Genomic DNA, 115,343 nt, shown 5'->3' with positions numbered 1-115,343 from the left:
GCAATCCCTCCGACCACCAGCCATCCCCCGTGATGCCAGGCGGCCATCGCAACCGAAGATCCCGCCGCCCCGCCTAAAAACATACCCCCCATGAATACGGTATTGATTCGGCCTCTGGCCGCCTCGCCGAGCCCGTAAATTACATGTTGATTGGCAACTAACACACTTTGCACGCCGAGATCGAGCAGGACAACGCCGACAATCAGGCCAATAACGGAATCGAAACCGATGAATATTCCCCACGAGAGCAGCGTCAGCAGTGCTCCGGCAATCACAACCGGACGACTACCGGTTCTGTCGGCAATTCTTCCCGCCAGCGGAGCAGCAAAGATCCCCGCCACACCAACCACGCCAAACAAACCCGCGGCAGCAGCGCCCATGTGAAAACGTCCGCTTTCCAGATACAGCGCAAGCACGCTCCAGAACGCGCTGAACGATGCAAACAACAGCGCCTGAATCAACGTGGCTTTGCGTAATGCGCGTTCACCGCGCCACAGCGTCACCAGTGAATGCATCAGCTCACGGTAACGAACGGTGTGATGCGAGGGTGACGCCGGTAACATTCTTCCCATTGCCCACGCACCTGCCAGCGCCAACGGCACACTCAGCCAGAACATCGCACGCCAGCCCGCACTTTCCGCCACAAGGCCCGCAATCGTACGACTCAGCAGAATCCCACTTAACAACCCGCTCATCACCGTCCCGACAATCGCACCGCGCTGCTTCGCATTGGCAAGCGCTGCCGCGGCCGGAACAATCTGCTGGGCGGCGGTCGCACCAAAACCGATGAGCAACGAAGCACTTAATAAAGCAACAGCCGATGTCGACAAAGCTGCAAACGCAGAAGCCAGCGCCAGCATCAAAAATTGCCACACAATCAACCGACGACGAGCGAACTTATCACCGAGCGGAACCAGCAATAGCAGTCCCAGCGCGTAGCCCAACTGCGTCACCGTTGGAATCAACGAGACAGCCCCGCTCGACGTAAAACTTTCACCGATCACGCCCAGCATCGGTTGGTTGTAATAGATATTGGCAACAGAAATACCGCTGGCTGCAGCCATTGAGAAAATCAATAATTTACCGGGAACCTGCTGCGTTCTGACATCGGCTTCGCTGGATAATGTACTCATCATCATACCTGTCTGTGTGTTTCCCGCCGGAAGTCGGCAAGTGATGAGCACAGCATAAGGTGCCGAACTCATTCCCAGTAGAGAGGTAAAATGGATATCAGCTATTCCTAACAGGAATAAATCAGGAGAAAAAACGCTGAACGAAATCGGTAAAAATTCTGGCGCGGACGGATGTCATGCGGCCTCCGGGGTAGACGGCCCACAGGTCCATCTTCCCCAACGTCCATGAATCCAGCGCGGTGACAACTTGCCCGTGCTCCAGCTCTGGCGCAAACATCCATTCAGACGCTACAGCCAGCCCTGCGCCGGACAGCACGGCCGCACGCACGCCTTCCGCCGCAGAAACACGGATACGTCCCTTGGGGAATACCGTGGTCTGTGCGCCATCCCGAGAAAAGATCCAGCGATTGGTTCTATCCCCCTGCAAATAGATGACGGCAGGATGTGCAGCCAGTACATCAGGAGAAGCAGGCACGCCATGACGCGCAAAATAGTCGGGTGTCGCCAACAGGCGCATGGAACACGACGCCAGCCGTTGGGCGATCAGGCTGGAATCCTTCATTTCACCCAAACGCAATGCAACATCAATCCCTTCAGCAATCAGATCAATTGGGCGATCATCCAGAATGACATCAACGTTTAGCTGGGGATGTTCTGCCATGAACTCATGGAGACGAGGCATGATGTGTAGTCTGGCAAAGGTTACCGGCGCACAGATACGCAGCCGACCAGACAACGCCGCGCTCCCGCTCACCACCTGCTCCTGAGCCTCACCCAGCATTTTTAACGCAGGGGAAATTTGCTCATAAAAATGCTGCCCTGCTTCTGTCGGCGTCAGCCCTCGGGTAGAACGAAGCAGCAGCGGCGTTGCCAGATGATTTTCAAGCTGCATAATCGCCTTGGAAACCGCAGGCTGCCCGATACCAAGCCTGCGGGACGCAGCGGAAAACGACCCCGTTTCAAAAACGCAGATAAATGTTTCCAGCGCGCTGAGGCGATCCATGGTTTCTCTTCCGAAAAAGGAATTTCACTGCATCATACAGGAACCCGGCGAGAATAAGGCGGATTCACACCCCCCCTTTATTTCCCCACCATCCACAACAGCGGGCCACATTCACTTTACCGCCGACCGCATCCGGTATTACTCTGATGGCATGACTTGTCATGCCAAGGCTGGCAAACTTTTGCCGCCTTTTTCAAAATCTTACGAGGCGATGTATGAAACTTTTCATTTACGAACACTGCCCATTCTGTGTCAGAGCCAGAATGATTTTTGGTCTGAAAGATCTGCCTGTTGAGCAATCGGTCATTATGGAAGGCGATGTCGACACGCCAACGCGCATGGTGGGTCGCAAAGTGGTGCCGATCCTGCAGAAAGAAGATGGCAGCTTCATGCCGGAAAGTATGGATATCGTCCACTATGTCGATAGCAAGCAAGCGCCGTTAATCGCCGACAAAGCGGTTGATGCAGAGATAGAAACCTGGTGTAAGTCCGTTTCCAGTGCGGTGTTTAACCTTGCTGTTCCCCGCTTCACGAAAGCGGATTTCAAAGAGCTTTCCACGCCAGAAGCGCGTCATGCCTACATCCTGCGTGAAGAAAAGGCCTTCGGCGATCTGGATGTGCTACTCGCGAAAACCCCCGAGCTGATTGCGGAAGTGGAACAAAAACTCAACGAACTGGAGCCGCGACTGGCAAACGTCAGTGCCATTTCCACCACCGATTTTATCCTGTTCCCTATCTTGCTATCACTCACGATCGTAAAAGGCGTGCAGTTTGGTCCTAACGTTCAGGCGTACCTTGAGCGGGTATCAAAAGCCAGCAAGGTCGCGTTGTTGACCGATAAAGCGCTGTAAAACAGCGATAATAAAAACAAATAAGGAGCGGCTTATGGCGGCTCCTTATTTTTAACAACGCTCAGATCACGAACGTTATTCATTTACCGATGGCAATCAAGATTATTGATCTTTGGGATTGAGTGTGCATCCTTCTACGTCGTGATCAAGCTCAATCACCGAATAGGCCTGAGCATTTTTCGTTTTCTTTATCAGGAAAGGACTTGTCGAAAAATAGCTCCCAATCTGCGCATCATCTACGAAACAGGCAATTATCTCTTTTTCATTTTCCGAGATAATCGTTAGCGAATATATCCAACTGCCATCTTTTTCCGTTGCGTCTGCCCGGTCTTTTTCCTGGCTAAACTCATAGTCACCGGTATCCTTCAGCAGCGTTCCCTTAGGGAAATGTTTCGGCCCAAAAGAACTGCGGAAAGTGGTCACATCCAAATGTTTCAGCAACGTCAGCGCATCCGTTTTTGTTGCTGAAAAGCCGGTCTGAGGAATCATCAATGCTGAAAAAATCACAGCTAAAAATAATTTCATATACTGCGCCCCTGCGAGAAAACATCCGTGCGCGTATTCTATTTTAAAAACATGATCTGCAATAGCGTTATGGGGCACCGTTCCACCCCATAACGTGTGGCTGATTTAGACGTTATTACATATGGAATAATACCTAAACGCGGAGCAGAGAAGCATCCCTGGCTGATGCTATACCGTCCTCCTTTGACAGGTATTCCTTTGAAAAAGAGAGTGCATGAACTTCGGCCTGAATCAGAGCCAACGCATCGTGGCTGGCATAATCTGCCTTAATCCATCTTGCGCGCTGCAAATAGCCCGGATCCTCCAGTATCTCAATAACAGACTGCTTAATCTGCTGTTCACTTGGCGTACTGGTTTGCAAGTTAATTCCACATTTGGCGAATACCACACGTGCAGCACTTTCCTGCTTATCTTCTCCTACCCCGGCCACAATTAAAGGCACACCATCCTTCAATGCAGCATTTATCGAACCGTATCCACCGTTGGTGATGAAGATCGACGCCCTGGGCAACCAATCATCATAAGAGAGGAAACGCACCACTCTGGCATTTTCAGGCAAAGAGGGTTGCAGTGAATCAACCGCACGCCCTCCTGTGGTCGCCAGCACCCTGACAGGTAAATCAGCCAGCGCACGCAGTGTCGGCCCAATCAGTTGCTGGAGATCGACATTCGCCAGTGTTCCTTGTGAAACGATAATAAGCGGCCGACTGTCATCCGCCGTCCACCATTCAGGAACACGTTCTGCTGCAATCTGGCGAGATAGAGGCCCGATAAATCGCACACTTTGTGGCAAATCATCACGCTGATACTCTAGCTCGGTAGTGGATAGCTGCAAGAAACGATCGCAGCGGCCAATCAGCGCATCCATAAAAGGCTGTTCGAGGGGCTTCCCTCCCGACTGCACCATCGCATGATCAAACGCGCGCTGAACTTCACTCATCAATGCCCGCGTTTCCTCATCAACAAGCTGTTCATGGCTCAGATCGGGTGGCAGCAATTTCGGAGGAATACGAGGTCCATAGAAAACTGAATCTCGCGTCGAATAGGACAGCGGCGTAACCCCGATGACGATGACGGGCGGACGCTGCCCAGAAAGCAACAACGGCAGGACACCATAAAAACAGTTTTCAACCATGAGCAGATCGGCATCGGTTTTTGCCAACGCGTCACGCAACTGGCGATCCAACAAGGGAATCGGTGCTGCAAAAAAATCTTTCAGCGCCAAAGCCATCTGTGCATTACCCGGCGGCAGCATGGCACGCTGGGGGAAATGCTGTTCAAGGTGTCGGTAGTCAAAATCAATGTCATCACTAAAAGGGATAAACCCGACGCCAGCCGCCTCCGCCTGCTCGCGGAACAACGCCCCGCTAAACAGCGTGACGTCATTCCCTTGCTCAACCAAATAGCGGGCGATAGTCAGCAAAGGATAAACATGCCCCGGCGTTGCCATCGCCGCCATAAGAATATGTGCCATGATGCTCGCCCTTATGCTGCGTTATCAATACAGGTATTCACACAAATCGGAGTACCCTGAATGTGAACCCGTTGCAGGTGACGCGCAGACTGGGCCGTAAAGGCTTCGCGACCATGCAGCAGCGAGAAGTTGTCGGCTATGACAACATCGCCCTGCAACCATTTATGCGCATAGTAATAACGGGGATCGTACAGGTGCTGCCGCAACGTCTGACTAAATGCGTTTTGCGTTTCCGGCGTGACATTATGGTATTCCAGCGCATGCTGGTTAAGGAAACGCTCTCCTTCGGTCGGCGGCTCGTTATAACGCATGATCTCACCGGTGCCGTTGGGGTGAGGGATGACCAATGGAGAAGTGACTTCACCACCGTAATGCACAACGGCTTTAATACGGTAAGTGATTGAAACAGTGCGCCACTTATCGGCTAATTGTGTGTCGGCCTCTGCCAATAAGCGCGTGGTGTCAACAAAGGTGGTACGTCCGCCTTGATCCTGCCCCGGCGCAGAAACGCAGTGGAACAGTTGAAACTCGGGTATGGTTGGTTTGTACATGCCATCCCAGTGCAGCGGTACATAGCTATTATCAAAGATATGATCCTTGGTATCCGCATGCTCTTTCACGTCGAGCACCGCCCCAAAAGGCCACATCATGATTTCCCCCCAGTGACCAGCGTATTCGGTCAACGTTTCAGGATCGGAAAACCCGGAAGAAAACCCACGCAGTACCAGAAGATGATGCTCTCGGGCGAGCGCACGCAGAGTGTCAATTGGCAGTGTGGCGATGCCCTGTCCTTCTTCAACAGGCGTCAGCAATACACCAAAAGGGGAAAGCGGTTCAAGGTGACAGTTCATGCTATTTTCCATCATGTATATTCCTTTATCAGATGACAATCTTGATGTCCGTGTGGACGACAAGACGAGAAAAGTACGCTTATGCCATATCAGGCTGTTTAACTAAGTAATGGCTGGGTGTACCACGGATTTCCACAATCTCACCGTCCAACTGCTGCGCATCAGCATTCTTCATCAACACAAACTGCCCATTAACATTGGCGGCAACCCCATGCCAGGGCGTCAACCAATCGTCCTTGGTAGGCATCATATGAATACCCAGCTTCAGGCTGTCCGAAGGCTGAGGGTGAATGGACAAACGGATCGCGTCAGGAAATTGCTCAGCAAGCAGGTTGCCCCACGCCCAACTGCGTTGAATAACGCCACACGCGCGCTTTTTAGCATCCTTCTGTAACGCCGCGTTAGAACCGGTATAGTCAGGGCGCAGGCTATCTTCATAGAGAAAGCGGGTTATTGAACGATAAAGCTGCAAGCCTTCTTCGCTCTGCATGAGCTGCGCTTTAATGTCCTCTTCTGACTCGGCGTAATCCTCAACCAGTCGCTGGCGAAGATAATCATAATCAGCAGTAAGCGGCGCCATATTCTCTACGTCCTTAAGGTTAAAGACGCTGAGATGAACAGCTCCTAGTTCATGAAGTAAACTTTCAATCTCATCCTGATAGAGATTAATCGTTTCGTCGCTAGTCCCAATCAGATCGCCAAATACATGTCCATCTGAGCAAATACGGATATGTGCACCGGGCGGATAATACAGCTGAATACGCTGACATAACGAATTCAGGAAGGTCAGGGACAAGCGCTCCGCCATATCTGGTTTTCTCCCTAACACCTTATAAGGGCTGGGAGATTTCACCGGAAATGCCGGGAGAATAAGTTCAATGCGACGGCCTTCTTCAATAAAGGCACGGATTCTGGGTAATTGAACCTGAGTCACCTGAGACTCTTCTTCACTAATCGGTTTCGTCGAATGGGTAAATCTGCGTCGATATTGAATTAACTCACTTAATATTAGCGATGAAACTAATTCATTATTTATTATATCCAAAATAACCTCATTAACTTAAAGAAGGGAATTAACTGCATAGCAGTGACACACAAACAATAAAATAAAACCCTTACGCGAGCACAAAAAAAATACTGAATAACATATTCAGTATTTTTATTTACGACGCTAATAATTCAAATCGTTCATAAAATAATCATGAGAAAATAATTAAGTATCAGAACCAGAGAATAAGCCACGATGCAGATACTGCTATCGGCAGGGCGGATAGGATAAGTGGATAATAGAGAATGGACTCTGACGGGCGGCGAACCGCACAGAACGGGAAAACGAGTCTATCGCTGATGATTGAAGTATTGCCGACTGGGTAAAGCGAAGGGAACGTTGGCGTAATGGTATTATGAGTGGAGTGATTAGCGTGAGGGGGATTGATTATGAATTGTTGTTAATTACTTCTCTTCAATTTGGTAATGAGCTGGCTCTGACCATGAAATGATTTTATACTTCCCTGTGTATAGCCCTTTCTCTTTATAAAATCCCATAACCTCTGACGGATACCAACCATAGCCAAACAAAAATAACGCATCTAATTTAACCAATTCTCTGATGAGATAGAGTTTATCGCTTTCACTTTCTACAACTTTGGTCATAAAACCACAAGAATGTAAAAAACCAAGAGATTTCATTTTATTTGTTAAGTCCTCTCCTTGCACACTAAGTTTCAGAGTGCTCCCTGCAATATCGCTTACAACAATCGTGTTTTCTGGCATTGTATTCATCATGCAACCATCATCAAGAAACATTAAACTTAAAAACGTCCTCGTTAAATCCAGAAAATATTGCTATATTTCTGAAGGTTGATAACAACCTTGAAAACTCTTCTGGATAACTATTTTTAAAAACAGAACTATTCCTCCATTCCACGATCAATGGTCGACATTCATCATCAATCGGGGTTATGAAATCATATAGTGCATCTGCGTTTCTTCCAAAATAAGGACCAAACGCTAACTCTTGTGAAAGATGATCATAAATATCATGTGGTGTTTTCTGTTTTTCACCATCAAGGACGATGAGTTTCATATTATTCCCCCTTCACATCACTTAAAATAATGAAACTACTGCTGGTATTTTACACGACTAAATTAGATGATCCAGCGCGTTATTTCCCCCAGCACTCGGCCTTTCCAGTGCCTGACGCTACAGTAACTCCCGCAGGGCGAATATCAAAATGAGACGAGTAAAATGGTAAATCCAACCCGCCCTCAGCGATCAACCTCAAAGGCCGCTGGCTGGAAGAGTGTGGCTTTATCACCGGGATGCCAATGACCGTGACGGTGGAGCGGGGCAGGATTATTATTGAGACGCAGATTAATCTGTAGCGACTGGCTAACAGCTAAAAATAAAAGCCGGAAGGATCTTTGCGATCGCTCCCGGATTTTTTATTATTTAATAAAATATGCTAAGCGTTCACCTATTTTTAAGTCTTCTCTCTTATAATAGAAAACAGTATCAAAGTTAATGGATATATATTTCCCTATTACCTTAAACGTAAAGTCATCATCAGAATAGAACTCAATAATGAATTCATCTCCTAAATGGCTTTTAGATATTTTAATAAAATCATCATTCACATCACATGGCCAGTCCAATATCCCCTGAAAAAATGATGGTGACTCAATGATTATTTCCAACGTATGATAATATGATAAATCATCACTCCCAACAATAATTAGACGTTCTCGATCATATAAAAAAACAGAGAAATCCAACCAACTTTGTTTCCAATCATGCTCTTTTATAGCGGATACTAAATCTTGTTCTCTCATGGAATTACTCCATTAGGTAAAGGAATATGTGTGCTATTTGCCGCAATAGGATCATAATTTGGGTTAGGGAAATTCTGATTTGTTTTCAAAATAGAAGTATGGTGCCACGCACCATCAGATGATCCATATTCCCATCCATATCCTTGATTCGTTGATGGATTTACACCCATTTGATTTCTCCCTACCCTAAAAATAGGTCCATTAGCCGAATTACTTCCTAAAGGAGCATTAGGGTTTATATCATGCGCTCTTACTTCGTATTTATAATTCCCCGCTGAGAATTTCTCTTTAAAATTGATCGGATAATCTTGCCCTGACAAACCTTGTCTATGTAATGAATAATCAAATATTTCCTGAGGTGATGCGTTCTTAATTGCCGCATGAGCCTCAGATGCATTCATGCCTTTAGAACGATTGTATTTATACCAATCATATAAATCGGGGCAAGCGGCTAAACCTAGAGGATCCACCCATTCCAACGGGTTATGCACATAACCTTGTGGTCTGCGGCCGCCAAGTAACCCTATCGGGTCCGGCGACAGATACTGCCCGCTCTCCGCATCATAGTAACGATGCCGGTTGTAGTAAAGCCCCGTTTCTGCGTCATACAACTGCCCCTGATAGCGCAGCTCGCAGTACACCTCTTCGTTCGCCGCATCCCCCAGATAGCGCCGCAGCGGGATAGGTCGTCGCTCTTCCCGATGTGCGGCCCACAGTCCCTGTTCCCCGCGCCAGCGAACGTCCCCTTCCTCGCTGCACAGCTCTCTTGCGGTTCCTGTCAGGTCCGTCACGATGTAGTGCAGTTGCGTGCTGTCGCCCTGCGCCTCCACCTGTGCCAGTGGCCGGAAGCTTCCCGGCTCGTACACCCACTGCACTTCCCGCGCCGCTGAACCGTCTGCCCGGTACTGCTGCTGACCAATCAGCTGGTCACCATCCCACCGGTACGCCACCCGCGCTACCGCCTGCGCCGACGACACCTGGCCCTCGCGCACCTTGTTGATTCTGCGCCCAAACGCATCGTAGCGATACCGCCAGCGTGCCCCGTCCGGCAGGCTTACCCGCACCAGCCGGTCCTGCACGTCCCAGTCGAAATACGTTTCCTTCGGCCTGAACCCCGGCCGTGTTTCACGCTTCACCGCCAGACGCCCGCAGTCATCATACCGGTACTGCGTATGACCCCGCTCGATGACCCGTCCCGCCGCATCGTACCGCGCCGACGCCTGCACCACCGCATCCTGCACCTTCAGCGACTCACCCAGACCCGGCGCTATCTGCGACACCTCGCACAGGTTCTGTTCGCTGTCGTAACCAAACAGCCGCGCCTGACGCCGCCGTCCCTCATCACGGCGCTCCGCCGTCACCTGACCGGCCCCGTTCAGCCGAAATGCCTGCTCGCCCCAGTGGCTGTCGCTGATGCCCGTCAGACGGTCCAGCACATCGTACTGATAACGTCGCTCCAGCACGTCATTCACCCGGCCGTCCGCCCCTTCCAGCGCCTGACGCTGCAGCAGCCCCGTCGGGCTCCACTCGTGACGCAGTGAAAAACCGCTGCCGTTAGTGCGTCGCTGCTCTTCCCCTGCTGCCGTGTGGCTGAACTGCAACGGCTGGTGGGAGCCGATACCCAGCGATGACAGCCGTCCCGACTGCCAGGCAAGTTGCAGCGGCGCCAGAATACCGTCGACAATGGCACGCTGACCACCCGCGTCATAACCGCTCTGTACCGCTTCGCCGTTCACCGTTTCCGACGTCACCTGCCCCGCACGGTTATAGGCGTATTCCACCACCGCATCCGGGCTGGCGGCTTTGGTCAACCGACCAGCCACGTCATACGCCAGCTCGGTGATGCCGTCCGTTTCCCCGTCCGCTTTCCGCGCCGTGATATGCGTTATTCGTCCTGCCGCATCATGCTTGTAATGCAGCGCACTGCCATCCGGCGCGGTGCGCTGCACCAGACGGTCGGCTACATCGTACTGATACCGGTATACCCGACCGTCGTAATGCCGTTCCTCGCTTAGTCGTCCACTGCTGTCAAAACCGTACGTCCAGTCTCGTCCCTGACTGTTCGTCACCCCGGCGAACTCGGCTTCCGCATTATAGTGGTAGCGCACCGTCGCTCCCAGCGGGTCGGTCGCTTCCAGCAGGTTATCGAACGCCCCGTAGCGGAACTGATAGCGCTGACCCAGCGCATCCGTCACCGCCGTCAGGTTACCTTCCACATCGTAACCAAACCGCGTCTCGCTGCCGTCTTCGTACACCACTTTCGACGGTGACTCGCGCACGCCGTCATACTCCCAGCGCCGCACCTGCACGCCCGCCTCATGCCCGATATGCCGCTCCGTCAGGCGGTCAAGGTCGTCATACCGGAACATGACCGGTGGTGCATTATCCCGCTCAAGGCTGCTCAGCAGGCCACGACGATTATAGTGATAACGCTGCAACACGCCGTCCGGCCCTATCACCGTCGACAGTTGCCCTGTTTCACCATAACGGTACAGCCACTCGCGCCCTTCCGGGTCGTTAACCTCGACAGCCTGCCCTGCCGTATTACGCTGATAGCGCCATTCATTATCAAGTGGGTCGAATACCCTGCGATTAACATTGCCGGGCAGTGGCTAAAAGACGCCGGATTTACCACCGGATAACCGCTTAAGCTGCGCATTATGCCCGGCTGCATTGTTATCACCACGCAGGATATCCATGAACTGTGGGGCAACCTGCACGCCCTGAGCATTGCGCCATTTGATGAGTATGCCGTCACAAGCTGGCTGAACCATTTTCCCGGCGGGCTGAACATGGAGGGCGCACGATGAGTATTCATTACGCATTCCAGCGCGGTGACCAGCCGGAACTCACGCTGACAGGCCACGCACTGCAACAGGCGGGATTTGCCGCCGAGACGCTGCTTCGTATTAACCTCTATGCAATGGCTTAATACTGACCCGACTGGATGAGGATACGGATATTGCGGCGCTGCTGGCCGAACTAAACGGCAGCGAGACGGAGAGTGCGGATTGGGTAAGTAACAACGGCGAACTGACGCTGGCAGGGGACTGGCTCACACTGAGCTGGTTACTCGGCCAACCGTTAATGATTGAGGTACTGCCCGGAAGGATAACCATTTGGGCAGAGCTGGGGACTATGCTGGCGTAATAACACCAACTACTAAAAATAAAATAGCCGGAAGGATCGTGAGATCGCTTCCGGCTTTTTCTAATTTATATACTCTACTCCTCTAAAAAATCAACAGAGATATTCTTCCCCAAAAAAGCATTACTAATTTGTTCTGTTATAGTTCTTTGATCATTTAAATCACCATATACCGATAAAATGACTTTATTCTTTAAAATAAAAATATCAAAAAGTGGTGGTTCTTTAGCATTATATTCCTCACCATATTTAACAAAGCCATAGTTTCCAGATTCTGACGCATAAACTCTTTGATACTTATCTTGCAACTCCAATAATATTTCATCTAATATTTCTTTAGATATTTGATGTTTTAAATCTGAAAATAACTCTAAACTCATGATAAGCCAAGCCTTTAATTATTGAATGCCTGAACCGTGCGGTCTGCCTCTAACCGTTGGTAAATTCGCCGGGTTTTTAATACCTATGTGGGTCTCTTTACCCATGCTAGTACTAGGAAAACCTCGATCATCAAGCTTGCCACCAATAGGTGAGTATTTATGTACATGTCCATTATTCGCTGTTTTCCATGGTTTTAGTTGCTGATCTCCATAAGCGTGTATCTGAACTTCAGAACCATCAGCATGCTTCCACTTTTGATTCACAGCATTATTTGGGTTAGTTCTCACAAATCCGTTTTTCTTTAATATTTTTTCTATGTGCGCAACACTTTTCCCTCTGAGTCTAGGTAATTTCCCAGAAGCACTAGGACAAGTAGATGCAGCCAACCCCAGCGGATCACAGAACTCTAAGGGATTGGAAACATAGCCCTGCGGCCTCATCCCTCCCGCCAACCCTATCGGGTCCGGCGACAGATACTGTCCGCTCTCCGCATCATAGTAACGATGCCGGTTGTAGTAAAGCCCCGTTTCTGCGTCATACAACTGCCCCTGATAGCGCAGCTCGCAGTACACCTCTTCATTCGCCGCATCCCCCAGATAGCGTCGCAGCGGGATAGGTCGCCGCTCTTCCCGGTGTGCGCCCCACAGTCCCTGTTCCCCGCGCCAGCGGACTTCCCCTTCCTCGCTGCACAGCTCTCTTGCGGTTCCTGTCAGGTCCGTCACAATGTAGTGCGGTTGCGTGCTGTCGCCCTGCGCCGACGGCACCTGGCCCTCGCGCACCTTGTTGATTCTGCGCCCAAACGCATCGTAGCGATACCGCCAGCGTACCCCGTCCGGCAGCATCATACCGCGCCGATGACTGTACCACCGCATCCTGCACCTTCAGCGTCTCACCCAGACCCGGCGCTATCTGTGACACCTCGCACAGGTTCTGTTCGCTGTCGTAGCCAAACAGCCGCGCCTGACGCCGCCGCCCCTCATCACGGCGCTCCGCCGTCACCTGACCTGCCCCGTTCAGTCGGAATGCCTGCTCACCCCAGTGGCTGTCGCTGATGCCCGTCAGACGGTCCAGCACATCGTACTGGTAGCGACGCTCCAGCACGTCATTCACCCGGCCGTCCGCCCCTTCCAGCTCCTGACGCTGCAACAGCCCCGCCGGGCTCCACTCGTGACGCAGTGAAAAACCTAAAAGGCCGCTGACTGGAAAGGTCGGGCTTTATCACCGGGATGCCGGTCACCGTCACGGTGGAGAGGGGGGTATTATTATTGAGACGAAGATTAATCTGTAACGGCTGACCAAAATTTAAAAACAAAATAGCCGAAAGGATCGTAAAATCTCTTCCGGCCATTATTTACAAACTGATTAGACAATCAATGAACTGATAATTAAAACATTACCATCTTATATATCAGAATAAGGACTAATGCTATATCCGATTTTTTTTGCAGCAAAATACACATCTGACATACGATAATCACTAATATCCTCCATATCATCAGAATATGGGGAAAAATCAATATAATGAATACCATCTATACATTGATAAGATATACCGTTACTCATTACTGTATTGCTGCATTTGGTTTCTTGCTTAACAGCAAACTCAACCAACCCTTTCAATTCAAATTCTACATTAACCCATTCCCTATCAGCTCTCCTTATAACAGAGACTTCAACAATCACACTGTCAAAGGAAATAAAGTTAATCTTTTTAATAATCCCATCATACCCATTCGTTATTTCATCTAGCATATCTATGATCATAAAATATCTCACTTTCCTATAGGCGTATGAGGTTCAATTCCCGGCGGAAGAGCATCCCACCCTGAAGGTATACCTGAATGAGGATAATGTGGTTTACCAGGACCATGCCCAGATGCTGGATTACCAGGTTCAGGGAATAAGTGATAATGGCCAGATTCTATCCCATGATTTTTAAAATCCACATGCCCAATTACATCACCATTGCCATCATATATTGCATTTTGAACAGCTTTTCCTGTTTTTGGGTCAATATGCGTATACATGGAATTTGGCGTAGCGCCTGTAACTCTTGGTTTCTCCGTTCCTGAGAAATGCCCACCTGCTGACGGATCAGGTTTTTTTGAATTCTCTGGGCTATTTTCACCATCACAACCTGCTTTCGTTAACCCCAGCGGATCGACCCACTCCATCGGGTTATGCACATACCCCTGCGGCCTCAGACCACCCAGTAACCCTATCGGGTCCGGCGACAGGTACTGTCCGCTCTCCGCATCATAGTAACGATGCCGGTTGTAGTAAAGCCCCGTTTCTGCGTCATACAGCTGCCCCTGATAGCGCAGCTCGCAGTACACTTCTTCGTTCGCCGCATCCCCCAGATAGCGCCGCAGCGGGATAGGTCGCCGCTCTTCCCGGTGTGCGCCCCACAGCCCCTGTTCCCCGCGCCAGCGAACGTCCCCTTCCTCGCTGCACAGCTCTCTTGCGGTTCCTGTCAGGTCCGTCACGATGTAGTGCAGCTGCGTGCTGTCGCCCTGCGCCTCGACCTGTGCCAGCGGCCGGAAGCTCCCCGGCTCGTACACCCACTGCACTTCCCGTGCCGCTGAACCGTCTGCCCGGTACTGCTGCTGACCAATCAGCTGGTCTCCGTCCCACCGGTACGCCACCCGCGCTACCGCCTGCGCCGACGGCACCTGGCCCTCGCGCACCTTGTTGATTCTGCGCCCAAACGCATCGTAGCGATACCGCCAGCGTGCCCCGTCCGGCAGGCTCACCCGCACCAGCCGGTCCTGCACGTCCCAGTCGAAATATGTTTCCTTCGGCCTGAACCCCGGCCGTGTTTCGCGCTTCACCGCCAGACGCCCGCAGTCATCATACCGGTACTGCGTATGGCCCCGCTCGATGACCCGTCCCGCCGCATCGTACCGCGCCGATGACTGTACCACCGCATCCTGCACCTTCAGCGTCTCACCCAGACCCGGCGCTATCTGCGACACCTCGCACAGGTTCTGTTCGCTGTCGTAGCCAAACAGCCGTGCCTGACGCCGCCGCCCCTCATCACGGCGCTCCGCCGTCACCTGACCGGCCCCGTTCAGCCGGAATGCCTGCTCACCCCAGTGGCTGTCGCTGATGCCCGTCAGACTGTCCAACACATCGTACTGGTAGCGACGCTCCAGCACGTCATTCACCCGGCCATCTGCCCCTTCCAGCGCCTGACGCTGCAGCAGCCCCGTCGGGCTCCACTCGTGACGCAGTGAAAAACCGCTGCCGTTAGTGCGTCGCTGCTCTTCCCCTGCTGCCGTGTGGCTGAACTGCAACGGCTGGTGAGAGCCGATACCCAGCGACGACAGCCGTCCCGACTGCCACGCCAGTTGCAGCGGCGCCAGAATACCGTCGACAATGGCACGCTGACCGCCGGCGTCATAACCGCTCTGTACCGCTTCGCCGTTCACCGTTTCCGACGTCACCTGCCCCGCACGGTTATAGGCGTATTCCACCACCGCATCCGGGCTGGCGGCTTTGGTCAGCCTACCGGCAACATCATATGCCAGCTCGGTGATGCCGTCCGTTTCCCCGTCCGCTTTACGCGCCGTGATACACGTTATCCGCCCTGCCGCATCGTGCTCATAATGCAGCGCACTGCCATCCGGCGCGGTGCGCTGCACCAGACGGTCGGCTACATCGTACTGATACCGGTATACCCGACCGTCGTAATGCCGTTCCTCGCTTAGTCGTCCACTGCTGTCAAAACCGTACGTCCAGTCTCGTCCCTGACTGTTCGTCACCCCGGCGAACTCGGCTTCCGCATTATAGTGGTAGCGCACCGTCGCTCCCAGCGGGTCGGTCGCTTCCAGCAGGTTATCGAACGCCCCGTAGCGGAACTGATAGCGCTGACCCAGCGCATCCGTCACCGCCGTCAGGTTACCTTCCACATCGTAACCAAACCGCGTCTCGCTGCCGTCTTCGTACACCACTTTCGACGGTGACTCGCGCACGCCGTCATACTCCCAGCGCCGCACCTGCACGCCCGCCTCATGCCCGATATGCCGCTCCGTCAGGCGGTCAAGGTCGTCATACCGGAACATGACCGGTGGTGCATTATCCCGCTCAAGGCTGCTCAGCAGGCCACGACGATTATAGTGATAACGCTGCAACACGCCGTCCGGCCCTATCACCGTCGACAGTTGCCCTGTTTCACCATAACGGTACAGCCACTCGCGCCCTTCCGGGTCGTTAACCTCGACAACCTGCCCTGCCGTATTACGCTGATAGCGCCATTCGCTGCCCAGCGGGTCGATGTAGGCCAGCAAATATCCACTATCGTCATACGCATATTGGTGTGTAGCACCGTCGGGTAAGATAACCTCGGTGACCAGTCCCCAGTCATTACGCTGATACACCGTTCGGCCACCCAGCGGATCGATCTCGGCCACCAGTTGGTTATCCATCCATTCGAACCGGGTCTCACCGCCGTCGGGCGTGCGTTTGAGCAGGATATTGTTGCGATCGTCGCGCACATAGCTGATCACCCCGCCAAACCCGCTATAGTAATGGCTGGTCAGGGTGTCATCGTCATATTCAAAGTGCCCCGGCCAATAGCCTTCCGAGGTTCGATCACGTATTACACGACCTTTTTTATCGTAGTCGTGTTCAACCCAGGTCGAACCTAAATCCGACCAGCGCAGCAGCCACCCTTCCGGTGAGTAGCGATAGTCAAAGTTGCGTCCCTCATCCGCCCGCACACTCAATAAATGTCCGCTGTTGTCATAGGTATAGTTAGCCAATTTTTTCAAAGGCTTGCGATGGGTATCACATAACGTTAAACAAGTAATACGTTGGCGACGAGTTTCCACATGAATCAAGCGGTTGTCAGGCAAAGCTACCCAACGTAATACGCCAAACTCCCAAATCAGCGAGATCTGGTTATTCTGCCGATCCTCTATGGATGTTAGGCATAATTCCTTCCCTCTGGCGTGCTCAAAGCGATAGTGCAAACCACCGGCATCTTGCAGAATTAACCGTCCCTGTTGGCGGATCAATCGCCACTGCGGGTTAGATGGTGAACGCGTAGATTCACCCTCGACAGGCAAAACAAATATCGCCTGATTGAACTCACCATCAATTAATGTCACCACACCGTCTTCAAGTGTCAGGCTAATATCCCAGTTACTACGCCATAATGATCCTAATAAACCAGGCTTTCGCTCACCACCAGAACGGTAATAACGTTTAATCGCCAGCGGTAAAATACCTGCTAATTGGAAATCAGTACGCCACTCCACCATATACCCTGTGGCCATATCGACCGGTTCACCTTCACCTTGGCATTTATTTGATGTAGAGCAGGTCTTTCCATCTGCCGTACCAGCCGTAGATGACGCATGACCGGGAGTGCCATCAACATCTGATGGCGTTTTATCTGCTACCTTAATTTCAGGCTTTGCCGCCTTATCTTTTCCTACCGCTGTTCCAGACTTTCTGGTAATAATTTTCCCAATAAACGTATTAACTTTTTGGATAATCTCATCAATAATTTCTTTAAATTTATTAATGAGCTTTTTAATAACACCACAAATTGCTGAAAAACTATCTTTTGCAAATGCAATAATCCAACTTTTTGCTGAATTTGTGGCATTATTCACCATCAGTTCAATAGCCGTAATTATTTTATTGAGCAGACTTAAAGCCTCTTTGGCTTCCTTATTAATTTTTTCAGCAAAGTCCATTAACCATCGAACTATATTACCATTAGATAGATTTCTAATTTCACGAACGGCCAGTTGAACGGCCTGATTATCCAACGCACTTTTTTCTAATGCTTTCATTGCACGAACAACAGATTTACCTGCAATTTTTAGCGCATGTCCAGGACCTGGAATGACACCTACGATATTCAGTGCACCTTCAGCAAGGAAGTAGTTATCCTCTAAGTTATCTGGTTTTTTATAGGCAGCCCAACACCACTCACCAATAAAATAGACATCGGGTGCCTGACCAACAACAGGAATAAAACCGAGAATAATTTGACAAAGTAGCAAAACTGCTGTTTCTGTTGTCTGATCAGCAACCTCTGCCGACAAGCTATGATGAATTTTATTAATTGCCCGCTTAAATTCACGATCTCCTGCATTAATTTGTTTTTTTAATATTTGGAAACGGTCATAAGCTAGCTGATATTTATCTTCAACATTAGAAAAAAATCGTCCACTCCATGTACTATCATCAACATTAACTTCATCATAACGCTCACTGTCCTCAGCGTCGTACTCTACAATCCCTTTTTCATGCAGTAGTAAATAAAGGGTAAAATATTCTCCTGCTAATGCTGCATGAGCGGGATTAGCTTGAAGTACTGGATTATTTTCTACGGTATCAGGGGAATCAAAATCATCAGAGCCTTCATGAATATCAAGTTGATAAGTACTGCACGCCATATTTTGGATTTTAAAGTATCCATTTTCATCCGTTTGCCCATCCGTTTTGTTCCCTTTGCTATCGGTTAAAACAAAAGGAGCATTTGGTACAGGATCTCCTGACGAGTAGACATATTGAACAAAGGTTTCACACTCACATTCTTTACATCCTCCTTGAATGATTTTGTCCGTTGAAAACTTTTTTTCCGCAGCGGCACTACTTTGGTGTAATGAATCCTGTTTATCCTGACTCATGAAATGACGTCCTTTTTATTTTATGCTTCGTCCAGGTGGTCAATAGCTGCCTGATACAGGCGATCCATACGGCTTTGCGTGCCGATGTATTCCGGCTGTACCAAAATATTTTTTGCCCAAGGCTGATGAATGAATTCCGGCGAGAGTTCTGCCGCTAATGCTAGCCAGCGCACGATATCGCGGTCGTTGTTAAAGCCGTTGCTCTTAGCCTGTTCCGTCTGCTGATAGGTAAACGCCTGCAGTTCATCGTCAGACGCGCTTTGCCAGTCAGCATGATAAGTGCGCAGATGTTCCATATAGCGCGCCAGATGCTGATGTTCGGAAGGCGCCATGATGGCGTGCCATTGTTCGGTACTCAGTTGGCGCGGCAGGATGTCTGGAATGGAGTGCGGCTCGCGGGCGGTGAGGTTTAAGGCACGTATCGCGCCATCAGGAGAAATGTCGCAGAAACTGGCTATCGGACCATAAAGCGCACAGGCCTCTTGTGCGGAACTGGCGGATAACAGCTGCTTCACCACCTGCCAGTCCCCCACGCGCAGGATGGCGTTTTCCCCAGAAGGTGAAGCCACCAGGCTCCACTGCCGCAGATGCTTCGTGACCTCAAGCAGTTGATCGAGCGGTGAATATGCCTGCATAAACCACGCCAGCTGTAACCCCATTCCCCAACCCGGTTGAGTGACAATGTGTTCTTTCACCTGAGGCCAGTTAGCAGCGTTAAGCGGGATGCAGTAGGGCGATACCGAGGCATGAACGCGCCCCGTTTCTCCCCAGTACAAACGGGTCTGTTCCAGACTGCCTCCCCAGCGTTCGGCCAGCCAGGGAACAGCCTCGTTCATCGAGGCTTCTGCGATAACAAAACAGCCGCCCTGAGCGATACGCGTTTGCCAGACCGCATCATCTTCCGGCATCAATTCAAGGAAAGGTTGCGATACACTCACAGCGTGACCTCCGTTATGTCAGGTAATTCTCCCCGCATCCAGCCGGGGCGATGGTAATTAAGCTGCACACTTTCAATTCGTTCTGGCTCAGATTTAAAAATCCGAAGACTGTCCGCTATCGAATAACGTTCAGTCAGATGAATAAAGATCGGGTGCAAATAGAATTCACTACCGAGAACCCAGCGATGGGCAGCCCAGGCTTCACATTCCGCTTCGCTGGCTTTGGGATAATAGTTCTTTGCTAAAGCAATACCGCTAATAAAGCGCGCTTTAACTATTTCAATATCCAGAGGAAAAACACAGTGCGCACTGACAAAAAGAAAGAGTTCATTCGCTAACCGGTGTAAGCGATTGTCGTTAGCGAGAAGGTAATATTGATAGTTCGTTAACGTAATGTGGTACGCGTTATCAACATCGTGCTTATTTTTATACTTAATATCTCGCTGTGCGAATAGCTGATATTCCCCACGTTCGCTATTTATTATGGGTAAATACATATCATCGAGTGGACCGAGAAAATCAGTTTGAGCAGCCAGATCCAAAGTGGGCCACCAAGCCGATAAAACGTCTGGCGCATAGCTACGAAATACCGCCCGTGTGCCATCAGGCCAGAGACAGAAAATACGCTGCTGCCAAAAATTCGCCACCTGCTGCAATGTCAGATCGCCATGCGTGAGGATCACACTACCATGGCGCTCCGGCTGAGTCTCAGTCAACCAATGCAGCAGCGTTTCTCCTGGTTTGCCTTCTTCTATTTTCACCACAATAGGTGCCCACATCTGCCAGCCTTCAGCATCCTTGCCAAAATGCAGCTGTTGCCATATATCCGCCGCCGCAGGTTGAAAAGCCTGCCAATATTCAGGTAATTGGGGATAACTCAGCGGCGAGATAATTGCGTACAAAGGCGCATCAAACTGGCTGATTTCAAACAGAGTATAACCGTTTGCCATCATCGTTATTTGCCTGTCAATAAATGAGATAATTTTAATACGATGAGCGTGTATTGATAATCGCAGCAACGACCCGATAATCATGCAGATTATCGGGTCAGAAAATACAGTTTATTTATATGATGAAAAATACGTGATAAAAAAACGAATAGAAATTATAACGGCAGCCCTTTTTCCCAACGTTCTCGAACTTCAGCAGGTGGCAGCGGTGGGAATTTAACGCCACGATCCAGCAACAGCTGTTTTACCTTCAGCGCCCAAGGGTAATGAGGAGATTTAGGAGACATAATGGATAAGCTGTCTTCAACACTCCAGGCTAGGCTAGCCCCTGTAGCCGAATAGGTATTAACATTAGCGCCCTGCTCAATCAACCAATATGATATTTCATACTGGTTCAGATAAGCAGCATAATGAGCGCTATTGGTTTTTTGCTCATCCGTTAAATTGACGTCAGCCCCACGTTCCACAAGTAATTTTATATCAGCCCAGCGTTCTTCATTAATAGCACTAAATATTGCTGGCTGCCCAAGGCGCCCAATTGCATTCGGATCGCCACCTGCATCCAGAATAATACGCAGCCAGTCAGGATCTTTAAAACCAGAGACTCGGTTCACCGCACTATCACCCGATCCATCTTTATAGTTTGGATCGACACCCAGTTTAAGCGCCAGCGTGACGGCCTTCTTATCCTTCGCTTCATAAATCAGCCACAGCAGCGGCGTGATGCCTTCTTTCCCCTGAATATTCAGGTTAACGCCCTGTGACAGCTGATGACGGGCTGTCGTTTCGTCACCTTTTTGAATGCTCTCTAATACTGACACAACAGATGGCTCAAAAAGCTCACTCGCCCGCATACTGTGTCCTCCTGCCTGACAAGCGGTTAATAACCCCAGAATAACGACACCCAACCATTTTATACGTGCCAACCATTGCATTATATTCCCCTGAATGTATTGGTTATCTTCCCGATATCTTCCTTTTTCTGGCTTTCAATACCCGCAATTACCTGATCCATACCGTGGCGCGCAATCGGTGAACCGCCTACAGCGGGAAGCGCCATCATATCACCGCTTGCTTTCGGCAGCCCGCCCTCTAACAGTTTAGCAATACCGATGACGCCACCAAGCACCGCGCCAGCGGCTCCGCCAATCAATGCGCCAGCCCCGGATAGCAAGCCAGGAATCAACGCCTTACCGTAAGTTTGCGCCATGGTTAAGACCTCGCCGTCCACCGCTTGTGTCTTTATTAACGATGCAGTTTTCGCCAGATCGGCGCCGCCAGCACGAGACACCGTATTGGCGTGCAAGCCAGCAGCATTAAAGGTATAGCCGGGTAATCCAGTGACTCCAACCCCCGCGGATGCCAAACCACCGCCTAATGAATGTCCAACAATAACAGGGGGGGGAGAGATCGCTTCCTTCACTTGCTTCGCTAAATACATCGCTTGCTTGTATTGTTCTGTCTCCAGCCCCATTCCTTGACCCGCGTTGGTCAACCAGTCTTTAACTCCCGTTACCGCATTGTTCGTTCCCCGATAGGTCAGCATCGTTTCGCCGTTAATCGCAGACTTGAATAAAGCAGAACCAAACCCTGAATCAGGGTCCATAAATTTTGCCCCTTTAAGACCCGGTAATAGACTCGTATCCAGAACATCCAACCCCACGGGTGCTTTCGGTAATTTATCCAACACACCTCGTCGGAATTCATCGACCGAGTAAACATACTGGGCAGCCTCTGCGCGTAAGATGCTGTCGTTATTAAACGCCAGCCGCTTTGCCGCATCGGCTAATCCCGGCAGCGTCGCTGCCTCGGTTGCCAACTTGGCACGCGCCAAATAGCGCTCTTTACGCTGGGCAACGGAGAGCAAGTCATCAAGAATAGGCAGCTCGGCGACCGAAGCCCACTCCATTAATGTCGGCAACAGCATCGGCGTCAATGCCAGCAGAGGTGCGCGGCTTTTTGCCGATTGCTCAGCGCAGGGTTTCACCGGGGACTGATAGGGCGAGTCACCAATAATGACGTTCCCACTCCCAGCGGCAACCGAGCCGCCACAGCCGATCGCATCGCCGATACGCGCCGCCAGCTTGCCATTGATAATGACCGTACCGGATCCTGCCGATATCGCACGATTGTGTACGCCGTGAGGCATATTCGGGCAAGGGCAGGCGTGAAGTAAGACCGCATCGCTTTTGCGGGCCGCCGGCTTGCCATTAATGATGACATCACCACTGCCTTCAATAATCGGTGTGGCAGGAAAACAGCCGTGACCCGCGCAGCTGTCCCCTAAACGTGCAGCTCCTGGCATAGTTCCTCCTTAACGTCTGTCTGGTGCATCCGGCTGCGCGGGCTTCGTCGGATCTTCTGGCGTAATCGATACCGGAGCTGTCCCTACGCCAGCCGCACCGCCGTCATTGATTTTTACAATCGTCCTAAGTAGCTAACAAACTAGCATTTCTAATTCATTACATTACTTATCAGGTCCGATACCAACACCAATTGGCTTAACTGAACTTGAATGGATCCATCCCATCACTGGTTCACCATTTTTCTTTAAATACATCATAGAAAAGAAACCAGCATATTCCGCATAAACATCAATTTTATCCCCACGGATAAGGAAAGTATTTTTCAATTTACAACTCTCACTTGGCGCACTATATAAATAGGCTCGCCCACTTGCAACAACGATATATCCAGAATCAGAGGTTTTAAGTAAATCCTGTTCGACTTCCGCAGACAAATTAATTTCGCCACACGTAGCAAAAGCCACGCCAGAGAAACAATAAAAAATAAAAAGCAAAAAGTAAAAAAAACTACTCATATAAGCTTCTCTCTCTTCATTATATTTATTAACTTATTAGCATAATCCGGATCGGTCGCATACCCTGCATGCTGTAGTCCCAAAGCCCATTCACATGGGTCGGTATAATTAAACAAGAAATGATATCTTTTGTTTTTAATAAAGAAATCACTTCTCCCAGATATGCTTGATTCATACGAATCATATTTCATAAACTTATCAACAATTTTTATTCTAACACCATCTATAACTTCGTGTGTATTAACCCAAACAAAGTTAGGATTTCCATGTGCTTTTATGCCAAAAAGGTTATGGCTGTATTCACCACTATAGATATCAATAGGAACAGAGCGACCATAACCAGTCTCAAGGATAGCCTGAGCTGTTGTTATTGCGGCTGGGACATTTGAAACAGCCTCATTCTTCTTAGCCTCATTGAAAACAAACTCAACAAACTCTTTACCAGTTACCTTACCCCTCTTAATGTCATTGAGGGATATTGCATATAAAAACGCTACAGGATGAAAGTGCCATATGGGTTCATCTTTGCTGAAAGCAGGAATATGACTCATCCATTCATGCCCATCCAACCATTTTTTGATATATTCTTGATTGTCAGATGACAAACTCTCCAACAACGTTCTCCAACGCAGATGTCCACTTCCACCAAACCACTCGCTTTCATGCTTCACAATCAAATGACGCAGCAACTCCCCCACATCATTATTCCGATGTTGTAATCCCTTCAGTATAGATTGACGGATCATCACCATTTCAATCGCAGATATCTTACCATCACGATTGATGTCAAGCATGTCAGCCATTTTCGAGTAGTAGTCGTTAATTCCTTTATATTCTAATCCTCGCTCCGGCAGAACCTCCCCACTAAACCACCGAAACGCCTTACCTATCCACGCCTCCCCCATACTATTCAGGAAGTCTTTCTTTGACACTTGCTCCAATGCCATAAAATTCAGCTCTGCTAGATCATGCTGGGTGAGCTCTTTTACCCCATCCTGGCGAATCCATGTATGCGATCGTATTTTAAACCACTTACCTGAACTATCTCCTTCACGCAATACAATCTTTCCTGCATCCGCTTTCGTCATGATATTCAACGGGCTGAATGTACTCTTCTCCCCATGTCCTTCACTCTGGTAAAGAGGTTGATTCTTATTGATTCGAATATATTGCTTACCACTTTTTAACTTTCCAGGGTTATTAAGGAAACTGGGTATATTTTTATCTTTACTAATAACTTCAATATGTGTGAACCAGTCTGTTTGTATGTTTCCTTTCTTTTCTAAAGTATCTTCACGGGCAAGAAAACCGACTGCATCTCCAGCTCTAATTTCAAAAGGTTGAGGAAGCACGACTACACGATCGTAAACTTTCTGTTCAACGGCCTTTAACATCCATGCTGGCAATTCACCATATCGTTCACCAATCGGTTCAACAAATGTCGGGCGAACGGAAGTCCAAAATTTTTGCCCCTGTGGAATACCATTTTTTATCTTCTTAGCCAGCCCAAAAATCTCTTTATTATCACGTAGTAAAAAGGTTTCTTCTCGCTCAATCAATACCTTATCACCTGTTTTTAAAAAACTACCATGTATTGTTGCAGGAGCTGGTTGTTCGAAAATCTCTCCACCGTGATATTGTCTCATTAGTAGCCCGTTTCCCTTAACTGTAACTTGATACATTTTCCTTTTGGGGTAACTCGATAGCGGAGCAAGATGCATGTAAAGCGTGTAAAAAGTCAGCCATGTTGCTGAATCTGCACTTGGTTTGTGCACGGTACGTGTAAGTAGAAAAGAGCTGGAATATTGTAATTGTACCCCACCTAGTTTCTCACGATGATAATCTTGATTTACCTTCCATGCGACGACTTCTCCCCCTGCCATAGATTGCAACGGAATGGATTTATCATAGTTATCAGGTGCTATCACGGACCATGGTACTGAAGTGTGGCTAATATGAATTCCTCCATGCCACATCCCATTGTTACCAGCCAACCACTGGCCATGCTTCTCTTTATTTAGTAATTCGTATATATCATTTAGGTGGGAGAAATCTTTACCATCCGATTTTCTAATTGGGTAACGATAATTCATCGCCTTTCCTTTGCCATCGTTATAAGCAAACCCATCAACGTAAACTTACCGAGAAAGCATCGCGATGATTTCAAAAGATTCTTCTGATTCTAGTGCCGGATCGAGCGCGAGAATAGGCGCACGAGTCATGGCTGCTTGTCTTGCGCATTCATGAACAGGCGATTTCCAAGGCGAGTCACCAATAATGACGTTCCCACTGCCAGCGGCAACCGAGCCACCGCAGCCGATCGCATCGCCGATACGCGCCGCCAGCTTGCCATTGATAATGACCGTACCGGATCCTGCCGATATCGCACGATTATGTACGCCGTGAGGCATATTCGGGCAGGGGCAGGCGTGAAGTAAGACCGCATCGCTTTTGCGGGCCGCCGGTTTGCCATTAATGATGACATCACCACTGCCTTCAATAATCGGGGTGGCAGGGAAACAGCCGTGACCCGCGCAGCTGTCCCCTAAACGTGCAGCTCCTGGCATAGTTCCTCCTTAACGTCTGTCTGGTGCATCCGGCAGCGTGGGCTTCGTCGGATCTTCTGGCGTAATCGATACCGGTGCTGTCCCTACGCCAGCCGCACCGCCGTCGTTGATTTTTACAATCGTCCCGGAAATCGTCACGCCCGCGCTATCAATCTTGATAAAACCGCCCGGCGCCTTGATGGTCAACGCTTGCCCTGCTTCCAGTACGATATCGGCGGCTTTCAGGTAGCTGTCCGTATTCACCAGAACACGCTGGTGTGCGCCGATCAGCGTCTCTTCAGAACCGGACATCGTGGTCTGACGGCTCCCTTCGATACGGGTAATCTCTCCCCCGCCGATGAAACGTTTGAACGACGCACCAATCTTCTGAATAAAGCTCCGACCAATTTCCTGATGATGGTCCTGACCGATATTTTCAAAATCGTCCTTGCCTATCGTTCGGTGACGGTGACGAGTAACCCGTTGGAACTGATCCTGATCCACGCTGAGGTGCTGATCGCGCCCGACACTCTGCCGATGGATGTTATTGATGACACCATCCATATCTTTCTGAGCGTGATAGTAAATTTGTTCACGCGTCGCCTCATCCTCAAAGCGCAACTCGTTGAAGCCACTGCCTTTATGGGTATCAGTACGTAGCGTCGTGCGCGTTTTATGTGCCGGCAAAACGTACGGCGTCGGATTGGTCGCGTGGAAGGTACGCCCGGTGATAATCGGCTGATCCGGATCGCCTTCAAGGAAGCTGACGATCACTTCATGACCGATACGGGGGATAGCAATCATGCCGTACTGACCGCCCGCCCAGCCCTGACTCACACGTACCCAGCAGGAGCTCTGGTCATTGCTCGCGCCGTATCTGTCCCACGGGAATTGCAGTTTCACCCGACCATACGGGTCACAGTAGATTTCTTCCCCGGTCGGACCGACAACAGTGGCGATTTGCGGGCCGTCCACCATCGGTTTATACGGCATCGCGGCGCGCCACGTTGTTGTGCCTTTCACCACCGCAAAACTGTTACTCATGGTGGTTGGTTCGCCACCGCTTTCCTCTTCCAGCGCCTGCGGCTGTTGCCCGACGTGCGTCACGCTCACCGTCTGCCAGACCGCATTCAGCGTCGTATTCGGGTGCTCCGTCAGGGTAAACGTACTACCCGGCATCAGCCCCGCGCAGTTGGATTCCCCTTCGCTCGTCACGGCTCCAGACCGCAACGCATCCAGCCGGTAGCCGCTGAACGCCTTGCCGCTCGGGTCTTGTTTATAGCGTCCCGGATAGTCGTAATGTTGGTAACTTTCACGCTGGTGTTCCAGCTCACCGCTCATCTTCTTGTGCGACAGCCCGTAAGCCGGCGTCTTGAAGCTATAGTCTTTCAGCTCGACTTCAGCCGTGCTCACCCGCTCTGCGTAGTGGAAGCGCCGAATGTATTCACCCTCGCTCAGTCCTTGTGTCGCCAGATTGAAGAACAGCTCAGGGCCTTTGGTCAGCGCCCCGGCGTCGTCAGCAAACACCACCCGGTGTTTACCCTCTTCATATTCGTGGAAGAAGTACATGCCTTCCTCCGCGGCCAGACGGGTGACAAACGCCAAATCGCTTTCCCGGTACTGTACGCAATATTCCCGCACCACATGCTCGTTACGCAGCGCAAAGGCGTAGTCGGTGATGCCAGCCTCTTCCAGCAGCATGCTGATAATGGCTTCCGGCTTTTGTGCCTGAAAAATACGGGCGTTGGTGCGCAACCCCAGTCGCCACAGCGCCGGACGAACTTCTATCTGATAGCGCGTGCGCCGAAAACCGGTGTCGCCCTGCGTGAAGCCACTGACAATCCCGCTGACCCGGCGCTTCAGCTCGCCTTCATACCAAATCATCAGCTCGCACGGCTGGTCCAGCACCGCGCCGAAATCGACATCCGGCAGTGCGCTCGCCAGACTCAGCGACAGGCTGAAAGGCCGGTTCAATCCTTCATCCAGCCTGAAATCCACTACTGCAAAAGTGCCTGCCGCCAGGGCACCGACCTTAACGGTGAACTGTAATCCTGTACTGTTTGCCACCTGCTTTCTCCTTCTTCGCCGTTGCCATGGCTACCGCACGCCTCGGGTTCCCCCGAAGCGGCATGTCGCTATCCTGATGAAAATAAAAACCTGAGTTGGGGTCTGAGTCTGCTCACACCGCAAGTCACGCTGATAAAAACATCATGTTGATAAAACATGACGTTGATGAAACGCCGCGCCAAAGAAAAACACAGAAAACCCGGGCAAGCCCGGGTTAGAGATAGAAGGATTACGCTTCGACCGGCGCACGCCAGTCATCGGAACCAGAAGTACCGGCAACCGTGTGCTCCCAGTCAATTTTGCGATAGGCCAGCGACACTTCGATTAACTGGGTGTAGTCCAGTTTTGACGGGTCCTGGCAGTGTGGCATTTTGCAGTCGATGTCAACGATGGTGGAATCGGTCAGCACGGTAGAGAAGAAGTGCTCCTGCTTACCTTCAACTGACGTGCGATACCATTTCAGGGTGACGGTCGGCAGCATTTCACCGGACGCCAGGGCGTTGTACATCAGCGGAACCGCTTTGTTCAGCGCAACGGTGAATTTGAACGGCTTGTGTACGCGCTGGCCGGATGGCTGACCAGACTGCGGGTCGGTTGGTACGGTGACGATGTGTTTGAATTCCTGTACCAGCATTTCGTCTTCGTGGCCTTCCACATAGATGTTGCCGACAGAATCAGACGTGAAAGCACCCGCGGTGATGTTGCCCTGCGTTTTACCTTCGATGCTGATATAGCATGGAGTTGGCATAGTCTTGCTCCTTGTTGTTGAACGGGATTACTAGTTAAACGGAATGAGTAACTTCACCGTCTGTATAGCAATACATATGCCAAGATTTATCTTTATGTTTTATAAAGAAATTTACCTAACAAAAATTTCACCTAAGTAAAACTTGAGCAAGAAATTGCGCAGACCTCGCGAATCGTTTGCAGACATTGCGCAAAAAGTGATTTACACCAGAAAGTGAGCAAGAAGTTGCGCAGAATGCGCAGTTATTCTGAATGTTTACGTTAGTGATGAATTAACGAAATGAATGACCGATAGAAATCATGCTTATTAATAGCAAAAAACTATATTTGGCGATAAATAGCGCATGTTCATAACAATAAGAGTAAGCAGTCACTTACTTTTTTATGATAAACCGGAATGGCAAAGCCAGCGTATCCAACGATAAAAATAGTCATACAAACAAAAAACGGGTGTTGCTATCACGCAACACCCGTCTGTTTATTACCACTATTTATGCCACGATTATCCGACCAGATAACAACGATCTACCGCTACGGATTACTCTATTTTCCCCGATGACCAGTGCATCGCCAACCGCTGTCCGGCTTTGATTTCATCCGGCTGCATTGTCGCCTCCAGATCGTTACGCGCATGAATGGCCTCAGGCATCCCCTCCGTCGCTGCCATCGCATACCAGGCGTAGGCATGAATACGATTGCGCGAGGCTCCCAGCCCGTCCTGACGCATCATACCCATCCGATACTGCGCCATGCGGTTACCGTCATTTGCCGCCAGACGGTACTGCTTCATCGCCTCAACATAATCCTCTTTGCCGCCCTGTCCCAGCCGCAGCATCTCACCGTAAGCCAGACGGGAGTCGGTATCTCCTGCCGATGCAGCTTTAGCATATTCTTCACGCGCACGCGCAAATTCGTTCGCTTTAAACAAGCGTTCACCCAGTTCGCGCTGCGCCCGGATGTAGCCCGCAGAGGAGGCCTGAACCAGATACTGTTCACGCTTTTCATGGGTTGTCTGGCTTTGACTGAGCAAATAGTCTGCCTCGCCCGATCCACCGGATGCAGCACGCTCCAGCCAATAACGCGCCTTTTGCTCATCCCAAGGTAAGCGCTTACCTTCGCGGTATACCTTGCCCAGCCAAAGCTGCGCTTCGGCATCACCTGATGACGCGGATTTTTGATACCAGTTCAGCGCATTTTCGCCGTCTTCATGCCGCGCCATCCATAGCTGCGCCTGTGCCTGCCCCAACGTCGCCGCCCGGAAATACCAGCGTTCGGCCAGATCGCGACGGATCACCACACCGTTGCCCTGCTCGTAACGCTGCGCCAATTGGTACTGCGCATCCCGATTGCCGAGTTCAGCAGCCTTCAACAACCACGATACGGCCTCTTTCTCACCGCCGGTATGTGTCGCGTGCCACTGGGCAACAATCAACTGCGCGGGGGGATAGCCATTCGCCGCAGAGGATTCAAACGCACTCAGACAGGCCGCGACCAGCTTCCCTTGATGCTGAACCTGACAGTCCATCCCCAACCGATGCCCCGCTTCGCCATTTCCCAGACGCGAGGACGTTGTCCACCACTGGCGGGCAGCCGGGCTGTTCTTTGGCGCGCCCAGCCCAGCCTGATACCAATCGCCAACCTGAAGCGCGGCAGCAGCGCGCATTTCTGTATTAGCGGGGAGTTCAGACAGGCCAGACGCCTTTTGCATCCACTGCATCGCCTCGGTGTACTGCGAGCGCGCGGCGAGTGTCTTTGCCAACTGATATTGCGCTTCACCGTTTCCGCGGTTCGCTGACGCCGCCAATTCCGTTTCAGATAGCGACGTGACCGGTGCCTGACATGACGCCAGCCAGCAGGCCGAGAGGACTATCAATAATTTTTTGTATTTCATCATGTGCTCAGCGCTTTTCCCTTCACGATAATCAGCTGGCGGAATTACCCTGCTGCAAACGGTATAAGCGAATATTGAAGGCGCGCAGTTCGTCTTCCATCGCACGCAGTTCCGCTGGCGTCAGCGACTGGTTCTTGATTTTACGCGCCTCAAGTTCCCGCAGCCGTATCCCGAAGGGGACATCCGACATCAGGTCTTTTTGCATGTCATAGAGCTTTGATTTCAGGTAGGAGATCGTCACCGTGCGGCGCTGTCGTTCCAGTTCCAGCAGTTGTTGCAAGGTATCGTTGACTCTGGCGCGCGCCTGTTCGTAACCCAGCGTTTTCGGTTCATCACCCTGTTGGCGTTCAAGCGCAATCTGCCATTGGCGTTCCATTTCCTTCACCGCCAGCGAATCGGGATAGAGCTGCTGCATCACGTTTTTCAAGCCGTTGCCGTATTGGTACAGGTAAAACGGCGACGCATTTTTCACCTGCTCTAACTGTGCCTGATAGCGGTTGATCAACTCACCTTCCATGCCCTGTAATTTCTGTTCACCCAGAGCAATCCTCACCCGGCGAATGTCATTATGATCGGGGGCAGCGGGCAACGCGTACGCGGGTTGCTGCAATAGTGCCAGCGCATCGGCTTTCTGATCCTGCCAATACTGCCAGCCCGTCATCGCCGCCACGGGCAACGCACAGGTCAGCAGTCCGGAGACAAACCAGAACCACGCGGGTTTCTGCTTTTTATGCGCTTCAATTTTCAATACCGTCGGCTTCATTTGCCCTTTCTCCCGTCCGATGAGAATGCTACCTGCGGGCAATGGAGCCTGGCCCGAGCCTGATGAACCTCCGCTTTGCACCGTCGCGCCGGGCTCCATATCCGAATGGAAGAACACCATCGGCGGAATCTGCATATCCTGCTTTTTCAATTCCTGATCGTCCGACACAATGACAATCTCGGTTTCATCAAACAAATGGGTATAGCCTTCAACGAAGTGCAGCAGATTCTCGACGCGAGGAATGCGGCTCAAGCCGGCGTTGTGCAGCTTTTCACTCATGAGTTGCAGCGCACGTTCGCAACGGTAAACCAGCCGCTTATGCTCATGGCTGATGGCATACTGCCGCACCACTTCGCTGATGCGGGCAATAAACCAGTCCAGCATCTCGATACGCGCCCGTTCCTGATGCACCGGCGGCCAGAAGTTATCCCACTGCGTGACGATCAGGTTCGCCAGAAATTCACAGCTTTCCGTGAAGCCCGTCAATCCCGCCAGTCTTGAACGCGCCAGCGTAAAGTAGATCGCGGTCTGAAGATCCACACCCTGCTTTTCAAAGATGGTGGTGGCCATATCGTGCACCAGCATCCAGTCCACTTCAGGGCGAGACGCGTGACTCAACTTGTTAATTTCCGCCCGAAGTGCGTCAAACTCCGGCAGCATCCGTGGATCGCGGCCGACTTTCAGGGCCTGTTGTGCATCTTGCATATCACATCATCCAGCAATAGGGAGCCTGAACAGGCTCCCGAGAGTTAATTAATAAAGAGAGTCAGGCAGCGTGAACTGGCTGAACAGACCACCGGCAAACGGGTTATGGCTAGCATCGGTATACACGCGATACGTCATCGCACCGTTCTCCAGCGAGAAACGCACGTCAAAGGTGTTCTCATTCACCTGAGTCAGCTGATCGCTATTGATTAACCGGAACATCGCCCACGGCCCGCTAAAGCTCAGGCTGCGCGGTGAACGCTCACGATCGTCCGGCACCAGTGTCAGCTTGCTCTCAGCTCCGTCACGCATACTGTTTGGCCACACCAGCGGCGTTTTCTGGCGACGACCGTGGCTGTATTCCAGCAGTTGTCCATCCAGATTGAGTACGCTGCGGCGCTTGTTCGCTGTCAGTTCCAGCGGCTCCAGCACGAAATGCACTTCCAGACTGCCCTGCGCATTAAACAGGGTCTGGCGGATGCGAGTGGCGCGTTCAAGCTGTTTCACCAATTCAGCCTGCAACGGCGACGCCATGCCTTCTTCCAGCATGCCGCTTTCCATCATCGCCTTGAGGTTCGTTTGATAGAAGCTGTCCAGCGTCCCGCCAGCCATGAAGAACATTTCCATTTCCGACAGTGGCACATCCTTGTTCGATGACGGGTCGAAGGGATAACGATCCGCCAGCTTCTCATTGAATGGCGTGACGACTTTATCCAGCCATTCCTGATTCAGTGACGACATCGCCAGCCCGGTCACCAAACTCGCGCTCTCTCCGGCGAGCTGTCCGACCCAGCGATCCAGCGGCGCGGGAAGGCTGCGGGCGTATTGCTGTAAAGCGAATACCGGATCGGCAAATTTATTTCCCTGCCGCGCCTGCACCGCTTTCAATGCCGCCTGCCCAGGATCGGTCGCGTTAACGATCTGATCGAGATAGTGATAGAGATCGGTCAGCTTCTGATTGACCTCTTGCACCAGCGGCCCCTGCTCACCACGTCCGCTCAGCGCCGCGTTGATGGTCATAAACGGACGACCAATCCGCGTATTGATGTTCTGCGCCGTGTCGTTGTCATCATCGGCCAGCTTACGAATGCGGGTGTTATCACTAACCGTCGTCAGCACACGCTGGAAAGGCTGATCGTTGCCGGTAATATCCGTGAGAATATCGAGCGCCTGCTCCGGCGTATCGAGCGTCTGCACATCAATGTTCGCCAGCACTTTCTGCCACTGGTTGATGTAATCCGTAATGTAGCGATCGTTCACCTGACGCAGAATTTCACGCCGATCGGCCTCGCTGAACTGCGCACGCTCACGCTGCCCCAGTACCCAAGCATCCAGCGCCGTCAGCTCTAACAGGGCTTTGTCCTGCTTGAGGTAATAATCACTAAAGCCGGGGTACGTCAGCAACCGCGGCACGCTTCCCGCTTTGTCATTACGCAGGGAAAACACCGGGTCAAAGGTCGGCCCGACCTCATCACGGATCGCTAAATCCGGCGGCAACACCTGTGTCGCCTTCATGACCAGGCTCTGATAAACGCGCTGATACATCGGCAGCTTGCTCAGTTCCTGCTGGGCCAGCGTAATCGGCTGATTAAAGGGAGCAAACGTGCTGATGGCTACCGCATCTTTCTGCTCACGCGCCTTGTGCCAATCCGTGTGATCAAGGGCATAATCCAGATGCTGCATCAGCTGCTCCTGCACATTGCCCTGACCGGGAAATGCCTTCTGCCAACGCTGCGCCATAAACTGTTCGACCAGCGATTTATTACGCCCTGACGCATCATCCAACATCCGCATCACGCGCAGAATCGTCAGCTTTTGCTCACTATTGGCAGGTGCCTGATTCAAATCCTCCAGCAGCCCTTGCATCACCGCCGGAAGAAAGCGCTGGTTCAGCATTTGCAGGTAAGTGCCTTCAACATAAGGCCCAATCTTGCCGCCCTGATACAGGCCAAGATCGGCCAGCATCGGCGTACGTTCGTGGTAATTACCAAAAGATAAGGTCGCATCGCGAATCAAATTCAACCGCGGCAACTGCTGATAACCGTAGCCCGGCTGCCCTTCCAGTTCATTGGTGCCGATAAACGCCTGCGCTTTCGTCAGTACGTTACGTCCGGCCTCTTCATTGACCCGATAGAAATGGTGCCAGCTGCCAATCAGCACCAGACTGGCAAGCAGCATGCAACCTACACCAATGCTCAGTCGACGCCGACGATAGAGGCTATGCAGCCGGTTTTCACCCGCCAGACTGGCCTCAGGGAAGATGACGTCAGGGAAAAGGCGCTGCACAAAGAACGTATTGGATTCCCCGCGCAGCGCAGGATTAATCGGTTCAGGCAGTTGATAGCGTCGGGAAGCCGACTGCGCAAAGGCGTCGAACGGTACCCCTTGCTGATAGACAGAACTCACGTAGACACCGCGAATCAGAAACGCGCGATCCTCGCCCGTCGCTAACGTTTCCGTCAGCACTTCCATCACATAATCTTTCACGCCGGCGAGTTGGCGGACGAACGAGAACAGCGAATTGCGCACGCTTCTGTCGGACTGCGTCAGCAGCATGTCTGGCAGGTTGTCATTCAGGTGCGTGACCCACTCATCCCAGAAACGCTCCAGCTCTTCTAACCAACCTTTGCCATTGCTCGCCTGCGGGGTAAAGGTCACCCCTAATACCGCCTGACGCGCGTCGCGGTTTAACTGACGATAGACCTTATCGAAGCCGCTCAGCATATCCAGCCGGGTCAGCGCGATATACACCGGTAAACGCGTATTGATGTTGACGGAAATTTCCTGCAAACGCGCGCGCATGACCTGCGCATAAGCTTTGCGATCCGCGACGCCAGCCTGTGCCAGCCAGGAAATATCCAGCGTGAGCACCAGACCATTAAGCGGCTGGCGGCGGCGGTTTTCACTCAGCCACTGGAGCAGGTGCTGCCACAGTCGAGCATAACGCTGTCCGAGTGAATCGCCTTCCAGTTCAGGCTGTGCGAGTAGCTGTCCGCTGGGGTCCCAGATAACGGCGGACTCACCGACCCAACTGCTCACCTGCTGGCCTGCCGCCACGTCTCGCAGCTCCGCATCCAGCTTCGGGTTCATTTTGTTTGCCGGGTTGGCACGATGGATCAGGCTGCTTTTCCCGCTGCCAGCCAGACCAATCGTCAGATACCAAGGCATCGCATACAGTGCGCGTTTACCCAGTTGGGTCTGAAATGCCTCCAGCCAGCGATCGAGAAACGTCTGCTGGCTATCGACATACACCTGCAAGGGATCCTGCTCAATTACCTGTTGTTCATGACGCTCCGCACGCATCTGCTGCACACGACGCCAGACCATCCAGGCACTATAGGAGAACGCCAGCCACAGCCAGACCAGCGTGAACACCACGCGGCCCCAGATTCCCTGTAACGGGCGTGATTCGCCCACCACCAAACGCGGCCCCAGCCACCAGGCCAGAACCAGCACGACGATCCACAGTAGCACGCCCAAAAGCAGCCAGGAGGGTTTCAGTTTAGGCAACTGCTTGCGTAGAAAGGTTATGATTGTTTTAAACATAAGTGACCATTCACTCCGAATGTCTTATTTTTTGCGGGATGCCGCCAACCGCTCTACGCGGCTGACCATTCCCGGTTCCCATTGCATCAGGCCCAATTGTTGGCTTTCCTGCCACATGTGCTGATAGTGCTGTGCTGCCAGTGACTTCATCCCTTCTTCGGCGAGTAAATCTGCCAGTACCAACTCGGCATAAAAGCGGTCACGCGGTTCTTTCAGGCGGCGCATACGTTCATCCAATAACTGCATCGCCGCGCCAATTCCTTTCTCATCCCGGCAGGCGGCCGCCTCCGTCGCCAGATCGTCCTGCCGTGCCCCGCCACCACCGCGAACGGGCTGGCTGGACTGTAGCCACTGGCTACACTTCCCGGTCAAAAAGGGCGCGCCATCGCTGAACGCCAGTTCACGCAGCTCAGGTAAACGCTGAATAAACGCCGAAAGCTCCTCGGCAATCGCCGTCGCGACAGAGGTATGTCCCAACCGTGAGGCCACTGAAGCGGACAGCATATGGCCATCAAACCAGTAAGGTGCCAGCACCAGGCTTTGTTCTATCCGTTCCCACAGCGCCAAGTCAGCCTGTGCCAGCGCACTTTGGTATTCATCCACGCGATCCGCCGAGACGGGCGCCAGTTGGGTTTTATTTCCCTTGGATGACATCGGCGGTGTGGCAATACCGGACCAGATAGCGTGACGGCGCAGACGGTAGCCAATCGGTGAGCCGGGATGGCGCTCAACCAGCAGCGCCGCGACGTTCAGCTGGGTTTGCCGCCAGCCGCGCTCGTCGGATGAATTAATTTCTACCGAACTGACTGGCGTCGAGGCCACGCTGGCGCTGGTTTCACTCCCGCCTGTTGCTCCACCGCCGCTGGCCGTCGGCGTCGGTTTCGCCGTCTGATTCGCCTGTTCCTGCGCCTGCTGCCGCTGTCTGGCACGCTTAATGCCCTGCACCAGTTCATCCATCAGCGCGGCTTTGTCGCTGACCAGTTCGCTCCAGCGGGTCGCCACTTGCTCCGTTAATTTCTGCAATTGCTCCAGCTCTGCGCTGGAGCCGCTTTCTGCAATACGCGGAAGCACGCTCTCAAAACGCCGAATAATCTGGATCATCAGCTTCTGCTTCTGAACCGGACTGGCAGGCCAGGCGATCGCCCAATAACTCTCCAGCCAGCTGTCCAGCAGCATCAGCGCGGTAGAAAACGGTGTTGCTTTGGCCGGGTGCTGTAAGCAGCGCAGTAGCTGCACCAGTACCCGCATGTCTTTGGTTTTGCTTTCCAGCAAGGTCAGGCAATAACCCGCAACTACGTTAAGGTCGACCTGGTTATGCGCCAGCGATCCCAGCTTGACCAACTCCGTCTCGACCTTTTCCCAGAGCGGATCGTCAGGCAATACCGCCGCGCGCAACATCTCATCCGGTAACGAGGTTTGCAGGCGTTTACACCAGGGATGTGCATGCATGAACGCCTCCTTTACCAGTGACACTGCTGACGCAGCGGCGCGAGCGCGTCACCCAGCCCGGCGAGTTCGATACGCAACGTATGACCATCCGCCCCGTTCAGCACCAATTCTCGATGCCCAATCCAGCGCTTTAACGCATCAATCGCTGGCAGGCCGCGCCCTGATTCCAGCAGCAGCCCGCGGTTACGAATAAACCAGCTGTCTGACACCGTTACGCCATCAAGCTGTGACGTGACGGCTTCCCCTTTCCAGGGTTCACTGAGCGTTAAGCGCAAGTGCGTAATATTACTGGCACAGCTAATCACCAGCGTGTTGCCATCAGCCAGCACGCGGGTGAGCGTCATATCACCACTGTCGGCTTCACGCCCCAGTTGAAAGGTGTTGCCAGCCATTGTTTTATCACCCTGCGGGGAGAGCGTACCGGTACGTTCCGCTTCCCGCCCCAACGCGTCATAGCAGGCCAGCCGAAGTTCTGGAGCCGTCTCATTACGGCACTGTTCCCATAACGACTGCCAGGCGGGATCGGGCGTCGCGGCAGTTGCCAACAGTAGGGGGGCCATCGTCAGAAACATCAATTTACCTCCAGCTTCTGGCATTTGTGGTCAAGAGTACGTTTGGGAATATTGAGGCTATCAGCCACCAGCAGGCGGTTCCCCTGAAACTGGCGCAGGCGTGCCTCAATGACAGCCGCTTCATACCGCTGTGTGGCAATACGCAAATCGTGGATGTGTTGGTAGCGATCCTGCTCTTCCGCCGTGCTACTCGTTAGCCGCTCACGCAACTCGGGCGGCAACGACGCCAGAGACAGCGCCTCGCCGTCCGGCGTATGGGCGCAGGCAACCTCCAGCAGGTTACGCAGTTCCCGCACATTGCCGGGAAAGTCATACCCCACCAGTTGGCGCAGAAAAGCCCGATTTAATGGCCCAACGTGTTTTTGCTGTTTGTCTGCGAATTGATTGATGAAGTGCTCGCACAGCAGGCGAATATCGTCTGGCCGCTCGCGCAGCGGCGCGACCTGCAATAAACACTGGCAAAGGCGGTGGTAGAGATCCTGCCGAAACACGCCATCAGACACGTGCTGCTCCAGCGGCTGATGCGTCGCGGCAATCAGGCGAAAATCGGAATGCACTTCTTTCTCCGCGCCCAAAGGACGGAAACTGTGCGTCTCCAATACCCTTAACAGCTTGGCCTGCATGGACTGTGGCATATCGCCGACCTCATCCAGAAACAGGGTTCCGCCGTTAGCCTGCTCGACCAGACCAATCTTGTTGCTTTGCGCGCCGGAGAACGCGCCTTTCTGGTAGCCAAACAGCTCGCTTTCAATCAGGTTTTCCGGGATCGCGGCACAGTTGATGGCAATAAAAGGTTTGCTGGCACGCTCGGAGCACTGATGCAGCAGACGCGCCACCACATCTTTCCCTGACCCGGTTTCGCCCTGAATCAGCACCGAAAGACGGTGTTTTGCCGCCTGATAAATCTGCTGGTGCAGCGCCTTAATCACGGTGGACTGACCCACCAGCGTCGTTTCTACCCGTTTTTCCTGCTCGCGACGGCTTTGCCCTTCATCCTTAATCTGGCGGAGCGAATCTCTCAGCGCGACCTGCTCCCGACGGGTGTGCGCCAGTTCACGCAGCAGGATAAGCTGGCGACAAAACACCTGTGCCAGCCGTTCGCACTCACCGCGCTGATGCAACGTTTGCAGGCGCGTCGGCGTATCCAGCAGCGCCAGCACCGCCAACGGCTTACCGCTGTCTGACAGCAATGGCTGCGCATGAAGCCCGCAATTCGTTCCGACAGAGATCAGCATCTGCCGAAAATCACGGTGCTCAATGCGTGCGCCGCCATAGAGAGAATCCCAGGTACGCGCCTGATTCTTATGCAGCGCATAAGCCAGCGGGTGGCTAAAGTCATCCACCCCCAGGTTCAGCGCCACCGGCGTGTCATGCACCCGCCCCTGGCAGGTCAGCTGCCTGCCGCTGACATCCACCATCCCCAGTAGCATCCCTTGAGGCTGCCAGGCAGCCTGCATGGTTTCCAGCAACCAATCGCACAGACCGGCCTCGTCATGCTGCCGGGTGAGTGCAAGCGCCAGTTCGAGGGCATGTTGCATACTCAGCCCTCCACCTCAGTCTGGAACTGGCCGGCGTCGACGCGGAAATGAATGCGGCTGACGGGTTCGCCCGCAGACAGGCGTTGCAGCAGCTGTAGCGAGACCGGCGGCAGCAAGGCGCCATCAATCACCGATTCGAGCATACGCGCCCCATTTTCGCTGCGGTTCGCCAACCGCAGAATCTCTTCCGGCACCTCGTCTTCAATAATGACGTCTGCGCCAAAGCGCTGTTGCAGCAGAGACACCAGACGCGACAGTTTGCCTTGTACAATCTCGACCATAGTGTCATGCGCCAGCGGCAGGTACGGAATGACTTCCATACGCGCCAACAGCGCAGGTTTAAAGAAGGCCGCCAGTTCGGGATAGAGCGCATCCAGCAACACATCCGACTGCTCGGCGTAATTCACGATCGTTTGGAACCCGAGGTTGGACGTCAGGAAGAACACCACGTTGCGACAGTCGATCACCCGGCCTTCGCCATCGGCGAGTTCACCTTTATCAAACGCCTGATAGAACAGGTTCAGGACATCAGGGTGCGCCTTCTCCACTTCATCCAGCAGTACCACGGAATACGGTTTCTGGCGGATGGCTTCGGTCAAGACGCCCCCTTCACCAAACCCGACATAGCCCGGCGGTGACCCGATCAGGCGTGAAACCGTGTGTTTCTCCTGATACTCGGACATATTGATGGTGGTCAGATAGTTACGTCCGCCAAACATCAGGTCGGCAATCTGCACCACGGTTTCCGTTTTACCCACGCCGCTCGGCCCCACCAGCAGGAAAGCCCCCAGCGGACGCCCCGGACGACGCAGATCGGCGCGCGCGGTCAGCAGGTGTTTATGCAGGTGGGCAATCGCCAACTGCTGCCCTTTAATCGACTCGCCTAGGAATTCAGGCAGGCGCGTGACGACATCCATTTCACCCTGTGAGATACGGTTCAGCGGCACGCCCGTCCACTCGGCAATGACCGCAGCAATCTGCGTTTTATCAACGTGAGGGGAGACCAGAACGGAGGAGTGTTGCAGCGCTTCCAGCGCCTGTTCACAGGCGGCCAGCTCCGCCGTCGCCGATGCTGCATCAAAATCGACAGCCTGCTCGTCATCCAGCAGTGCGGTACGCAGTTCAATCACGCGCTGAACCTGCGTTTTCTGCTGCTGCCAATCGGCTTCCAACTGCGCCAGCTGTGCCGCGCCGGCCTCACGGGCGTCACGCAGTTCGGCTAACCGCTCTTCGGTATTGCCCAGGCCGATACGCGCCTGACGCTCAAGCTGGGTGATTTCCATCTCCTGCTGGCGCAGGCGAGTCTGGAGCTGGCTGACCGCACGCGGTGGCGTCGTCAGGTTAATGGCGACGCGCGCGCTGGCGGTATCCAGCACGTCAATCGCCTTGTCTGGCAGTTGACGGCCGGAGATATAACGCGCCGACAGCTGTGCCGCCGCCTGAAGCGCATCCTCATCAATCAGAACGCCGTGCGCCTTTTCATAGATGCCGCGCAGCCCGCGTAAGATAACCGTGGCTTCTTCCGCATTCGGCTCCCCCACTTTGACAAGCTGGAAACGGCGGGAAAGCGCGGCGTCCTTCTCCACGTATTTTTTGTATTCACTCCAGGTCGTTGCCGCGATCGTACGCAGTTCACCGCGCGCCAGCGCTGGCTTAAGCAGGTTGGAAACATCCAGCCCGCCCGCCTGATTACCGGCCCCGATGAGCGTATGCGCTTCATCGATAAACAGAATGATAGGGCGCGGTGCCTCTTTCACTTCCTGCATCACACCTTTGAAGCGTTTCTCAAATTCACCTTTCACCGAAGCGCCAGCCTGCATCGCTCCCAGATCGAGCGTAAGCAGTTCGACATCCCGCAATCTTTCCGGCACCGCGCCCGCAATGATGCGCAGCGCCAGCCCTTCGATCAGCGCACTTTTACCCACGCCCGCTTCCCCGACCACAATCGGGTTGTTTTTACGACGGCGAGAGAGAATGTCGATCATCAGATCGATTTCATGGTCGCGGCACAACACCGGATCCAACTGTCCCTGTCGGGCAGATTCCGTTACGTTTTGGGTATAGCGGGACAACTGCGTGGTCGCCGCCACGGCTTGTTCGGCTGTAGCCGATTGCACCGCGACTTCCGTTTCAACCGAATCCTTCACCCACTCATCAAACTGCTGGCGTAAAAGCTCACGGTTGATCTGCGCCAGCGGACGAGATATCGCGCCTGCCACATAGCGATTTGGCGTCATCAGCAAGACCAGCAGCAGAATGCCGCTACGCAAACGCGTGTGTTGAAACTCCGCCGACGCCAGCAGCCAGCTATCCTGCAACCACTCCACCAGCAGAGGAGAGAATGAAGGGTAGCCCGCGTCAAACTCCTTATCCACGGAGGAAGGCAGAAGCAGTGAAGACAGCTCATCCGCATCGACGCCCGCACGTTTGAGGATCTGGCGTACATCACACAGCGGAGTTTCCAGCATTTTCATCAACAGGTGCTCAATGCGGATTTCCGCACCCTGATGCTGAATACAGAGTGCCGCCGCTTCTTCCAGCATATGACGGCACACAGGGTTGAGTCGTTCAACCAGTGTCGGCAGTTCAATTCGAATCACGGTGTAGCTCCTGTTATTGTAATAATTCTCCCAGCTGACGCAGTACGTCCTGGGTTTGATGAGTTAGCTGGTAACGGTACAGGCCGAATGCGGCCACCAGAACCACACACACGCCAATGAACAGCGTGCGCAATGACACCTGTCTGCGCAGGTGGTAGCGCGAGGCCTGTTGCCCCAGATTCAGGTGGAAGACGGTCGGAGAATCCGCAGGTTCAGGGCGTAGCGTGTCATGCAACTTGCTCACGACGCGATTGAGTTCCTCACGCCCCTGAGTCATCACCCGATAGCGTCCTTCAAACCCCAGACAGAGGCAGAGGTAGATAAACTCCAGAATGTCGCGATAGCGTGCCGGGTCATCCAGTAACTTCTCCAGCAGGACAAATACCTTTTCGCCGCCCCAGGTCTCATTGTGAAAACGGGTCAGCAGGGAATGGGCCGACCACATGCTCTGCCCGCCCCATTCCCGCCCCATTACGGCTTCATCAATGAAGGTGCAGAGGATGTAGCGGAACGACAGAATCACGCCGTTTTCGTAGCCATGAGAATGTAACTCCTGCTCAATAGCCTGAATTTCAGACACCACGCGCTGATAGAGATCCTCTACGCCCTCGTAGGCGGAGAGCTGGCGTACCCGCTCCACCATGCCCAATAGCGGCGTGACCGCATCAATCATCGGATTGATGCTTTGTCCGCGCAGGCGAAACCAGTAGTCGGAGTCCATATCCAGCTGTCGGGCATGATCAAACAGCAGATCGCCCAGTTGATCGTTTTTAATCACCTCGATGCTCATCTCTTCCTCTCCTTACTACTGGCCGCGGATCGCCCAAAGCTGCATATCCAGCTCCGGGAATTCACCAGCAATGTGGAACGCCAACGTATTGCCGGACACCAGCATCTGCCAGGCGGGGCTTTGTCTATCCAGTTGGAAATAGCTGTAACCTGCGTGATAAGGCAGTTGGCGCGGTGCCACCGGCAGCGGCAGTAGCGGGATTCCCGGCAGTTGCAGGCTGATCAGTTCACGGATCTTCTCGCTGGAGGCGATCTTCGTTTGTTGCAACAGCTGTTTACGCAGGTGCTCCTGCGGCATGCGCGCGCGTACCGCCAGCACAAACTCGGCGCTGGTCATCAATTCCGCATCACCGACCATTGCTACCATCACGCCATACGGCTGTTTCTTCAGTTGGATGGAAACGGCACGCGGCGACAGCACGGTGCTCAGCGCCTGGCGCAGCGCCATCATCAGCGGCTCAAAGCTGGCCTGCTGGTGCTCGTGGCGGTAGGCAGGGAATTCCGGCGGCAGGCGCGATTCATCGGTGAACGTCATCAGTTCGCCGCACAGCTCAACCAGCGTTTCGTGCAGGCGTTCAGGGTGCAAGGTGCCCAGACGCGCCAGATGCGACAGTTTGGGCTGCGCGCGGTTAAGTAATTGCAGCATCATAAATTCAGCGACATCCGCGACGCCCTGCTGTCCCGGTGCGGCAATACGCTGCGCCAGACTGCGCGCACGCTCCGCCACCAGACCGGCGGACTCCCCCAAAAAGCGTTTTAAAGTGGGGATTGCCGTGACGCTGATGCTGCACGGCATGAAGTTAGGATCCAGAATCAAGCCGCCGTCAGGGCGTTTATCCAGAATGTTGGCAATCGCCAGCGAGGCATAAGCGCTGCGATCGTCACGATCGAGCATCAGGCGCAGGCTGACCTTACCGACCTCCAGAGAAACGATATCGCCGCCGTCGCTGTGCAGATCGCGCACGTCATGTCGATGCGATTGCAAGCGGCTGGCGATCCCCTGCCCCGGCTGACCGACTTCACTGACGCCATTCACCGCCAGTGGCAGCGCCAGATACACTTTCTGGTTTGCCAGCGCCACATCGGTAATTTCCAGCGGCAGTGGCAGAGCGTCATCACCCGGAATATTGAACACGGTGCCGTCCGGCATCACCCCGCTGGCGTTCACCAGCGCGATACGACCAAAATTGAGGTATTCCTCGTTAATCGCCAGCGACTGTAAGCCATAGAAATAATCACTGAGAGCGCTGAGACGCGCATGCAGTGCGTAATCGGTGTGTCTTTGCTGCTGTTGAAAATGCTGCGGTTTAATGAACAGGCCTTCCCGCCAGATAATGCGATTGCGACTCGACATAGTTATTCTTCTTCTTGGTCTTTTTTGATTTCGACTTCATCCCGGCGCAGGTGCACGAGGATCTGATACGTTTGCCCGGTATTTTTTAGCTTGATGACTTTGCGCCATTCCGAGCTTTCCGAATCCGCATAGCGCGCGATCACACCGAGGTAATGCACCTTTTCATCCAGCGCTTCAGGCGGCAGGTATTTGAACTGTCCCGGCAGCAGCGTGTAGTCCTGATGATTGATGTAATTCTTGGCTAACGCCTTTTCGATATCCGTCGTTACCTGATCGTAATCGGTGGCCAGCAGACGTGAATCTTCCGCCAGCAGAACCAGTTGGAATTCGATAGGCGCGGCTTCACCGCTGTCGTTCGGGTTAACGTCCGGCTCCGCCAACAGGCTGAAACCCACGGTAGAAGGCTGATGATTGTTGCTGCCAACCTGAATGTCAGGATTCGCCGCCACCTGCGCCATCTTGCCCAGCGTGGTGCACCCTGACAGCACGAACATCAGGGAACATAAGCACAATGCTCGCAGCATTATTTTTGCTCCTGCTGCTGACGCACGGCGCGGTCATACGCCTGCGCATACACCTGATGGAACAGTTTTTGGAAGCCCTGCTGGCGCGGCGACGTTAATTCGCGGTAGTAGTGCTGATACATCTGCCATGCCCAGCCGTCATCCGCCGCCAGAGGATCGCCGCTGCGGCGATAGTGTTCAAAGCGGTTGAGCAGCGCGGCAGGCGAGAAAGCCTGAAGAATATTTTCCAGCGCGACGGCAATCGCTTGCTGATTCGCGATGTGATGCACCCGCACATTGTTCAATACTTCTTCCACGGCAGCGGGCGCAGACAGGTGTACCGGACTTTTTCCTTCGGCAAACAGCACCGACAGCGTATCGGTATAGCCCAGCCCCAAACGCAGCGGGTTATCTTCAATCGGGCGTAAATGTGTGTCCGCCATCGCCGCCTGTTCCGTCTGCAATGCCAGCAGGCCTTCCACCATCGCACGCAGGCTTTTTCCCATCTCTTCCAGCATTTCACGTAACCGTGCATCATCACCCGGCTGAAGCGACATCCCCAGCCCGCGCATCAGCGGGGCCAGCGAGGTGCCATCGCTGTAGCCCTCCAGCCCTTCTCCCGCGTACGGTGTGTTGATGGTTGGTAGTTCCACAAATTTCTGATCCATGGTGTCCTCACCAGAAGAAAAAGAAGAAAGAGAGGTCGTGAGCGATTCTCCGACCGTCTCACTGTCTGATGGCAATAGTGGCTGGCTCTGTTCTTTCTGTAGCGCCCACAGCGGGTCATTCAACGTGACCGAGGGATCCGCCAGATCCGTAGATCGCCCTTTTTTATCGTCACTCAGCCAGCCGCCCAGCACATCGTCGGTGCGCTGTCCTAATACCTGATCGATATCCTGTTCCGTGGTGGGATCGCCGATGTACACGCCCAGCCGGAAAGGCCCAATCACCAGTTCATCACCGTGCGACAAAATAACTTTGCGATCTCGCCCAATCGGCGACAGCGATCCGTTAATAAAAGACTGGCCGCTCAGATCGCACAGGCTGAAATAACCATCGGTCATGTCGATACGGGCATGTGCCGGGACCACGGCACCCAGCCGATCCCGCAGTTGCCACTGGTCTTTTTCCGACGCGCCCAGCGTGCCACCACGGTGATCGAACTGGTGCTGTACCTGAGAATTGATATCGAGCTGCTCACTGTTGAGCACAACCAACGTGAGTGGGTGGGTTACGTTCACATTTACTCCTGCACACAAATCGTCACATAGGGATCCGCGGGCGGCTGCCCGAGAAAGCTGCTCCATCCCAATCGGCTACTTTGTTCACTGCCCAGGCTTAAGCCCTTGGCTTCGCCTTCCGCAAAGCCAAGACGCAGATCCCAGGCCAGTTGATCGCGAAGAATGAAAGAAACAAAACGTACCAGCGGCTGAAAATGCTCGCCGTTGGGCAAAAAGCTGAGGAAGCGGCTAAAACTGAGGTTGCCGACCTTGAGTAAAAACTTGCCGGCACAGTCACTCACTTTGTCACCGATAACAAAATCACCACCCAGCATCATGTTGGCTTTGCCCAGACGGTTCTGCTGGCCTTCATGAATGGGGACGCGGCGGTGCTGCCAGGCCATAACGGCTACGTCATCCAGGTCAAAACAGTGAATAACCAATCCCGCGACCACTTCTGGCGAGCGACTAGGGCTTGCGAGCACCCCGGCGTAGGACAGCATCTTGGCGCGGTTAACTGGCAAGCTATCGCGTACGGCGTCATTCCCTAACCCCACGAGCGCAAACATCAGGCGGGAGAATCCATCCTCCCCATCATTCTGAAAACGCACGTGATAGCGGTATTTGCGCCATGCACGGTGCAGAAGCGTAAGTAAGCGGTGATGAAAGAAGTCGAGAAACACGCCCAGCTTCTGTTCGCCCTGTGCGTATTCCCAGGCTAGTTCTTCAAGGTAATAACCGGGCATCGGTGACTGGCTACCGTGCAGGCCAAGAAACGCGACCTCCAGTTCCTGACGCCCCTCGTCATCGTATTCCACCTGCAAGATATCGCCGGGGTGAAAACCAATGGAGGCGGTAGAGCGAAAGCGCAGGCGCTCCTGCTCCGGGCGGAAATCCAGCTCTTGTTCCAGATCCACGCCTTCCAGTTGGTTAAGCAACTCCACCAGTTGGAAAAAATTAAAGCGTGAAACATCCTGACGGAACGTCACATCATTGAGTGTTGACCTATCTGTACCGGCCATCGGTAGCGCTCCTTGTTATCGATGTTGACCACTTCCAACAGGTGGAAAGCGTTGACGCTGGCGTATAGCGAGAAGAAGTGCGCCAGCACCGTACTGAACAGATAGAGTTCTCCTTCACTGGAAAACGCGGATTGCCGTACTGACAGAATGGATTTCAAGCCGCGAACCGGCATCCCCTGAACCAGACGATCGATAGGGGTGGTTTCGATAGATTCGATACCCGCCAGACGCTTACGCGAAGCCTGTTCGGCCTGCTTGTCGTGCAGCGCCGGGAAATCATAGGTACGCAGAATCTGTACCAGTGCATCGCGCCGCAGCAGCGACACATAGTTCAGAGACAGGTTGGAGATCAACGTCCAGTGCAGGCTACCGTCCATCGCAGGCCGCAGCGGTCGCGTCGGCCGCACCAGATTGCGAAATGTCGCGAAAGACGGCGAGTTCCCGGTCGGCACGCAGATCGCCCCGACAGGTAACTGTGCCGCACGCGAGCGATTGGTGCAGGTCAAGGTGACCGAAATGGATTCATCCAAATCAATTACTTCCTGCTCATCGCCACGGACAAAAGAGAGCATGTGATCAAAGCCGTTTCCGTTCACCGCTTCTCTTACCCGAATGCGGTAATAAAGCGCCAGCCGTCCTTTAGCGCGCTCGATTTGGTGCTGAAAGCTCTCAAAAGGCTGATAGGTTCGTGGAATGCCGCGGGCACGCCCGGAATTCCCTTCCACCCAACCTTCCACCTTATCCACAGAGAAGATTTCAAAGCTATCAGCGTTACGATAGCTGGCCTTCAGCGGATAATCCGTCTGGCGACCGCTGAGGTTGATCGGCTCGCTATCATGCTGGAAGAGATTGATCGCCGGTACACAGTTGAGCATGAATGAATCAGGACGAATCTTCAGTTCCGCCGGCAGCGGGCGATCGAAACAAAAATGCAGACGGAATTCCGTTACCGTCAGCGGGAGATCCGGCCATACCGCGCCCGCGAGTTGGAAAAAGAGGAAGCTTTCAGGAAAACAGAAGTATTCCTGCAAAATGCGATAGCCCGAGTAAACGTTGCCGGGGTACGGCAATAGCGCATCTTCGCGTTCAAAGCCGACCGTCTTCAGTACGCTGGCTTCCTGACGGAAGCGTTGACCATCAATTTCCAGCTCAATATGCGACAGCTGGCTGGCAATCCAGAAATAGAGTTCGTAGGCCGTATAGGTATCACCACCCAGATAAAAGCGCAGCTTGTCGAGTTGCAAATCGCTGAGCGAGAGCGGGCCATGCAACCCAATATCCAGCGTGATGGTGGAAAGATCGTTGCCGCTCTGTACCTTGATCTCGCGGATATCCGCCGGATAAATCCAGGCATCGTGACAGGTCTGAAAATGACAGACCACATCATCAATCGGCAGGCTATCAAGCTCACAGCCGCGCGCAACAAACGCCGGTTGGGCAATTGCGCCGGGGAGTACCGAAAACTGCATAATCGTCATGCTCGGTACCGGGCGCAGGTAATTAGGCCACAGCATGCCCAGCAGACCGTGTGTCAGCTCCGGAAATTCGTCCTCGATCTTCGCCCGCAGGCTCCCTGTCAAAAAGGCGAACCCTTCCAGCAGACGCTCGACGTCTGGATCCGTGGTCTGTTCTGACAAAAATCGGGTAAGCTCAGGGTGCGCCTTGGCGAATTCACGCCCTTGCAGGCGCAAGTAGGTCAGCTCATCCCTGAAAAAATGTTCCAGTGACATAATCAGATCATTCTGTAATGGCGGTGGCTATCCATGTGGATATTGAAAGAGGTGACCTGCTCCAGATCTTCCAATCTGACATGCGCGGTAACCTGAAACGACATCTCCATCGGATTCGATAAATAGTCCGATGCGTCGACATCCACATGAACAATTCGAGGTTCAAAGCGACAGATACACTGCCGGATCGCCTCCCGGATTTTCCCTCGAATGTCCGCCCCACCCTGCGTCGCGTCATTAAAATCAATCACGCCAAGCTCAGGTGCGCTGCGACAATTTCCGGGCCGGGTGTTGAGCACATTGTCCAGTTGACGCTTAACGGACTCGATCAGTGCTTCAACTTCCGTTTCTGGGGAGGAGCGGCGCTCCTCCCCACGGATACGATCAAACAGACTTGCCGCGTTTCCCCTTTCCCAGGCAGAAAGAGACGGCATAAGCCTTATTCCTTATCCAAACGCCCTACCAGCGACAGCTCAAAGTTTGCCCCCATGTACTTGAAGTGCGGGCGCACAGACATGGTGACCTGATACCAACCTGGTTCTCCTTCCACATCGAGCACTTTGATTTGTGCAGCACGCAGAGGACGACGGCTACGGACATCTGCCGGCGGGTTTTCCTGATCGGCGATGTACTGTTTAATCCAGGTATTCAGCTCACGTTCCAGATCCTGACGCTCTTTCCATGAGCCAATCTGTTCACGCTGTAGCACTTTGATGTAGTGCGCCAGGCGGTTGATGATGAACATGTACGGCAGCTGCGTACCCAGCTTGTAGTTGGTTTCCGCTTCTTTGCCTTCTTTGGTGTTCGGGAACACCTTCGGCTTCTGCACCGAGTTAGCCGAGAAGAAAGCCGCGTTGTCGCTGTCTTTACGCATCGTCAGCGTGATAAAGCCCTCTTCGGCCATTTCATATTCGCGACGATCGGTGATCAGGACTTCAGTCGGAATCTTGGCCTGAAGTTGGCCCATAGCTTCATAAACATGCACTGGCAGGTCGGTAATCGCGCCACCGCTCTGTGGGCCAATGATGTTCGGACACCAGCGGTATTTCGCGAAGCTGTCCGTCAGCGCCGTTCCCATCAGGTAGGCGGTATTGCCCCACAGATAGTGTTCGTGATCGGTGCTGATATCTTCTTTGTAGTTAAAGCCCTTAATCGGGTTTTCTACCGGGTCGTAAGGCAAGCGAGCCAGGAAGCGCGGTGCCGTCAGCCCCAGATAGCGACCGTCTTCAGACTCACGCAGCGAACGCCATTTCGTGTAGGCCGGGCCTTCGAAAACGGATTTCAGATCTTTGATGGACGGCAAATCGGTGAAGCTATCCACGCCAAAGAAGGTCGGCGCAACGGAAGAGATGAATGGTGCGTGCGCCATCGCGCCAACGGCGCTGACGTACTGCATCAGTTTGATGTCTGGTGAGCTTTGCGTCATCGCATAGTCACCGATCACGCCACCAATAGGCTGGCCGCCGAACTGGCCGTAACCGCTGGAGTACACATGTTTATAGAAGCCAGACTGTGAGATTTCAGGCGCGAACTCGAAATCCTCTAACAGCTCTTCTTTCGTCGCATGTAACACCAACAGCTTGATGTTTTCACGGAAATCAGTGCGATCGACAAGCAGTTTCAGCGAACGCCAGGAAGATTCCAGCTCCTGAAGTTCTTTAGCATGCAGAATAACGTCAATCTGCTTACTGAGCTTTTTGTCCAGTTCGACAATCATGCTATCGACCAGCGCTTTATTCACGGGTTCTGCTGCATTACCGCTATCAAGAATGTTAGCGACCAGTGCGGCAATCCCCTGTTTAGCAACGCTGTAGCCTTCATCGACCGGGGTGATACGCGCTTGAGCCATGATGTCATCAAGCAGCGAGCCGGAGGCGCTGGCAGCCCCTGCCTGGGCCTGTTCTTCAACTATTGACATATTCGTTTCCCTATTTCGTCAGTAAACATCAATTATTCGGCGGGTTTTACCAGATCGAGCTCTTTCAAAAGCTGCTCTCTGGCTTCTTCGCTGGACAACAGATCCTGCAAACGATTACGGAATGAGGGAATATTACCGAGGGGGCCTTTCAGCGCAACCAGCGCCTCACGTAAATCAAGCAACTTACGCAATTCAGGCACCTGTTGGGCGATACGGTCAGGGGAGAAATCATTCAGACCGCCGATGCTCAGTTTCACTGGCAGGTCATCCTGGCTTTCTTCTTCAAGGCGGTTTGGCACACTGAAATTCAGTTCCAGCTCTGCTTCTTTCATCACCGAGGTAAAATTGTTCTTGTCGATCGAGACGGTCTGACGTTCTTCGATCGGCGTTTCCTCTGTGCGCCCTTTCATATTTCCCACGATCATCAGCGTCAACGGCAATTCTATTTCCGCCTGCTGACCACCAGTGGCTGGAACATATTTGATATTAATACGTTCCTTTGGTGCGACAGATGCACCGTCAGTTCCTTTTGCCATGTGTCTATACCAACGTAAGGGCTCTCGGGCCCGGAGAAGTAAAGTCGATTCCTACCAAAAGCCCGCCGTAGTCCATAAGCACGGCAGTAATTCGGCAAACAAATATCCCCGTCATACTTCAAGTTACATGTGCGTTGGCTGCGTTTAGTCACCCGAATCACTTACCTAAGTAAGCTCATCGGGATGCCTTCTCTTGCCGCCTGCCTGAAACTCGAATTATTTAGGGTATAGCGTATTTGTTTTTCGACCAGCGAGATGAAATAAATTAAAACCGAATTAAAAAACCATAATAAAATCGTAATTTTACGATTTATATCGGTGTAAAAGAGTCACACCAAGAAGGAATTAAATACATTTATATTTTGAGTTTGGATCATACACACAACATAAATGCACGGTCAACGCTTATATAGCAGAGCAACTAAAGCGAACCACTAAAACACAAAACGCACTAAAAACAACAAATTAAAACAAACTTAAGTAAAAATAGGCAGGATAAAAAAGAATATACCGTCGATTTCCAATTAACGGAAAAGGCATATATTTTGTGCCTTTTAATTTCGTTAAAAACGAAATACTTAATCAGCTAACAAAAATAACCAATAACAAATACCCCATTAATTTTAATTTAGTAAAACAATTTACCCTTTATTTTTTACTTTTGACAGAATAAATATCTATGTAACTTTAGGTAATTATTTTTAAGTTAAGAAATAAATATTAGATAATTTAGCAATCATTTATTATTTAATTAAAATTTAAAGGTTTTTATACTATCAAAAAATAGAAAATCAGTGCTATTAACTGCAAGCTGCCTCATGGCGTTATTTCATAACAAAAACTATCGTTTAAGGCAGTGAAATGATCTTTTTACCGTCACTTTCCGGTTAAAAAATAGCAGCTATCCGGCAGGATAATATTCTGGGAGGACATTTACCTCCCTGCTCGTGATAGAGAGGGAGATGAGGGGCTGGTATAGAGCGATCAAGACAGAACGACGTTAAGCGGTGCGGCTAAGCTAAAACTCACCCAGATTTTTCAGTGATTGCTCGATCTCCGCAACCCATTTATCAGGACAAGGGTAAACCCGGCTTTCGGTGCTGATCTGGTTCGAAGATACGCGGCAGGTTAGCGCATGCAATGACTTAACATGCGCTATTCAGCATGTTTTGACTGCTTTTGCCGTTCGGCATTTAACATCATCGGCAATTTGTCGGTAAGTCGCCATAAACGTCCATGCCCCTCTGGTTGATAATTTTTCCGCCAGATATCGCATATACCGAAAGTGGCAGCGTGTTAAAGCTTCATCTGGCTCCGCTATCCGCTCTAAGAGAGCACCACGAATCCTGTACCAGAGTTTTTCCACAACCTTTAATAAAAAACGCACAGAGAGATTCCCTGTGCGTATCACATCTGATGTGGCGATGAACATGACAGGCTGAATCAGTTTATTTCAACGGCAAATAGATATCCGTGAGCAATTCATGTTCCGCTACCTCATGTACAAAGTTGTGGTAATGGAAGAAAAGCGGGAAATCGCGCAGTTCCTCTCCGCTCTCAGGCAACCAGTCGCGATAAAGAGCCTTAGCCAACTCGGTTAACGCATCATGCGATCCCTGATGGCGCAACACCGCACATCGACCAGCAGGGATGACGCTATTTACCACCCCGAAGCGACTGTCTTCCGCAATCGGTGACGTTACTGTTCCGCAAATATGGAACTCAAATTCATCCGGCGGTGTTAAGGTAGGATCATGTGGTGCAATACCGTATGTCTGGCTACTGGTAACAGGTGAATAACCCGTGTTTTTTCGCCATTCAATAAAGCGAGCAGCAGTTTCGTTTATTCGCTCCGGTTGTCCATAATGAGTCAACATTGCGACTGGTGTCGCGGGAAAATTGATGATTTTGACCTGGCCTTGCATTGTTTGTCTCCTGGCTTTATAAGGTTCGGATATGCGTCTATGCCAATCTACCCAAGGGGGCTGCTGGCGAAATTTCGTCGGTGATAGACCAAACATTTGCCTGAAAGCACGACTAAATGATTCAGCATGCTGAAAACCGGCGTCGAACGCGATATCAGTGATTTTCTCTAACGGATTAAAAGCCAGTCGATAAGATGCGCGTTTTAAACGCATCATCTGGATGTAACGACCAGGTGGCATCCCACAATAACTACAAAATTGACGATGGAAATGAAATGGCGAGAAGTGAGCCACTTCACTGAGTTTTTCCAGTGATAATGTGTCATCGAGATGACAGTCAATATAATCAAAGACCTGTTTAAAACGTCTGGCGTAACTATCAGTTTTATTATCACACATGGCTTCCTCCGTGCTGCTTAATATGCTCGAAGGCGATTCAGTTTGCCTGACTGATCTTGCCCAAAGAACGTTCAGAGGAAACATTTACGAAAAAACGCGCCAGGGTCGTCATGAGCGAGGTAGTAGGCCCCTATGTAAGATGGCGATAATAGGAGTCGAACGAGGCTAAATATGTTATTGTTTTTATTGATTATTTTTTGTTATTAAAATTTCATTTATACACACACCTATACACATCAGCGCTTGAGCCACAAAAAGCAAACGCAAAACGTCGCTGTGTAATATACACAATACCGCCCAATAAAAAGATTTTTCACAAAACTGTTCACTCTCTTCACCTTTCATTTTTTATCTTTATTTTTAGCGAGTTAAGTGGTTAACAGTGAGTGAACAGATGACGAGCCACTCATCACCCATGCAGGTAAGATACGCCTAGGTCGTAATTATGATACTCTTTATCGCATATATATGCGGATTAAAGGTGAAAACACATGCGCTATGAAATGGCGGTACTCGCGGCTCTGGTACAAGAGGATTCTCCTAATACGCAATCTATCGTCACCGCTACAGGTATCTCTGAAAGAAAAGTACAGGAAGTATTAAGCACTCTCCAGTCAACGATGGATATCAGCATTACACGCGTAAAAAATGGCAAACGGCAAGCCTTGTCTATCTCGTCATGGGGCGTGTTTGGTGACGGAGAAAGGTTGATCGAGAAATTGAAAAATACCGATCTGTCGATATTTAAACAGTACCGGAAAATCACAACAAAAGCATCGCCAGACAAAACGCGATCCCCACGTATGGTGACGCTGGAAGAAAAGCGTGATTACTACAATCAGGTGAAACTCAAAAACTATCGGGACAGTATGCGTCTTGAAGGATTCAGCATTGAGGATACGCCACTTCCAGGCAACAAGCAGGAAAGGGAAGCGCTGAGAAAAAATCTGATTGCCATGTATAAAGCGGGTGGTTATGTCTGATAAATACGGCTCAGGGCAAGATCCTTATACCTATCCTGATAGCGATGTTCTGATAAATAAGCTCGGCATCAACGATGACAATAAATTCGACGAGGCGGAACGTCAACTATCCGAGCTGGCCGTTCTTGATATTGAATTTGAAGAGCCGCCTTACGATTTGCATTATTGGTGTGGTCTGCACGGGAAAATATTCGGGGATTTATTCGATTGGGCAGGAGAAATACGGCGTATCGATATTTCTAAAGGTCAAACACGTTTCTGCACCGTATCCCGTATCGAAATTGAAGCCAATAAAATTTTTACACGGCTATCCAATGATGATTTTTTACAAGGCTTTGAACGTCCCGCGCTAATAACTCAGCTAGCTGAATATTATTCAGATTTGAATGTGATTCACCCGTTTCGGGAAGGTAATGGACGTTCTCAGCGTTTATTGTTCGAGCATATGATTATCAATTGTGGCTATGGTGTCTCTTTCGAAAATATCGGCGTTCAGGAGTGGTTAGCGGCTAACGTAGCCGGATACCACGGCAATATTCGACCATTAGCCGATATTTTTGAGAAAAGTATTCTCTGACCTCTCCAATAAAAAGATTTTGTACAAAAATCGCCTTCCTAAAAAATTTATTACTAATAATCAATAAATTAAGAAATAATGAGTTGGTTAACAGATGACGAGTGCTCCGTCACTAAGTAGTGACGTTTGACGCAAAAACCGGCATTAGCCGGTTTTTGCGTTGGCGGCGTCTACCTCGCCGATTCACATTTGAGCACCTAAACAAGCACGCGAGAAAAATAGATGCGATGTTAGATCGCAGTGGCACAACTATGGCACAAGGAGAGAGTGTGATTTATATGAAAGCAAGATAAGTCATTGAAAAAAATGGTGCCGATAATAGGAGTCGAACCTACGACCTTCGCATTACGAATGCGCTGCTCTACCAACTGAGCTATATCGGCTTTCCGGACGCGTAACCATAAAGCATTAATCAATGATGAAATCGCATTGTAGGACAGTTTTGTAGGAGAGCCAATGTCCTCTACAGAGCACTAAAAAGCACATGACGTAAAATAGCCTAAAATGGAAATCATTATAAAACAATATGTTATATTACCGTTTAAAAATAGCCAACCAGAAGCATTGAAAAGCCTAAGTTCACAAAATAATGTCCCGCTTATTCAACTAAGGAGTGGGAATTATGTCATCAGAAACTAGTTTACGTAGCCAGCTTGAGCTTCCAAATGATCAGCAAATTGATGTCCTTGCTGCGATTCTCGGCAATGAGAACGAACAGGCGACATCAGCCCGTAGTATGTCTACCGAACCTCAAGAAGTTCTTGAGAAACACCCCGGTATTACTCCTTTTAAAGATCTCGTTTCAAAAGCATCAGAGATCGTTTTGACAAGAAATGGTAATGAGATAGCGCAATGTCTACGCTCTATCCTTGAAAACAAAAATGATTACCTAAACCATCGAGATGAAGCAGTGTCATTGTCAATTGCGTTGAATATTTCACAATACATAGCTCCGAGATTTCGTGCTCTTCCTCCATCACCTAAAAGAACGTCTGATGATGAACCAAACCAATTAAGCATTGACCGCCAAGTCATTGATATGCACTGGACATGGATACAAGGACAGAAAAAAGCGGTAGGTGCAGAAGAGTTTGAGCACCTATTTCAGCGTGAAGAATTTGACTGGATCTTGGCAGAAAAATTTGCGCGTCTAAATTGGACAACTGATGTAAAAATTAGGGCATTACAGATCAACGTAAACCTTCAATGGGAGTTAGCACAGTATCAATCTAAAAAACACCGTGATTCATGGCGGAAACTTCAACAAGGAGATGTCCGAGGTGGCAAGTTGCATTCATTGGGGATTGCACAAGTTACGGAGAGACTTGAAGTTTCAGTAACAAAACGGAGAAATCTAGCAAAACATATTCCTCATTGGGTTAATGTTTGGCTTGCTTCACGCATATACGATAAATCATGCATGAGTTTAGCGCAGATAATGAGATTTATGACAGGGGAAAGCCACGATGAGAAGAGGCTTAAATCATCATTAAAAGCTGTTTTACAACGTTTAGATTCATATGAGAAAAAGATGTGAACTCAAAATTTGAATGAAACGATAGCCTTGAAAAACAATTTACCGGGTTTATGCGCGATTAGTTTACCCAGTATGAGAGCTATCTCTTTTGCCATAAAACCCGCTTAAATCATAGTTCTTTGTATGACTAGGGTATTGCTTAGCTTTTTAACTTCTGTAACTAATTACCCAATAACAGGGTCGCGACTTTGTCGCGACGGGCTGCTTACGCAGCCTGAGTTATCATAGAAGAACAACTCTCGGGAAGGGTGAAGATTCGGAGCAAAATAAAACTTACAAAAACTCACGGAGTGAGTTTATTTTTTGAATCCACCATCAAAATCATAACAACTTGAATTTAATAATAAAAAACATTAAAAACGATACGTAACGCCTCTGTAACGCACCCGTGTTTCATGATTATCTATATACAGCCGAAAGAATCAAAAGTCCTAGGGTGGACAGCATCCATTATGGGGATGCAATGTATAAATCCTGTTTGCCAAATTTATATCCTTATACTGGCACTACTTCCTAAGCTTATCCCATTTAACAGCAGACACAATTCCCCAATTGCCCGCAGAATTCGGCCTACGCCACTTTGCCGTCTCCATGCTACGGAGATACTCAAGAGCTTCGATAAACGAGCCAAAACGCTTCTGAGCGGCTTTATCTCCTACTGCAAATGAACCATCGCGACTACTCGCTAGTTCGGGATTAAAGCACGTCCCATCCGCCGCATAGGGAACCAGTAGTTCTGGGTCGTTTTCTTCGGATGAGTCGAATACTAACAACTGCCACGGTTCAACACTGAGAGCGCTAGCCAGCACCTCAATGGCATCGAGAGATGCATTAGAACCGCCACGTTCAATGCGGCTCATATAGCTACGTGCAAACCCACACCGATCCGCAAACGCTTCCTGGCTCATTCCGGTGGCAACGCGCAACTCTTTTACCCGCTCGCCAAACTGTATTCTCAGGGATTTTTTCATGCACTGAATGTGCAATTTTGACCACTGTAAGGCCACGCTCCATATGAGACATTTCGAATCTAACGTTCCCTATTGTGAGCACAATCACCCTCACGAGAAGTCTGTATCGCTACAATCAAAGATTCAAAATGAACACCATTAGTGACAAATCAAGCCAATATCGTATGATGGCTGTCACAGGTTGGGTGTCTTCGGCGCTCACTATGAGATGTGATGTTGTTTGGCAAATGAGGAAATCATGGCGGGATCAGATTTTATATTACCTATGATAGTGGGAGCCGTGCTCAGTTGGGCCAGTTACAGCATGGTCGCGCACGTTACATCAAAACGGCAGATCAGCACTCTACGAGCAATCTCATGGGGTGTTCTGGGAACGCTCTCACTAGTGCTGGGAGTAAGTGCATTCGCAGCTGTTGGCGCTGAACTCCCGGGAGAAAAACAAAATGCCTTGTGCTTGATTAACGAGCCAGAATGCTATGCAAAAGCACATCATAACCCCGTCAAAAAGTGCAAACAGGTAATGGATGAGAAAGCGACGTTTCGCCATGTGTGGCTAGATAGCGAAGAGCAACCAGTTTTCAGCACCTACCTCTGGCACGACAAGAACAAACAAACTATTCAAATATTCGGGCAACAAGCTAAGGCGATTAATAGCCTTGGGATGCAAACACCACTCCAATATTTTTGTGTATTCAACGCCAACACCGGGGAAGTCATCGCGGCTTCATTTGAGTAACCACTATAAGCCCCCCGAACTTATAAGTGGGGGCATTCAACCTCGTCGATCTTCTTTGGTGCTCTAACCGGAAACGGTGTCACAATCTTTCTTTCGTTTTGAATCTCTCACGCTAACTAACCCAAAACTCGGGGTTGCAATGAAAGTTTAGAAGCATTTAAAGCAGCGCGGCTATAGTCGCTCTGGAAACACCGTATTCACGCGCTAACGCACTGATACTGGTCCCGCTATTCTTTTTCTCTATAATCGCCCTACGGGCTTCTGGTGCGATTTTCGACGGTCTGCCCAGCTTCTTTCCTTCAGCTTTTGCTCGTGACAGCCCCGCCTGAGTGCGTTCAATAAGTAGGTCACGCTCCATTTCCGCAACGGCTGCCAGCATAGACAACAGAAGCTTACCGGCAGCAGAAGTGAGGTCAGTAGTTCCAAGCTGGTGGACGATCACCTTGATATTACGCTCTGCCAGTGCCCTGACCGTCTGGAGAACATCAATCGCATCACGTCCCAGACGGTCTAGTTTTGCAACTACCAACGTTTCACCATCGCGAATTTTGCTAAGCATTTCAGAAAACGCTTTACGTTGCATAGCCGGAACCTTCCCACTGACAATATCGGCAAACCAATAGTCAATTTGCCACCCAGCTTGCTCAAGCTCTAGTCGCTGGTTCTCAGTATCCTGCTGCGTTGTTGAAACACGCCCGTAGCCAAAAGTAGCCATTGTTATCTCCCCATCTGACCCCTGCCAGAAAACGAGGCCAACATTAGGATGGCCTGTCAGAAAAGCCAAGGCTATTTTTCCAACAGTGTGAAAGCGTGCGATTGGGAGGTGCCAGAAAACGGTCGATTTCTTACATCATGATTTCTATTGACTACACAATCAAAGTGGCTATGTTCTAATCGAAACGCAAAATTTCTTTAGCACAGCAAAATAATTTCATAAGGATATTATTAATATGAGAATAAATTTCATTGAAATTAAGAATTTCAGAAAGTTGAAGTCTGTCCGCATAGATATTGCAGAAAAAACCACTCTCTTTGTTGGTGCTAACAATAGCGGTAAAACGGCTGCAATGGAGGCCTTAGGACATTTCCTCGTTGATGCCTCGCGGTTTAGCGTAAATGATTTGACACTTTGCAATTGGGCAAAAATAAAAGATATCACTGAACAATGGTTAACTGAGGAAAATATAGATCTTGATAAATCACAGGAAGCTTTATCAGATCTCTTTCCTTTCATGGATATTTGGATCGAAGCGAAAGAAAATGAGCTCCAATATGTTAACCATATACTCCCAACGTTAGAGTGGAATGGAGGTTTAATTGGAGTAAGACTGAGATATGAACCCAAGAAATTTGATGTTTTCTTTGAGGATTTCATATCTTCCCGCCAAAATTCATTAGATATACACGACCGAATTTCTGAGCGGATTGATAAAGAAAATTACACAATAGCATTGTGGCCTAAAGATATTTATGAATATCTTTCAAGAAAGTTGAATTCACTGTTTACAATCAAGTGTTATAGCTTAGATCCTTCAAAACTAGAATTATCTGATAATGGGATAGCCAAACCCCAAAGAATAGACAGTAAGCAAACATTACTTGATGGCATACCTCTCAAAGATCTAATAAGAATTGATGAGATCAATGCACAACGTGGCTTTGGAAGCCCCTCAGCTGCCGACAAAGAGAATAGCAAATTAAACACACAGTTAAGAGATTATTATTCTAAACATCTCAACCCAATAGAAAGCCCTGAATTATCGGATATTGAAGCTCTACAAGCCATTCGTGATGCTCAGGATACATTTGATGAAAGATTAAAAAACTGTTTCTCCCAAGCCATAAAAGAAGTTGAAGGCCTCAACTATCCAGGAGTAACTGATCCTAAATTAAAAATCTCCACAAAAATAGAACCAATTGATGGCTTAAATCACGATTCAGCAGTTCAATATGAGTTAACTAATGCTTTAAGCAATGTATCTTTAGACTATCTAAGATTGCCAGAGAGTTATAATGGGCTAGGTTATCAAAACTTAATCTCAATTGCATTTAGACTAATGGGGTTCAGAGATAGTTGGATGAAAGTTGGCAAAGCTACAAATAAAAAATTAGCAGACGACAATCAAGAGGATTTTCCAGCTCCCCTGCATTTGGTTTTGATTGAGGAACCTGAAGCTCACTTGCATGCACAAGTGCAACAAATCTTCATTAGGAAAGCATATGATATATTGAGGAATCATAACAATTTAGGCGATAAAGAAGAGCTTCATACACAACTCATTATAAGCACACATTCAAGCCATATTGCCCACGAGTGTAAATTTTCTTCTTTACGATACTTTAGAAGAATTCCTGCTTGTAAAGAACATGAGATCCCTGTATCAACAGTAATCAATCTTTCCAATGTTTTTGGTGTAAATGATGATACAGAAAAATTTGTAATAAGATACCTAAAGGCAACACATTGTGATTTATTCTTTGCAGATGCAGTAATTCTTGTTGAAGGTCCTGCCGAGAGGATTTTAGTTCCTCACTTAATTAGAAGACACTACCCTTTCTTAAATCAAAGCTACATTACCTTATTAGAGATTGGTGGTAGCCATGCACATCGGCTAAAGAATCTGATTGTTAGTTTGAATCTTTTAACTCTAATTATTACGGATTTAGACCCTAAGGATTCACAAGATGGCAAGGTTAAACCCTCTAAGAAAGGCAGCGGTTTCGTTACAAGTAATACAACACTTGCAAGTTGGGTTCCAGAAGTTACCGGTGTCGATGAATTGTATAAACTCACGGAAGATAAGAAAGAAAAGAAATATAATGAATTCTTTTATGTTTACTCAGCTTTTCAGATTCCTGTTTTGGCTGAATTCAAAGGTGTTAACCAAGAGTTTTTACCAAACACTTTCGAAGACTCTTTAGTCTACAATAATCTAGATTTTTTCAGTAATCTTACTGGTAATGGTTTAGTGAAGAAATTTAAAGCATCAATTACTAATTGCAAAAATGCAGAGGAATTTGGAGAGGAATCATTTTCACATTTATCTAAAGGTAATAAAGCTGAATTTGCATTAGATATACTTTACCATGACGAAAGCGATAAATTAAACACACCTAATTATATAAGTAATGGTCTAAAGTGGCTCGAAGAAAAGATAAAAATAAAACAATTAGAGCTTGTTTCTGATTTAGCCAGTGATGGAGAAACCAAATGACTATCAAGCAAACTGAGGAAATATTAGATTCTAATATATATAATTATTTAACAGGCACTCAAAAGCATAGTTTCCTTCTTTATGCTGGAGCTGGCTCTGGTAAAACTAGAACTTTAGTTAATGTTCTGGAAATGATTTTGAAGAGTCACTCAGAAGAGTTCAGGCTAAGAGGAAAAAGAATAGCCGTGATAACATACACCAATGCGGCTTGTGATGAAATAAAAAGAAGAGTTAAATTCAACAAATTAATAGATGTGTCTACAATTCATAGTTTCCTATGGGAGCTAATTAGATATCACTCCAGTGATATAAAATCTTGGTTAATGGAAAACATTTCTGCGGAGATAGCTGATTTAAGGGACATACAAAGCAGAACAACTAGAGTTTCTCAAGCTTCTTTAGAAAGAGAAAGAAAAATAGTTTCCAAAGAAAAACGTCTGCAAAACTTATCAGACGTATATAAATTCACATATAACCCTACCGGAGATAATAGAACTAAAGACTCTCTAAATCATTCAGAAGTCATTAAACTCGGATCTTATTTTCTAGATAGAAAATATACTATGCAGAAAATATTGGTTAATCGCCATCCAATTCTTTTAATTGATGAAAGCCAAGATACTAACAAACTGCTAATGAATGCATTACTCGAAGTTGAGAAAAATAACAGAGATACATTCTCGGTGGGTCTGTTAGGGGACATGATGCAAAGGATATACTCTGATGGTAAAAGTGATTTAGAGGCATGCCTTGACGAACACTGGAAAAAACCTGAAAAAAGCATTAACTATCGTTCTCCAAAAAGAGTGGTCGCTTTAATTAATTTAATTAGAAGCCAAGTGGATAATCATAAGCAAAAGGCCAAAGAAGATGCCGAGGAAGGATATGTAAGAATTTTTATAAAAGAATGTCATTCTGATAATAAAGATAGAGATGAATCTTTTGTAAAGCAAAGAATGAGAGAAATTACTTTAGATGATGATTGGGAAAACCATGATTCATTAGTAAACACCCTAATATTAGAACATCATATGGCCGCAACACGTATGGGCTTTATAGACATGTTCACTCCTCTCTATCAAATTGAGCGATTAAAAACAGGGCTTTTAGAGGGCTCTCTGGGTAATATAAATTTCATTTGTGGAATTGTTTCCCCCTTAATATCCGCCTGCATTAAAAATGATACCTTTACTATCACTAACATTTTACGAACAAATGCCCCCTTATTAAAAAGAGAACATCTTTTAAAAAATACAAATAATACCTCACCACTTACACAAATCAGAAGCTCTCTTGATATGTTAAAGAGTTTTATTTCTAAAAACCCCGAACTCATCACAATTGATTTACTGCATAAGATAAATGAAATAAAATTACTTGACGTCCCAGATTCTATACAAGAAATACTAGAAAGTAATGATAACTCACAAGATGATATCATTGAAGCTTGGCAGAAATCTTTTAGCTCTCCTTTATATCAATTTGATAAATATTATAATTATGTCAAAGGGAAGACAAACATCGATACTCATCAAGGAGTTAAAGGTCTAGAATTCCCTCGTGTTCTAGTTTTAATTGATGATTCTGAGGCTAAAGGTTTTATGTTTAGTTATGACAAACTTTTCGGTATTAAAGAAAAAACAAAAACTGATTTAGATAATGAGAAAGAAGGTAAAGATACTAGTGAAGACAGAACTAGACGACTATTTTACGTCACATGTAGCCGAGCACAAAAAAGCCTCGCCATTCTTGCTTATACAGATAATACAGAAATGCTAAGAAAAAACCTATTACATAAAGGATGGTTTGATTCGAGTGAAATAGAAATAATTTAATCAAAAGCAGTAATAGGATATTTTAAAGTGAACTGACATCATAAAAATGTTGGTTCACTTAATATGAACCATCGGTAAGAAACAAAAGTTGGTGTTGAATAATATGTCCACTTATACATCTTGTTATTTTATGCACATAGCCGAGCATTAATGGAGAATAAAATTGAGAACCGTCGAAATACTGCAATACACCTTACGCAAAGGCAGCGGTGCCGCTTTTCATGCCATCATGCAGGAAATCAGCGTTCCCCTACACCGACGCCACGGGATCGACGTTGTTTCCTTTGGCAACTCGCTTCATGACCCGGATTGCTACTACCTGATTCGCGCCTTTGACAGTGCTGAAAGCATGACTACGATTCTTGAAACTTTTTACGCAAGCGATGACTGGCGCAGCGGCCCACGCGAAGAGATTATTCGCAGTATCGAAACCAGCATGAAAACAGTTATAAGTCTGCCGCAGGAAAGCGTGGAAGGGCTGCGGGTGCAATCGTAGGTCATATGACTTCACCAAACGCGTTTGAGCGTCTCCAAATTCAGCACTATGAAATCCACAACCCTTAATAAAAAACGCGCCAGAACCATTCTGAGCGCGTTAGAGCAAGAGAGAAAGTCAGGCTATTGCAGTTCTTTTCGCGATTTATTGCTCTGCTTAATCCGTAGAGCATCAGCTACCGCATCGACACCATCTTCGCAAACAAATGGAGCGACTTCCGGTAGCCCCAACGTAACGCTCTCAAGCACAGCAAAAAGGGCTGCTGGTGGGTGATCTTTGCTATATCGGTTCTCTGTCTCACCAGAACCGCGGATATGCCCAACAAACTGAGCGCGCGTCTCGCTGTCGATTCCTGCTTGCTTGAGCCTGGTAGAAAACGTGTGACGGAATGAATGGAAAGATTTCTTACTGTCCTTTTCAAATCCTAACTGCACTTTCAGCAACGAACGGTTAAACCAGTCCGAAGCCTTATCGCCGTATCCTTTTACAGAGTGGTAAGGAAGCTCTGGAAATAAACGCTCGTGACCTGCTTTCTTCAATGCTTCGCAATAGCGGATTAATCCAAGTTTGAGCAATGTCGGATGCAACGGTATTTTTCTTCGTGAATTAATCGTTTTCAGTGACTGATCGGCCCGTTCGTTGCTGATTTCAAAGAAATAAAACCCGGTAGCATCCTGCTTAATATCATCTAGATAAAGTTGGCATAACTCATTAATCCTTGCTCCGGTAAAGAATCCGATGAGTGGCAACCAGTAATGAAATGCACGGTAATGATGGAAGCGTCCCTCGCTATTTCTATCTACGGCTCCACGTTTAAACCAAGGGCGGTTAAAAATAGCGTGCAAATCCTCATCAGTGAAATCAGCTTTGAAGTCCTGATCCATCTTTTCATTTTCTACAGGTGCGAAGAATTGATTCGCTGGGGACTTAATAAAAATACCTTCTCCATCAGCCCACCTGAAAGCTTCGAAGATAACCCGCATATATTTACGAACGGTGTTATCGCTCATTAGAGGGTCGCCATTCTCTTTTGCTTTAACCATCAGCTCATGAATGCCATTGATTTTGTATCGGATCTTAGCTAAATCACGCCGTGCAGGTATCGACCTTAGTAAGCTCTCATACTCACGGAGATAGTCACGATCCACTTTTATAAGCTTTGGATCACCCATGACTTCAACCAGCAGGCTAAAACCTTCCCGAACTCGATTCTCTGCCTTTTCCGTGAATTTCCCCCCGCGCTTGTAGCGAATATATTTTTCACATAACTCGCTCATTTTCACTGAGTAGTATTTACGATTTACATATTCATTATCCGGTATTGATGAGGGCAATAATACAGGGGTAATTGCTTTTAGTTTCACAGGCATTACTGGAGAAACTGCGGTGCTATGTGACAGCCAAAATAATCGTAAGCGCTCGGCTTGCACACGATGAATCATTAGTGAACCAGGCGAGATTTCGACACCGGGAAAGTCAACGAACCATGCGGCTTTGGATGAAGCCTCTGAGGATTTAAATGCGGTTTCTGCGTCTAGCGGCTCGCCAGCGATCATCTGACGTAATATACATGAGGTAATCAAGGGCTGGATATAACCGTTCAGAGAACCTCTAATCCCGATGTTAATGGCACTATCGATAATAAATCCAGAAGCCTCAGGATCGTCCTTTTCCACTAATGAGAGATCTTCTACATAGTAAGCAGGACGCCCATCAGCAAGCCAAAAAAGCGGGATATTCGTATCAAGTAGTCGCTGCGCCACTTGTTGCAGGGAAGCGCTAGTTAAACCGCAAAATTCAGCAAGGCTGATCATTCCTTCTCCAGCCAAAGCAGGCGCACTGCTTACCAACTTTTCTCTATCCAATTTTTGATACTCACCCAGACATCGCTGCCAGACAACCAATAGACCTGCGGCAATCGCTCGCGCTTTTCTGATGTCGTTTGTTTCTGTTGAAGCGTGAATCTCACGCTGTCCCGTGTAGAGACGGTATCGGGCGGGAACTGCAATACGGACAACATAAATACCGCTGCTACGGCGATACAGATTATCACGTTGAGCCATCGGCTGTATGACCTCTATGTAGTAGAGGCTACGCGATTTCACTTTGAATGAGCTTAACGTTAATTAAATCAATAAGATAGAAGTGAATGGTGCCGATAATAGGAGTCGAACCTACGACCTTCGCATTACGAATGCGCTGCTCTACCAACTGAGCTATATCGGCTTTGGGATCGTCGTGGCGAGAGCCAGACGTGAACTACGGGGTGACAAATTAGTGATAATGGTACATCAAGTCAAGCGTTTGGCGATCGTCTGCTGGTTTTATCATCATCCTGTTGAAGATGATACGGTTCTGATAATTTTCCGTACTAATAATGCCACATGCTATAGCTTTTGGGCTTAACGGATAAGCCGGAATCTGACTTCTATATCACCTTGCTTCGGGAGTCTGTTCCAGACAGATAATATCTGACTAGACAAACGCCGATCATTTTTAATCAATATATTTCTCCGTAGAGTAGGAACGTTACAATAAAAATAACTTCTTACCTTTATGATGAAAATGAAATAAGTCTCAACCAAACGGTCATTTTGTTTTAGGAGAAATCCCTATTCTTTTTATTTCTTATTTTGCTCTACTACTGCCAAGGCAATAAGGATGCTGTCTATACGTTGATGCCAAAATAATATCTCACCATCAAAATATTATTTTCGGCATGACCAGAAAGTACCGTGAGAGGATGTGAATAATGAAGATGAAAACACTATTTTTAGGTTTGTTATTGAGTACGAGCTATATCGGCATGGCTGCAGCGGATAGCTTTGCCTCAGCAACCGCCAGTGCTCAGTCGACTCATGATGGCAAAACTGAGCGCGTAACCAAAACTGAATCATCATCTGGTCAAGGGCCCAGTCACGTCAGTGCTAGCGCTCATGCCGGTTCTGTGGGTGAACCGCAGAAGACAAGCAACAGCGAATCCCACTTCCGGGATAAAACCGATGCCATCAAAGCCGATATAAAGGCAAGAGAATCAGAAAATAAAAACAGGGAAGCAAAAATCAAAGCGGATGTGAAAGCCAGAGAATCCGAAGCCAGAAAAGACGCCGAAAAAGGCTGGGCTGATGCCAAAGCCAAGGCGGATAATTTTAACAGCCGTGCGGAAAAACAGGCTCGTGAAACCGCACGATCAGTCCACAATGCCGCAGAGAATCATCAGCGTTAATAAATAACGCATTATTGCAGCAGAGGACAAACAATTACTCTTTATCCTCCGGTAGCCAGACAGACTATGTATTTGTGATACGTTGCACAAAGCATAGTTTGTTACTATTGGAGGATATTTATCTAATGTAGTTACTTTATTATATTTCTATTACTGCGTTAGATTTTAATTTAAATAAAAACCACAAAAAAAGAATCACAGCGGGAATGAAATGTCTTATTTAGAAAAAGAATAAAATAAAAAAAGCGGAGTGAAAATAATGCTGCGCATATCATTGATACACGCAGCCATTCATCCATTAAGCGCGAATCAAATCGTCGCCATAACCAATCCACTTATAGGTAGTCAGCGCTTCCAGCCCCATTGGGCCGCGCGCATGCAGTTTCTGGGTGCTGACCGCCACTTCTGCCCCCAGACCAAACTGGCCACCGTCGGTAAAGCGCGTACTGGCGTTGACATATACCGCAGAGGAATCCACTTCACGCACGAAGCGTTCTGCGTTGGCCAACGAGCGCGTCAGAATCGCATCAGAGTGCTGCGTACCATGTTCGCGAATATGGGCAACTGCCGCATCCAGATCGTCCACCAGCGTAACGTTCAGGTCGTTAGAGAGCCATTCATCGTTGTAGTTGGCCTCTTCCACCGCAACGACATTTGCCGGACCACCGTTCAGATAAGACATCGCTGAAGGACTGGCATGGAGCGTAACGCCCGCCGCCGCCATTTTCTTGCTCAGTTCAGGCAGGAAGCGGTCAGCGATATGTTGATTGACCAGCAGCGTTTCCAGGCTGTTGCAGGCGCTAGGACGTTGTACTTTGGCGCTTTCAATGACCGTCAGCGCCTTGTCGAAATCGATGCTATCGTCCGCATAGATGTGACAAACGCCGATGCCCCCGGTAATAACCGGAATCGTCGATTGTTCGCGGCACAGCTTATGCAGGCCAGCACCACCGCGCGGAATCAGCATATCCACGTAGCGATCCAGCTTCAGCAGTTGATTAACCAGTTCACGATCCGGGCTTTCAATCGCCTGCACCGCGGCGGCAGGCAGGCCGCACTGCGACAGCGCCTGCTGAATCACTTTTACTGTAGCCGCATTGGTGCGGTACGTTTCTTTCCCACCGCGCAGAATCACCGCGTTGCCGGTTTTCAGGCACAGGGAGGCCACATCAATGGTGACGTTCGGACGCGCTTCATAAATCACGCCGACCACGCCCAGCGGCACGCGGCGACGCTCCAGTTTAAGCCCGTTATCCAGCATACTGCCGTCAATCACTTGCCCTACCGGATCGGTCAAGCGGCATACCTGACGCACATCGCTGGCAATCGCGCTCAGTCGTTCCTGCGTTAAAAGCAGACGATCCTGCAACGCCTCACTCATGCCATTTTGGCGCGCATCGGCTAAATCCAGCGCGTTAGCCGCCAGAATCGTTGCACTCTCGGCTTCCAGCAAATCCGCAATCGTCAGCAGCGCGCGATCTTTTTGAGCCGTGCTCAGGACTGCCAGTTGATAAGAGGCCGCTTTTGCCGCTTTACCCATTTGTTCAAGCATCGCGAACTCCTTAATTGATAATCATATCGTCGCGATGGATAGCCACCGGACCATATTCGTAGCCAAGAATCTCGGCAATCTGTTGAGAATGGTGTCCGGCAATCATACGCAGCGCATCGCTGTTATAACGCGTCACGGCGTGCGCCACATCGCGGCCCGCCAAGCTGCGCACGCGGATCACTTCACCGCGCGAGAAATTCCCTTCCACGCGGCGAATGCCCTTCGGCAGCAGCGAGCTGCCGCGTTCAAGGATCGCAGAAAGCGCGCCGTCGTCGACGGTGATTTCCCCCGCCGGTGGTGCACCAAAAATCCAGTGTTTACGACTTTCCAGCGGCGCATCCACGGCATGAAAACGCGTTCCAACGGAGATATCTGCAATGACATCGCCAATCACACCCGGTTTGCTGCCTGCGGCGATCACCACGTCGATACCGGCACGACAGGCCACATCGGCAGCCTGCAATTTAGTCGACATACCGCCCGTTCCGAGGCCTGACACGCTGTCACCCGCGATGCTGCGCAGCGCATCATTGATGCCGTTCACTTCACGAATCAGCTCCGCATCAGGATTATTGCGCGGATCGGCGGTAAACAGACCGGCCTGATCGGTCAGCAGCAGCAGCTTATCCGCATCGGCCAGAATCGCCGCCAGCGCAGACAGGTTGTCGTTGTCACCCACCTTGATCTCGGCGGTCGCAACGGCGTCGTTTTCATTAATGACCGGAACAATATTGTTATCCAGCAGCGCCCGCATGGTGTCGCGCGCGTTAAGGAAACGCTCACGATCTTCCATATCCGCACGCGTCAGCAGCATTTGCCCAACGTGGATACCGTAGATGGAAAACAGCTGTTCCCACAGCTGAATCAGGCGGCTTTGACCCACGGCGGCCAGCAGTTGTTTGGTCGCAATTGTGGCGGGGAGTTCGGGGTAACCCAAATGTTCGCGCCCGGCGGCAATCGCTCCTGAGGTGACAATAACAATCCGATGCCCTGCCGCATGTTGCTGCGCACACTGGCGCACCAGTTCAACAATGTGGGCGCGGTTAAGACGGCGCGAACCGCCGGTTAGCACGCTGGTGCCCAGTTTCACAACCAAAGTCTGGCTGCCGCTCATAATTTCTCTGCCGTTGGATGTCAAAAAATAAGAATAAGGAAAACGTTGTAGCAGGACAGACGCGTTATGCCAACAGGCATAACGCGAAAACCTGCGAATAAATCGGGGATCGTCAGGGAAGCATCACGGTCGTGCAGCGAGGGTCGTAGCGGGTTCGAGCGAGTGCAGCAGTTTCTCCAGTCGGACATGGAAAGCCTGTTTGGCATTTTCCACCTGTTCCATCACGGCTTTGTCCTTGATTTTTTCCTCACGCCAGTTGCCCTGTTTATCAAACAATCCGTAGTGATAGTCATAGGCAAAGGCCTGGCCAGTATCTTCCAGATTCAGCCACCATCCCCAGAACTCGCGATTTTCAGGCGCAGGCTTGATGTTGACGCAAACCGCCAGGCAATCAAAGAAGAACGCGGTATTCTCGCACTGCGCTTCACGTATATAAGGCCCCAACGCCGCAAAATTTTTCATCAGTCGGCTTTTGGAGTGTCCACTCGGTAACATCATCTGCGATCTCCTCTGGTTGAACTTTCTTTTTAGCAGAGAATGGCAATTTATCAACCACCTGGCATCAGGTTACTGTCTGACGCATGACTTTTCTGCCTCTGCGCCAACGCGGCATGCCACGGAGTTGCGTGGCACGGAAAAGCGTGAAAGCCCCGCTTCAGCGTGTGGCACAGGCAATGCCAGCAGCGCTTGCAGGCGTTCAGCAAAATAAGCGTGAATCGGGCGTTTGCTGTCCAGCACGCTTCGCAGCTGTTCTTCTGTAAATGACGTCAGCCTGAGCAGTGCTTCAAAGACCTCTTTCCGTTCTTCCTGCACGCTGAGCGACAGCGGCGTTATGCCGTCATCATTGCTTTGGCAAAGCTCCGCACCATAGGCATGCAGCATCGCCAGCATGCGGGCAGACACCGATTCAGGGCGAGGCGGGAAATCAATGGAATGGCGGCTCGTTATCGCATACAGCGCAGGCGTCATGCCGCCTGCGGCACGCGCATTCGGGTTGGCGCCATATTGCAGCAACATCTCGAGGCAATGCTGGGCGCCCTGTTTCGCTGCCAGCATCAATGGCGTCATCGCGGGAGCGCCCCACGCGATGTCTTTCTCCATCCCCTGTTGCAGCAATACCTCAAGCGTTGCTTTGCGTCTTTCCGGCGTCACCCTTGCATTATTAATCACGCGATGCAGCGGCGGCGCAAGGGTGTTCGCCGTTTCCGCATTGAGGCTAACACCTTGTTGAACCAGCCAGTTCAGCACCTGCGGACGACACCCTGCCGCAGCGGCATAAACCATATTCATTCCGTCTGGTGCCGTGCTATGCAGGTTCATCCCACAGGAATGCAGGTGCTGGAAGAGATCAAGCAGTACGCTTTCGTGCGGACTATGCTGTGAATACAGGAGCAGCGCTATCCCCAGCGGAAGCGCGCCGCTTTCTTGCAGTACCTGCTGTTGATTGAAGTCAGCGCCGTGCGCTATCAGCAGATCGAGCAAGTCAGCATGATATTGTCCGGTGGCAATCATCGCCTCACAGAGCGTATAAAGCGCAGGCCACGTCGTCGGCGTGTCATCGTCCTCCTCCCACATCGTATAGCCAATATTGGGAGAAGCGCCTGATTCCAGTAGGTGTGCGAGAGAGGAAGAAAACACGCGATGGACGCGGCTATCCGTTACCGCAGCCTTGCCTCGCAGCACGAGATATTGCGCCAGCACCGTCCCCTGATTGACATCATTTTCGCGCTCAGCACCGTGTTCATATTCTGCGTCATCTTCATCATCAGGTTCGTTTTGCTCAAAACGCAGTGGATAGCGGCGATCGAGATCGGCAGTCCGTTCCGCAATGCGCCGTACCAGCGCAGGAGGAAACGACCTTTCCAGCGCATCCAACAAGACGCTGTGCGAAGGCACATCGCAGCGCATATCCGGAAAGGTATCCAGTAAGAACGTACAAAGCGGCGCGGGCATGCCGCAATGCAACGCCATTTCCAGCCAGGTTACCGAGGTTTTCTGTTCCTGATTAAACGACAGAGTAAAACCCGATTCCCGCATCCCTTCCCGCTCGGCCTGTACAACGATCGGCTGAAAGACCTCCAGCGTCATCCACGATCCGGCGTGCCGAAATACCGCTTCCAGTATCGACGTCCCCGTCAGGCGTACCGGGCTATCGACCTGAAACAGCCGCATTAACAAAAAACGATCCTGCTTTTCCAGCAGAACATCGACCGGGTGGCATTTCTCTGCCTCGGGGTGAAACAGGATTGGCTGATTGATATCCAACCCGTTTGCCAGTAATACCCCCAGCATCGTACTGCGCTGAGCATGGGTATAGACCGGGCTTTCAGGCAGTTCAAAAAAGCAGTGTAGCCAACCGCGTCCCTGATTATCATGAAAATCCAGCCGGGCACCGTGTTGTAAAAGCAGCGCAGCAAGTTCAGGAGAGTATGACGTGATAGCCGCGAAGAGCGCACTTTCGCCTTCAGGCGTTTCGCTATTCGCCCCTTTCTCCAGCAAATAGCGGACAAGATCGCTATCTGTGTCGCGATCCTGACTTAATTGGTGCAAAACCGTTTTCCCGTCGCTCAGTGCGTTGATGTCGCCTTTCGCCGCCAGATAGCGATCGATCAATTTCCGTTTCTTGCTGGTGGGGGCATCAGAGAAACAAATCGTCTCTAACGTATCCGTTTTGGAAGTTGAACCAAACATACACTACATCCTTATAGCGGTAACGAATGATGAGAAGAAGACGGCTCGCCTGCGCTTAGTCGCGCAATCTGTTGGCGTAACTGATCGGAGAAATAGCAGTAGCGGTTGCCTCGCGCCAGCCAGTCCAGAAGCCGATGCATCTCATCCAGAGTGGGGGACAGTATCTCCAGTAGCGCTTTAAACATCGCCTCATGTTTATTGCGAATACAGCCGACCAGCAGATCGTTACCCTCTTCGTCCACCCGTGCGATCGTCACGCCATATTGATGAAGCAGGGTCACAATACGCGCGGCTGCCGCATCGGCGCGATGTAGCGCACAGCGCAGAGGCGTCATCCCGTTGGCACTGCGAGCATGCGGGTTTGCTCCGCGCGCCAGCAGTACATCGGCACACTTCGCTTCACCATAGTAAGCCGCGCACATCAGCGGCGTGAATTGTTCATCAATCGAAAACTCATCAATATTCGCGCCGTTATCCAACAGTACCGCGACGGTTTCCGCACGCCGCTCCGGCGTCAGTGCTTCCGCGCTATACAGGCTGATGGTTTTATGCAAAACGGGGGAATTGTCGAACCCACTCAGGGTGTGAATATCCACACCGCGCGCAATAAGCCACTGTAAGACCTGTGGTCGTGAGCCTATTCCCGCCGCGGCTGCCGTGTTGATCAGGTAAGCATTGGTCGCCTGCAAATCCATACCGTGTTCGTAGAGGTAGTTCATCACCTGAAGCAGCACATCTTCATGTGTCGAACTATAGCCGCGCTGAAGCAGCGTAATGCAGAGTGGCTCGCTGACCGCACTTTTCTTCACGTTGAAATTCGCACCATGCGCTATCAGTAACTCCAGCAGGTCAGGACGAAAGTTATTCTGCGACACCATTTCAACGCAGACGAGGTAAAGCAATGACCAGTTTCGCATTTCATAGCTGCGCCCCCCGCTCATTTTATCGACCAGAGGCGACGCGCCGTATTGCAGCAACAGGCTCATGGCATCGTAAAAATAGACGTAGTAATCGGGCTCACTCAGCGCTTTTATCAGACGGTTGTCCACAAACTGCATCATGGCCGAGCTACCCACGTCAGGGTATGCATCGGCCTCCCATCCGTCCTGTTTTTTTCGGCCAGAGGAGATGAACAAGGAATAAGGACGATCGATATCCGCCGTTTTTTGCACAATCCGCGCCACCAATTCAAGCGAATAGCGGTTAAGCAAGGCATCCAGAACAAAGCTGTAGTTGCTTAAATCGCAGCGTATATCAGGGTAGGTATCGAGCAAACATTCACAGAGTCGTTCGTCCGCGGCATAAAAAATGGCCATTTCCAATAGCGAGCCATCGGTACGGATCTTCTTGTCTTCGGAAAGAATGACACCAGGCTCACGATAAGCCGCCCCGCCTGCCCGTTTCACGATCTGTTGAAAGAGCGGCAGTGGAAGCCACTCGCTTTTATAGTTAAAGATGCGTTCAAAAATGCCGGTTTCGGCAAAATGAATCGGGATATCGAGCTGGAAGATATGCTCCAGCAGACTGACATCCTTCTCGCACATCACGATCTCGATCGGAAAGCTGGTTTCCAGCGATGTCCAAAAAATGGTTTCACGATTGAGATCCAAACCGTAACGTAACAGCAGATCGAGCATTTGCTGACGCTGGTCGTCGGTGTAGGTATAGCGATCCTGAGGACAGTACAGGTAGTTCAGCCATGAGTTGCTGAAGAAATTGAGGTAGTGCACATCAGCGCCGTACTGAAGGTAGAGCTCGGCAAGTTCCAGATGGAAAAACTCGATCGCATTATGTAACGAGCTGAATCCTCCAGGCTGTTCAATAAAAGCGCCCTTATCCAGCAGGTAACGAACCAGCTCCGTATCCGGTGCGTCCGTATTGACCGTTAGCAAACCGAGCACATTAGCGCTATGGGGTTGCCTTTCATTGATGCTGCCGCCCTGCGCCAGAAAGCGGTCGATTTGTCGTTTTTTCTTTTCCAGCGGTAGGTCTGAACAACAGATGTCATGCAGGCTTTGCTGCTGACGAGACAATATTCCCCACATCATTGCATCCCTCAACGATTCCCAAACGGGTAAAAAATTGGCAGGTTCTACGCCTGCCATTGATCATGCTTAACACACTTTATCTTGCAACCATCCGCTGATTTGCTGTAGCGCGCGATCGAAATTCTGGTACACCGGCGAGAAGTTAACCGGCAGCAGTTTCCCTTGTGCGGATGAGTTCACTATCAGGCTGGCCTCTTCTTTCGGGCACAGCGGATCGTTATCCCAGTAGCCTGCCAGCATTGGCGTCGGGCAGCGACGTCCGAGTAGCCCCTGCGTTTTCAGCGAATAACGTCCCAGCTCAGTTTTCAGCGAGGTATCCGTCGAGAAGGGCATACCCAGACGACTCGCTAACACATCCATAAACATATCCGGCACCTGCTGCTGGCGAGTCGAATCGCTTAATAGGTGATGCACCAAAGGGCCGAGACAGGCCACACCGCGTAAGCGCTGCGATTCCAGATACGCCAGCCGAACGGCAATATTGGCGCCAAAGCGGAAACCAAACGCCACAACGCGCGAGTGATCGACCCACGGGACATCCGGCAGCGCACGCAAGAGTTGCTGATGCAGGAAACTGGAATCCTGAGTCAATTTCCAGCGGGAAGAAAATCCAACGGAGGGAACATCAATCGTCAGCATTGCCATGCCTGCCGGCGCAAAATAGTCCTGAAACAGGCGATGATAATCGCTCTGCAACATTTCCAGGCTGCCGCACATAAGCACAGTTGGGAAAGGCGCTTTCGCCTGCGCTGGCATATGCAGAAAACCGGTCAGCGTGCCGCCGCCCGTAATCGGGAAGGTTAATTCTTTGAGTTCATAAGGAAGATATTTAGCCGCTTCTTCATAGGCGCGGTTTGCCAGCGTTTGCGCCTGCTCTGCCAGCTCATCGCCTTTAATATGCGGATAGGCAGCAATGCTGTAGAGATTGGCGGCGTTCAGCCAGAATTGTCCGGTTTGCGCATCATCGCCGCTTTCTGTTGCTCGCTGCTGCCAGTCTGCACCCTGCTTCGCCCATTCATAAATCCAGTTACCGCCGCGGTAGCCGATCACCGTATCAAGCAGTTGCTCGTTGCTTCTGTCGGCCTTGCTGGCCGCGATACGCGACAGCACGTCTTCGATTTCCCACGGGTCGACGCCACGCCAAATCCACATCAGCCGGTTAATCATGCGATACCAACTGCGGGTCTTTTCCCCTTCCAACGTAGAATGCAGCCCCTGCACGTCCTGACTATTTCGCGTACGTCGAACCAGCGTCGAGGTTTCTGGATGTTTAAAGGATGGTTTGAATAGCGTTTCAGACAGGTTAGCTTGCGCCACAGCAGCCTCCATTAATGTAAACCGCTGTTAGCGGACATCAGACGACTTCTTCGTCACCCGTTAAAGTGTAACGAACTCAGACCAGAGAAGACAAATATCAACGGCAGAAACACACGATCGGATCAAAGCCTGCGCTAGAAATTACCACAGTTCATAAACAATAATGCCCGGCTAAACCGGGCATTGATGGAAATCGATATTTATCGGTGGGACGATTAGCGGCCAGACAAAGGCGGAACAAACACCACGCCCATATCCCACGGCTGTTCAATCCAGGTGTCCTGCGGAATATCAATGACGTAATCGTCAACCAGCGGTTTACCTGCAGGCTTAGCGAAAATGGTCACAAAATGCGCTTTCGGGTACATATCACGGATTGCTTTTGCCGTACCGCCCGTATCGACCAGATCGTCAATCACGATAAACCCTTCGCCATCTCCCTCGGCACGTTTCAGCACTTTCATTTCGCGCTGGTTGTCGTGGTCATAACTGGAGATGCAAACGGTATCAACGTGACGAATACCCAGCTCACGCGCCAGCAGCGCGCTTGGAACCAGACCACCGCGGCTGACGGCAATGATGCCTTTCCATTGATCGGCAGGCAGTAAACGCTGTGCCAGTTTGCGGGCATGAATTTGCAACATATCCCAGGTTACGACGTACTTTTCGCTCATAAAATATATCCCAGCCGAATAAAAAACGGCTTAAGTTGAGTCTGAGGGGGGAAAAAGGTTGCGCGAGATTATAGATAGCCGACAACATAAAAACCAGTTTTTCTCAACGTGAGAACCGAGTTTTTCCCGCCAACCTGCGCTCTGCCGAGCCCGCTGATTCATATTGCAGCAGGAAAAATAAGTCAGGGCCGACGGCAATTCCCCTGCTTTGATGGAAAATGATATTCTGTTATGACACGCCATGTTATGTGGCTAACCGCGATTAACTTTTAACCTATAGCCCTGCCCGCCAGAACGCGAAGGCTGGCCGCTAACAAGGAGACTGAAATAGTGTCTGAATTGTCTCAACTTTCCCCCCAGCCGCTGTGGGATATTTTCGCCAAGATCTGTTCCATTCCGCATCCGTCTTATCATGAAGAAGCGCTGGCCGCACACATTCTGGAATGGGCTAAAGAGAAAGGCATTCATGCCGAGCGCGATCAGGTCGGCAATATCCTGCTGCGCAAAGCGGCAACCGCAGGTATGGAAAATCGCAAATCTGTCGTATTGCAGGCGCATCTGGACATGGTGCCGCAGAAAAACAACGACACCGTACACGATTTCACTACCGATCCTATCCAGCCTTATGTTGATGGTGAATGGCTGAAAGCACGCGGCACCACGCTGGGCGCGGATAATGGCATCGGTATGGCGTCTGCGCTAGCGGTGCTGGCCGATCCAAACGTCGAGCATGGCCCGCTGGAAGTGCTGCTGACCATGACAGAAGAAGCGGGTATGGATGGCGCGTTTGGCCTGCAACCAAACTGGCTTCAGGGCGAAATCCTGATCAATACCGATTCGGAAGAAGAAGGCGAGATCTACATGGGTTGCGCGGGCGGTATTGATTTCATTACCCGTCTGCCGCTGACGCGCGAAGTTCCACCGGCTGGTTACCAAACGCTGAAACTGACGATTAAAGGGCTGAAAGGCGGCCACTCCGGCGGCGATATTCATCTGGGTCTGGGTAACGCCAATAAGCTGCTGGCTCGTTTCCTGTTCGAACAGGCGAAAGCGCTGGATATCCGCATTCTCGATCTGAATGGCGGGACACTGCGTAACGCCATTCCACGTGAAGCCTTCGCCACGCTGTCACTGCCAGCTGCGAACGTCGAGCAGTTGAAGACGCTGAGCCAGGAGTATCTGGCGGTGCTGAAAAATGAACTGTCCGCCGTTGAGAAAAACCTGACCGTACTGGTGGAAGCCAGCGACAGCAATGAGCACCCGCTGACGCAGGACAGCCGCGATCGTCTGCTGGCGCTGCTCAATGCCACACCAAACGGCGTGATCCGCATGAGCGACGAAGTCAAAGGTGTGGTGGAAACATCGCTGAATCTGGGCGTTGTGACAATGGAAGACGACCACGCGGAAATCATCTGCCTGATTCGTTCGCTGATCGACAGCGGTAAAGATGCCGTCGTCGGTACGCTGACGGCGCTGGGTCAGTTGGCTGGCGCGAAAACGTCACCGAAAGGCGGCTACCCGGGTTGGCAGCCGGATGCGCACTCACCGGTCATGGCGCTGGTTCGCGAAACCTATCAGAAGCTGTTCAACAAGACGCCGAACATCATGGTGATTCACGCCGGTCTGGAATGTGGTCTGTTCAAGAAACCGTACCCAGACATGGACATGGTTTCGATCGGGCCAACCATCACCGGGCCGCATTCGCCGGATGAACAAGTGCATATCGGCAGCGTCGATCTGTACTGGAAATTGCTGACAGAACTGCTGAAAGCGATTCCGCCACGCGCTTAATCGCGTAGTCGTAAAAATCAGGGCGGCGCATAGACGTCGCCCCTTTTTTATCCTCAACTAAACAGCCTTATCCCCAATCAAACACCAGTTGCCGCTCAATTTGCGGGTCGAGCAGCGTCACATGTAGCCCAACCAGCCGGACGCCTCTGGATTTACGCCGCTCCTGCCAGGTTTGCTGTGCCAGCTTTAACAGATCCTGTTTATTCAACATCGGCCACACATGTTCCTGCGTGGTTTGCTGAAAATCATCAAACTTGAGTTTGACGCCCTGACGCGCAATATGCAGATCGGGTTTTACCCGTTTCAGGCGAACTTCCAGCTCTTGATAAAGCTGTTCAATCAGATGTTCACACTGTCCCCAGTCGTGGATATCCTGCGCCAGCGTCTTCTCCACACCGACCGACTTCCTCAGCCGATCCGGCGAAATCCGTCGTTCATCGATTCCCTGACATCGCTCCCACAGTACGCGGCCAAACTTGCCAAATTCTTTAAGCAGATCCGCCAACGCGTACACCCGCACATCCGCACAGGTATGCAGGCCGCGTTCTTCCAACCGTTTCGCCGTCACCTTCCCGACGCCGGGGATCTTTTCCAGCGGCAGCGACAGCAGGAAATCATCCACCTGCTCCGGCGTAATGACATATTGTCCATTCGGCTTATTTAACTCAGACGCGATCTTTGCCAGAAATTTGATCGGCGCAATCCCCGCCGACGCCGTCAGATTCAGCTCATCCGCAATAGTTCGACGAATTTCTTCGGCAATACGTGTCGCCGAACCGTTGCAATGCGGACTGTCGGTGACATCCAGATAAGCCTCATCCAGAGAAAGCGGTTCGATCAGCGAGGTGTAGCGGGCGAAGATATCGCGGATTTGGCGCGAGGTGGACTTATACACATCCATGCGGCCGGGCAACAAGGTGAGGTGTGGACACAGGCGCAAAGCGGTTGCCGTCGCCATCGCACTGCGGACGCCGTAGCGTCGGGCAGGATAGTTAGCGGTACTGATGACGCCACGGCGATCGGCGCTCCCACCAATCGCCAAAGGAATATCGCGCAGGCGCGGGTTATCACGCATCTCAATTGCTGCGTAGAAGCAGTCCATATCAACATGAATGATTTTGCGCATACTGGCCCTCTGACAATACTGTATAAATATACAGATCAAAGTCAGTATAGACAAGCAGCGCAATAATGCCCGCGTTTACTGCGCGATCAGCATCACCAACTTAAATTCCCCCTGTCCGGCAGGATGGAAAGTCTGTTGATGATAGGCGACCTCTCCCAGCAGAGGGTGGTGGAAACGTCGCTCGCCGCCTTCACGGGCGGTTACCGCCTGCTGAGACCACCAGAGATTGAACTCGCGGCTTTCTTCACACAGCGCCATCACCACGTGCCGAACGGACTCGACAGACGCATAATGGCTGGACTCCGCCCGAAACTCCGCCACCACCCGTCTGGCACGTTCCGGCCAATCAGCGACCAGCGATCGTGCCAGCGGGTTAAGAAACATAAAGCGCAGCAGATTCGGTTCAGGATCGTTTCCCAGCCATCCGGCGAACAGCTGTTCCGACGGCGCATTCCACGCCAGCATGTTCCAGTTGCCATCCAGAAGATACGCAGGACAGGTAATATGGTGCAGACTGGCGGCAACCCGCGCATCGAGCGACATTGCCCTACCCTGCTTCTGAGGATCCTGTACGCCAGCCAGACTAAAAAGATAATCATGCTCTGCGGGTTCCAGCTTTAACGCCTGCGACAAGCGAGTCAGCGCCGAGGCGGAAGCGGACACATCACGCCCTTGCTCAAGCCAGGTATACCAGGTGGTGCTGATGCGGGCGATTTGCGCCAACTCTTCGCGGCGTAATCCACTGGTACGCCGCCGACCGGACGCGGGCAAGCCGACCCTTTCCGGCGAGGTCCGCTCACGCAGTGCCCGTAAGAAAGCCCCCAGCGCCTTTGGGCCGCTCAGAGAATTGGCAGACATAAACGAATTTGCAGACATAATCAGGTGTCCTTTTCATCCCGCTTGTCCAAACGGCACTCGATGACAACAGCATGAGTGAAAGAAGTGTTAATTAAACAGGGAGTATTTTATACCCGTATAAATGCTCATATTGTACCCGTATTTTTCCCTCACTATAGTGTTTTCAGACCGACGTCTTCTTTAGTGGCTGGCGCGCCGCCGTTTACCCCAGATAAAACAAGATCAATTCAGATAGAGCGAGAGCAATGATGGAAGAAAAACAGGATCATAATCGTCGTGTTGAACGCCAGTTCGGATCACAGGCACAGAGCTACCTGACCAGCGCGGTGCATGCGCAGGGCAAAGATTTAACCCAGTTGGCTGCCTTATTAGCGCCTTTTCCGCAGGCACAGGTGATCGACGTTGGCTGCGGTGCCGGACACGCCAGCTTCGTTGCCGCACAGGCCGTCGCGGAGGTTGTCGCCTACGACCTGTCTTCTCAAATGCTGGAAGTAGTCAGTCAGGCTGCGACACAGAAAGGGCTGAATAATATCCACGTTCAGCAAGGCGTAGCCGAGTCTTTACCGTTCGAAGATAGCAGCGCTGATATCATCATCAGCCGTTACTCCGCGCATCACTGGCATGATGTCGGGCAGGCGCTGCGGGAAATGCGTCGCGTCCTGAAACCAGGTGGGCGCGTTATCATGATGGATGTCGTGTCTCCCGGTCATCCGCTGTTGGACAGCTATTTACAGACGGTAGAGAAACTGCGGGATACCTCGCACGTGCGTAATTACGCGCCGGGCGAATGGCTGAGTCTGTTTACGGAAGCAGGGTTTATCGTGCGTAACGTCACCAGCGACAGACTGATGCTGGAGTTCAGCAGTTGGATCGCCCGTATGCGCACGCCAGAACATTTCGCTGTCGCGATTCGTGAACTGCAAAAAACGCTGCCGGACGAGGTGGTGCAACATTTTGACGTACAGGCAGACGGTTCCTTTGTCACCGACATTATGATGATAGAAGCCACCCGCGCCTGACCCGCGTTCTCCTACTATTAACAACCTCACATTGAGCAGCCCGTACCCTTTCGGGCTGTTTTTTGTAAATGTTATTTTTTAGCGCTTTTCAACGCTTGATTAATATGAAACCAATGATAATGTGATTTCGTTTTCGTCGTTATCTATTCGCCGACGAAATATATACCGATAACGGCTGTCCCCACGCTTTCGCTAAGACACCAGTAGCGCGACGCGGATGCCGCGTGTAGCAGGCAATTTTATTATCAGGAATCATAATGCAAAAAATCGCGCTGTCGTTTGCGATGTTGTTTTTTTTGCCTTCTCTTGTTGTTACCAGCGCAGCCAGCGAGACCGCACCGCCGCTAGCGCCGATAGCAAAAGAATTAAAACAGCAATTATTAGGCTCTCCGATCTATATTCAGATCTTTAAAGAAGAGCGAATATTCGAACTGTATGCGAAAGTCGGTAACGAATACCGTTTATTGGATCAATACCCAATCTGTAAATATTCGGGCGGGTTAGGGCCAAAACGCGTTGAAGGCGATTTAAAAAGCCCAGAAGGTTTCTATCAGGTCGATCTGCGTCAGTTAAAACCAGACAGCCAATATTACCGCGCAATCAATATCGGTTTCCCCAACGACTATGATAAATCACAGGGATATTCCGGCCGCTATTTGATGATTCACGGCGAATGTGTGTCGGTTGGCTGCTATGCCATGACCAACACCTACATGGATGAGATTTATCGCTACGCTGAAGCAGCGCTACGCAACGGTCAGCCGAAGATTGATATCGCTATCTACCCGTTCCGCATGACGGAACAGAACATGCAGCGCCACCGTAATTCCACCTACGCCAGCTTCTGGAAACAGCTTCAGCCGGGGTACGCCTATTTTAATCAGCACAATCAGCCACCGGCCATCACGGTATTTAACGGGCAATACGTCGTTAACCCACCGTTGATGACCAGCCAGCCGACCTTAAAGTATGCGCTCGCCGAAACAAAATAGAACGAATTCACCTGGCATGATCTGATGCCAGGTTTCGTTGCCCGTCAGCGGCTGCGTCGCTAATACCGTGACGACATCATTGGGTGTCGTCTGCTGCTGAAAATCAATTTCCACATCCTGATCTAACAACGTCGCTTTACCAAACGGCGCACGGCGGGTGATCCAATAGAGTTTGGTTGAGCAGTACCCCATCACAAAGCGCCCGTCCGACAGCAGCATGTTAAACACGCCTTTCTCCCGCAAGACATCCGCCTGTTTGGCGATATAGCGGAATACCGCAGGCCAGTTGCCCGGCGTGCGTGGGTAACGCTCGGACAGTTGGGACAGCAGCCAGCAGAAAGCAAATTCGCTGTCCGTTTGGCCGACAGGGCGAAACATCCCCGTTTTCAGGGTGCTATAGCCTTTCAGTTGCCCGTTGTGAGCATACGTCCAGTTTCGCCCCCACAGTTCGCGGGTAAAGGGATGGGTATTTTCCAGCGACACCGCGCCGCGATTCGCCTGGCGGATATGTGAAACTACCGCACACGATTTGATCGGATAATCCTGCACCAGTCGGGCAATCGGCGAGTTATAGCTTGGCAGCGGATCTTTGAACGTACGACAGCCGTTCCCTTCATAGAAGGTGATTCCCCAGCCATCCCGGTGCGGACCGGTGTTTCCACCGCGTTGTATCAGCCCGGTAAAGCTAAAGCAGATATCCGTCGGTACGTTCGCGCTCATCCCCAGCAATTCACACATCTGACTTTCTACCCTTCCCTTCTTGCCCTTTTAGAGCGTATTAAGCGGCTTACTGATCCGCCATCTCTTTTTCAATCAGTTGAATCAGGATGTGGATCGCTTTGATATGGATTTCCTGAATGCGGTCGGCATAACCGAAGTGCGGAACACGAATTTCCACATCGGCTGAACCCGCCATTTTGCCGCCGTCTTTCCCGGTCAGCGTAATGACTTTCATGCCTTTCGCTTTTGCTGCGGCAATCGCTTTAATAATGTTGCCGGAGTTACCAGACGTGGAAATCCCCAGCAGCACATCGCCTTCACGTCCCAGTGATTCGACATAGCGCGAGAATACAAAGTCATAACCAAAGTCATTGCTGACGCAGGACAGGTGGCTCGGATCGGAAATCGCAATGGCCGGATAGCCAGGACGGTTCTCGCGATAACGCCCCGTCAGCTCTTCAGCAAAGTGCATAGCGTCACAGTGTGAACCACCGTTACCACAGGAGATCACTTTACCACCCGCTTTAAAAGCGTTAGCCAACAGCACCGCAGCGTTTTGAATCGACTGAATGTTCGCATCATCACTCAAGAAATTATTCAGTGTTTCCGCCGCTTCTTTCAGTTCACTACGGATTAAATCCTGATACATGGAATCCTCTCATTTTGTCTGGTGACAGTATCATCTTCTGCCATGCAGTGTAGCGGATCGTACTAACAGCGAGAAGCGCGTAATCACGGGATCGAGAGGATCGCTGATGCTCGTCAGAAAACGCACTACTGCCGTTCGGTTTGTGAAGTGAGTTGTAATTATGATGTAAACGAATTGATAAAAATAATCAGATAAACTACAACGAATATAAGCAACAGGTCAGACCTCTTACGACATTGACCTATTACGCCTTATTTCACTGATGAAAACGGTTCTCGCTTTCCACTGGCACACTAAGCTTGGAGAAAAGTGAAAACCCTCCATTCGATCACAATGCTGGAGACACGTTATGGTTGCTGTCAGTATCCTCCTCCTACTGATTATCATCGGAGCGATGTTTTATCATCGGCTCAGTCTGCTGCTCGGCAGCGCCATTCTGCTGGCCTACTTCGCAGCCATGTCCGCGATGTTACTGTGGCCAGTCTGGCTGATGATTCCGCTCGTGATCCTGCTGATTCCGATTACGGTTCCTTCCCTGCGTCAAAAATTGGTTTCCGCTTCTGCGCTGCGCATGTTCCAGAAAGTCATGCCGCCGATGTCGAACACGGAAAAAGAGGCGATCGATGCCGGGACAACCTGGTGGGAAGGCGATCTGTTTCGCGGCGCGCCGGACTGGAAAAAGCTGCATAACTACCCGCGTCCGCAATTGACCGCCGAAGAGCAGGCGTTTATCGACGGGCCGGTTGCTGAAGCCTGCCGGATGGCAAACGACTTTGAAATCACCCACGAACGCGCCGATATCCCACCAGAACTGTGGGAATTTTTAAAAGAGCACCGTTTCTTCGCCATGATCATCAAGAAGCAATACGGCGGGCTGGAATTCTCTGCCTATGCACAGGCACAGGTACTGCAAAAACTGGCTGGCGTCTCCAGTATTGTGGCGATCACCGTCGGCGTGCCTAACTCACTCGGCCCCGGCGAACTGCTGCAACACTACGGCACGGAAGCGCAAAAAGATCACTACCTGCCACGTCTGGCACGCGGTCAGGAAGTCCCCTGCTTTGCGCTGACCAGCCCGGAAGCGGGCTCGGATGCAGGTTCGATTCCCGATACCGGGATTGTCTGCTACGGCAACTGGCACGGCGAACAGGTTTTGGGTATGCGCCTGACCTGGAATAAACGCTATATCACACTCGCGCCAGTCGCCACCGTGCTGGGGCTGGCCTTTAAACTGTACGATCCCGACCATCTGTTAGGCAATGAAGACGACGTCGGCATTACCTGTGCGTTGATTCCGACGGATACCGACGGCGTTAAAATCGGCCGTCGTCATTTCCCGCTAAACGTTCCGTTCCAGAACGGGCCGACGCAGGGTGAGAACATTTTTGTCCCGCTGGACTACATCATCGGCGGTGCGAAGATGGCGGGTCAGGGCTGGCGTATGCTGATGGAATGTCTGTCGGTCGGACGCGGCATTACGCTGCCGTCCAACTCCACCGGTGGGCTGAAATCGATTGCTCTCGGCATTGGTGCTTACGCGCACATTCGCCGCCAGTTCAAGATCTCCATCGGTAAGATGGAAGGCATCGAGGAGCCGCTGGCACGCATCGCGGGTAACGCTTATGTGATGGACGCCGCCGCAACACTGATTACCAGCGGCATCATGCAGGGTGAAAAACCGGCGGTGCTCTCCGCTATCGTCAAATATCACTGTACCCACCGCGGTCAGCGCAGTGTGATGGATGCGATGGATATCGCCGGTGGTAAAGGTATCTGTCTCGGCCCGACCAACTTTCTGGCACGCAGCTATCAGGGCGCACCGATTGCGATCACCGTGGAAGGGGCGAATATCCTGACGCGCAGTATGATCATCTTCGGGCAAGGCGCCATCCGCTGTCACCCTTATGTGCTGGAAGAGATGGCCGCAGCGCAGGAGAACGATGTATCACGCTTTGACCGTGCGCTGGTTGGTCATATTGGCCACGTCGGCAGCAACAAAGTGCGCAGCTTCTGGCTTGGATTGACCAACGGCCGTCTGAGCCGTGCGCCAGTGAACGACAAAACGCGTCATTACTATCAGCAGCTTAACCGACTCAGTGCGAATCTGGCACTGCTGGCAGATGTATCGATGGCGGTACTGGGCGGCAGCCTGAAGCGTCGCGAACGTATCTCGGCGCGCCTCGGAGATATTCTCAGCCAGCTTTATCTGGCGTCAGCCACACTGAAACGCTATGAAGACGAAGGGCGTCAGAAAGCGGATTTACCGCTGGTGCACTGGGGCGTGCAGGACAGCCTGCATCAGGCCGAGCAGGCGCTGGACGATCTGCTGCGTAACTTCCCGAATCGTGTCGTGGCAGGACTGCTGACTTTCATCATCTTCCCACTGGGTCTGCGCTGCCCGGCACCATCTGACCACCTCGATCATGAGGTCGCGAAGATTCTGCAAACGCCGTCAGAGACGCGTAATCGTCTGGGACGCGGTCAATATCTGGTTGCCAGCGAACACAACCCGGTCGGGCTGCTGGAAGAGGCTTTACTGGATATCATCGCCGCCGAGCCGATTTACCAACGTCTGGCGAAAGCCAGCAACAAGCCGCTGCCGTTCATGCGACTGGATCAGTTAGCAGAACAGGCGCTGGTGGAAGGTCAGATTACCGCAGAAGAAGCGGCTATTCTGACCAAAGCCGAAGCCAGCCGCTTACGCTCAATCAACGTGGATGACTTTGCGTTCGACGCACTGGCCGCCAATAAGCCTAAACCAGTATCGCAGTCAGAAAGAAAAACCGAAGCAGCATAAACAGCAACAGGCCGCCAATATGGCGGCCTGTTCTTTCATTTACACACGCATCAGTTGTAAAATCCACATCCTCTTTCCTTCTGAATGAAACCCGACACATGGCTTACATCCCCAAGAACTACGCCAGACTTGAAAGCGGCTACCGCGAAAAAGCGCTCAAACTTTTCCCGTGGGTATGTGGTCGCTGTTCACGCGAATTCGTCTATTCCAACCTGCGTGAATTAACCGTTCACCACATCGATCACGATCACAGCAATAACCCGGAAGACGGCAGTAACTGGGAAATGCTGTGCCTCTACTGTCACGACCATGAGCATTCAAAATATACCGATGCGGATATGTATGGATCGACGGTCGTCGCGGGTGAGGATGCGCAGAAGGATGTTGGCGTTGCCACGCACAACCCTTTCGCGAATTTGCAGGCGATGATGAATAAAGGGAAGAAATAGGTCTGTTTACCGCTCCCATCCGATTCACGATGGGAGCGAGAACTTACATAACGCCGTTACGCGAATCAGGCACCGCTCTGCCGTACACGCGCCAGCAGCGCATCCACATCAGCAATATGCGGAGCCGCCAGCACTAAGGTTCTGCCCAGTGAGATAGCATGACGCTGGCACGCTAAACGCGCTTCCGTTTCCTGAATACTGTCCAGATCGGCGACGTGCGCCAGCCCAATCGTGCGGCGAATCAATTCGGTTCCACAGTACCCAACGGCATCCCGCCATACCTGCTGTAAAAACAGCGCGGCATAGCCCGATTCCGCCAACGCCGGATCGCGGCTTTCATTGTCGCTCAACGCTAGAAAACGAGCGGAAAAGGTCTGCCACAGCGTACGAATATCTTCCAGACGTCGTTCACGCCCTGCCGCCGCCTCACGCGGTGCCAGCAGCCCCGGCAGGCCGCAATAATTCAGCAGCAGGTTGCCGATTGCCGTACCGACATCAAAACCAATCGGCCCGTAGAAACCAAATTCAGCATCAATCGCCTTTAAACGCCCTTCTGCGACAAAAATCGAACCGCTATGGATATCACCGTGCAGTAACGCCTCGGCTTTGCTCAGAAAGCCATGCTTCAGCCCGGCAACCGCCAGCTTCAACGCTTTATCGTCACGTAGCGCCTGTACATCCGGCGTCAGCGCCGCGTCAAACTGGTTTCTTTCATGATCGATATAAGGATCGGTAAAGAAAAGGTCTTCGGTAATCTGACACAGTTCAGGGTTGGTGAACTGGCTCACCGCCGCTTTCTTCTCATGCGGGTGCTGATGAAAATCAGAAGTGTGGAATAACGTCTGTGCCAGATATTCTCCCAACTGTGCTGCCGCCTGAGGATAATCCGCCCCTTTAACCAGCTCGCTACGCCAGATACGATGATCGGAAAGATCTTCCTGCACCATTACTGCCAGTTCGGGATCGTGATAGAGCACGGTCACGGTGTGCTGCGGACAAAAGCGCGCGTGTGTCAGCAACGTTTCGGCCTCAATGCGGGCGCGATCGAGGGTCAGGGGCCAGGATTCTCCCACGCACCGCACATAAGGCAGCGCCTGTTTGACAATCACTCGGCTGACGCCCGTTTCATCTTTAATTTTAAACACCAGATTCAGATTGCCATCGCCGATTTCTTCTGCGGCTACCAGCGTTTGCGGCTGACTGACACCGCCGAACTGGCGGGCATATTCAACAGCGTCATTCGCCGTAAAAGTGCGGTAAAGTGACATTCCAACTCCTCGCTATTCTGAAATCAAAACGGTTCTAAAATTAAAACTATCCTTGAACTAAATATATGGACATAAAAACGTTCGGACGTCTATACATCTATTAGGCATCTTGGCAGAATAAGAATATCGATGCAACATGGATTTAACGACCGATGCAGACACTTAACACCACCAGCCTGAAAATCGTTGATAACCAACTGTGGATCCTCGACCAGCAGGCGCTACCGCAAGAAAAATGCTGGCGCCCTTGTCCGGATGTCGCCTCACTGGTTGAGCATATCCAAACGCTACGCGTACGCGGCGCCCCGCTGATTGGCCTATCCGCCAGCCTGCTGCTCGCCCTACTGGCAGAGAAAGGGTTATCGCAGGCCGAACTGGCACAGGCGCTGGACACGCTGCGGGCATCGCGCCCTACCGCCGTGAACCTGATGAACAATCTGGATCGCATGAAACTAGCGTTGGCACAGCCGCAGTTTGTCGCTGCGCTGGCGCAGGAAGCTCTACGGCTGGTAGAAGAAGATCGCGCGCTGTGCGAACGCATTGCCGACCATGGCGCAGCGCTGGTGAAACCCAACAGCCGCTTACTGACCCACTGCAACACCGGCGGACTGGCAACGGCAGGTATCGGCACCGCCATCGGTGTGCTGCTGCGTGCACACCAACAGGGAAAGGTCACTCAGGTGTGGGTTGATGAAACCCGACCACTCTTGCAGGGCGGACGCCTCACGGCCTGGGAACTCGGCGAGCTGGGCATTCCTTATCAGCTAATCTGTGATTCGATGGCCGCCAGCCTGATGGCACAGGGCCAGGTCGATGCGATTTGGGTCGGCGCAGACCGCATTGCCGCCAACGGCGACGTCGCCAATAAGATCGGCACCTACAGCCTCGCGGTGCTGGCACACTATCACCAGATTCCGTTTTACGTCGCGGCACCGCACACCACGCACGATCCCGCGTGCCCGGACGGTCGAGCCATTCCTATCGAACAACGCGCCGCCGCCGAAGTCACTGGCGTTTCCGGCAGCTTCGGTCACTGCCAGTGGGCACCGCAGAACGCCGCGGTATACAACCCAGCGTTTGACGTCACCCCCGCCGAATTAATCAGCGGCTGGATACTCGATACTGGCGTGGTCACGCCACAGGATGTGAAAGAAGGGATATTCCAGAACACCCTGAAATAGAAAAAATAAATTTCAGTAGTGCCATTCTTCCCGGCGTAAATATGCCGAGGAGATGATGGGCTTCTGGATGAGCCGCACGGACGCGGCGAAAGCCAGTGCCGCGTCGGGAACGCGTCACTGGCGATCCATCAGAAGCACATTAACGACGAGGGAACCGCGATAGCGGCATATTTCTCGCCAAAAGCCAGGGTTCCCAGGGCGACGGCGATTGAGCCGCCCTGGGTCGGGCGTTTCGGAACATGCAACATAGAACGGCAAATGTAGAAACGCACGAAACATACTCGTTCATTCATAGAGCGTTTGTTTACAACAAGCTCTAGAGCTATCGCACCAATTTCGGATACGCATCGGCGATCTTATCGCCGGTAAAATGCGCGATCCAACCTTCCGGGTTATCGAACAAGCGGATGGCGGTGAAGTGCGGTTCCGGCCCCATATCAAACCAGTGCGCCGTGCCTGCGGGTACCGACAGCAGATCGTTCTTCTCACACAGGATCTGGTAGATCTTGCCGTTCAGGTGCAAGCAGAACAGCCCCGCGCCTTCGACGAAAAAGCGCACTTCGTCTTCATGGTGGACATGCTCGGATAAAAACTTGGTGCGCAGCTCCGCACGTTGCGGATTATCGGAACGCATACTGATGACGTCCCAGCTCTGATAGCCTTTTTCTGCCACCAGCTTATCGATTTCATGCTGATAGGCCGCCAGCACTTCTTCAGACGACGGCGCGTCGCTCAGCTTCTGGCTGGCTTCCCAGCGTTCAAAACGTACGCCGATTTCGTTCAGTTGTTTCTGAATCACCTCGGCATCCTGACTTTGCCAAATCGGCTGGCTTGCATCGCTGTCGCTAAAAATGGTTAATCCACTCATTGGGCGTACTCCGGTAAGTCGATCTGGTCAAAACGAGCCACCTGACGGTGACGGCTTACGCTATCCGCATCATCGCGAATAAGCTGGCAGGTGTGCCAACCGGCCTCCTGCGCGGCATCCAGCTCCTGACGAATGTCCGATAGGAACAGAAGTTGCTCAGCCGGTAGCCCGATGGCTTGCGCAATCGTGCGATAAGAATCGGTCTCGCGCTTCGCGCCGACACAGGTATCAAAATAGTCGCTGAACAGCGGACGCAGGTCACCCGCGTTGCTGTAACCGAACAGCAGTTGCTGCGCTTCTACCGAGCCTGATGAGTAAACATACAGGCGCAGGCCTTGCTGCTGCCATGCAGCGAGCTGCGCCGCCACTTCAGGATACAAATGCCCCTGAAAATCACCGTTGCGGTAGCCCGCGCGCCAGATAATGCCTTGCAGCAGCTTCAACGCGGTAGATTTACGGTCCTCATCCATAAACTGGTTCAGCGCGGCAATCAGTGTCTCACTATCCGCATCCGGCTGGCTCAGTTCCTGACGCAGCGCGTCCAGCGCCTGCGCGATCTCAGGATCGCTACCGTGCTGCCGCACCGTGTCGGCCAAACGTTCCCGGGCATAGGGAAACAACACGCTGTGGACAAAACGAATGTCGCTGGTGGTGCCTTCAATATCCGTCACAATGGCCTTAATCATGCTTTCGCCTCCAGCAGTCGCCGTTGCAATTCACATTGGAACAGGAACTCCAGCCCTTCCAGATGGCGACGTGCTTCTTTCACCGTGGCGCCCCAGCAGTAAAGGCCGTGGCCGCGCACCAGAAAACCGTAGCGCAACGGCGTGTGGCTAGCGTACTCGGTCACCCGCTGTGCCAGCGCCGGAATATCCTGATCGTTATCGAAAATCGGGATTGCCACGCGATCCAAATGGGTCGTCTGCCCCGCCAACGATTTTTGCATTTCATAGCCGTGCAGCACCAGTTCAGCGCCCTTTTCTACCCGAGACAGCACCGTGGCGTTCACCGAGTGCGTGTGCAGCACCGCACCAATAGTCGGTTCTCGGCGATACAGCAACGTATGCAGCCCCGTTTCCGCCGATGGCGTACGGCCGCTCGGAACATGGTTCGTGGCAATCTCCACCAGCAGGAAATCCTCTGCCTGAAGGCTGCCTTTGTCTTTACCCGATTCGGTAATCAGGCACTGCGCGTCATCAAGGCGTACGGACATATTGCCGCCCGTCGCCGGACACCAGCCCTTCTCGCCGATCCAGTGACAGGCCGCAAGCAGCGCCGTCAATTGTTGATTTTCAGTCATGAAGCTTCCCGTTTTTGGTCTTTCTTTTTCAAAGCATGCAGTTGCAGGTTTAGATCTTTTCATTATGTCTTAGCACGCAAAGGCATTTAGCCGTTTAAACGTCCAAGCGTCTTGATTGCCAAATACTAACAGCATGTTATATTACGAGGCAATACAGGCTTGCAGGAGTCCTACCCGCTATGAGCGCCGCGCTAATCCCCGACAGTAAACTGCCTTCGCTAGGCACCACCATTTTTACTCAGATGAGTGCACTGGCCCAACAGCATCAGGCCATCAATCTATCACAAGGTTTCCCTGATTTTGACGGCCCGGACTATTTACAACAGCGGCTGGCGTATCATGTCAGTCAGGGGGCGAACCAATATGCGCCGATGACTGGCGTCGCGCCGTTGCGTCAGGCAATTGCTGAAAAAACAGAAGCGCTGTACGGCTGGCGACCAGATGCCGATAGTGAAGTCACCGTCACGGCGGGTGCCACTGAAGCGTTGTTTGCCGCCATTGCTGCGCTGGTGCGCCCCGGCGACGAAGTGATTTGTTTCGATCCCAGCTATGACAGCTATGCGCCTGCCGTTACGTTGGCTGGCGGCGTACTCAAACGCATCGCCTTGCAGCCGCCAGCGTTTCGCGTGGACTGGTCGCATTTTACTGACCTGCTGAGCGATCGGACTCGTTTGGTCATCCTGAATACCCCACACAACCCGTCCGCCACCGTCTGGCAGAAGGCCGATTTTGAACAACTGTGGCAGGCGATTGCCGCACGTAACATCTTTGTACTGAGCGATGAGGTCTACGAGCACATCTGTTTCGACAGTGAAGGGCACGCTAGCGTGCTGGCACACCCGTCGCTGCGCCAACGCGCCATCGCCGTCTCATCGTTTGGTAAAACGTTCCACATGACCGGCTGGAAAGTCGGCTACTGTGTCGCCCCCGCGGTCTTGAGTGCGGAAGTGCGTAAAGTTCACCAGTATCTGACGTTCTCCGTGAACACACCTGCCCAGTTTGCTATTGCCGATATGCTGCGTGAACAGCCGCAACACTGGCGTGAACTGCCCGATTTTTACCGTGCCAGACGCGATCGCTTCATCAACGCGCTGGCGAGCAGCCGTTTCGAGATTCTGCCCTGCGAAGGTACCTACTTCCTGCTGGCGGACTATCGGGCGATTTCCGGTCTGGACGATGTCAGTTTCTGCCGCTGGCTGACCGAACACGTTGGCGTTGCGGCCATTCCGCTGTCCGTCTTTTGCGCCGACCCGTTCCCACATACGTTGATTCGACTATGCTTTGCTAAACAGGAAGCAACGTTGGATGCCGCTGCGGAGCGTTTATGTCGACTTTAAAGATTTCATTACTGCAACAGCCGCTGGTCTGGCGCGATGGGGAAGCCAATCTGCGCCATTTCGATACCTTATTGGCAGAGATGAGCGGACACGATCTGATTGTGTTGCCGGAGATGTTCACCACCGGCTTTGCAATGGAAGCCGCTAAAGGCAGTCTGGAGCAGTCAGTTGTAGAAGCGTGGCTGCACCAGTGGGCGCAGAAAACGAATGCCCTGATCGGCGGTAGCGTCGCGGTGAACACACCAAAGGGCGCAGTGAACCGTTTCCTGCTGGTCGATCCGCACGGTGAGGTGTATCACTACGACAAACGCCACCTGTTTCGCATGGCGGACGAACACCACCATTATCAGGCAGGCACAGAACGGGTCACTCTTGAATGGCGCGGCTGGCGCATCTGTCCGATGATCTGTTACGACCTGCGTTTCCCGGTCTGGTCGCGCAATCGGCAGGACTACGATCTGGCGCTGTATGTCGCCAACTGGCCTGCGCCTCGCGCAGCACACTGGCAGACGCTGCTGGCCGCGCGCGCCATTGAGAATCAGGCCTACGTTGCAGGCTGTAACCGCGTCGGCACTGACGGCAACGGTCACAGCTACCGTGGCGACAGCCTGATTATTAATGCACAGGGGGAAATCCTGGCTTCTGCCGCCCCCAACCAGCCTGCCCGTCTGGACGCAGAACTGTCGCTGGAAGCGCTGCAAAGCTATCGGGAATCCTTCCCTGCCTGGCGCGACGCCGATCGTTTTACGCTGTAGTGACCGCTCTTCTCCTATCCCAACCCCATCACGTAAGATGAGGTTGGGAAACCATTTCAGCTACACCGCAGTGTGAAAATCGACGGGCGCATGGATTACAGGCATGACAATTTTCGCCCTGATAACAAAATCGCCGAAGCCTTCACCCACCTTTCTCTCCTTCGCCCACAAACCAATCAGCCGTTCGATTTCAGTCAGTAATGTAGGAACGTCGATATTATCTTTATACAAGCGAGGAATGCGTGTCCCTTCACGATTGCCACCAAGGTACAGGCTATAACGTCCCACAGCCCGCCCAATCAGCCCCACTTCCGCCAGCATCGCTCGCCCACAGCCATTGGGACATCCGGTAATGCGAAAAACGAACGACTCATCGCCTACGCCGTATTTATGCAGCAAATGCTCTATTTGTGAAACGACATCCGGAAGGACTCGCTCCGCTTCGGCCATCGCCAACGGACAAGTGGGAAACGAGACGCAGGCCATGGAATCTTTACGCTGTGACGATAGCGATGAATCCAGCAACCCATACTGCCGGGCTAATGCATCGATCTGCGCTTTATCGTCGCTTGCCACCCCAGCGATGATGATGTTCTGGTTCGCCGTCAGGCGAAAATCACCGTTGTGCACGCGGGCAATAGCCGCGATACCGCTTTTATTTGGTAATCCCGGTTTATCCAGCAGACGCCCACTGGGAATAAACAACGTCAGGTGGTGCTTGCCATCAATCCCTTCAACCCAACCAATGCGATCGCCACGTTCAGAAAAGACATAGGGTTTTAGCGGAGAGAACGTTACCCCACTACGTCGCTCGACCTCGGCTTTAAAGACGTCAGCGCCAACACGTTCAAGCGTATATTTTGTCTTCGCATTGCGGCGATTCTCACGGTTACCCCAATCACGCTGAGTTGATACCACCGCCTCAGCAATCGCCAGCGTATGTGCCAATGGAATAAAGCCAAACTCCGTCGCCAAGCGGGGATACGTGCTGGTATCTCCCTGCGTCATCGCCAAACCACCGCCCACCAACACATTGAAACCAACCAATTGATCGCCATCGCCGATAGCGACAAAGCTCAGATCGTTAGCATGAATATCCACGTCATTCTGCGGTGGAATGACCACCGCCGTTTTGAATTTTCTCGGCAGATAACTTTTTCCCAGAATGGGTTCGTCATCGGGTTGAATAATTTTCTCTTTATCCAACCACACTTCGGCATAAGCATTTGTGCGCGGTAAAAGGTGCTCAGAAATCTTCTTTGCCCATTCCCAGGATTGACGATGCAAAACAGATTCAACCGGGTTAGCGGTACACAGTACATTGCGATTGACATCTCCTGCGGTGGCTCGCGAATCCAAGCCGAGATGATTAAGCAGCTTATGTACGGGTTTGATGTCATCTTTCAGCACACCATGCAATTGCACCGTCTGTCGATTGGTAATACGAATGCTGCCATAAAGCGTGTGCTCACGCGCAAAGGCATCAATGCCTAACCACTGATGCGGCGTAATGATCCCGCCCGGCAAACGGACACGCAGCATAACGGTATGCAATGGCTCCAGTTTCTGAGCAATACGCTCTTGCCTGATATCCCGATCATCCTGCTGATACATGCCATGAAAACGAATTAACTGAAAATTATCCGCAACAAATCCCCCCGTTAGCGGGTCGGCTAAATCATCTTGAATCGTCCCGCGCAGATAATTACTTTGTGTTTTAAGACGTTCGTTATCAGACAGTTTTTTATCGCTCATCATGCTCCCTCATTGTTTATTCTGACGTAGTGGAATAATACGAGCGGAGTAAAGCAGGCCTTACCGAGAATCAATATATACAGTCCTTTTCATTTCCCCTATAACAGTAAATGGCATAGATAAAATAAGGTGTTAACGCGCAATGAAAAACAGAACAAATCATTATTTCATATAGCAACAAGACATATAAGCAAAATAAATAAGGCCAGTTTACATAAACACACTGGCCCCAGATTGCTAACTAAGCCACGATTATTTCGTTAAACCGAATCCAAAGGGAAAGAGCGGTTTTTTACTGTCATAGGGTACACCGGGTTGCTGATTGAGTACCGCTTTCATGGAAGACGGTAACTCAAATGGGAGTTTCCCGGTATATGCCTCTCCAGACATAAGTTGCTTGAGTAACACATCGTCACTGATCCCAAAGTTGGCGATAACAGCCTGGGCTTTATCCACGATATTGGTCAGAATAGCCGGACGATCCAGATACACCGTCACGATTGTCGGTACGCTGGCACTGGCCCTGACAATCGTTTGGTATTCTGGATTGTTTTCGGTATAGGCTAATGAACCTTCGTGGTGTTTGGCACCAAAGTAGAAATTTTTATGTGGTTGCTCATACGGTGCAACGCTGCGAACCACAGCGACATCGGCGAGTTCTGGCGTTTCTACCACGATCAGCCCAGCCTTTTGAGCAACGCTCTTATCGATTCCATCCAGCCAGACTTTGCTTCCCGCGCGCAATGGCAAGATATTTTTATTTTGCAGCAGTACCAACGCGCGTCTCTGTGCCTCATCCGCCTGCTGCTGCCATTCTGCCTTACCCACCACCAGGCTTGCCTGTTCTGCATGAACGTAAGGACGTTCAAACAAACCAATCTGGAATTTCTGTTTCAGTAAACGCCTGACAGAAACATCCAGACGCGACTCAGTCAGTTTTCCACGCTGTACCGCGCTAATCAGTACCGAAGAGTTAGTGACACCACCAAACTGATCGACACCCGCCTCTACCGCTTTAATGAATCGCTGTTCTACCGTCAGGTTTTCAACGCCCCACGGCATGCCACGCGGTACGGGCTTTTCATTCGGCTTAGCCCCCGTAACACAGTCATCTTTACAATCATTGGTGATAAGCCAGTCGCTAAGAATGACGCCATCAAATCCGTAAACCCCACGTAGCAAATCGGTTAATAGAAAACGGTTAAAGCCCGCGCCGACTTGCTCAATCGGCTTTCCTTGCCACGTCGCGTCTTTCAAAATGGAGTAGGTTGGCATAATGCCTGCGACACGCGCCTCAAATGCTCCGGTAAAAGGCTCGATATGCTGCTGGAGATCGTTCTTTTTGAAGATGGCATATTTGCCATAAACATTGTGGCTATCCCACCCATCCTGCGCAGCGCCATATCCGACCCAGTGTTTAACGATACTGATGACACTTTGTGGATTCAGGCCATTTCTGCCATTTTGCATGCCTTCGATATAACCCCTGACCATTTTCTTGGTCAGTTCCGCATCTTCACCAAACGTTCCACTACTCCTTGACCAACGCGGTTCCGTTGCCAGATCGGCCTGCGGTGATAGCGCCTCCGTGATCCCGACTGCACGATATTCCTGACGCACAATATCGGCAAACTGCCGGGTCAGTGATTCATCACCAATAGCGGCCAGCCCCAGCGTTTCAGGCCATTTACTAAACTTTCCAGAGGAAACGGATGCGCCAACCAAATACTGGAACGCATTGCGCGGGTCACTGCTAATCGTCAGAGGAATCCCTAGGCGCGTATTTTCTGCAATCTGCTGTAATTTATTATTTTCCTCCGCCATTTGCGTAGGATCGTCACCGGACAGGCGAGTGATAAAACTGCTGATTGACCGCTCAGCAATCATTTTTCTCGCCGTATCAATATCATAAGCAGACCCTGCGCCAATCACACTCCCCGTCGTCGGGGCGGAACCATGCATCATCAACCCCGCTTTTTCCGCCAGCGTCATACGCGTAACCAGATCGTTCGCTCGTTGATCGGGAGATAAACGCCAGTCTTCATATGGATTGACCTTTCCATCACGGTTCAGGTCTTTAAATGTCAGACCATCCAGCATAATGGTTGGCACATCGCGATACCCTAATTCTGCTTGTGATATTGCAGAAGCAATCGGAGAAAAAAATAAAGGTACAGAGGAAAATAATGGTGCGGCTAAAGATAATACAAAATGCAGTCTGTTTTTTCTCATTATGGCTACTCTCATCAAGGTAAATATCCATCACGCGATAAAAGTAATGCCCACCTGAGTCGACATTACTCTTTTTAAATACATCCATTATTTATGCGCGAGATTTTTAAACTGAATGTCCTTACCCGAGATGAGACTACGCCAGATAAAAAAACGAACTCAATGTGGAGTGAGCATAATTTAGATATGTGTCAAATAATTATTTCGACACTCTAAATAATTAGGCTCTGTTATATCATTATTTCTCGTCACTGTTATATAAATAGAGGCGCCATTATGCTGCCTTAAACACCGCCTGATAAAAAGCCTGTAGCGCCAGCGCCACATCTGCGGTGGTCACGGATTCATCAGGGTGGTGGCTGATACCGCCACGACAGCGAACAAACAGCATCGCCACTGGCCAGCGTTCAGCGATAGCGATGGCATCATGCCCTGCGCCGCTCGGCAACAGCAGCGTTTTACCCTGCACCTGCACCACTGCCTCGTTTAATATCGACTGCAAGGTGGGATCGCAGCGGGTTGCAGCAATACGGTAATATTCCTCGGCACTAAACTGGCAACCGCGCTGGTGCGCGATGTCCTGCCCTAGCGTCAGGAGTTTCTCTAACAGCGCATCCAGCGGTGCATCCTCCGGCCCGCGAATATCCAGCGTCATCTTCACTTCACCGGGAATGACGTTCGCCGCGCCCGGCAAACACTGCAACGTACCAAACGTGGCGACCAGATGGGGATCGCTTTCACGCGTAGCCCGCTCAGCCTGCGCCATCCAGTCCGCCGCCGCCGCCAGCGCATCTTGCCGTTGCGTCATCGGTACGGTGCCCGCATGTCCCGCCAGCCCAAGGAACGTGCAGTTGAGCCGCCGCGCACCGTTGATCGCCGTGACCACCCCCAGCGCCAGATCCTGCTGTTCCAGACACGGTCCTTGCTCGATGTGCAATTCCAGATAGGCGGCGATGTCGCTGACCGGACGCGCGGCCAGCGCCACCTCAAGCGGATCCAGCCCCGCAATGGTCAACGCCTGCGCCACGCTGGTGCCTTCGGCATCCTGACACTCCAGCCAGCTCTCCGGCCAGGTGCCTGTTAGCCCTCGACTACCGAGCAGCGTAATACCAAAGCGTGTCCCCTCCTCATCGCCGAAGCCGATAATTTCCAGCGCCACGGGCAGACGAGTCCCCTGTTGATGAAATGCGCGCACCACTTCAATCGCCGTCAAGACGCCTAGCATCCCGTCATAGCGTCCGGCATTGCGTACCGTATCCAGATGCGAACCGAGCAGCAGCGCTGGTGCATCCGGCGTTAATCCTTCGTAGCGACCGCAAATGTTGCCAACGCTATCCTGCCAGACACTCATCCCCGCTTCGCGCATCCATTCTCCCACCCGTGCATTGGCGCGCAGGTGCTCCAGCGACAGATAAACGCGGGTCAACTGGCCGGGCGTTTCGCTGATTTCTGCCAGCGCATCGCAACGCGACATAATCTGCTCAGAGGCAACGCGTGCCGCAGCGGGCGACATCAACATTTCACTCATGCACGTCCCTCGTCCGTCGCGTAACAACTCCAGGCAGCCTGCAACGCTTCACCCTGCACCGTGCGGAAACCCAGCCGATTTAATACAGCCTCCAGCGCCGTCAGCGTTTGCATCACGCAGTCTTTACGTGCGTTGTAGCCCATCGTGCCGATGCGCCAGATCTTGCCCTGAAGTGGGCCAAACGAGGTGCCGATCTCAATAGCAAAATCTTCCAGCAATAGCTTACGCACCTGTTCACCGCGCACACCGTCAGGAATCACCACGCCCAGTACGTTATTCATTTTGTGGGGCAACGAACCAAAGGTTTCCAACCCCATTCCCTGAATCCCCGCCACCAGCGCATTACCATGCAGCGCATGGCGGGCAATACTGCGTTCCAGCCCCTCTTCGAGGATCGTCCGCGCACACTCGCGGGCGGCAAACAGCATGCTCGTCGCCTCCGTATGGTGGTTCAGACGCTCCGGCCCCCAGTAATCCATTACCATGCCCAGATCGAAATAGTTGGAATAGATCATCTCGTCATCGCCATCCTGATGCGCGTCCGTTCGGATCCCCTGTTCTACGCATTTACGACGGCGGATCACCGCTTCCATCTGCGGGCTGAGCGTGATCGGTGAGCTGCCAGACGGCCCGCCGAGACACTTCTGTAATCCAGCCGAGACGGCATCCAGTCCCCATTTATCCGTTTCCAGCGGGTTACCGCCAAAAGACGCCGTCGCATCGGTATAAAACAGTACGCCATGACGGCGGCAAATCTCGCCTAGCTCTTCCAGCGGCTGCAGCATGGTGGTCGAGGTGTCGCCCTGCACTGTCAGCAGCAGGCGTGGACGTACCGCCTTGATCGCGTCTTCGATTTGGTCAGGCGAGAACACCTCACCCCACGGCACATCGATGGTATGAACCTCAGCGCGGCAGCGACGGGCAATCTCACAGAGCAGATGACCAAAACGACCAAATACCGGCACCAGCACCTTATCGCCAGGCCGGATTGATGACAGCAGAATCGCTTCGATCCCCGCGCGCGAGGTGCCATCCACCAGCATCGTCCAGCGATTTTCGGTGCGGAAAAGCTGACGATAAAGCGCCATGACCTGATTCATGTAGTTCGTCATCGCAGGGTCATACTGTCCAACCAATTGGCTGGCCATCGCCCGTAATACGCGCGGATCGGCGTTGATCGGCCCCGGCCCCATCAGTAAGCGATGAGGTGGATTAATTTGCGCGTACAGTTCGCTGCTCATGGTTATATGCTCCAAACTTTTGTTTCGACTTACACATTCGGCAAGCGTCATTACGCTTCCGATAGTCCCCGAACCGAGGCAATAAACTGTTTTAATTCACGGGTCTGCGGGTTAGCGAACAGCGTTTTGCTGTCGCCCTGCTCCCAGACGGTGCCCTGATGCATAAACACCACGCGGTCACCCACTTCACGGGCAAAATTCATTTCATGCGTCACCAGAATCAGCGTCATCCCTTCTGCGGCAAGCTGCTCCAGTACTTTCAGCACTTCGCCGACCAATTCAGGATCGAGCGCCGAGGTAATTTCATCGCATAACAGGACTTTCGGGTTCATCGCCAGCGCGCGGGCAATCGCGACGCGCTGCTGCTGGCCGCCCGACAGGTTGGCAGGATAGTAGTGAAGGCGTTCACCCAGTCCGACCTTATTAAGCATCTGCTCGCCCAGTTCACGGCATTCCGCCGCGCTTTTACCCAGTACGCGGCGCGGTGCCAGCATCACGTTTTCCAGCGCCGTCATATGCGGGAACAGATTGAAATTCTGGAACACCATTCCGACCGAGCGGCTGATTTCCCGCGCCTGCGAATCCCGGTCGGTGACCGTCATTCCGCCCAGCTTGATGCTGCCGTCCTGATAGCCTTCCAGACCGTTCATGCAGCGCAGGAGCGTGCTCTTACCGGAGCCGCTGCGCCCGATGATCGAAATGACTTCGCCCATTTCAATATCCAGATCCACCCCTTTCAGGACATGGTTCTGGCCGTAATATTTTTGAACCTGATTAATGGTGATGAGCGGCATTGAATTTCTTCTCCAGATAGCGGCTGTAGTAAGAGAGCGGATAGCACATCAGGAAGTAGCCCAGCGCCACCAATCCGAACACTTTAAACGGCTGATAGGTCACGTTATTCAGCATGGTTCCCGCTTTAGTCAGCTCGACAAATCCGATGATTGACGCCAGCGCGGTGCCTTTAATGACCTGGACGGAAAACCCCACCGTGGGCGCGATGGCGATACGCATCGCCTGTGGCGCAATGACCCGATAGAGCGTCTGGCCGAAATCCAGACCGAGACAGCGTGAGGCTTCCCACTGCCCTTTCGGCAAGGCTTCCACGCTGCCGCACCAGATATCCACCAGAAAAGCGCTGGTAAACAGCGTCAGCGCCAGTGCCGCCGCCGTCCACGGGCTCACATCGATGCCGAACAGCGCCAGCCCGAAAAACGCGAGAAACAGCTGCATCAGCAGCGGCGTCCCCTGAAACAGCTCGGAATACAGATGGACAAAACGTGTCGGCCATTTGCGTTTGGTCAACCGCAGCAGCATCAGTGGAAACGTCACCAGCGCGCCGCCAATGAAGGCCGTCAGCGACAACAGCAGCGTCCAGCGTGCCGCCAGCAGCAGGTTGCGCACAATATCCCAGTCGGTAAATGCCATCATGGCTGACTCCTAAAAAAACGCCGCCCTGCCAACAGTAAGAGTTGCCGCATCAGGACAGACAGCGCCAGATAACACAGCGTGGTCGCCAGATACACCTCAAAACTCAGAAACGTACGGGACTGAATCAGGTTGGCGGCAAAGGTCAGTTCTTCATAAGACACCTGCGACACCACCGACGACCCCAGCATGACGATGATGCACTGGCTAACCAGCGCCGGATAAATCCGCTGGAGTGCGGGCGGCAGAATCACACGCAAAAAGGTCTGCATACGCGTCAGCCCCAGCACACGGGCGGCTTCCCACTGGCCTTTCGGCGTCACCTGAATCCCCGCGCGGATGATCTCGGTACTGTACGCTCCCAGGTTAATCAGCATCGCCAACAGCGCGGCCTGCCCAGCGGTGAGTTTCCAGCCCAGACTCGGCAAACCGAAAACGATGAAGAACAGCTGAACCACAAACGGCGTATTGCGGATCAGCTCGACGTAGATTCCCCACAGCCGACTCAGCAGAGTGGGCTTGCCGCTGCGCAAGGCCGCCCCACAGATACCGATGGCAATACCGCCGAGAGTGGCCATTACCGTCAGCTCAATGGTGACCCACAACCCCGCCAGCAGCTCAGGCCAGAACGGCAACAGCGCGGAAAAATTAAGCTGATAGGTCATGGCGTGCTCCCATTAAGCCTTGATGCTGGCCGGTAACGGCGCTTTCAGCCATTTTTCCGACAGGCTATTAAGCGTGTCATCTTTCAGCGCCTGCTCAATCAAGGCATCGACTTTCGCTTTCAGCGCGGGTTCATCCTTTTTCAGGCCGATGTAGCACGGCGAATCTTTCAGCATAAATTTCGCCACCGGTGCTTTCGTCGGGTTCTGCTCGGCGATAGCCGCCACAACCAGGTTACCGGTGGCAACATATTCCACCTGCCCGGACAGATACGCCGACAGCGTGGTGTTATTGTCTTCGTAGCGCTTAATCTGTGCGGCCTTCGGCGCGATATCCGTCAGCACCATGTCTTCTACCGCACCGCGCGTAACGCCGATGCTCTTGCCTTCCAGCGCGTCTGACGATGTCAGCGTGCTGTCTTTCGGCCCAAATACCCCGAGGAAAAACGGCGCATAAGCGCGGCTGAAATCGATCACTTTTTCACGCTCGGCGTTTTTGCCCAGGCTGGAGATCACCAGGTCAACTTTGTTGGTTTGCAGATACGGCACGCGGTTGGCGCTGGTTACCGGAACCAGCTGCAACTTTAGTTTCATCTCTTTTGCCAGATAGCGGGCGATATCGATGTCATACCCCTGCGGTTGCAGATCCGTCCCTACCGATCCAAACGGTGGGAAATCCTGCGGCACAGCGACACGCAGCACACCGCGCTTCTCGATATCCTGCAACTGATCGGCCATCGCGCTACCGGCCTGAACCAGTAACATTGCCGCGCCCATCACTGCCAGTAACCCTTTTTTGATGCCCAGTTTATTGATCAACATCGTCTCTGCCCCCGGTTAGTGTAATTGAAACGAAAGATTCTTTAAAAACAAATATTGAAACTATCGTTACAGATACTAAGCAAGGAGCATGCCAAATTACATTCGTACGCTTGACGATGAGGAACAACGTAGAAGGTCAGATTCCCATGCTGGAATATCGCATGGCAGTAAGGTATCGGTGGTATGTTTCGGGCGTGATTACAGAAAGATAATTTATGCAACTCATGCACCACGCCCGACGTAGGGCTGCTCAATCGCCGCCGCCCTACGAACCCTGGCTTTCGGCGTGAATTATGCCGCTACGCGGTACATTCAAAACGCGTGTCATCCTGTCGAACCGCCTGTGACGCGCTCCTGACGCTGCACAGGCTTTCGCAGCGTCCATGCTGCTCATTCGGGATGCCCCACGTTTCTCATCATAATTTTTTACGCCTATGAACAGATAACAACGAGAAACAACCCACAGCCTGCGTCACAAAAATAATCCAGTGATATCACGCCCGAAACAAGCCACATGACAGATAAGAACACCAATTAACTAGCACCATTTTAGTGCAAAAGCACCATCCCAACGCACCATTAGCGTTGCTCAAGCTCATCCAGTTCACTATAAAGATCCGCGATCTGGTGGATGCGCTGGCGTCCGTCACGCAGCATTTCATGCAGTAGCGCGTTACTGATGACGTTCACCAGACTCATGGCGGATGAATAGCTATCAAACGCCGAGACGCTGTCCAGCGGGACGCACAACGACCAGGTTGCCAGTGATATCAGCGCACTGGCCTGCGGTTCACACAGCAGCAGCACTGGCACGCCACGTTTTTGCAGTTGCACCAGCAGTGGCTGAATCAGGCGCGGACGACGGCGAAAGGCCACCACAATCACGACATCCTGCGCCGTGAGATCAACCAGTTCTTCGGAGAGCGTCTGCCCCGGCTGTGCCAGCAGCGTGACCTGTTGGCGAATCTGGAGTAGCTGTTGGCGCAAATGCAGCGCCACTGGATAGCTATTGCGCAGACCAATCAGACACAGGCGTTGCGCCTGCATCAACGCCTGAATCACCGCGCCAAACTGAACAGGGTCAATCTGATTGATCCACTGTGTCAGGTTCGCCATTTCCTGTTTGTAGTGCCGTGCCAGCAGCGTATTGCCCTGCACTGCATCGCGGTTATCCGCCAGCGGCATCCCACTCTGGCGCAACGTTCTGAGCTCATCGCGCATATCGCGGTAGCTGGGGTAACCCAATCGTTTGAACAACCGGCTGACGGTCGCTTTGGAAACACCGCTCAACCGCGCCAATTCAGCGCTGTTGTAGCTAATCAGATCGTCAAAGTGATCAAAGATGAAATCCGCGACGCGCTGTTCCTGCGGGGAAAGTTCGCCGTAGCGATCCCGTAATCGTTCATCTATTTGCATCATCGTCTCTCACCCATTGCGCTTGCTGTAACGTTTATTTCATGTCGCAGAACATAGCACAGGATTGTCGGGATGATACAGATGCCCCTTCCGGTCCTGCATATGGACTTTCCACCGCAGTAAAAAACTGGAACGCCGTTTGCTTAAAGCTAAGGTTAATAACACTCACCCTACATAACATTTAAAAAAGGAATTCCGGCATGATGCAAAGCAATACCGCCCCGTTGGGCATGGCGGTGGCCCCTCATCATTTAGCCAGTGCCAGCGCATTGGCCGTTCTGCGTGAAGGCGGGAATGCCATTGAAGCCATGGTCGCAGCGGCAGCAACCATTGCCGTGGTGTATCCGCATATGAATGGAATTGGCGGCGACGGTTTCTGGCTGATTGTTCCACCACACGGCGAACCGGTCGCCATTGATGCCAGCGGTGCAGCAGGGTCGCTGGCCTGCCGGGCATATTATCAGGGCGAAAAACGTATTCCGCATCGCGGCCCTAAAGCGGCGCTGACCGTCGCGGGTACCGTTGGCGGCTGGCAGGAAGCGCTGGCGTACTCACAAGAATTGACCTATTCACAAGAAACAGACAGCCCCCCGATGCCGCTGGCTCGCCTGTTATCTGACGCGATTCGCTATGCGGCCGACGGTATTCCCGTCACGCAATCGCAGGAAGATGCGCTTACCCAGCGCTATCACGAATTGATCGACTTCACTGCCTTTAGCCAGCTTTTTATGCCGCAAGGAAATGTCCCTCGCGCGGGTAGCCGTTTCACGCAGCCGGATTTAGCCGATACCCTGACGACACTCAGTATTGAAGGACTAGACAGTTTTTATCGCGGCTCCGTCGCTGCCCGACTGGCGACACAGATGGCGCTGATCGGTATGCCGCTGACCGCTGACGATTTGGCGAATTATCGCGCCAAACGAACAGCACCGCTGGTGCTCAAGCACAGCAAGGGCGACATCTATAACCTCGCGCCGCCGACGCAAGGTCTGGTGTCGCTCGCCATTCTCGGTCTGACCGATCGTCTGGAAATGGAAGATCTGAACGATAGCCAGACAATTCACCGCATTGTCGAGTCAACCAAGCTGGCGTTTGGCCTGCGCGACCGCTTTATTACCGACCCTCGTCTGATGACGCAGGATGTGCAGGCGCTGCTGGAAAGCGATGCGCTCGGCGCGCTGGCGCGTCAGGTCGATACCCGCAAAGCCTTACCGTGGGGAGAAGGAAAAGGCCCCGGCGACACCGTCTGGATGGGCGTTTGCGACAGCAGTGGCCTATGCGTTTCTTTCATTCAAAGTATCTACCATGAGTTCGGTAGCGGCGTCGTGCTGCCGGGAACCGGCGTGCTCTGGCAGAACCGCGGCGCCTCGTTCAGCCTCGATCCCGCGCACCTGCTGGCGTTAGAACCGGGTAAGCAGCCTTTTCATACATTAAACCCCGCCGCCGCACGCTTGTCCGACGGACGGACGATGGTCTACGGGTCGATGGGCGGAGATGGGCAACCGCAGACGCAGGCGGCGCTCTTCATCCGCCACGTCCAGCAAGGCATGCCGCTGCAACAGGCGATTACTGCTCCGCGCTGGCTGCTGGGCAGAACCTGGGGACAGGCCTCCGACACGCTAAAGATCGAAGATCGCTTTAAGCCTGCCACGGTGGATGCCCTGCGCCAGTTAGGTCACGACGTCGAGCTGCTGGGCAGCTTTAGTGAAACGGTCGGCCACGCCGGTGCCATTGTGCGACACACCAACGGCATGCTGGAAGGGGCGTTCGATCCACGCAGCAACGGCAGCGCGGCAGGTTTCTAGTCTTTATTTAACCGGGAGAAAACAGAATGACGATGATCGAACACGATGCGCTGGCAGCCTATCTGCAACAGATGGAAACGCTACTGGCGCTGCAACTTAATCAGGAGCGGCGTCAGGAGTTGCTTGTGCAGTTCAGCCGCATTCATGCCATGGCGCAGCCGCTGATGGCTTTTCCTCTTGATGAGCATCAGGAGATTGCCGGGGTGTATACGTTATGAGTTTATACGCCCGAAACGCGTCCTCATCGCTCTCGATCCGGCAAATACAGCAAGGTTTGCAGATCGGCACGTTCTCCGCGAGAGAGCTGGCACAGCAGACGCTGGACGCGATTGAGCAAGCCAATCCCACCATCAATGCCTACACCCATGTCACCGACGAACGTATGCTGGCAGAGGCTGAATGTATCGACACGCGCCGCCAGCGTGGAGAAACGTTACCGCCGCTGGCCGGTGTGCCTTACGCCGTCAAGAACCTGTTTGATGTCAGCGGTGAAACCACGCTGGCAGGTGCCGAGCTTTTCAGCCAGCGCCCACCCGCTACGCAGGATGCCTTTGCCATCCGCCAGCTTGCCAACCAGGGGGCGCTGCTGTCCGGCATGTTAAATATGGACGCCTATGCCTATGGCTTTACCACCGAAAACAGCCATTACGGCCCCACGCGTAACCCACTCGACACACTGCGCATCGCCGGCGGATCGTCTGGCGGGTCGGCAGCGGCCGTCGCGGCCGGGCTGGTTAACTTCACACTCGGCAGCGACACCAATGGTTCGATCCGCGTGCCGTCGTCGCTGTGCGGCATTTTCGGACTGAAGCCGACATTTGGTCGCTTATCACGCCACGGTAGCCACCCGTTTGTCGCCAGCCTCGACCACATCGGCCCACTGGCGCGGCGTGCGGACGATCTGGCATTAGTGTTCGACACCTTACAAGGTCGCGATAAGCACGATCGTTTTCAGGCTAATCAGGAAGCGCGGCATACCTCAGAGCAGTTGGAAATCGGCAGCGAGGGATTGCGCTACGCGGTGCTGGATGGCTATTTCTCTACCTGGGCCAGCGAGGAAGCCAACGTCGCCGTGCGCCAGATCGCACGGGCGCTGGGCGCACAGGAGAGCCTGACGCTAACCGATGCCGCACTGGCACGCAGCGCCGCCTTTATTCTGTCAGCCAGCGAAGGCGGGAACCAGTATCTGCCTGACTTACGTACTCAGTCTGAGCGTTTCGAACCGCTGTCACGCGAGAGGCTGCTGGCTGGCGCGATGATCCCCGCCGCCTGGTATGTGCAGGCACAGCGCTTCCGTAACTATTTCCGCCAACAGACGCTGGCGTTGTTTGAACATACCGACCTGCTGATCGCCCCTGCAACCCCCTGCTCCGCCACGCTCATCGGGCAGGAAACCATGCGTATTAATGATACCGACCTGCCCGTGCGCGCCAGTATGGGCATGCTGACACAGCCGATCTCTTTCGTCGGGCTGCCAGTCGTAACGGTGCCGGTGGCGACCGCCAACGGCTTACCGATAGGCGTGCAGATTATTGCCGCACCGTGGCGCGAAGACCTGTGTTTGCGGACGGCATGGGCGCTTGAGCAGCAGGGCATAACTTATACCCGTCATACTTCATGAGGAAAGAAAATATGTTGCCTGACGATATTAACCAGCCGGATGTGCTGGCCGACGTGACCGACGCGTTCTATCGCTACGAGAAAGCCCTAACGGGAAATGACATTGCGGTGCTGGATGAGCTGTTCTGGCACGATGAAAAAACGGTGCGCTACGGCGCGGGAGAAAACCTGTACGGGATCGAGGAAATCCGTGCTTTTCGCCTCGCTCGCCCTTCAGCCGGTCTGGACAGGACGCTACGTAATACGGTCATCACCACTTACGGCCACGATATGGCCGTCGCCAGTACGGAGTTCACCCGCGCAGGCAGCACGAAGATCGGCCGCCAAATGCAGACCTGGGTAAAAATGCCTGAAGGTTGGCGTATTGTCGCCGCCCACGTCAGCCTGATGAGTGAATGACGGAGGGGAGATTTCCCCTCCAACTACCGCTCTGGCGTGTCAAGGCTGGCGGTGATAGACCGCTTCAATATTGTATCCATCGGGATCGTGCACAAATGCGGCGTAATAATCCTGATGATAATTTGGGCGCAGCCCCGGCGGCCCATTATCGCGACCTCCCGCCGCTATCGCGGCAGCAAAAAAAGCGTCTACATGCTCTCGCGAGGCGGCGCTGAACGCAAAATGCACTGCCGGACAGGGTTCGCCCTTTGACTGATAAATCCAGAACTCACCGCCGGGATCGCTCGACTCGCCATATCCTTCCGTTACCGCAAAACTGACAGCGAATGACATGTCCTTAATCAGGCAATATCCCAACGGCTTGAGTGCAGCTTCATAAAAGTGTCGGCTACGGGCAATATCCCTCACCGGGATGCTCAGGTGATCTAACACAATGGCCCCTTTCGATAGTCGTGATGGATGAAGTCGTGATAGATAAGAGGTGTCACTATAACCATAATTTTCGCATGGATAATATGATCGCGATCGGCAAAACAGAAAGGCGCGATAGCTGGCAAAACAGCTTATCGAATCCGCATTGCTGCTCACTTTTATTTCCTCTGTATTTCCCCTGAATATGACAGATATATTATTCAGAACCCTCTCATTTATTGGCGAGAATTAACACTCTCATTTCACCCATTATATCTTTGCTATACTGTATAAAATACCGACAGATAGCATAAGTAAAAAATGTACCTACGTCGGCCTATTTTGGTGTCTATAAGACCAAAAACGTGATTTATTTACCATATTATTCGATTAGTGGAATTCACTATAAATCGCGGGTTATCCATAATCAGAAAAGGTTATATCACCTGCTAATTCATCACGTAAAAACCAACAGGTAACATACTGTTATAAAAAGAATTCCCCTGCAAACCAAAAATCACAAAGATCACAAAGATCATGAAGATAAGACAGCAATAATAGCGTTATCGATATCGCTGACATTGGCCTAACGAGACACCTCACTGAGGCAATAAAGGGTTGTCTCAGAATCTGAGTATGGTAGGGTAGATTATGTTTAATCATTATCAGGGCTACGTTATAGAATTATAAACGACACAGGAAAACAATAATTTCATGGCAATTAAACTTGAAGTAAAGAATCTTTATAAGATATTTGGCGAGCACCCAGACAGAGCATTTAAACTGATTGATAAAGGCCTGAGCAAAGATCAGGTATTTGAAAAAACAGGGCTTACTGTTGGGGTAAAAGATGCCAGTCTGGCCATTGAAGAAGGCGAGATATTTGTCATCATGGGATTATCCGGCTCCGGCAAATCCACCATGGTACGCCTTCTCAATCGTCTGATAGAACCCACTCGGGGTCAGGTGCTGATCGACGGTGAGGATATTTCCCAGATATCCGATACCGCGCTGCGCGACGTGCGCCGCAAAAAGATCAGTATGGTGTTCCAGTCTTTTGCGCTGATGCCACACCTGAACATTCTCAGCAATACCGCGTTTGGTATGGAACTCGCTGGCGTGCCGAAAGCGGAACGTGAGCAAAAAGCGCTGGATGCATTGCAGCAGGTCGGCCTTGAAGCCTACGCCGCGTCTTACCCGGATGAGTTATCCGGCGGGATGCGACAGCGTGTCGGTCTGGCTCGCGCCCTGGCGAACGACCCTGATATCCTGCTGATGGATGAGGCGTTCTCCGCACTCGATCCGCTGATCCGTACTGAAATGCAGGATGAACTGATCAAACTCCAGTCCCGTCATCAACGCACTATCGTCTTTATCTCGCACGATCTGGATGAAGCGATGCGCATCGGTGACCGGATTGCCATCATGCACGGCGGCGAAGTGATTCAGGTCGGTACGCCCGATGAAATCCTGAACAACCCGGCCAATGACTATGTGCGCACCTTTTTCCGCGGTGTCGATATCAGCCACGTGTTTAGCGCCAAAGATATCGCCCGTCGTCGTCCGGTCACCCTAATCCGTAAAACACCCGGTGTAGGCCCGCGTTCCGCGCTGAAAATCCTTCAGGACGAAGACCGTGATTACGGCTACGTACTGGAAGGCGGAAAACGCTTCATTGGCGTCGTGTCGATTGATTCACTAAAGCAGGCGCTGAAAGAACAGCAGCCGCTGGAACAGGCGTTACTGCCCGAACCTGTTCCCGTGCCCGCAGATATGTCACTCAACGAGCTGATTTCTCAGGTCGCACAGGCTCCCTGTGCCGTTCCTGTCGTCGGCGAAAACCATGAGTACATTGGCATCATTTCCAAAGGGATGTTGCTACAGGCACTGGATAAGGAAGGAGTGACCAATGAGTAAATCAACATCAAGCCCGTGGGACAACACCACGGCACAATCTCACCCGGCTGACCAGAGCGCAGCGCCTGAACAGGCTAATGGCGCGCAGCAGAACGATCCGTGGGCAACCAGCACACAGAACGCGCCTGCCGATTCAGCTCCAGCCCAACACAGCGCGACGCCAGACAGCGCAGCGCAGAGCGATCCCTGGTCCACCGGCGCGCCCGCGCAGGATGCGCCCACTAACGGCAGTGATGCCTGGAGCAGCGCGCCAGCTCCCGATGGTTCCGCCGATGCAGCCCATCAGGCGGCGCAATCCGGCAGTGACTGGTTAAACAGTGCGGCTCCCGCGACACCTGAGCATTTCAACTTGCTCGATCCGTTTAAAGACACGCTGATCCCACTGGACAGCTGGGTTACTCACGGTATCGACTGGGTTGTGCTGCACTTCAGACCGGTTTTTCAGGGCGTTCGTGTCCCGGTCGATTTTATTCTGAGCGGCTTCCAGCAGTTTCTGCTGGGGATGCCGGCGCCAATTGCCATTCTGGTGTTTTCACTGCTTGCCTGGCAGATGTCCAGCCTCGGTATGGGTGTCGCCACCCTGCTGTCACTGATCGCCATCGGTGCGATTGGTGCCTGGTCACAGGCGATGATCACGCTGGCGTTGGTTCTGACGGCGCTGTTCTTCTGCATACTCATCGGGCTTCCCATGGGGATCTGGCTGGCGCGTAGCGAACGGGCGGCGAAGTTCATCCGACCGCTATTGGATGCCATGCAGACCACGCCCGCGTTTGTCTATCTGGTGCCTATCGTCATGCTGTTCGGTATCGGTAACGTGCCGGGCGTCGTGGTGACCATCATCTTTGCCCTGCCGCCGATTATTCGCTTAACGATTCTGGGTATTCGTCAGGTGCCGGCAGATTTGATTGAAGCCGCAGAATCATTCGGCGCCAGTCCGCGCCAGATGCTGTTTAAGGTTCAGCTCCCGCTGGCCATGCCGACCATCATGGCCGGTGTTAACCAGACGCTGATGCTGGCACTGTCGATGGTGGTTATCGCCTCGATGATCGCCGTGGGCGGTCTGGGTCAGATGGTGCTGCGCGGTATTGGCCGTCTGGATATGGGTCTGGCTGCCGTCGGCGGCGTCGGGATTGTTATTCTGGCTATTATTCTTGACCGCCTGACTCAATCTCTGGGACGCGATCGCCGCAGCAAAGGCAACAAGAGCTGGTACGCCAGCGGCCCGATTGGCCTGCTGACCCGTCCTTTCATCAAGCAGTAACGCTCGTCTCGCTTGTCTGGCCGATGCCAGACAAGCGGCGACATTCACTATTCGTTTTATCAGCACTATTCATTTTATTAGCAACACTCGCGAATCAACGCACGATAAAAAACAGAGGGAATCATGATGCGTAACACCACACTTTGGGCTGCCGCCCTGACGACCACACTGTTGAGTACACAAGTTTACGCCGCTGACACCGCGCAACCTGGGAAAGGCATTTCCGTTATTCCGGTGCAAAGCACTATCTCCGAGGAAACGTTCCAGACGCTGCTGGTCAGTCGCGCGTTGGAAAAGCTGGGCTATGACGTGCAACCCCCGCGTGAAGTGGACTACAACGTGGCCTACACTTCAATCGCCTCCGGCGATGCGACATTTATTGCCGTAAACTGGGATCCGCTACACGCCGACCAGTATAAAGCCGCAGGCGGGGACGCGAAGTTCTACCGTCAGGGTGAATATGTCTCCGGTGCTGCTCAGGGCTACCTGATCGATAAGAAAACGGCTGAAAAATACAAAATCACCAATATTGCGCAGTTAAAAGATCCGAAAATCGCCAAGCTGTTCGATACCAACGGCGACGGCAAAGCCGATCTGACGGGCTGTACGCCGGGCTGGGGATGTGAAGCGGCCATCAACCATCACCTTCCTGCCTATGGCTTAACCAACACGGTAGAGCATAACCAAGGTAACTATGCGGCGATGATCGCCGACACCATCACCCGTTATAAAGAAGGTAAGCCGATTCTGTACTACACCTGGACGCCGTACTGGGTGAGTGATGTGCTGGTGCCGGGACGTGACGTGGTCTGGTTGCAGGTTCCTTTCTCTTCCCAACCGGGAGAAATGAAGGGCGTCAGCACCAAACTGCCCAACGGGGCCGACTACGGCTTCCCGGTTAACAACATGAGAATTGCCGCGAATAAGGAATGGGCAGAGAAAAACCCGGCGGCGGCGAAGCTGTTCGCCATCATGAAACTGCCGATTGCCGACGTGAATGCGCAGAACCTGCGTATGCATGAAGGTCAGGGTTCACAGCAGGATATCGAACGTCATGTTGATGGCTGGATCAAAGCTCACCAACAGCTGTTTGATGGCTGGGTGAAAACCGCCGCTGACGCCGCGAAATAATCCACCTGTAGATGAGCGCCCTTTCTAAGGGCGCTCGTTTTCTTCGTTCTCGCCACAACACGTTGCAAGCCTGACGCCTCACCAAACCCAATCAGAAAATCATTTTATATTGCCATCCAGGAATGCGTGGATGACAGGGATGATGTCACTTGCATGCGTTTCTAAAGCAAAGTGTCCGGTATCGTAGAAACGGATATCCGCATGAGGAATATCCCGCTTCCACGCTTCAGCACCGGCAGGTAAAAAGTAAGGATCGTGGCGACCCCAGACAGCAAGCAGCGGCGGTTGCTTCTCACGGAAGTAAGCCTGGAATTCAGGATAGCGCTGAACATTGGAGGCGTAATCCAGTAGCAGATCCAGTTGAATATCAGCATTGCCCGGGCGGGACACATGCAACCCTTCAAGAGTGTATCCATCAGGAGAGACAAGACTGGTATCACTGACGCCTTCTAAATACTGCCATTTCACGGAGGCTGCTGTCGGAAAATCATGAAGAGCAGCACGGTTCTCTGCCGTCGGTGATTGCCAATATCGTCTGATCGCATCCCATCCTTGCGCCAAACCTTCTTCATAAGCATTACCGTTCTGCGAAATAATTGCCGTAATACGATCGGGATGGGTCGTGGCGAGACGCCATCCAACGGGTGCGCCATAGTCATGAACCATGATCGCATAGCGCTGGAGCTTCAACTGTTCAGTGAACCGATCGATCGTCTTCGCCAGGTTGTCAAACGTATAGTCATACTCATCGCTTCCCGGCGATTCCGTGAAACCGAAGGACGGCAGATCGGGTGCAATCACGTGATAATTCTCAGCCAGTACCGGAATCAGTTCTCGAAACATGTACGAGGATGCAGCGAATCCATGCAGTAGCAAAATGCAGGGTGATGATGGCTTTCCAGCTTCACGATAGAAAATGTTGACGTTACCCACCCGCTCATAGCGGTAGTGGACTTGGGTTTCGGGTGTCGTTGCTAGATCAGTATTCATAATCTCTTTCCTTTGTAACCTTTAAAGTTGACATTTGAAGGTTACAAATATTTAGTGTAACCTGTCAATATCATTTTAAGGGTTACATCAATGCACACATCACCGATAACTCAGCCTCACTTTCTCGCGAACAATCTCGCGTTGGACCTCATCAACAGTGCATTTGGAACAGGAGACGAATACCACGACTGTTTGACAGATGACGCCAGTGTCATCGCCTGGCTTAAAGCGGCTAAGCAACTGCCTGAAAATTTTACAGACACACCAACAGGCCTGATTCATGACGCTCTGGCACTGCGTCAGGCAATGGTTCAGACAATAGAAGCCGTCCGATCGGGTAAGGAATATAACCCTGAACGAATAAACCAAATTCTTGATAGTGGACGGCCGGTGAGAATGCTGGAATGGAATAGTCAGCAGGCTGGTTTCAGCGTAGTGGAATGCAGAAGAGATAACAGCTGTGCCAGCTTACTTGAACCGGTAGCAATGGCATTCGCTGCACTGGTTTCCGGGCCTGAGGTAAAATATATTCGCCAGTGTGAGGCACACGACTGTACTCTATTCTTTCTGGATACCACCAAATCACATCGTCGGCGATGGTGCAGCATGGCGCTCTGTGGCAACAGGATGAAAGTCGCGGCATTCCGCTCACGTAAGCAGGAAGCAGACTGACAGCGGCGACAATGAGCGTGAACGCCAGCCATGAAAAAACGTACAAAAGTACGCGTTCAATCCATCAGTTAGAGGCTTTCTCTTTGCGTGACGCCCCTTTCGCAGAAGGGGCGTTCTTTACTGGTAAGCGGCAATTACGGCAGGTTAACGATTTCGACCCAGTTAGCGCCTTTTCCAGTCGGGTATTGCCCGACTCGCACTAAATCTCCGTTGTCCTGATTGATGCGGTACACCGACAGCGACGTCGATTTTTCACCGCTGACGATCAGGAATGTCCCGCTCGGATCGATCTGCATACCGCGCGGCTGCGTTTCCGTCGGGTAGCGCGTAATGTATTTCAGTTGGCCGGTTTTCGGTTCTACCCGCAGCAGCGTAATCGTGCTTTTGGTGCGTTCCGATACGTACAGGAATTTTCCATTTGGCGTCAGACGTAAATCGGCGCTCCATATCTGCGGCCGACTGTCGGTGCTATTTTTATCCGGCGTCATCGTTCCCGCTCGCATTCCTGCATCGGCCGGAATAGTGTCGGTATAATCCAGTAACGTAAGCTGCCCCGTATTTTCATCCAGCGCCAGACGCGCAACTTTGCCGGACAACT

97 protein-coding genes, 2 tRNA genes and 4 pseudogenes (2 of these 103 only partly in view) are annotated in these 115,343 nt (G+C 51.7%); 29 read left to right on the top strand and 74 right to left on the bottom strand.

The features are described 5' to 3' along the window. Positions 1-1,133, bottom strand: partial view of an MFS transporter gene (locus AB8809_RS05425; protein WP_349856810.1) — the 5' portion only. The gene continues 58 nt to the left of window position 1, outside the view; 1,133 of the gene's 1,191 nt are visible here — the first part of the coding sequence; the start codon lies at positions 1,131-1,133; the stop codon falls past the left edge of the window. A gap of 121 nt (positions 1,134-1,254) precedes the next feature. Further along, on the bottom strand, positions 1,255-2,136 hold the full coding sequence (locus tag AB8809_RS05420; protein WP_349856811.1) for a LysR family transcriptional regulator: 882 nt from the start codon (positions 2,134-2,136) through the stop codon (positions 1,255-1,257). A 215-nt stretch (positions 2,137-2,351) separates the two neighbouring features. Between AB8809_RS05420 and grxB the strand changes: the two genes are divergently transcribed. After that, positions 2,352-2,987 carry a glutaredoxin 2 gene (grxB, locus tag AB8809_RS05415; protein WP_180779576.1) on the top strand — a complete coding sequence of 212 codons (636 nt, stop codon included), beginning with the start codon at positions 2,352-2,354 and terminating at the stop codon, positions 2,985-2,987. Between the two features lie 102 nt (positions 2,988-3,089). Here grxB and AB8809_RS05410 read toward each other — a convergent pair whose 3' ends face one another. The 6 genes from AB8809_RS05410 to AB8809_RS05385 form a co-directional block, all read right to left on the bottom strand. Beyond that, positions 3,090-3,512 (bottom strand): bacteriocin immunity protein, encoded by a 423-nt coding sequence (locus AB8809_RS05410; RefSeq protein ID WP_349856812.1) that lies wholly within the window; start codon positions 3,510-3,512, stop codon positions 3,090-3,092. A 133-nt stretch (positions 3,513-3,645) separates the two neighbouring features. Beyond that, a complete protein-coding gene (locus AB8809_RS05405) occupies positions 3,646-4,986 on the bottom strand; it encodes a nucleotide disphospho-sugar-binding domain-containing protein (RefSeq protein WP_349856813.1) in 1,341 nt (446 codons plus the stop codon). Positions 4,987-4,997: 11 nt separating this feature from the next. Beyond that, positions 4,998-5,849, bottom strand: coding sequence for a TauD/TfdA family dioxygenase (locus AB8809_RS05400; protein WP_043881973.1), 852 nt, complete (start codon positions 5,847-5,849; stop codon positions 4,998-5,000). A gap of 67 nt (positions 5,850-5,916) precedes the next feature. Beyond that, complete coding sequence (pvcA, locus tag AB8809_RS05395) at positions 5,917-6,882, bottom strand: L-tyrosine isonitrile synthase (protein WP_015841384.1); 966 nt, start codon at positions 6,880-6,882, stop codon at positions 5,917-5,919. A gap of 407 nt (positions 6,883-7,289) precedes the next feature. After that, the gene (locus tag AB8809_RS05390) at positions 7,290-7,622 is read right to left on the bottom strand and encodes a hypothetical protein (protein ID WP_318248716.1); all 333 of its coding nucleotides are present in this window, start codon (positions 7,620-7,622) and stop codon (positions 7,290-7,292) included. Positions 7,623-7,632: 10 nt separating this feature from the next. Further along, the gene (locus AB8809_RS05385) at positions 7,633-7,923 is read right to left on the bottom strand and encodes a barstar family protein (protein WP_349856814.1); all 291 of its coding nucleotides are present in this window, start codon (positions 7,921-7,923) and stop codon (positions 7,633-7,635) included. Positions 7,924-8,111: 188 nt separating this feature from the next. Here AB8809_RS05385 and AB8809_RS05380 point away from each other — a divergent pair, with 188 nt between their 5' ends. Further along, positions 8,112-8,222, top strand: a complete 111-nt coding sequence (locus tag AB8809_RS05380) for a SymE family type I addiction module toxin (protein WP_369987574.1) — start codon at positions 8,112-8,114, stop codon at positions 8,220-8,222. 63 nt (positions 8,223-8,285) lie between these two features. On the opposite strand, the gene AB8809_RS05375 is transcribed toward AB8809_RS05380, so the two are convergent. From AB8809_RS05375 to AB8809_RS05365, 3 genes and pseudogenes are all read right to left on the bottom strand, one after another. Continuing rightward, the gene (locus tag AB8809_RS05375) at positions 8,286-8,669 is read right to left on the bottom strand and encodes a hypothetical protein (protein ID WP_349856815.1); all 384 of its coding nucleotides are present in this window, start codon (positions 8,667-8,669) and stop codon (positions 8,286-8,288) included. Beyond that, positions 8,666-8,893: pseudogene (locus AB8809_RS05370) on the bottom strand (type IV secretion protein Rhs); the annotation flags it as partial. The pseudogene AB8809_RS05370 and the gene AB8809_RS05375, both read right to left, overlap by 4 nt. A gap of 224 nt (positions 8,894-9,117) precedes the next feature. Further along, positions 9,118-11,248, bottom strand: a pseudogene (locus AB8809_RS05365) (RHS repeat-associated core domain-containing protein); the annotation flags it as partial. 81 nt (positions 11,249-11,329) lie between these two features. Here AB8809_RS05365 and AB8809_RS05360 point away from each other — a divergent pair. The 3 genes from AB8809_RS05360 to AB8809_RS05350 are packed head-to-tail and all read left to right on the top strand — an operon-like array spanning position 11,330 to position 11,819. Further along, positions 11,330-11,479, top strand: a complete 150-nt coding sequence (locus tag AB8809_RS05360; protein ID WP_349856433.1) for a hypothetical protein — start codon at positions 11,330-11,332, stop codon at positions 11,477-11,479. Continuing rightward, positions 11,476-11,601: a hypothetical protein gene (locus tag AB8809_RS05355; RefSeq protein ID WP_349856432.1), complete on the top strand. Its 126-nt coding sequence runs from the start codon at positions 11,476-11,478 to the stop codon at positions 11,599-11,601. Before AB8809_RS05360 ends, AB8809_RS05355 begins: the two co-directional genes overlap by 4 nt. Beyond that, complete coding sequence (locus AB8809_RS05350) at positions 11,601-11,819, top strand: SymE family type I addiction module toxin (protein ID WP_349856434.1); 219 nt, start codon at positions 11,601-11,603, stop codon at positions 11,817-11,819. The genes AB8809_RS05355 and AB8809_RS05350 overlap by 1 nt, the downstream gene beginning before the upstream one ends. A gap of 74 nt (positions 11,820-11,893) precedes the next feature. Here the strand turns inward: AB8809_RS05350 and AB8809_RS05345 are convergent, their stop codons facing one another. The 31 genes and pseudogenes from AB8809_RS05345 to AB8809_RS05195 all read right to left on the bottom strand — a co-directional run bounded on the left by AB8809_RS05345 (position 11,894) and on the right by AB8809_RS05195 (position 53,718). Next, positions 11,894-12,196 carry a hypothetical protein gene (locus tag AB8809_RS05345; RefSeq protein WP_349856431.1) on the bottom strand — a complete coding sequence of 101 codons (303 nt, stop codon included), beginning with the start codon at positions 12,194-12,196 and terminating at the stop codon, positions 11,894-11,896. Positions 12,197-12,214: 18 nt separating this feature from the next. Beyond that, positions 12,215-13,382, bottom strand: a pseudogene (locus AB8809_RS05340) (RHS repeat domain-containing protein); the annotation flags it as partial. Positions 13,383-13,598: 216 nt separating this feature from the next. Beyond that, the gene (locus tag AB8809_RS05335; protein WP_349856430.1) at positions 13,599-13,961 is read right to left on the bottom strand and encodes a hypothetical protein; all 363 of its coding nucleotides are present in this window, start codon (positions 13,959-13,961) and stop codon (positions 13,599-13,601) included. Between the two features lie 8 nt (positions 13,962-13,969). Further along, positions 13,970-18,844, bottom strand: coding sequence for an RHS repeat-associated core domain-containing protein (locus AB8809_RS05330; protein WP_369987186.1), 4,875 nt, complete (start codon positions 18,842-18,844; stop codon positions 13,970-13,972). Positions 18,845-18,864: 20 nt separating this feature from the next. After that, entirely contained in the window at positions 18,865-19,782 is a 918-nt protein-coding gene (locus AB8809_RS05325; RefSeq protein WP_349854415.1) for a DUF4123 domain-containing protein, read from the bottom strand. Next, complete coding sequence (locus AB8809_RS05320; protein ID WP_349854422.1) at positions 19,779-20,735, bottom strand: DUF4123 domain-containing protein; 957 nt, start codon at positions 20,733-20,735, stop codon at positions 19,779-19,781. The genes AB8809_RS05325 and AB8809_RS05320 overlap by 4 nt, the downstream gene beginning before the upstream one ends. A 152-nt stretch (positions 20,736-20,887) precedes the next feature. Then, complete coding sequence (locus AB8809_RS05315; protein ID WP_349854421.1) at positions 20,888-21,586, bottom strand: ankyrin repeat domain-containing protein; 699 nt, start codon at positions 21,584-21,586, stop codon at positions 20,888-20,890. An 80-nt stretch (positions 21,587-21,666) separates the two neighbouring features. Continuing rightward, the gene (locus AB8809_RS05310; RefSeq protein ID WP_349854414.1) at positions 21,667-23,037 is read right to left on the bottom strand and encodes a PAAR domain-containing protein; all 1,371 of its coding nucleotides are present in this window, start codon (positions 23,035-23,037) and stop codon (positions 21,667-21,669) included. Positions 23,038-23,199: 162 nt separating this feature from the next. Then, entirely contained in the window at positions 23,200-23,553 is a 354-nt protein-coding gene (locus tag AB8809_RS05305; protein ID WP_349854413.1) for a hypothetical protein, read from the bottom strand. Beyond that, complete coding sequence (locus AB8809_RS05300) at positions 23,550-25,646, bottom strand: glucosaminidase domain-containing protein (protein ID WP_349854412.1); 2,097 nt, start codon at positions 25,644-25,646, stop codon at positions 23,550-23,552. The genes AB8809_RS05305 and AB8809_RS05300 overlap by 4 nt, the downstream gene beginning before the upstream one ends. Before the next feature lie 90 nt (positions 25,647-25,736). Then, positions 25,737-26,120: pseudogene (locus AB8809_RS05295) on the bottom strand (PAAR domain-containing protein); the annotation flags it as partial. 9 nt (positions 26,121-26,129) lie between these two features. Further along, entirely contained in the window at positions 26,130-28,166 is a 2,037-nt protein-coding gene (locus tag AB8809_RS05290) for a type VI secretion system tip protein VgrG (protein ID WP_349854411.1), read from the bottom strand. A gap of 229 nt (positions 28,167-28,395) precedes the next feature. After that, positions 28,396-28,914 (bottom strand): Hcp family type VI secretion system effector, encoded by a 519-nt coding sequence (locus AB8809_RS05285; RefSeq protein ID WP_014916345.1) that lies wholly within the window; start codon positions 28,912-28,914, stop codon positions 28,396-28,398. A gap of 537 nt (positions 28,915-29,451) precedes the next feature. Beyond that, the gene (locus AB8809_RS05280; protein WP_349854410.1) at positions 29,452-30,807 is read right to left on the bottom strand and encodes a tetratricopeptide repeat protein; all 1,356 of its coding nucleotides are present in this window, start codon (positions 30,805-30,807) and stop codon (positions 29,452-29,454) included. Positions 30,808-30,835: 28 nt separating this feature from the next. Then, on the bottom strand, positions 30,836-32,272 hold the full coding sequence (locus tag AB8809_RS05275; protein WP_349854409.1) for a VasL domain-containing protein: 1,437 nt from the start codon (positions 32,270-32,272) through the stop codon (positions 30,836-30,838). 48 nt (positions 32,273-32,320) lie between these two features. Further along, entirely contained in the window at positions 32,321-35,818 is a 3,498-nt protein-coding gene (gene tssM / locus AB8809_RS05270; protein ID WP_349854408.1) for a type VI secretion system membrane subunit TssM, read from the bottom strand. A 24-nt stretch (positions 35,819-35,842) separates the two neighbouring features. Beyond that, complete coding sequence (gene tssA, locus AB8809_RS05265; RefSeq protein WP_349854407.1) at positions 35,843-37,267, bottom strand: type VI secretion system protein TssA; 1,425 nt, start codon at positions 37,265-37,267, stop codon at positions 35,843-35,845. An 11-nt stretch (positions 37,268-37,278) separates the two neighbouring features. Beyond that, the gene (vasI, locus tag AB8809_RS05260; protein WP_180779064.1) at positions 37,279-37,839 is read right to left on the bottom strand and encodes a type VI secretion system-associated protein VasI; all 561 of its coding nucleotides are present in this window, start codon (positions 37,837-37,839) and stop codon (positions 37,279-37,281) included. Then, positions 37,839-39,377: a sigma-54-dependent Fis family transcriptional regulator gene (locus tag AB8809_RS05255; protein WP_300994407.1), complete on the bottom strand. Its 1,539-nt coding sequence runs from the start codon at positions 39,375-39,377 to the stop codon at positions 37,839-37,841. Before AB8809_RS05255 ends, vasI begins: the two co-directional genes overlap by 1 nt. Positions 39,378-39,379: 2 nt before the next feature. Continuing rightward, complete coding sequence (gene tssH / locus AB8809_RS05250) at positions 39,380-41,977, bottom strand: type VI secretion system ATPase TssH (RefSeq protein WP_349854406.1); 2,598 nt, start codon at positions 41,975-41,977, stop codon at positions 39,380-39,382. A gap of 13 nt (positions 41,978-41,990) precedes the next feature. Next, a complete protein-coding gene (icmH, locus tag AB8809_RS05245; RefSeq protein WP_015841402.1) occupies positions 41,991-42,767 on the bottom strand; it encodes a type IVB secretion system protein IcmH/DotU in 777 nt (258 codons plus the stop codon). Between the two features lie 15 nt (positions 42,768-42,782). Continuing rightward, complete coding sequence (tssK, locus tag AB8809_RS05240) at positions 42,783-44,120, bottom strand: type VI secretion system baseplate subunit TssK (protein ID WP_015841403.1); 1,338 nt, start codon at positions 44,118-44,120, stop codon at positions 42,783-42,785. Between the two features lie 2 nt (positions 44,121-44,122). Next, the gene (tssJ, locus tag AB8809_RS05235) at positions 44,123-44,644 is read right to left on the bottom strand and encodes a type VI secretion system lipoprotein TssJ (RefSeq protein ID WP_015841404.1); all 522 of its coding nucleotides are present in this window, start codon (positions 44,642-44,644) and stop codon (positions 44,123-44,125) included. Then, on the bottom strand, positions 44,644-45,864 hold the full coding sequence (gene tagH, locus AB8809_RS05230; RefSeq protein ID WP_180779060.1) for a type VI secretion system-associated FHA domain protein TagH: 1,221 nt from the start codon (positions 45,862-45,864) through the stop codon (positions 44,644-44,646). Before tagH ends, tssJ begins: the two co-directional genes overlap by 1 nt. A 2-nt stretch (positions 45,865-45,866) precedes the next feature. Beyond that, positions 45,867-46,865: a type VI secretion system baseplate subunit TssG gene (tssG, locus tag AB8809_RS05225; RefSeq protein WP_349854403.1), complete on the bottom strand. Its 999-nt coding sequence runs from the start codon at positions 46,863-46,865 to the stop codon at positions 45,867-45,869. Continuing rightward, the gene (gene tssF, locus AB8809_RS05220) at positions 46,829-48,595 is read right to left on the bottom strand and encodes a type VI secretion system baseplate subunit TssF (RefSeq protein ID WP_180779059.1); all 1,767 of its coding nucleotides are present in this window, start codon (positions 48,593-48,595) and stop codon (positions 46,829-46,831) included. The genes tssG and tssF overlap by 37 nt, the downstream gene beginning before the upstream one ends. Positions 48,596-48,597: 2 nt before the next feature. After that, positions 48,598-49,029, bottom strand: coding sequence for a type VI secretion system baseplate subunit TssE (tssE, locus tag AB8809_RS05215; RefSeq protein ID WP_015841408.1), 432 nt, complete (start codon positions 49,027-49,029; stop codon positions 48,598-48,600). Positions 49,030-49,034: 5 nt separating this feature from the next. Beyond that, the gene (tssC, locus tag AB8809_RS05210) at positions 49,035-50,513 is read right to left on the bottom strand and encodes a type VI secretion system contractile sheath large subunit (RefSeq protein ID WP_015841409.1); all 1,479 of its coding nucleotides are present in this window, start codon (positions 50,511-50,513) and stop codon (positions 49,035-49,037) included. A 32-nt stretch (positions 50,514-50,545) separates the two neighbouring features. Beyond that, positions 50,546-51,049, bottom strand: a complete 504-nt coding sequence (gene tssB, locus AB8809_RS05205) for a type VI secretion system contractile sheath small subunit (RefSeq protein WP_015841410.1) — start codon at positions 51,047-51,049, stop codon at positions 50,546-50,548. A gap of 1,448 nt (positions 51,050-52,497) precedes the next feature. Next, on the bottom strand, positions 52,498-53,373 hold the full coding sequence (locus AB8809_RS05200; protein WP_181846044.1) for a GyrI-like domain-containing protein: 876 nt from the start codon (positions 53,371-53,373) through the stop codon (positions 52,498-52,500). 183 nt (positions 53,374-53,556) lie between these two features. Beyond that, complete coding sequence (locus AB8809_RS05195; RefSeq protein ID WP_349854402.1) at positions 53,557-53,718, bottom strand: hypothetical protein; 162 nt, start codon at positions 53,716-53,718, stop codon at positions 53,557-53,559. Positions 53,719-53,864: 146 nt separating this feature from the next. Between AB8809_RS05195 and AB8809_RS05190 the strand changes: the two genes are divergently transcribed. Both AB8809_RS05190 and AB8809_RS05185 read left to right on the top strand, forming a co-directional pair. Beyond that, positions 53,865-54,356 carry a YhfG family protein gene (locus tag AB8809_RS05190; protein WP_349854401.1) on the top strand — a complete coding sequence of 164 codons (492 nt, stop codon included), beginning with the start codon at positions 53,865-53,867 and terminating at the stop codon, positions 54,354-54,356. Beyond that, the gene (locus AB8809_RS05185) at positions 54,349-54,933 is read left to right on the top strand and encodes a putative adenosine monophosphate-protein transferase Fic (RefSeq protein WP_349854400.1); all 585 of its coding nucleotides are present in this window, start codon (positions 54,349-54,351) and stop codon (positions 54,931-54,933) included. The genes AB8809_RS05190 and AB8809_RS05185 overlap by 8 nt, the downstream gene beginning before the upstream one ends. 307 nt (positions 54,934-55,240) lie before the next feature. Here AB8809_RS05185 and AB8809_RS05180 read toward each other — a convergent pair. Continuing rightward, a tRNA-Thr gene (locus AB8809_RS05180) sits at positions 55,241-55,316 on the bottom strand. 239 nt (positions 55,317-55,555) lie between these two features. Between AB8809_RS05180 and AB8809_RS05175 the strand changes: the two genes are divergently transcribed. After that, positions 55,556-56,470, top strand: coding sequence for a hypothetical protein (locus AB8809_RS05175; RefSeq protein WP_349854399.1), 915 nt, complete (start codon positions 55,556-55,558; stop codon positions 56,468-56,470). Positions 56,471-56,976: 506 nt separating this feature from the next. Here the strand turns inward: AB8809_RS05175 and AB8809_RS05170 are convergent. Beyond that, a complete protein-coding gene (locus AB8809_RS05170; protein WP_001580470.1) occupies positions 56,977-57,441 on the bottom strand; it encodes a helix-turn-helix domain-containing protein in 465 nt (154 codons plus the stop codon). Positions 57,442-57,679: 238 nt separating this feature from the next. Here AB8809_RS05170 and AB8809_RS05165 point away from each other — a divergent pair, with 238 nt between their 5' ends. Further along, positions 57,680-58,177 carry a hypothetical protein gene (locus AB8809_RS05165; protein WP_000919053.1) on the top strand — a complete coding sequence of 166 codons (498 nt, stop codon included), beginning with the start codon at positions 57,680-57,682 and terminating at the stop codon, positions 58,175-58,177. A gap of 157 nt (positions 58,178-58,334) precedes the next feature. Here the strand turns inward: AB8809_RS05165 and AB8809_RS05160 are convergent, their stop codons facing one another. Beyond that, positions 58,335-58,892 carry a recombinase family protein gene (locus AB8809_RS05160; protein ID WP_000190113.1) on the bottom strand — a complete coding sequence of 186 codons (558 nt, stop codon included), beginning with the start codon at positions 58,890-58,892 and terminating at the stop codon, positions 58,335-58,337. A gap of 235 nt (positions 58,893-59,127) precedes the next feature. On the opposite strand from AB8809_RS05160, the gene AB8809_RS05155 reads away from it, so the two are divergent. The 3 genes from AB8809_RS05155 (at position 59,128) to AB8809_RS05145 (ending at position 63,723) form a co-directional block, all read left to right on the top strand. After that, a complete protein-coding gene (locus AB8809_RS05155) occupies positions 59,128-61,392 on the top strand; it encodes an AAA family ATPase (protein WP_001222145.1) in 2,265 nt (754 codons plus the stop codon). Continuing rightward, the gene (locus AB8809_RS05150; RefSeq protein ID WP_349854397.1) at positions 61,389-63,227 is read left to right on the top strand and encodes a UvrD-helicase domain-containing protein; all 1,839 of its coding nucleotides are present in this window, start codon (positions 61,389-61,391) and stop codon (positions 63,225-63,227) included. Before AB8809_RS05155 ends, AB8809_RS05150 begins: the two co-directional genes overlap by 4 nt. Positions 63,228-63,390: 163 nt before the next feature. After that, the gene (locus tag AB8809_RS05145) at positions 63,391-63,723 is read left to right on the top strand and encodes an NIPSNAP family protein (RefSeq protein ID WP_064368282.1); all 333 of its coding nucleotides are present in this window, start codon (positions 63,391-63,393) and stop codon (positions 63,721-63,723) included. Positions 63,724-63,845: 122 nt separating this feature from the next. Here AB8809_RS05145 and AB8809_RS05140 read toward each other — a convergent pair whose 3' ends face one another. Both AB8809_RS05140 and AB8809_RS05135 read right to left on the bottom strand, forming a co-directional pair. After that, complete coding sequence (locus AB8809_RS05140) at positions 63,846-65,786, bottom strand: site-specific integrase (RefSeq protein ID WP_349854396.1); 1,941 nt, start codon at positions 65,784-65,786, stop codon at positions 63,846-63,848. A gap of 87 nt (positions 65,787-65,873) precedes the next feature. Continuing rightward, positions 65,874-65,949: transfer RNA gene (locus tag AB8809_RS05135), tRNA-Thr, on the bottom strand. Positions 65,950-66,475: 526 nt separating this feature from the next. On the opposite strand from AB8809_RS05135, the gene AB8809_RS05130 reads away from it, so the two are divergent. Further along, positions 66,476-66,949: a hypothetical protein gene (locus AB8809_RS05130; protein ID WP_349854395.1), complete on the top strand. Its 474-nt coding sequence runs from the start codon at positions 66,476-66,478 to the stop codon at positions 66,947-66,949. Between the two features lie 298 nt (positions 66,950-67,247). Here the strand turns inward: AB8809_RS05130 and proA are convergent, their stop codons facing one another. The 7 genes from proA to gpt all read right to left on the bottom strand — a co-directional run bounded on the left by proA (position 67,248) and on the right by gpt (position 76,345). Next, the gene (gene proA, locus AB8809_RS05125; RefSeq protein ID WP_349854394.1) at positions 67,248-68,501 is read right to left on the bottom strand and encodes a glutamate-5-semialdehyde dehydrogenase; all 1,254 of its coding nucleotides are present in this window, start codon (positions 68,499-68,501) and stop codon (positions 67,248-67,250) included. Between the two features lie 10 nt (positions 68,502-68,511). Next, positions 68,512-69,615, bottom strand: a complete 1,104-nt coding sequence (gene proB, locus AB8809_RS05120) for a glutamate 5-kinase (protein WP_015841435.1) — start codon at positions 69,613-69,615, stop codon at positions 68,512-68,514. A gap of 123 nt (positions 69,616-69,738) precedes the next feature. Further along, positions 69,739-70,113 carry a sigma factor-binding protein Crl gene (gene crl, locus AB8809_RS05115; protein WP_180778717.1) on the bottom strand — a complete coding sequence of 125 codons (375 nt, stop codon included), beginning with the start codon at positions 70,111-70,113 and terminating at the stop codon, positions 69,739-69,741. Positions 70,114-70,182: 69 nt separating this feature from the next. Beyond that, positions 70,183-72,306, bottom strand: coding sequence for an ankyrin repeat domain-containing protein (locus tag AB8809_RS05110; protein ID WP_349854393.1), 2,124 nt, complete (start codon positions 72,304-72,306; stop codon positions 70,183-70,185). Positions 72,307-72,317: 11 nt separating this feature from the next. Continuing rightward, on the bottom strand, positions 72,318-74,411 hold the full coding sequence (locus AB8809_RS05105) for an ankyrin repeat domain-containing protein (RefSeq protein WP_349854391.1): 2,094 nt from the start codon (positions 74,409-74,411) through the stop codon (positions 72,318-72,320). A 9-nt stretch (positions 74,412-74,420) separates the two neighbouring features. Continuing rightward, positions 74,421-75,671, bottom strand: coding sequence for an esterase FrsA (gene frsA / locus AB8809_RS05100; protein WP_349854390.1), 1,251 nt, complete (start codon positions 75,669-75,671; stop codon positions 74,421-74,423). A gap of 215 nt (positions 75,672-75,886) precedes the next feature. After that, a complete protein-coding gene (gpt, locus tag AB8809_RS05095) occupies positions 75,887-76,345 on the bottom strand; it encodes a xanthine phosphoribosyltransferase (RefSeq protein ID WP_010282559.1) in 459 nt (152 codons plus the stop codon). A gap of 330 nt (positions 76,346-76,675) precedes the next feature. On the opposite strand from gpt, the gene pepD reads away from it, so the two are divergent. After that, positions 76,676-78,136 carry a beta-Ala-His dipeptidase gene (pepD, locus tag AB8809_RS05090; RefSeq protein WP_349854389.1) on the top strand — a complete coding sequence of 487 codons (1,461 nt, stop codon included), beginning with the start codon at positions 76,676-76,678 and terminating at the stop codon, positions 78,134-78,136. A gap of 67 nt (positions 78,137-78,203) precedes the next feature. Here the strand turns inward: pepD and dinB are convergent, their stop codons facing one another. Together dinB and AB8809_RS05080 are read right to left on the bottom strand one after the other, a co-directional pair. After that, entirely contained in the window at positions 78,204-79,262 is a 1,059-nt protein-coding gene (dinB, locus tag AB8809_RS05085) for a DNA polymerase IV (RefSeq protein ID WP_181830371.1), read from the bottom strand. Positions 79,263-79,337: 75 nt separating this feature from the next. Further along, positions 79,338-80,138, bottom strand: coding sequence for a helix-turn-helix transcriptional regulator (locus AB8809_RS05080; RefSeq protein ID WP_181830370.1), 801 nt, complete (start codon positions 80,136-80,138; stop codon positions 79,338-79,340). Positions 80,139-80,368: 230 nt separating this feature from the next. Between AB8809_RS05080 and AB8809_RS05075 the strand changes: the two genes are divergently transcribed. Beyond that, positions 80,369-81,139, top strand: coding sequence for a class I SAM-dependent methyltransferase (locus tag AB8809_RS05075; protein ID WP_369987572.1), 771 nt, complete (start codon positions 80,369-80,371; stop codon positions 81,137-81,139). Between the two features lie 257 nt (positions 81,140-81,396). Further along, positions 81,397-82,131 (top strand): peptidoglycan meso-diaminopimelic acid protein amidase, encoded by a 735-nt coding sequence (gene dpaA, locus AB8809_RS05070; RefSeq protein WP_015841444.1) that lies wholly within the window; start codon positions 81,397-81,399, stop codon positions 82,129-82,131. On the opposite strand, the gene AB8809_RS05065 is transcribed toward dpaA, so the two are convergent. Together AB8809_RS05065 and lpcA are read right to left on the bottom strand one after the other, a co-directional pair. After that, positions 82,102-82,869 carry a class II glutamine amidotransferase gene (locus AB8809_RS05065; protein WP_015841445.1) on the bottom strand — a complete coding sequence of 256 codons (768 nt, stop codon included), beginning with the start codon at positions 82,867-82,869 and terminating at the stop codon, positions 82,102-82,104. The genes dpaA and AB8809_RS05065 overlap by 30 nt on opposite strands. A gap of 49 nt (positions 82,870-82,918) precedes the next feature. Further along, positions 82,919-83,500, bottom strand: a complete 582-nt coding sequence (gene lpcA / locus AB8809_RS05060; protein WP_005975726.1) for a D-sedoheptulose 7-phosphate isomerase — start codon at positions 83,498-83,500, stop codon at positions 82,919-82,921. Between the two features lie 349 nt (positions 83,501-83,849). Between lpcA and fadE the strand changes: the two genes are divergently transcribed. Further along, positions 83,850-86,297: an acyl-CoA dehydrogenase FadE gene (fadE, locus tag AB8809_RS05055; RefSeq protein ID WP_349854388.1), complete on the top strand. Its 2,448-nt coding sequence runs from the start codon at positions 83,850-83,852 to the stop codon at positions 86,295-86,297. 98 nt (positions 86,298-86,395) lie between these two features. Further along, the gene (gene yajD, locus AB8809_RS05050) at positions 86,396-86,746 is read left to right on the top strand and encodes an HNH nuclease YajD (RefSeq protein WP_010282592.1); all 351 of its coding nucleotides are present in this window, start codon (positions 86,396-86,398) and stop codon (positions 86,744-86,746) included. A 65-nt stretch (positions 86,747-86,811) separates the two neighbouring features. On the opposite strand, the gene mtnK is transcribed toward yajD, so the two are convergent. Continuing rightward, positions 86,812-88,014, bottom strand: a complete 1,203-nt coding sequence (mtnK, locus tag AB8809_RS05045; RefSeq protein ID WP_194430860.1) for an S-methyl-5-thioribose kinase — start codon at positions 88,012-88,014, stop codon at positions 86,812-86,814. Between the two features lie 152 nt (positions 88,015-88,166). Between mtnK and mtnA the strand changes: the two genes are divergently transcribed. Continuing rightward, positions 88,167-89,195, top strand: a complete 1,029-nt coding sequence (gene mtnA, locus AB8809_RS05040) for an S-methyl-5-thioribose-1-phosphate isomerase (RefSeq protein ID WP_349854387.1) — start codon at positions 88,167-88,169, stop codon at positions 89,193-89,195. A 322-nt stretch (positions 89,196-89,517) separates the two neighbouring features. Here the strand turns inward: mtnA and AB8809_RS05035 are convergent, their stop codons facing one another. Genes AB8809_RS05035 through AB8809_RS05025 form a run of 3 tightly spaced genes read right to left on the bottom strand, consistent with a single transcriptional unit; the run spans position 89,518 to position 91,363 of the window. After that, the gene (locus AB8809_RS05035; protein WP_349854385.1) at positions 89,518-90,063 is read right to left on the bottom strand and encodes an acireductone dioxygenase; all 546 of its coding nucleotides are present in this window, start codon (positions 90,061-90,063) and stop codon (positions 89,518-89,520) included. Then, positions 90,060-90,749 (bottom strand): acireductone synthase, encoded by a 690-nt coding sequence (gene mtnC / locus AB8809_RS05030; RefSeq protein ID WP_349854384.1) that lies wholly within the window; start codon positions 90,747-90,749, stop codon positions 90,060-90,062. The genes AB8809_RS05035 and mtnC overlap by 4 nt, the downstream gene beginning before the upstream one ends. Continuing rightward, positions 90,746-91,363, bottom strand: coding sequence for a methylthioribulose 1-phosphate dehydratase (locus AB8809_RS05025; protein ID WP_014916420.1), 618 nt, complete (start codon positions 91,361-91,363; stop codon positions 90,746-90,748). Before AB8809_RS05025 ends, mtnC begins: the two co-directional genes overlap by 4 nt. A 179-nt stretch (positions 91,364-91,542) precedes the next feature. Between AB8809_RS05025 and AB8809_RS05020 the strand changes: the two genes are divergently transcribed. Next, entirely contained in the window at positions 91,543-92,700 is a 1,158-nt protein-coding gene (locus AB8809_RS05020; RefSeq protein ID WP_349854383.1) for a pyridoxal phosphate-dependent aminotransferase, read from the top strand. Further along, on the top strand, positions 92,688-93,455 hold the full coding sequence (locus AB8809_RS05015; protein WP_015841452.1) for an amidohydrolase: 768 nt from the start codon (positions 92,688-92,690) through the stop codon (positions 93,453-93,455). The genes AB8809_RS05020 and AB8809_RS05015 overlap by 13 nt, the downstream gene beginning before the upstream one ends. 60 nt (positions 93,456-93,515) lie before the next feature. On the opposite strand, the gene cysI is transcribed toward AB8809_RS05015, so the two are convergent. From cysI to AB8809_RS04970, 9 genes are all read right to left on the bottom strand, one after another. Next, the gene (gene cysI / locus AB8809_RS05010) at positions 93,516-95,210 is read right to left on the bottom strand and encodes an assimilatory sulfite reductase (NADPH) hemoprotein subunit (RefSeq protein WP_369987570.1); all 1,695 of its coding nucleotides are present in this window, start codon (positions 95,208-95,210) and stop codon (positions 93,516-93,518) included. A 252-nt stretch (positions 95,211-95,462) separates the two neighbouring features. Further along, complete coding sequence (locus tag AB8809_RS05005; RefSeq protein WP_349854380.1) at positions 95,463-97,442, bottom strand: glycoside hydrolase family 3 N-terminal domain-containing protein; 1,980 nt, start codon at positions 97,440-97,442, stop codon at positions 95,463-95,465. A 274-nt stretch (positions 97,443-97,716) separates the two neighbouring features. Next, positions 97,717-98,970 carry an allantoate amidohydrolase gene (hpxK, locus tag AB8809_RS05000; RefSeq protein WP_349854379.1) on the bottom strand — a complete coding sequence of 418 codons (1,254 nt, stop codon included), beginning with the start codon at positions 98,968-98,970 and terminating at the stop codon, positions 97,717-97,719. Next, the gene (locus AB8809_RS04995) at positions 98,967-100,211 is read right to left on the bottom strand and encodes an alanine--glyoxylate aminotransferase family protein (protein WP_349854378.1); all 1,245 of its coding nucleotides are present in this window, start codon (positions 100,209-100,211) and stop codon (positions 98,967-98,969) included. Before AB8809_RS04995 ends, hpxK begins: the two co-directional genes overlap by 4 nt. 50 nt (positions 100,212-100,261) lie before the next feature. Then, positions 100,262-101,005, bottom strand: coding sequence for an amino acid ABC transporter ATP-binding protein (locus AB8809_RS04990; RefSeq protein ID WP_015841457.1), 744 nt, complete (start codon positions 101,003-101,005; stop codon positions 100,262-100,264). After that, positions 100,986-101,639: an amino acid ABC transporter permease gene (locus AB8809_RS04985; protein WP_155116522.1), complete on the bottom strand. Its 654-nt coding sequence runs from the start codon at positions 101,637-101,639 to the stop codon at positions 100,986-100,988. Before AB8809_RS04985 ends, AB8809_RS04990 begins: the two co-directional genes overlap by 20 nt. Then, positions 101,639-102,304: an amino acid ABC transporter permease gene (locus AB8809_RS04980; protein WP_349854377.1), complete on the bottom strand. Its 666-nt coding sequence runs from the start codon at positions 102,302-102,304 to the stop codon at positions 101,639-101,641. Before AB8809_RS04980 ends, AB8809_RS04985 begins: the two co-directional genes overlap by 1 nt. A 12-nt stretch (positions 102,305-102,316) precedes the next feature. Then, positions 102,317-103,102, bottom strand: a complete 786-nt coding sequence (locus AB8809_RS04975; protein ID WP_043881978.1) for a transporter substrate-binding domain-containing protein — start codon at positions 103,100-103,102, stop codon at positions 102,317-102,319. Between the two features lie 600 nt (positions 103,103-103,702). Further along, a complete protein-coding gene (locus AB8809_RS04970; protein ID WP_180779547.1) occupies positions 103,703-104,542 on the bottom strand; it encodes a MurR/RpiR family transcriptional regulator in 840 nt (279 codons plus the stop codon). A 197-nt stretch (positions 104,543-104,739) separates the two neighbouring features. Here AB8809_RS04970 and AB8809_RS04965 point away from each other — a divergent pair, with 197 nt between their 5' ends. From AB8809_RS04965 to hpxZ, 4 genes are read left to right on the top strand one after another with little or no spacing between them, the layout of a single operon-like run. Then, a complete protein-coding gene (locus AB8809_RS04965; RefSeq protein WP_349854375.1) occupies positions 104,740-106,344 on the top strand; it encodes a gamma-glutamyltransferase family protein in 1,605 nt (534 codons plus the stop codon). Between the two features lie 26 nt (positions 106,345-106,370). Continuing rightward, a complete protein-coding gene (gene hpxX, locus AB8809_RS04960; RefSeq protein ID WP_180779549.1) occupies positions 106,371-106,562 on the top strand; it encodes an oxalurate catabolism protein HpxX in 192 nt (63 codons plus the stop codon). After that, the gene (locus tag AB8809_RS04955) at positions 106,559-107,965 is read left to right on the top strand and encodes an AtzE family amidohydrolase (protein WP_349854374.1); all 1,407 of its coding nucleotides are present in this window, start codon (positions 106,559-106,561) and stop codon (positions 107,963-107,965) included. The genes hpxX and AB8809_RS04955 overlap by 4 nt, the downstream gene beginning before the upstream one ends. Before the next feature lie 11 nt (positions 107,966-107,976). Further along, complete coding sequence (gene hpxZ / locus AB8809_RS04950) at positions 107,977-108,363, top strand: oxalurate catabolism protein HpxZ (protein WP_015841465.1); 387 nt, start codon at positions 107,977-107,979, stop codon at positions 108,361-108,363. 39 nt (positions 108,364-108,402) lie between these two features. Here the strand turns inward: hpxZ and AB8809_RS04945 are convergent, their stop codons facing one another. After that, positions 108,403-108,795, bottom strand: coding sequence for a VOC family protein (locus AB8809_RS04945; RefSeq protein ID WP_181846073.1), 393 nt, complete (start codon positions 108,793-108,795; stop codon positions 108,403-108,405). Positions 108,796-109,488: 693 nt separating this feature from the next. Here AB8809_RS04945 and proV point away from each other — a divergent pair. From proV to proX, 3 genes are all read left to right on the top strand, one after another. Continuing rightward, positions 109,489-110,691, top strand: coding sequence for a glycine betaine/L-proline ABC transporter ATP-binding protein ProV (proV, locus tag AB8809_RS04940; protein ID WP_015841467.1), 1,203 nt, complete (start codon positions 109,489-109,491; stop codon positions 110,689-110,691). Continuing rightward, complete coding sequence (proW, locus tag AB8809_RS04935; protein ID WP_349854372.1) at positions 110,684-111,952, top strand: glycine betaine/L-proline ABC transporter permease ProW; 1,269 nt, start codon at positions 110,684-110,686, stop codon at positions 111,950-111,952. Before proV ends, proW begins: the two co-directional genes overlap by 8 nt. 126 nt (positions 111,953-112,078) lie before the next feature. Continuing rightward, a complete protein-coding gene (proX, locus tag AB8809_RS04930; RefSeq protein ID WP_043881827.1) occupies positions 112,079-113,083 on the top strand; it encodes a glycine betaine/L-proline ABC transporter substrate-binding protein ProX in 1,005 nt (334 codons plus the stop codon). Between the two features lie 99 nt (positions 113,084-113,182). Here the strand turns inward: proX and AB8809_RS04925 are convergent, their stop codons facing one another. Continuing rightward, positions 113,183-114,073 (bottom strand): alpha/beta hydrolase, encoded by an 891-nt coding sequence (locus AB8809_RS04925; protein ID WP_349854371.1) that lies wholly within the window; start codon positions 114,071-114,073, stop codon positions 113,183-113,185. Between the two features lie 90 nt (positions 114,074-114,163). Between AB8809_RS04925 and AB8809_RS04920 the strand changes: the two genes are divergently transcribed. Further along, positions 114,164-114,745, top strand: coding sequence for an ABATE domain-containing protein (locus AB8809_RS04920; RefSeq protein ID WP_349854370.1), 582 nt, complete (start codon positions 114,164-114,166; stop codon positions 114,743-114,745). A gap of 134 nt (positions 114,746-114,879) precedes the next feature. On the opposite strand, the gene AB8809_RS04915 is transcribed toward AB8809_RS04920, so the two are convergent. Continuing rightward, positions 114,880-115,343: the final stretch of a lactonase family protein gene (locus AB8809_RS04915; RefSeq protein ID WP_349854369.1), read on the bottom strand. The gene runs 697 nt beyond the window's last position; the window shows 464 of its 1,161 coding nt (coding positions 698-1,161); its start codon lies off the right edge, out of view — the gene reads right to left on this strand; the stop codon is at positions 114,880-114,882.

The sequence above is a fragment of the Pectobacterium aroidearum genome (assembly GCF_041228105.1).
Lineage (GTDB): Bacteria > Pseudomonadota > Gammaproteobacteria > Enterobacterales > Enterobacteriaceae > Pectobacterium > Pectobacterium aroidearum.
Note: the sequence above shows the minus strand (reverse complement) of the source record. Positions and strands in the feature narration are given on the sequence as shown.

Excerpts from the sequence above, each read along its gene's own strand:
- AB8809_RS05420 (WP_349856811.1), bottom strand. The coding sequence starts at position 2,136 with ATGGATCGCCTCAGCGCGCTGGAAACATTTATCTGCGTTTTTGAAACG.
- grxB (WP_180779576.1), top strand. The coding sequence starts at position 2,352 with ATGAAACTTTTCATTTACGAACACTGCCCATTCTGTGTCAGAGCCAGA.
- AB8809_RS05410 (WP_349856812.1), bottom strand. The coding sequence starts at position 3,512 with ATGAAATTATTTTTAGCTGTGATTTTTTCAGCATTGATGATTCCTCAG.
- AB8809_RS05405 (WP_349856813.1), bottom strand. The coding sequence starts at position 4,986 with ATGGCACATATTCTTATGGCGGCGATGGCAACGCCGGGGCATGTTTAT.
- AB8809_RS05400 (WP_043881973.1), bottom strand. The coding sequence starts at position 5,849 with ATGGAAAATAGCATGAACTGTCACCTTGAACCGCTTTCCCCTTTTGGT.
- AB8809_RS05390 (WP_318248716.1), bottom strand. The coding sequence starts at position 7,622 with ATGATGAATACAATGCCAGAAAACACGATTGTTGTAAGCGATATTGCA.
- AB8809_RS05385 (WP_349856814.1), bottom strand. The coding sequence starts at position 7,923 with ATGAAACTCATCGTCCTTGATGGTGAAAAACAGAAAACACCACATGAT.
- AB8809_RS05375 (WP_349856815.1), bottom strand. The coding sequence starts at position 8,669 with ATGAGAGAACAAGATTTAGTATCCGCTATAAAAGAGCATGATTGGAAA.
- AB8809_RS05360 (WP_349856433.1), top strand. The coding sequence starts at position 11,330 with ATGCCCGGCTGCATTGTTATCACCACGCAGGATATCCATGAACTGTGG.
- AB8809_RS05355 (WP_349856432.1), top strand. The coding sequence starts at position 11,476 with ATGAGTATTCATTACGCATTCCAGCGCGGTGACCAGCCGGAACTCACG.
- AB8809_RS05345 (WP_349856431.1), bottom strand. The coding sequence starts at position 12,196 with ATGAGTTTAGAGTTATTTTCAGATTTAAAACATCAAATATCTAAAGAA.
- AB8809_RS05335 (WP_349856430.1), bottom strand. The coding sequence starts at position 13,961 with ATGATCATAGATATGCTAGATGAAATAACGAATGGGTATGATGGGATT.
- AB8809_RS05330 (WP_369987186.1), bottom strand. The coding sequence starts at position 18,844 with ATGAGTCAGGATAAACAGGATTCATTACACCAAAGTAGTGCCGCTGCG.
- AB8809_RS05320 (WP_349854422.1), bottom strand. The coding sequence starts at position 20,735 with ATGATGGCAAACGGTTATACTCTGTTTGAAATCAGCCAGTTTGATGCG.
- AB8809_RS05315 (WP_349854421.1), bottom strand. The coding sequence starts at position 21,586 with ATGCGGGCGAGTGAGCTTTTTGAGCCATCTGTTGTGTCAGTATTAGAG.
- AB8809_RS05310 (WP_349854414.1), bottom strand. The coding sequence starts at position 23,037 with ATGCCAGGAGCTGCACGTTTAGGGGACAGCTGCGCGGGTCACGGCTGT.
- AB8809_RS05305 (WP_349854413.1), bottom strand. The coding sequence starts at position 23,553 with ATGAGTAGTTTTTTTTACTTTTTGCTTTTTATTTTTTATTGTTTCTCT.
- AB8809_RS05300 (WP_349854412.1), bottom strand. The coding sequence starts at position 25,646 with ATGAATTATCGTTACCCAATTAGAAAATCGGATGGTAAAGATTTCTCC.
- AB8809_RS05285 (WP_014916345.1), bottom strand. The coding sequence starts at position 28,914 with ATGCCAACTCCATGCTATATCAGCATCGAAGGTAAAACGCAGGGCAAC.
- AB8809_RS05280 (WP_349854410.1), bottom strand. The coding sequence starts at position 30,807 with ATGATGAAATACAAAAAATTATTGATAGTCCTCTCGGCCTGCTGGCTG.
- AB8809_RS05275 (WP_349854409.1), bottom strand. The coding sequence starts at position 32,272 with ATGCAAGATGCACAACAGGCCCTGAAAGTCGGCCGCGATCCACGGATG.
- tssM (WP_349854408.1), bottom strand. The coding sequence starts at position 35,818 with ATGTTTAAAACAATCATAACCTTTCTACGCAAGCAGTTGCCTAAACTG.
- tssA (WP_349854407.1), bottom strand. The coding sequence starts at position 37,267 with ATGCATGCACATCCCTGGTGTAAACGCCTGCAAACCTCGTTACCGGAT.
- vasI (WP_180779064.1), bottom strand. The coding sequence starts at position 37,839 with ATGTTTCTGACGATGGCCCCCCTACTGTTGGCAACTGCCGCGACGCCC.
- AB8809_RS05255 (WP_300994407.1), bottom strand. The coding sequence starts at position 39,377 with ATGCAACATGCCCTCGAACTGGCGCTTGCACTCACCCGGCAGCATGAC.
- icmH (WP_015841402.1), bottom strand. The coding sequence starts at position 42,767 with ATGAGCATCGAGGTGATTAAAAACGATCAACTGGGCGATCTGCTGTTT.
- tssK (WP_015841403.1), bottom strand. The coding sequence starts at position 44,120 with ATGTCGAGTCGCAATCGCATTATCTGGCGGGAAGGCCTGTTCATTAAA.
- tssJ (WP_015841404.1), bottom strand. The coding sequence starts at position 44,644 with ATGCTGCGAGCATTGTGCTTATGTTCCCTGATGTTCGTGCTGTCAGGG.
- tssG (WP_349854403.1), bottom strand. The coding sequence starts at position 46,865 with ATGGCCGGTACAGATAGGTCAACACTCAATGATGTGACGTTCCGTCAG.
- tssF (WP_180779059.1), bottom strand. The coding sequence starts at position 48,595 with ATGTCACTGGAACATTTTTTCAGGGATGAGCTGACCTACTTGCGCCTG.
- tssE (WP_015841408.1), bottom strand. The coding sequence starts at position 49,029 with ATGCCGTCTCTTTCTGCCTGGGAAAGGGGAAACGCGGCAAGTCTGTTT.
- tssC (WP_015841409.1), bottom strand. The coding sequence starts at position 50,513 with ATGTCAATAGTTGAAGAACAGGCCCAGGCAGGGGCTGCCAGCGCCTCC.
- tssB (WP_015841410.1), bottom strand. The coding sequence starts at position 51,049 with ATGGCAAAAGGAACTGACGGTGCATCTGTCGCACCAAAGGAACGTATT.
- AB8809_RS05200 (WP_181846044.1), bottom strand. The coding sequence starts at position 53,373 with ATGTGTGATAATAAAACTGATAGTTACGCCAGACGTTTTAAACAGGTC.
- AB8809_RS05195 (WP_349854402.1), bottom strand. The coding sequence starts at position 53,718 with ATGAAAGGTGAAGAGAGTGAACAGTTTTGTGAAAAATCTTTTTATTGG.
- AB8809_RS05190 (WP_349854401.1), top strand. The coding sequence starts at position 53,865 with ATGCGCTATGAAATGGCGGTACTCGCGGCTCTGGTACAAGAGGATTCT.
- AB8809_RS05185 (WP_349854400.1), top strand. The coding sequence starts at position 54,349 with ATGTCTGATAAATACGGCTCAGGGCAAGATCCTTATACCTATCCTGAT.
- AB8809_RS05175 (WP_349854399.1), top strand. The coding sequence starts at position 55,556 with ATGTCATCAGAAACTAGTTTACGTAGCCAGCTTGAGCTTCCAAATGAT.
- AB8809_RS05170 (WP_001580470.1), bottom strand. The coding sequence starts at position 57,441 with ATGAAAAAATCCCTGAGAATACAGTTTGGCGAGCGGGTAAAAGAGTTG.
- AB8809_RS05165 (WP_000919053.1), top strand. The coding sequence starts at position 57,680 with ATGGCGGGATCAGATTTTATATTACCTATGATAGTGGGAGCCGTGCTC.
- AB8809_RS05160 (WP_000190113.1), bottom strand. The coding sequence starts at position 58,892 with ATGGCTACTTTTGGCTACGGGCGTGTTTCAACAACGCAGCAGGATACT.
- AB8809_RS05155 (WP_001222145.1), top strand. The coding sequence starts at position 59,128 with ATGAGAATAAATTTCATTGAAATTAAGAATTTCAGAAAGTTGAAGTCT.
- AB8809_RS05150 (WP_349854397.1), top strand. The coding sequence starts at position 61,389 with ATGACTATCAAGCAAACTGAGGAAATATTAGATTCTAATATATATAAT.
- AB8809_RS05140 (WP_349854396.1), bottom strand. The coding sequence starts at position 65,786 with ATGGCTCAACGTGATAATCTGTATCGCCGTAGCAGCGGTATTTATGTT.
- AB8809_RS05130 (WP_349854395.1), top strand. The coding sequence starts at position 66,476 with ATGAAGATGAAAACACTATTTTTAGGTTTGTTATTGAGTACGAGCTAT.
- proA (WP_349854394.1), bottom strand. The coding sequence starts at position 68,501 with ATGCTTGAACAAATGGGTAAAGCGGCAAAAGCGGCCTCTTATCAACTG.
- proB (WP_015841435.1), bottom strand. The coding sequence starts at position 69,615 with ATGAGCGGCAGCCAGACTTTGGTTGTGAAACTGGGCACCAGCGTGCTA.
- crl (WP_180778717.1), bottom strand. The coding sequence starts at position 70,113 with ATGATGTTACCGAGTGGACACTCCAAAAGCCGACTGATGAAAAATTTT.
- AB8809_RS05110 (WP_349854393.1), bottom strand. The coding sequence starts at position 72,306 with ATGTTTGGTTCAACTTCCAAAACGGATACGTTAGAGACGATTTGTTTC.
- AB8809_RS05105 (WP_349854391.1), bottom strand. The coding sequence starts at position 74,411 with ATGGCAGGCGTAGAACCTGCCAATTTTTTACCCGTTTGGGAATCGTTG.
- gpt (WP_010282559.1), bottom strand. The coding sequence starts at position 76,345 with ATGAGCGAAAAGTACGTCGTAACCTGGGATATGTTGCAAATTCATGCC.
- dinB (WP_181830371.1), bottom strand. The coding sequence starts at position 79,262 with ATGCGCAAAATCATTCATGTTGATATGGACTGCTTCTACGCAGCAATT.
- AB8809_RS05080 (WP_181830370.1), bottom strand. The coding sequence starts at position 80,138 with ATGTCTGCAAATTCGTTTATGTCTGCCAATTCTCTGAGCGGCCCAAAG.
- AB8809_RS05075 (WP_369987572.1), top strand. The coding sequence starts at position 80,369 with ATGGAAGAAAAACAGGATCATAATCGTCGTGTTGAACGCCAGTTCGGA.
- dpaA (WP_015841444.1), top strand. The coding sequence starts at position 81,397 with ATGCAAAAAATCGCGCTGTCGTTTGCGATGTTGTTTTTTTTGCCTTCT.
- AB8809_RS05065 (WP_015841445.1), bottom strand. The coding sequence starts at position 82,869 with ATGTGTGAATTGCTGGGGATGAGCGCGAACGTACCGACGGATATCTGC.
- lpcA (WP_005975726.1), bottom strand. The coding sequence starts at position 83,500 with ATGTATCAGGATTTAATCCGTAGTGAACTGAAAGAAGCGGCGGAAACA.
- fadE (WP_349854388.1), top strand. The coding sequence starts at position 83,850 with ATGGTTGCTGTCAGTATCCTCCTCCTACTGATTATCATCGGAGCGATG.
- yajD (WP_010282592.1), top strand. The coding sequence starts at position 86,396 with ATGGCTTACATCCCCAAGAACTACGCCAGACTTGAAAGCGGCTACCGC.
- mtnK (WP_194430860.1), bottom strand. The coding sequence starts at position 88,014 with ATGTCACTTTACCGCACTTTTACGGCGAATGACGCTGTTGAATATGCC.
- mtnA (WP_349854387.1), top strand. The coding sequence starts at position 88,167 with ATGCAGACACTTAACACCACCAGCCTGAAAATCGTTGATAACCAACTG.
- AB8809_RS05035 (WP_349854385.1), bottom strand. The coding sequence starts at position 90,063 with ATGAGTGGATTAACCATTTTTAGCGACAGCGATGCAAGCCAGCCGATT.
- mtnC (WP_349854384.1), bottom strand. The coding sequence starts at position 90,749 with ATGATTAAGGCCATTGTGACGGATATTGAAGGCACCACCAGCGACATT.
- AB8809_RS05025 (WP_014916420.1), bottom strand. The coding sequence starts at position 91,363 with ATGACTGAAAATCAACAATTGACGGCGCTGCTTGCGGCCTGTCACTGG.
- AB8809_RS05020 (WP_349854383.1), top strand. The coding sequence starts at position 91,543 with ATGAGCGCCGCGCTAATCCCCGACAGTAAACTGCCTTCGCTAGGCACC.
- AB8809_RS05015 (WP_015841452.1), top strand. The coding sequence starts at position 92,688 with ATGTCGACTTTAAAGATTTCATTACTGCAACAGCCGCTGGTCTGGCGC.
- cysI (WP_369987570.1), bottom strand. The coding sequence starts at position 95,210 with ATGAGCGATAAAAAACTGTCTGATAACGAACGTCTTAAAACACAAAGT.
- AB8809_RS05005 (WP_349854380.1), bottom strand. The coding sequence starts at position 97,442 with ATGAGAAAAAACAGACTGCATTTTGTATTATCTTTAGCCGCACCATTA.
- hpxK (WP_349854379.1), bottom strand. The coding sequence starts at position 98,970 with ATGAGTGAAATGTTGATGTCGCCCGCTGCGGCACGCGTTGCCTCTGAG.
- AB8809_RS04995 (WP_349854378.1), bottom strand. The coding sequence starts at position 100,211 with ATGAGCAGCGAACTGTACGCGCAAATTAATCCACCTCATCGCTTACTG.
- AB8809_RS04990 (WP_015841457.1), bottom strand. The coding sequence starts at position 101,005 with ATGCCGCTCATCACCATTAATCAGGTTCAAAAATATTACGGCCAGAAC.
- AB8809_RS04985 (WP_155116522.1), bottom strand. The coding sequence starts at position 101,639 with ATGGCATTTACCGACTGGGATATTGTGCGCAACCTGCTGCTGGCGGCA.
- AB8809_RS04980 (WP_349854377.1), bottom strand. The coding sequence starts at position 102,304 with ATGACCTATCAGCTTAATTTTTCCGCGCTGTTGCCGTTCTGGCCTGAG.
- AB8809_RS04970 (WP_180779547.1), bottom strand. The coding sequence starts at position 104,542 with ATGATGCAAATAGATGAACGATTACGGGATCGCTACGGCGAACTTTCC.
- AB8809_RS04965 (WP_349854375.1), top strand. The coding sequence starts at position 104,740 with ATGATGCAAAGCAATACCGCCCCGTTGGGCATGGCGGTGGCCCCTCAT.
- hpxX (WP_180779549.1), top strand. The coding sequence starts at position 106,371 with ATGACGATGATCGAACACGATGCGCTGGCAGCCTATCTGCAACAGATG.
- AB8809_RS04955 (WP_349854374.1), top strand. The coding sequence starts at position 106,559 with ATGAGTTTATACGCCCGAAACGCGTCCTCATCGCTCTCGATCCGGCAA.
- hpxZ (WP_015841465.1), top strand. The coding sequence starts at position 107,977 with ATGTTGCCTGACGATATTAACCAGCCGGATGTGCTGGCCGACGTGACC.
- proV (WP_015841467.1), top strand. The coding sequence starts at position 109,489 with ATGGCAATTAAACTTGAAGTAAAGAATCTTTATAAGATATTTGGCGAG.
- proW (WP_349854372.1), top strand. The coding sequence starts at position 110,684 with ATGAGTAAATCAACATCAAGCCCGTGGGACAACACCACGGCACAATCT.
- proX (WP_043881827.1), top strand. The coding sequence starts at position 112,079 with ATGCGTAACACCACACTTTGGGCTGCCGCCCTGACGACCACACTGTTG.
- AB8809_RS04925 (WP_349854371.1), bottom strand. The coding sequence starts at position 114,073 with ATGAATACTGATCTAGCAACGACACCCGAAACCCAAGTCCACTACCGC.
- AB8809_RS04920 (WP_349854370.1), top strand. The coding sequence starts at position 114,164 with ATGCACACATCACCGATAACTCAGCCTCACTTTCTCGCGAACAATCTC.